The sequence below is a fragment of the Desulfovibrio piger genome (assembly GCF_012843875.1).
In the GTDB taxonomy this organism is placed as follows: domain Bacteria; phylum Desulfobacterota; class Desulfovibrionia; order Desulfovibrionales; family Desulfovibrionaceae; genus Desulfovibrio.
Genome location: NZ_JABAFY010000004.1, coordinates 1 through 115,343, shown reverse-complemented (window position 1 = coordinate 115,343; position 115,343 = coordinate 1). Strand labels below are relative to the sequence as shown.

Genomic DNA, 115,343 nt, shown 5'->3' with positions numbered 1-115,343 from the left:
CCGCGCCTTCGCGGACCATGTCGCCCGTGATCATGCGCGGGCGGCCGATGGCCAGGAAGAGGAAATCCGCGCTGCGGCATTCCGCCGCCAGATCGGGCGTGCGGGAGTGGCACAGGGTCACCGTGGCATCGCCGAATTCGCCGGGACGGGCCAGCAGCAGGGCCAGGGGCTTGCCCACGATGTCCGAACGGCCCAGCACCACGGCCTTCTTGCCGCAGGTGGGCAGGTTGTAGCGGCGCAGCAGCTCGATGACGCCCGCCGGCGTGCACGAGACCATGCCGGGCAGGTTGAGGGAAAGGCGCCCCACGTTCTCGGGATGGAAGCCGTCCACGTCCTTGGCCGGGTCGATGGCCAGCAGGCAGGCGGAGGCGGAAAGATGTTTGGGCAGGGGCAGCTGCAGAAGGATGCCGTCCACGTCGTCACGGCCGTTGAGCTCGGCGATGAGGGCCAGCAGGGCCTCCTGCGTGGTATCGGCAGGCAGACGGTAGGGGAAGGAAAGGATGCCCGCCTCGGCGCAGGCACGTTCCTTGTTGCGCACGTAGACCTGCGATGCGGGATCTTCTCCCACCAGGATCACGGCCAGGCCGGGAGCGCGGCGGCCGGCCGACACAGCGGCCTCCACCTGGGCCTTGAGTTCCGCGCGGATGTCGCGGGCAGTCTGCTTTCCATCAATAAGGATCATGGCGACCTCGTGGCTGACGTTGGCGCCGGGGCCGGCGCGTGGAAGGGGCGGAGTATACTCCGGGAGCGCGGCAAGCTCAAGTCCGCGATATCCCTGACCCATAGGCCCCGAAGCGTCTTGCGCTCCGAGCATGATGCGTTGTACATTCATACTTTGAACGGCCCTTCCCGTCCCCGGGAAGTCCCTGCCGTGATGCCATGTCTCCGATGCAACGGCATGATGTGAGAACGTACCATGCTCCGAACTTTGCTGCTTTTCCTGCTTTGCCTGCTCCTGCCCGTTCCCCTGGGAGCTCTCGCCGCCGCCTCCTCCGGGAAAACCCCGGTCCAGGCGGAAACGAGCCTGCCCCTGAACAGGACGACTTTCCATTTTTTCTCTCCCGAAGACATCGCCGCCAATTATAAAGCATCCAAGATCATCCGTGTGGGCTATTTTGACCAGCACGGCGTTTTCGAAGGTGAAGGGGAACACCTTTCCGGCTATGCCGTGGCCCTGCTCACGGCCATCTCGCGCTATACGGGATGGGAATACAAGTGGGTCAAGATCCGCTTCGACGAGCTGGCCCAGCGCCTGGACGACGGCACCATCGACCTTTCCTGCGGCATCAGCTTCACGCCCGAGCGTTCCCGGCTCTACAGCTTTTCCAAACTGCGTGCCGGATACGAGAACACCTGTCTGCATGTCTCCAGCATGAGCGACATATATTACATGGATCTCGATGCGTTCAACGGCATGCGCATCGGCTTTTTCAACGATTCCCAGCAATATGTCGTGATGACGCGTTTCGCGGCACAGAACGGCTTTTCGTTCACCCCCGTTTTTTTTGAGGAAAGTTACGAGATGGCCCAGGCCCTGGCCGAAGGCCGCATCGACGGCTATGTGGACGGTGTGCTGCGCGGCAATGGTACCAAGGTGGTGGCCACCATCTCCACGGATCCTTTCTTCTTCGTCACCCGCAAGGACGATATGGAGGTCATGGCTCCCCTCAACGAGGCCATGCTCCAGATCCTCCTGAATCATCCCAGCTATCTGGCCCGCCTGTACGACAGTTATCTCAACATCTCCTCGGACATGCCCGTGGTCTTCACCCGGTCCGAATGCCGGTGGCTGGCCACCAAGCCCGCCATCCGCGTGGCCTACAGCCGCGAACAGGACATGATGGACCCCGAATTCGGGGGCAATTTCCTCTATGCCTTCCTGAAGATGCTGGAACGCCAGAGCGGCATCCGTTTCGAATTCCTTCCCCAGCCTTCCTATGACGCCTGTCTCAAGGCGCTGGCCGACGGTACGGCGGACATCATGCCCGACGTCTATCCCCAGCTTTCCTTCCTGCGCAGCCAGAACATCTTTTCGGGCAGGCCCTTCTATAACGCGCCCATCACGGTGGTGGGCCGGCTCCATGACAAAAATATCCCCGGCCAGTCCTGCACGGTGGGCTTCACCCGCGAGATGCGCAGCGTGATGCTGGCCTACCAGAGCGCCTACCCCGAGGACACCCCCAAGATCTTCCCCAATATCGACGCCTGCCGCAAAGCTTTTGAGAAAGGGGAAGTGGACGTTTACCTCTGGCCCTACCCTGCGGCCTCCCTCCAGGACGATCCGCCCAAGGACGAGCTGCTGCTCCCCACCCGGGCCATGTATCCCATGGCGCTGGGCATCTCGCCCCATGCCTCGCCCTTCGTGACTTCCGTGCTGGACAAGGTCATCACCTCCACCACCACGGCCACCATCGACGCCCTGCTCCTTTCCGCCGCGCCGGATTCCCTGCTGGACGTCATTCGCCGTTTCCTGCGCCGGAACCTGGTGGAGACGCTCTGCGGCCTGGGCCTGCTGCTGGGCCTGATCATGCTCCTCGTCATGCGCCACAACAGGCGGCGTCTGGCCGATCTCCGCGCGGCGGCGCTCACCGATCCCGTGACGCAGGGCCCCAACCGGGCCAGGTTCCTTATAGATGCGGCCAAGATCCTGCAAAAGGACCCGCGGCGTTACTATCTGTCCACCATCAACATCCGCAAGCTCAAGCTCATCAACCGGGCCTGCGGCCTGCGCACCGGGGACAGCCTGATCCGCTTCTGCAACCGCGAGTTCGCCCTGCGCAGCCGCCAGGGGGAACTGGCCGCCTACAGCGGCTCGGGACAATATCTCCTGCTCTGGAGATGCCCTGACGAGACCACCTTCACCCAGCGCATGGAAGAGCTGTTCAGCGTCGCGGACATGGCCCGCAAGCTGTACCAGCGCCCGGTGAGCTTCTCCTGTGGCGTGTACGTCATCCGCAACGACGCCGACATGGAAGAACACGAACCGCAGCCCACGTCGGGGGCGGGAAAAAACATCAACGAATCCGAGCGCTTCGTCTCCCGTTATCTGCTCTATGCCGAAACGGCGGAAGCCAGTATCGCTTCCGGCGGCTACCGCTCGCAGTTCCTGATCTACAACGAGCTCATCGGGGCCCGGCAGCTCAAGGCCAACGACATCGAAAACCGCATGGTCAACGCCCTGGAACACGGGGAGTTCACCGTCTTCATGCAGCCCCAGGTCTGCCTTGCGGACAGGAAACTGCTCGGGGCCGAGGCCCTCATCCGCTGGCAGGGCCCGGACGGGAAGATGGTCTATCCCGACGAATTCATCCCCCTGTTCGAGCAGAACGGCTTCATCCGCGAACTGGACCTCTTTGTCCTGGATACGGTCTGCGCCTGGATACGCCGCCACCTGGACGAAGGCAAAAAGGTGCCCCCCATCAGCATCAACCAGTCCAAGGCCCTGTTCTTCCACGACAACTATGTCGAGACCGTCCTCGGCATCGCGGCCCGCCACGATGTTCCCGCCCACCTGCTGCATGTGGAGGTCACGGAAAGCATGGCCTGGCTGGATGAAGAAGCCTTCATCCGCACCCTTGATGCCTTGCGCCGTGCGGGCATCGGCCTGAGCCTCGACGACTTCGGCAAGGGCTATTCCTCCATGGCCATGCTGCATTCCTTCGGCTTCGACACCATCAAGCTGGACCGGGCCTTCCTAGCCCCCGGGCAGGAAAAGCAGCGCTCGGTCTGGATCATCATTTCCTCGCTCGTGGACATGGCCCGCCGCCTCGGCATCGAGATCCTCTGCGAGGGCGTGGAGACCGAAGACCAGCTGCAAAAGCTCCTTGCCTCGCACTGCAAGTACGGACAGGGCTATCTCTTCTCCCCGCCCATGGATCTGGAGACCTTCGACGCCTACGTGGATGCCCACGAGCTGGAGCGGAAATAGCCACATGCTCCGGAGGCCTCTTCTCCGACGGAGAAGGGCTCCGTCTGACGCCCCTCCCCCAAAAAGTAAAGCGCCGCCTTCTCTTGATGAAGGCGGCGCTTTTGTCCGACAAGCTCTCCCTGCCGCATAAAAAAGGGGGCCTTGCGGCCCCCTCGGGAATACGGATGACGGCAGGCCGTGCCTGCGTCCGCCGGATTAGTCTTCGCTCTCGTCCAGGGCGTAGTATTCCGCCAGCATGGGACCGAAGAATTCGGCGCCGTCGCCCAGTTCTTCTTCGATGCGCAGCAGCTGGTTGTACTTGGCCATGCGCTCGGAGCGGCACAGGGAGCCGGTCTTGATCTGGCCGGCGTTGACGCCCACGGCCAGGTCGGCGATGAAGCTGTCTTCGGTCTCGCCGGAACGGTGGGAGACCACCGTGGTGTAGGCGGCTTCCTTGGCCATCTCGATGGTGTCCAGGGTCTCGGTCACGGTGCCGATCTGGTTCAGCTTGATGAGGATGGAGTTGGCCACGCCTTCGGCGATGCCTTCAGCCAGGATGGAGGGGTTGGTCACGAACACGTCGTCGCCCACCAGCTGGGTGCGTTCGCCCAGGCTGGCGGTCAGCATGCCCCAACCGTCCCAGTCGCTTTCGGCCATGCCGTCTTCGATGGAGATCAGGGGGTACTTGCTGGTGAACTCGGCCAGCCACTGGGCCATTTCGGCATTGTTGAAGGTCTTGTTCTCACCCTTCAGCACGTACTTGCCGTCCTGATAGAATTCGGAAGCGGCGGCATCGATGGCCAGGGCCACTTCGCTGCCGGGGATGTAGCCGGCTTCTTCGATGGCCTTGACGATGTAGCTGAAAGCTTCGTCGTGGTTCTTCAGGTTGGGGGCAAAGCCGCCTTCGTCGCCCACGCTGGTCACGTGGCCGTCCTTTTCCAGCAGCTTTTTCAGCACGTGGAAGATCTCGGAACCCATGCGCAGGGCATCACGGAAGCTCTGGGCGCGCAGGGGCATGATCATGAATTCCTGGATGTCCAGGTTGTTGGGGGCGTGGGCGCCGCCGTTGATGATGTTCATCATGGGCGCGGGCAGCACCTTGGCGTTGACGCCGCCCAGGTACTTGTACAGGGGCAGGCCCAGGTATTCGCTGGCGGCACGGGCGCAGGCCATGGACACGCCCAGCATGGCGTTGGCGCCCAGACGGCTCTTGTTGTCGGTGCCGTCCAGGTCGATGAGGGTGTTGTCCAGCTGCACCTGCTGCAGGGCGTCCAGGCCCAGCAGGGCGTCAGCGATCTCGCTGTTGACGTTCTCCACGGCCTTGGTCACGCCCTTGCCGCCGTAACGCTTGCCGCCGTCACGCAGTTCCAGGGCCTCACGGCTGCCGGTGGAGGCGCCGGAAGGCACGGCCGCGCGGCCGCTGTGCCCGGACTCCAGAGAAACTTCCACTTCCACGGTCGGATTGCCGCGCGAATCCAGGATCTCGCGGGCATACACAGACGCAATGCTGCTGCTCATAATCGCTCCTTTGAAGGTTGATTCTTCCGCCGCGCGAAAGAGTCGTTTTCTCCGCTGCGCCCCCACGGGCGGTGGCGGGGCCATTGTCCGGCGGCAGGGAAGCCTTGCCGCAAAAATCTTTCTTCCCCAGAAGGGGGCGTCCGGGCCCTGCGCGCGACGGCAGGCCCGGGCCCACTGCCGCACGGAGCGGCACGGCCGCTACGGCCCTCAATAGGGGTGACGTTCGTAATACAGGCGGCGCAGGCCCTCCAGCAAGAGCGAGGGCAGCACGGCATCGAAGACGTCGGGGCTGATGCGCGCGATGGACGGGGCAAAGCCGCCCGTGGCCAGCACCAGACAGTCACCGGGCAGGCCCTTTTTCAGGCGCTGCGTCAGGCCTTCCACCATGCAGGCGAAGCCGAAGACCAGACCGTGCTGGATACTCACCGACGTGCTGCGGCCGGGCGCGGGCTCCAGGGCGTCCACGTCCAGGTTGACGCGGGGCAGCTGGGCCGTTTCGCGCGCCAGGGCCGAGATGGCCGTGCGCGGGCCGGGAAAGATCAGGCCGCCGAGGTAGGCATTGCCGCTGATGCAGTCAAAGGTGACGGCCGTGCCGAAGTCCACCACGATGAGGGATTCCGGGCCGGGATGCAGACGGCGCGCCTCATAGGCGCCCACCAGGCGGTCGGCGCCCACTTCCTGCGGGCGCTCGTAATGGTTCTGCAGGGGGATGGGCATGTCCTGCGGCACCATCCACAGGGGGCAGCCCAGATAGCGCTGGACGGCTTCACGCAACAGGGGATCGAAACCCGGCACCACCGACGAGGCCACACAGGCCGTGAAACGGGGCTCGGCACCGGCGTGGCGCAGCAGCTCCAGCAGGGTCAGGCCCAGACTGTCCGAGGTCTGGGCGGGGTCCGTGCGCAGATTGTAGGAGGTCATCACCCCCCGGGAGTCGGCCAGACCGACCTTGATGCAGGTATTGCCGATGTCGAAAAGAAGAAGCTCTGGCTGCATGTCATACTCCTTGGGGAACAGATGCCCCGCGCACAGGAATCCGCAGGCAGAAAGTATGCCAGAAAGCCCGCCCGTTCGCAAGGAAGGGCACGGCCCGTTGCCTGCCTGTCTGCGGGGCGGCCTGCCCCACATGGTATCTCCCCGATGGCCTGGCGCTCCCGGTCTGTTCGCCTTCCCCTTCCCGGAGACCGCGGTCACAGCACCATAGTTCCCAGCCCCTCAAAAAAACGTTCCTGTCCCCTACCCGCCGAACCACTCCGGCCGGGCCTCCGCGGCATCGGCGCGGCAACCCTGCCAGAGGCCGCGGGCGGCCAGGGCACGGCGCAGGTCGGTGATGATGCCGCGTTTCTCCAGGGCCCAGGCAGGGGCCAGCAGCTCGCCCGGCGCGGGGTCGGCCTGGATGCGCTGCATGACCACGGTGGAGGGGATGCGCGGCAGGGCGGCGCACAGCATGTCCACATATTCGTCCCGGGCAAGGGGACGGTAGCCGCCCGCCCGCCACTGCCGGGCCAGTTCCGTGCCCTGCGGCACATAGACGTTGTGCAGCTTGAGGCCCTGCATGCCCAGCGAGACGGCCCAGTCCACACCGTCGAGGAAATCGTTCTCGTCCTCACCGGGCAGCCCGGCCATGAGGTGCCCGCAGACCAGCAGCCCGGCATCCAGCGCGGCGCGTACGGCCTCTTCGGCCTGACGCGCCGTGTGCCCGCGGTTGATGCGGCGCAGGGTGTCGTCCCGGCAGGTCTGGAGTCCCAGCTCCAGCCAGACCTCGTCCAGCCCGCAGCCGGCCAGCAGGGCCAGCTTTTCCCCGTCCAGGCAGTCCGGCCGCGTGCCTACGGCGATGCCCCGGCAGCCGGGCAGGGCCGCCACCTGTTCCAGCAGATGCGCCAGCCGTGAGGCCGGGCCGTAGGTATTGGAAAAGGATTGCAGATAGGCCATGAACAGGCGATCGCTGTCCGTGGTGGTGTACTTGGTGTACCAGGCGTCCCACTGGGCGCGCAGGTCGAGACCGCGCAGGCCCATGCCGGAACCGGAGCCGCTGTCGTTGCAGAAGATGCAGCCCCGCGCGGAGAGCGTGCCGTCCCGGTTGGGGCAGGTGGCGCCCGCATCCAGTGGAATTTTTTGCACCCGGACGCCGTATTTGCGCCGGAAATAGGTGGCCAGGGTATGCCAAAGCAGCATGATTCACGCCTTTTTAGCGGATTTTTCAGGGCCGCGGACAGGAGAAAAAATTTGTACTGTGTCCGCAACAGCTTGACTTCAAGCCCATTTTAGCCGAACAAGTTTTGTCTGCTGCCGTGCGCTTTTCGCCTTCAAGGCCATGGTTCCCGCGGGAACCGGCCCGGAGCCTTACGGCATCCCCCACAGGTTCCGCCCTCCCTTCTCCGCACGACCGGCAGCAACATACGCATACCAGTAGAACGAGGCAAGCTAGCGTAATGTCCAAAATTGTGGATTTCTTCTTGGGAATGTTCTCCAATGACCTGGCCATCGACCTGGGCACGGCCAACACCTGTGTCTATGTCAAGGGTCAGGGCATCGTCCTGCGTGAACCGTCCGTGGTGGCGGTCAAGAAAGATTCGCGCGGCAACACCGTGGTCCTGGCCGTGGGCGCCGACGCCAAGCGCATGCTGGGCAAGACCCCCGGCAACATCAAGGCCATCCGTCCCATGAAGGACGGCGTCATCGCTGACTTCGAGGTGACCGAGGCCATGCTGCGCCACTTCATCACCAAGGTGCACAATTCCCGTCATCTGGTTCGCCCCCGCATCATGGTCTGTGTGCCCACCGGCATCACGCAGGTGGAAAAGCGTGCGGTCAAGGAATCGGCCCAGTCCGCCGGTGCCCGTGAGGTCTACCTCATCGAGGAGCCCATGGCCGCCGCCATCGGCGCCGACCTGCCCATCCAGGAGCCTACCTCCAACATGGTGGTGGACATCGGCGGCGGTACCACGGAAGTGGCCGTCATCTCCCTGGCCGGCATCGTCTATGCCCGCTCCGTGCGCGTGGGCGGCGACAAGATGGACGAAGCCATCATGACGCATGTCAAACGCAAGTATAACATGCTCATCGGCGAAGCCTCGGCGGAAGAGATCAAGATCAAGATCGCCTCGGCCTATACCATGGATCCCGAACAGCAGATCGAGGTCAAGGGCCGCGACCTGGTGACGGGCATCCCGCAGAACATCATCATCACCTCCGAGGAAGTGCGCAAAGCCATCTCCGAACAGGTGGAAAGCATCGTGCAGGCCGTGCGCATCGCCCTGGAACAGACGCCCCCGGAACTGGCCGCCGACATCGTGGACCGCGGTATCGTGCTGACCGGCGGCGGCGCGCTGCTCAAGGGCCTCGACCAGCTGCTGCGCGAGCAGACCTCCCTGCCCATCACCGTGGTGGACGACCCCCTGTCCACCGTCGTCATGGGTACGGGCCGAGCCCTGGACAACATCCACGTGCTCAAAGACGTCTGCATCGACTAATCTTTGCAAGTGCAGGACGGCCCGTCGCCTTTTTCCGGCACGGCCGTCCTTTTTTTCCTGCTGCTCTCACGGGTGCCACTGTGACATTCCGACGCTTTCTCCTCATGGCGGGCGGCCTTCTGGTGCTGTTTCTGGGCATGTATTCCTGGAACCAGCGCACGCACACGCTCGATGACATCGCCGCCAACGTCGGCCTGGAGATGAGCGGCACGGTGCTGGGCACCTTCGATTCCGTCAAGGGCAGCGTCATGGACGCCTGGCGGCGCTATGTGGATCTGGTGGGCGTGCGCGAAGAGAACGAGCGCCTGCGCGCCCAGGTGGCCGAACTGCAGGCCCGCATCGTCTCCCACGGCGAGGATCTGGCGGAACTGGCCCGGCTGCGCGAGCTGGTGCAGCTGCCCGTGGACAGCGCCTGGAAGCCCGTGGGCGCCCGCATCCTGGCCGGACGCATGGGCCCCAACGCCATCCAGGACAGCATCACCATCAACCGGGGCTACACCTCGGGCGCCCGCCCCGGCACCCCCATCGTCACCAACATGGGCCTTGTGGGCCGCGTGCTGCGGGCCAGCCCCCATGCCGCCACGGTCCTGCTCATCACCGACCCGGGCAGCCGCATCGCCGTGTTCGCCCAGCAGAGCCGCTCGGCCGGCATCCTGAGCGGACAGGGCCTGGAACAGCCGCTGGAAGTGGGCTTTGTGGAACGCGACGCCCCGGTGACCGCCGGGGAGATCCTCATCACCTCCGGTCTGGACGGCAAATATCCCAAGGGCATCCCCGTGGCCACCGTGGACAGCGTGGCCCCCTCGGACTCCACCCAGTTTCTGGCCGTCACGGCCCGGCCCCTGGTGGACGTGCGCCGTCTGGAAGAAGTGCTGCTGCTGGAGCCCAGCGGCATCAACCGGCCCCTGCGCCCCAGCGAGCCCGCCCCGGACTTCGTGGGCCCGCCCCGGCCCCCCAAAAGGGAGCGCTAGCCCATGCAGGCCGTGCGCAACATCTTCTGGTGGCTGTGCTTCGTGGCCCTGGGCATCTGCGTGCAAAGCCTCGTCCCCTGCCTCGATGCCCTGGTGGTGGGGCTGGTCATCCTGTTGCAGGAAAGGGACTACAAGAACCTTTGCTGGCTGCTGCCGCTCTTCGTCCTGCTGCAGGAAGGCATCGGCACCAGCCCCTTCGGGGCCACCATCGTCTGGTACGCGCTGGTCTGCCTGATCTACCGCCTGCTGCGCTGGCTGCTGGGCCTGGGGAACTTCTTCCTCGTGCTGCTGCTCTCCATCTGCCTGGGCGGGGCCTGCTTCGGCCTGGGCTGGCTGTTCTCCCCGCTCTATGCCGTGCATTTCGATCCGCAGGAATTTTTGGACAGGAGCCTGATCCAGGCCCTTTACCTGCCCGTGGCCTGGTTGCTTCTGACGGCCACGCGGCCCCTGGCATGTTCGCATGACGAAGAATAGGCGTATCTTCCCCTCTGCCGCTCCGGAACCGGCCTCTCCCCTGACGGAGGCCCCCCGCCGCAAGCGCAAGAACTGGCGTTCCTGGCTGACCATACAGGTGGAAAGCGAACGCTACCAGCCGCCGCGCAGCGGCATCCTGCTCCTGCAGGTGCTGGTGGGCATCTTCTTTTTCGTCTTCGTCACCCGCTTCTGGTACCTCCAGCTCCATCTGGGGCCGGAGATGACTACACAGGCCCAGAAAAACCGCCTGCGCACGGAGCGCATCTTCGCCCCGCGCGGCCGCATCTTCGACGATCACGGCAATATCCTGGCCGACAACCGCACGGCCTACGGCCTGGGCATCATCCGCGAGGACTGCCCGGACATCCCCGCCACCCTGGCCCAGATCAGCCAGTGGACGGACACGCCGCTGGAGCAGCTCCAGAACCGCTACAACCAGGACCGCTTCAAGACCAAGCCCTTCGAGGCCCTGCCGCTGGTCTCCGGTCTGGATTTCGGCCAGGTGGCCCGCATCGAGGCCGAGCTGGTCAACTGGCCCGGCCTGGAGATCATGGTCCGTACCAACCGCCACTATCCCGAAAAAGACCTTTTCGCCCACGTGCTCGGCTATGTGGCCGAAGCCAACAGCGCCGAGATGGAGAAAGATCCCGATCTGGCCATGGGCGATCTGGTGGGCAAGGCCGGTCTGGAACTGGAGCTGGAAAAGCGCCTGCGCGGCCACAAGGGCCTGTACCAGATGGAAGTGGACGCCCACGGGCGCATGCTGGCCAAGAGCCTGAGCGAGGCCCCCAGCGCCGGACAGGAGCTGGCCCTTTCGCTGGACCGCGACCTGCAGCAGGCCGCCTGGGACGCCCTTGCCGGCGAGGCGGGCTGCGTGGTGGTCATGGAGCCGGACACCGGCAAGCTGCGCGCGCTGGTGACCTCCCCGGCCTACGACAACAATTTGTTCGCCGCGGGCATCTCCCGTCGCGACTGGGAAGCCCTGCGCACCAGCAAGCGCTATCCCCTGCAGAACCGCGTCATCCAGAGCGTCTACCCGCCGGGATCGGTCTGGAAGCTGCTCATGGCCGTGTTCTTCCTCGAGAACGGCGTGGATCCCCGCGAGACCGTCTTCTGCGGCGGCCAGACCAAGCTGGGCAACCAGATCTTCCGCTGCTGGCGGCGCGGCGGGCACGGCAGCCAGACGCTGGAGCAGTCGCTCATCAACTCCTGCGACGTGTATTATTACATCATGGCCGAGCGCCTGGGCATCGACAAGATCTCGGCCTTTGCCAAGCAATGCGGCTTCGGCCGCCCCACCGGGGTGGACCTGCCCCACGAGCGTTCGGGCCTGGTGCCCTCGCGTGACTGGAAGCAGCGCTACCGCAAGCAGGTCTGGGTACGCGGCGATACGTTCAACACCTCCATCGGTCAGGGCTTCACCCTGGTCACGCCCATCCAGATGGCCGTCTATGTGTCGGCCATGCTCAACGGCGGCGACCTGCTCAAGCCCCAGCTGCTGGAAGATGCCCCCCGCGAGGTGCGCGGCCGCATCCCCGCCGAGCTGGGCCATCTGCGCTTCGTGGTCCAGGCCATGCGCCGCACGGCCGGGGGCGGCACCGCCAAGGTGGTGGGCCGCCACGATGCCGACATGGGCGGCAAGACCGGTACGGCCCAGGTGACCAAACTGAAGATGACCGCCAACGACCGCCGCCTGCGCACCGCGGAGCTGGCCTACCTGCACCGCGACCATGCCTGGATCGCCACCTGGGGCAGCAAGAACGGCAAGACCTATGTGGTCATCGTCATGGTGGAACACGGTGGCGGCGGTTCCAGCGTGGCCGGCCCCGTGGCCAAAAAAGTCTACGAATATCTTTTCGGGCCGGATACCGCCGCGCCCGGCTACAGGGCGCCGGAAGCGCCCCAGCCCGCCGGCAGGATGCTGGGCACCGTATCAGGCCCCCTGCCGGGCATGACCAACGACAGCAACGATCCCCCCAAGCGCCGTCGCCGCTGACGACAACAGGAACGCCCCATGGACAAGCGCCTTCTCGGCTATATCAACTGGGCACTGCTGGCCTGCATGCTGCTGCTCTACTTCACGGGCGTGGCCAACCTCTATTCCGCCAGCGGCACCCGCGTGGAGACCGGTTTCGCCTTCGAGAGCTTCTACCAGCGCCAGCTGGTCTGGGGCCTGTGCGGCCTGGGCTGCATGCTGCTGGCCACGCTGTTCGACTACCGGCAGCTGCGCAATCTGGCCTGGCCCGCCTATCTGATCTTCCTGGTGCTGCTGATGCTGGTGCCCCTGGTCGGCTCCACCTTCTACGGCGCCAAGCGCTGGATCTCCTTCGGCCTGTTCACCATCCAGCCTTCGGAACCCATCAAGATCGCCGTGCTCATTCTGGTGGCGCGCCTGCTGGCCCGCGACAGCCAGCCCCTGGGCTGGAAGAACTTCTTTTCCGTCCTGGCCGTGGGGCTGGTGCCCGTGGTCTTCATCCTCAAGCAGCCCGACCTCGGCACGGCCATGATGGTGCTGCTCATCATGGGCGGCATGATCCTGTTCCACGGCCTGCGCCGCTATGTGCTGGGCACCTGCCTGCTGGCCGTGCCCGGCGTGGCCGCCCTCATGTGGTGCGTGCTCATGCACGATTACCAGAAGCAACGCGTGCTCACCTTCCTCAATCCCGGCGACGACCCCCTGGGCGCGGGCTACCACATCCTGCAGTCGCGCATCGCCATCGGTTCCGGCGAGCTGTGGGGCAAGGGCTACATGGAAGGCATGATGAACAAGCTCAACTTCCTGCCCGAGCGCCACTCGGACTTTGCCCTGGCCGTATTCGGCGAGGAATGGGGCTTTGTGGGCTGCGTGGCCCTGGTGACGCTGTTCTGCCTGTTCCTACTGTCCATCTTCTCCACGGTGGTCCAGGCCAAGGATCGTTTCGGCAGCATGCTGGCCGTGGGTGTCTTCTTTTACTTTTTCTGGCAGATATGTATCAATATGGGCATGGTCATCGGGCTCATGCCCGTGGTGGGCATCCCCCTGCCCTTCATCAGCTACGGCGGCAGTGCCACGGTAGTGAACTTCACATTACTGGGCATCGTGCTTAATGTTTCTATGCGGCGCTTCATGTTCAAGAGCTGAGCCTGAGGCATGCCTGCCTGGACAGGCATGCCGGACAGGAGAGCTCCCACCTCCTTTCCCGGGGCACAGCCGGGAACCCGCCGCATGTCCCATCCGGATATCCCGTTGCCGGGCGACCGGCCGACGACTATCCCATCCCCGCCGTCCCGCGCGCGTCCGTCATCCCCGGTAACGCGCCTGCGCCCGGGGCGGCCAACGGCAATCACCGACGCCTGCCGGGGAAGGCGTCACCCCATCCAAAGGAGGTCTTCCATGCCCCAGGATTATTTCCGCGCCCTGCGTGATGTGGCCCTGGCCATCAATGCCAGCCTTGATCCCAAGGACGTGCTGCACAAGATCAGCGAGCACACGGCACAGACCATGAACTGTAAGGCTTGCACCATCCGCCTGCTGGACAGCACCGGGCACTTCCTGCTGCCCAGCGCCGCTTACGGCCTCTCCGCCACCTACATGCGCAAAGGCCCCGTGGAAGTGAAACGCAGCGGCCTGGACAGCGAAGTGCTGTCCGGCAAGGCCATCCACCTGAAGGACGCCACCTCTGACGGTCGCTTCCAGTATCCCGAATCCGCCAAGGCTGAGGGCCTGGTCTCCGTGCTTTCCGCTCCCCTGAGCGTGGGCGGCAAGGTCATCGGCCTGATCCGCGTCTACTCCTCCGAAGAGCGCGAGTTCACCGACGACGAAGACAGCTTCATGATGGCCGTGGCCGCCATCTCCGCCGTGGCCATCGAAAATGCCCGTCTGCATGACGCCCTGCGCAACAATTACGAGCTGATGGCCAAACACGCCTACTCGGTCTACGAAGACTAGCCGGCCCTGCCGCACATCCCGATCCGCCGGGCCAGGCGGCATGCGCCCCGGCATGACGGCATCAGGGGCCCTGCCCGCCGCCGTGCCGCTCCGCCCCCATCAAGACAGTATGCCCGCAAGGGCAAAGGTGAATACAATGAAAAAAGTTCGTGTCGGTATCAATGGTTTCGGCCGCATCGGCCGCCAGGTGTTCCGCGCCCTGCGCCAGAGCTACGCTGATCGCGTGGAAGTGGTGGCCATCAACGACCTCTTCGACGCCACCACCAACTTCCAGCTGCTGGAATACGACTCCGTCTATGGCCGCGCCTTCCTGGACGCCCAGGTGGACGGTCAGGAAGTGAAGGTCGGTGACTGGAACATCCACTGCTTCGCCGAGCGCGATCCCCATCAGCTGGCCTGGGGCCAGTATGACGTGGACGTGGTGGTGGAAAGCACCGGTATCTTCCGCAAGGCCTCCCAGGCGTCCGTGCACATGGACAACGGCGCCAAAAAGGTCATCATCACCGCTCCGGCCAAGGAAGAAGACATCACCATCGTCATGGGCGTGAACCACGACCAGTACGATCCCGAAAAGCACCACATCGTGTCCAACGCCTCGTGCACCACCAACTGCCTGGCGCCCGTGGCCCTGGTGCTGCAGCGCAACTTCGGCATCAAGCTGGGCAACATGACCACCATCCACTCCTACACCAACGACCAGCGCATCCTCGACATGGCCCACAAGGACCCGCGTCGTGCCCGTGCCGCCGCTTGCAACATCATCCCCACCTCCACCGGTGCGGCCCAGGCCGTGGCCAAGGTCATCCCCGAACTGGCCGGCAAATTCACCGGCTACTCCCTGCGCGTGCCCACCCCCACGGTCTCCGTGGTGGACTTCAACGGCATCCTGGAAAAGGAGACCGATACCGAGACCCTGCTGGCCGCCCTCAAGGACGCCAGCGAGACCTACCTCAAGGGCATCCTGGGCTATAACACCCTGCCCCTGGTCTCCATGGACTTCAAGGGCGACCCGCATTCCTCCATCCTGGAAGCGCCCTACACCACCGTGCAGAACGGCAATCTGGTGAAGGTCGTGGCCTGGTACGACAACGAATGGGGCTACTCCAACCGCGTCTGCGACCTGGTCTGCCTGATGCAGGAAAAGGGCCTGTAAAAAATCCCCCGGAGCGGGCCTGCCCTGCTCCGGCATCCCCATGAACACAAAAGGCCACCCGCTCGGGTGGCCTTTTGCATATATTTCAAGCCCGTCAGCCTCAAAAAGCGGACGCTGTCCGAACTGCCCGCTCCCCTGCCTTTCTTTCCATCCCAAGACGTCCGCGCCATCCTCCCCGCCCCGCTCCCGTCCTGCCTGCCCCATCCTGTGGTATCTGTCCCCGGCCCATCCTTTCCCCCGCTCCGTCCACCGGGCACAAAAAAGTCCCCCGCACTACCGGGGGACCATCAAACACGGTACGGACAGGGGCGTCACGCTCCCCGCCCAATGACCGGAACAGCGTTTTTTGAAGGGAAAGGGGGAGCTTGAGGCGGAGAGGGGAACTTTTTCCAAGAAAAAAAGTTCCCCTCTCCACCTCAATACGGCATCACTCTACCCCAGGGCCTCGCGGGCCAGCTCGGAAACGGTCTTTTCCACTACCTTCTCGCCGTCGAAGACCTCGCAGATCTCCTCATGTCCGGCTTCGGCCAGACGGCGCAGGGCCGGGGCATCCATGAAGTCGCGGGGCAGCTGGGCAAGGGCCCAGGCGGCCATGCCGCGGCAGGGAATGTCCTCGTCCTCCAGCCCCTTGAGCAGCCAGGGACGGGCGATGACGGCCAAGTCCCGCCGGGCCTGCGCCAGACGGCCGATGGCCCAGAAGCAGGAACGGCGCAGCGGGCCGTGGTCGCAGAAGTTGTCGTCCCGGCCCAGGTCGATGACATAGGAGATGAGCACCCGGTGGAACTCCTTGGCCGCGCGGGGACAGGCAGCCAGCACTTCGCCGAAGGCTTCGGGGATGCCCCAGCCGATGTTGCCGGACTCCTCGTTCATGTGCCACATGAGACGGCGCATGATGTTGTGCATGTCTTCGGCGCTGCCCTCTTCCAGACCGGCCACCACCTGCCCCAGGGCCAGGGCGGCCTTGTGGCGCATGAGCGGTTCCAGCAGCAGGAAGGAGAAGAGCGGCCCCACGGCGGGCTGGCCCATGGAGCGCAGTTCGGACAGATGGTCACGCCAGTCGGGCGCGGAAAGCAGATCTTTCAGTTGCTGTTTGACGGCACGCATACGGGCCATGGCGCAGCTCCTTGCGTTACAGGGTACAGAAGAAAGTCACCCAGAAAGGCACGCTGAAATCCAGGATCATGGCGTGCACAATGGAAACGAACACCCACTGCTTGCCCGCGAAGCGGGTGATGACCGGCAGGGTGGAATCCATGGTGGAGGCGCCGCCGCACGAGATGGCGGCCAGCGGGCTGATCCAGCGTACCATGAGCGGCGTGAAAAGCAATGTGGCCAGCTCGCGCATGATGTTGGCCAGCAGGGCCACGGTGCCCAGCTCCGCGCCCTTGTACTGGGTGATGAAGATGGACGAAAGGGAATAATAGGCAAAGCCGGAACCCACGGCCAGGCATTCGCTGAGGGAATAGGCCAGCGTGATGCTGGCCAGGGCCGCCCCGGCAAAGGTGCCCACGGTGGTGGCCAGGGGCAGCAGCAGCACCCGGGGCCGCAGGGTGCGCAATATCTCTCCCAGACGGCGGTCGTGCCCGATGGAGATGCCCACCAGGAACATCAGCACATAGAGCACGTAGAGCGTGCCGTCGTGCTCCAGAAAATAGTCCGGTATCCAGCCCAGCCAGGCCAGCAGCACGCCCAGCACGAAACAGCCCAGGATCATCAGGCTCCCGCTCATGCCCGGCCCTCCCCGTCTTCCCGGTCACGGCGCACGCTCATGGCCGCGCCCGCGTCCTCGCTGTCGGCCCCAGCGGCCGCATGGCGCCGGGGCCCGGCATCGGGAAAGAAACGGCGCACGGCCACGATGCAGATGAGGCTGCCCGCCACACAGGCCACGGTGAGGATCAGGGCCTTGCCGCCCAGTACGGGCAGGTTGGTCATCAGGGTCTCGTTGCCGCCCACGGCCACGCCGAGGGCGAAGAGCATGAGCATGATGGTGGGAGAGATGGCGCGGCCCAGCAGTTCGGGCCACTGGAAAGAGCGCAGGGCAAAGCCCAGAGCGATGCCCGTGAGCATCAGTCCGATAGCAGTGAACATGGCGTTGTTTTCAGCGTCTGGAGATCTGTTGCAGCGCCCGGCGCACAAAGGCCAGCATGGCCGCGTAGCGCTGCGGTTCATCAAGAAGGAATTCCACGTCCCAGAGCACCCAGACCAGCGTGCCGCGATGCCGCAACTGCTGGAGGGGGCGCACCCCGGCGGGCAGCCCCAGGGCGCGGGCCGCCACGGAGCCCATGACCACCACGGCACGGGCATGCAGGGCCTGCACGCCGGACCAGAACACGTCGGCATTGGGCTGGTAGCGGGGCCTGTCCTCCCCCTCGGCCGGGGCCGGGGAGGCGGGCATGGCGTCAGGATCGGGCAGACAGGCGGGCCAGAAGGTGCTGGTACCCGCCGGATAGGCCAGATCCTGCATGAGACGGCGGAAAAAGGCGCTGCGCTGCGCCTTGCCCGGGGCCTGCGCTTCGCAAAGGTCCGGGCCGAGGTTCCAGTAGGTCCAGACCACTCGTCCCTGCCGGGTGCGCGAAAGGCGCTCCTGCCAGACGGCGGGCCAGACGTGGGGCGGCAGGGGCCGCCAGCTCCTGACCGGTGCGGCGGTCTCCGGGGCCTGTTCCGCAGCTTGCGGACGGGCCGGACGCCGCTGTTCCGGGGCGGGCGCTGCGGGAGCGGGAGAAGCCACGGGGGCACCGCCCTGCCTCACGGCCTGTGCCGGTGCGGCGGACGCACTGCCCTGGCCTTCCTGCTGCAGCTGGGAAGGCAAAGGACGCACGGGACGGGGCGCCCGCGGGGCCGCAGGCTGCGGACGGCGCACGGGCGCGGCCGGGACGGCGTCCGGCATGACGCACAGGGAGAGCTCCGGGGGCAGATCCTCGGGCATGAGCAGCCAGTCGAGGCCGCGTGCCTGCCAGGGGGCCGCCAGCGGGTTTACAGGCGCAAAAGCCACGAACAAAGATCCCAGGCCACGTCGGCCTTGCTCTGGTTGGGCCAGATCTCTTCATGGCCGGTACGGTCCACCACGGCCATGCTGTTGGTGGCCGCGCCGAAGCCGCTGTCGCCGCTGTTGACGCGGTTGCCCGCCAGCAGATCGGCGTCCTTGCGGGCACGCTTGCCGCGGGCCAGCTCCAGCAGGCTGTCCATGTCGGGCGTGGTCTCGGCCGCGAAGCCCAGCACTTTCTGCCCTTCCCGCCGCTGGTGCGACAGGGTCCGCAAGATGTCGGGATTGGCCGTGAAGCGGATGCTGAAGCCGTCCTGCCGCCCTTCTTTCTTGAACTTCTGCGGGCCCAGCGGTTCGGGCGAAAAGTCCGCCACAGCGGCGCAGAACAGGCCCATGTCCATGCGGGGCCAGCAGTCGGACGCGGCCTCGAACATCTCGCGGGCACTGCCCACGCCGATGCGCTCCACCCCGGCGGGCAGGTCGGGGCAGCCGGGCCCGCACACGGCCGTGACCTCGGCCCCGCGCAGCCAGGCGGAGGTGGCCAGCGCCGCACCCATGGTGCCGCTGCTGAGATTGGTCCAGTAGCGCACGCCGTCCCACTTTTCGCGGGTGGGGCCCATGGTCAGCATGACGCGCTGTCCCGCCATGTCCTGCGGCGAAAGGGCACGCAGGGCGGCCAGAAAAAGATCCTCCACCGGGGCCAGACGGCCCTGGCCGGTATCGCCGCAGGCCGTGCCGCCGCAGCCGGGCACGACGACCCGGGCCCCGCGCCGCCGCAGGGTGGCCACATTGTCCTGGGTGGCCGGGTGCCGCCACATGCGCGGGTTCATGGCCGGGGCCACCACCAGCGGCCCGTCAAAGGCAAGCGCCTGCGCCGAGAGCATGTCCGACGCCGCTCCGGCCGCCAGACGCGACAGGGCGTCGGCCGAGGCCGGGGCCACCAGCATGGCCTGGGCCCGCTGGCCCGGCTCCAGATGATCGAAGACCTCGTCGCCCTCGAACATGCGGCCATAGACCGGCATGGCGCCCAGGGCCTCGAAAAGCAGGGGCGTCACGAAACGGCGCGCGCCGTCGGTGAGGGTGACGGAAACGTGGATGTCCAGGGCGTGCAGGGCGCGCAGCAGATCCAGCGCCTTGTAGCAGGCGATGGAGCCGCACACGCCCAGATGCAGACGCTTGCCCGCGAAACGGCGGCTGTTGTGGAAGGGCGACGCGCTCACAGCAGACGCTCCTGCAGACCGCTGCCGCTGCTGCCGCCCGAAGAGGAGCCCCAGCCCCCGCTGTTGCCCACCGGAGGCGGCGTGCTGCCGCCGTCGGGCGTCTCGAAACCGCCGCCCGTGGCGGGCCCGTTGCTCTCGAAGCCGCCGCCGGAAGCACCGTCGGAGCTGCCGCCAAAGCCGCCGAAACCGCCGCTGTTCTGGCTGCCTTCACCGCGCAGGGGCAGGAGGTTCAGGGAGGAACCGTCGGCCATCTTTTCCGAGACCCAGATCTCGGCCACGCAGCTGTAGACCGTCTGCGAATACAGGCTGATCACGGCAAGACGGTTGCCGTTCTCAAAGGCCAGCATGATGCGGTCGGCCTTGCGCAGGCTCATGCGCACGTTCCAGCCCGCCCCCTGCATGTTGTTGAACAGGCTCTGCGCCACCTGCATCCGGTCGGCCTGACCGTACGCGGTCTCCATGCCCTGGGGCTGGCCGTCGCTGCCGGTGGTGCGGGCGCAGTGCTGCGTGGAAAGTTCCATGCCCGCAGGCAGACTGATGCCCAAAAGCTGGCTGTTTGCGGCGGTCGGCGTGGATTCAAAGGGGTTGCTGATGCCCAGGTCCGCGCAACCGGCGGCGCTGGCCAGGAAGACCCCAAGGATCAAGGTGACAAGTAGGCGTCGCATTGGCTATACTCCTTCAACTGTCGTCCGGAAGGCCGGACAGCCCGAAAAGGATAGCCTCTCCGGCACGGACTGACAAGCGTCTCTCCGGCTGCCCCTCCCCCTGCGGGGCGGGCATGGAAAACGGCATCGCCCGGCCCTGTCCGACGGCAGATGTTGCGGCCGCCACGCGGCCCGAAGAGAAGTGAAGGAAAAGACCCATGCCGCCTGTTTTCGTTTCCGAAGATGATTTTCTGCTGCAAAACTATACCTACGAGCTGCCTCAGGAGCAGATAGCCCAGTATCCGCCGGAGCAGCGGGGCACGTCGCGCCTGCTGACCATGCGCCGCAACGGCGCCCTGGACCTGGAGCACCACATGTTCAGCGACCTGCCGGACTGCCTGCCCGAAGGCTCCCTGCTGGTGGCCAACAACTCCCGAGTGCTGCAGGCCCGCCTGCTGGGCAGCCGCAGTACCGGCGGCAAGGTGGAATTCCTGCTGCTGACGCCCCTGCCGCTGGTGCGGGCCGCCGCCACGCCCGTCAAGGGCTGTGAGGACACCTGGAGCGCCGAGGTCAACGGCCTGGTCCGTTCCGGGGGCAGCGTGCGCGAAGGCGAGACCCTGCACTTCGGTGCGGGCATCAGCGTGACCATCCTTGAATGCGGCACCTTCGGCCACCGGCGTGTGCGCATGTGCTGGAAGGGCGACGTGGCCGACGCCTTTGCCGCCACCGGGCACATCCCCCTGCCGCCCTACATCAAGCGTTCCGACGCCGAAGAAGATTCCAGCCGTTACCAGACCATCTACTCCCGCGAGGAGAAGACCGGTTCCGTGGCCGCGCCCACGGCGGGCCTGCACTTTACCGACGAGCTGCGCGAGACCCTGCGCCGGCGCGGCTTCCAGTGGGCCGAAGTGACGCTCTATGTGGGCTACGGCACCTTCAGCCCCGTGCGCTGCGAAGACATCCGCAACCACCAGATGCACCGGGAATACGTGGAACTGCCCGAAGAGACGGCCAACGCCATCGCCGAGGCCAAGGCCCGGCACCGGCCCGTCATCGCCGTGGGCACCACCTCGGTGCGCACGCTGGAAGGCGTGGCCCAGGTCTGCGGCCGTGCCCAGCCCTTTGCCGGCTGGACGGACATCTTCCTCTACCCCGGCCGTCCCTTCCGCGTGGTGGACGGGATCATCACCAATTTCCACCTGCCCGAGTCCTCCCTGCTGATGCTGGTCTCGGCCTTCGCGGGCCGCAAACGCATCCTGGAAGCCTATCAGGAGGCCGTGAAGGAAGGCTACCGCTTCTTCTCCTACGGGGATGCCATGCTCATCCGGTAGGAATTTTTTGCGGCTGCCCGGCTTTCCGGTACGGACGGAGCCGGACGCATCCGCAACCGGCCCTTCGGGGCATGATAAGTATCAACACCGCATGGTGCGGCACCCTGTGGCAGGATGCCGCGCCATGTGCAATCTGTATCGATCAGGGGAACAGCATGTCGCGAATTGTTTTTCTGGAAGAACGCTGCAAAGGCTGCGGCCTGTGTGTAGCAGTCTGCCCGGCGCACATCATTCGCCCCTCGGGACGGTTCAACCGCCAGGGCTATGAGGTGATGGAAACCGAAGGCCGCTGTACGGGCTGCGCCTCCTGTGCGCTCATGTGCCCGGACGTGGCCATCCGTGTCTTCAAATCCAAAAAAACGGAGAAGACCGCATGAGTCACGACCGCATTCTCATCAAGGGCAATGAAGCTGTGGCCTTTGGCGCCCTGGACGCCGGCTGCCGCTGCTATTTCGGCTATCCCATCACGCCGCAGAACGAGATCCCCGAGACCATGTCCCTCCGGCTGCCCGAATGCGGCGGCCAGTTCGTGCAGGCCGAAAGCGAAGTGGCCGCCATCAACATGCTGCTGGGCGCCGGCGCCTGCGGCATCCCGGCCATGACTTCTTCGTCCAGCTGCGGCATCTCGCTGATGCAGGAAGGCATCTCCTACATGGCGGGCAGCCATATCCCGGCCGTCATCGTCAATATGGAACGCGGCGGCCCGGGCCTGGGCGATATCGGTCCCTCGCAGGGCGACTACTTCCAGGCCGTCAAGGGCGGCGGTCACGGCGACCACCGCAACCTGGTGCTGGCCCCCTCCACCGCGCAGGAATGCTACGATATGATGTTCCGCGCCTTCGCCCTGGCCTTCAAGTACGCCAACCCGGTCATGCTGCTGGGTGACGCCATCGTGGCCCAGATCAAGGAGCCCGTGCGCCGTCAGCCCCCGGCCGACGCCCTGAGCCCCGAGGCCCTGGCCGAACTGGCCGCGCCCTGGCGCATGGAAGGCTACGGCAAGCGCGGCCCCGGCGCCAAGCCCCGTCTGCTCAAGTCCGTGTATCTGGCCGAAGGCGCCCTGGCCGCCCGCAACCGCCTGCTCATGGAAAAGTACGCCGCCATGCAGGCCGAAGCCTGCGCCGAATGCTGGAACACCGACGACGCCGAACTCGTGGTGGTGGCCTTCGGCTCCATGGCCCGCATCGCCCGCAGCGCCATCCGCAAGCTGCGCGAAGAAGGCCTCAAGGCGGGCCTGTTCCGTCCCAAGACGCTCTATCCCTTCCCGGCCGACGCCCTGCGCGCCCTGGCTCCGGGCCGCCGCTTCCTGGTCATCGAACAGAACACCGGCCAGATGGTGGAAGACGTGCGCCTGTCCCTGATGGGCGAGAACGCCAGGGTGGACTGGCACGGCGTCATGCCCGGCCTGTTCATCGGCGCCGATGCCCTGGAAGATCCCATCCGTCAGGCCTGCAAGGAGAACTAAGATGCACGCGCACGAACTTGAACAGGCCCTTGTGCCCCAGGATGGCGAGACCCTGGTCTTCGACACCAATCCCGTGCTCAACGAGCGCGTGACCCACTACTGCCCCGGCTGCCACCACGGCATCGCCCACCGCCTGGTGAGCGAGGTGCTGCACGAGCTGGGCGTGGCCGACAGGACCATCCTGGTGGCCTCCGTGGGCTGCGCCACCTTCACTTACGACTACTTCAACGTGGACGGCCTCGAAGCCCCCCACGGCCGTGCCTGCGCCGTGGCCACCGGCGTGCGCCGTGCCCGCCCCGAAAGCGTTGTCTTCACCTATCAGGGCGACGGCGACATGGGCGCCATCGGTCTGGCCGAGTCCATCCACGCGGCCAACCGCGGCGAGCTCATCACCGGCATCTTCATCAACAACACCGTCTACGGCATGACCGGCGGCCAGATGGCCCCCACCACCCTGCTGGGCCAGAAGACCACCACCAGCCCCCGCGGCCGCGACATGGCCCGCCACGAAGGCGGCCCCATCCGCATGGCCGAGCTCATGGCCCAGCTCTCTGGCGTGGCCTATTCCGAACGCTGCGCCCTGGACAGCGTCAAGCATGTGCGCGCGGCCAAGAAGGCCCTGCGCAAGGCCTTCGAAGTGCAGCTGCAGGGCCTGGGCTTCGGCTTTGTGGAGCTGCTCTCCGGCTGCCCCACCAACTGGCATATGGACCCCGTCAGCGCCAACAAGCGCATCAGCGAGGCCATGATCCCTGTATTCCCTCTGGGCGTCTACAAAGACGTGACCGCCCAGGCCGAAAGCGAGGTGCAGCATGGCTAAGTATCAGGACGTCATCATTGCCGGTTTCGGCGGCCAGGGCGTCATGCTCATCGGCAACCTGCTGGCCCAGGCCGGTATGGAACACGGCCTCGAAGTGAGCTTCATCCCGGTCTACGGCGCCGAGATGCGCGGCGGTACCGCCAACTGCACCGTGGTGCTGGACGAGCATCCCGTGGGTTCGCCCCTGGTCAACACGCCCCGCTCCATCATCGTGCTCAACGAGCCCTCGCTGGCCAAGTTCCAGCCCCGGCTGCATCCCGACGGCGTGCAGATCGTCAACGCCTCGCTCATCTCCGAAGGCCTGCTGGACGGCAAGCACCGCACGGTCTACATCCCGGTCAACGACATCGCCCACGAACTGGGCAATGTGAAACTGGCCAACATGGTGGCCCTGGGCGCTTGGATCAAGGCCACCGGCGTCCTGCCCCTGGAAGCCGTGCAGGAAGCCCTCAACCGCGTGGTCAGCGCCCACTATGCCAAGCTGATCCCGGTCAACGCCAAGGCCCTGCAGGCCGGCTACGACTTCGCGTAACGAACTGGACGGGGGAAGGGGCCCCCTCTGCTCGCGCGAGAGCGGTCCCCTTCCCCCGTACCCCCATCCCTCCCCAGCGCGCTTTATCAGGGCCCACGTCCCGCCAGATGGCGGGCCGCGGGCCTTTTTTTGATGACAGGCAAAAAAGTCGATGCGCAAGATGACGGATGGCCGCTCATGGGGCCGCCCGGCCATTGCGGATATTGGGAGCTCGCACAAAGATGCGGGGCCCGTGCGCCATAAAAAAAGCGGAGCCCGAGGGCTCCGCTTCATCATGTAAATCGAAGAGGAAAAGATGGTTAGTTTTCTTTGGCCGCCTCTTCCTCGTCCGCAGCGACCGCGGCCTTCACGCACGGCGCCGGGCCGTACTTGTTGGGGCCTTCCTGACCGCTGGCGAAGCAGAGGAAAAGCAGCAAGGTACCGGTGACGAACAGCCAGCCGTAGTGCAGATAGAGCATGTAGTCCGAAAGGTGCCCTTCATTGTTCATGTAGTTGGAAAGGCCGAACATGGGCAAAATGACGGTGATGGTCAGCCAGACCGTCCAGATGCCGCCGGGCAGGTTCAGGTCGTGCAGACGGCGGATGCCCACAGAGCTGAGCGGGATCATCAGCAGGGCCCAGAGCATGCCCACGATCATGGGCGAGGTGAACCACACGGCCAGCGCCCCCAGCACCAGAAAGAACAGCAGGAACCAGATGAACTCGGCCCGGCAGCTGCGACCGTAGCAGCGGGCGAATTTGCCGAAGCAGGCGGCGATGGCCGCACCGGGTTTCATGACAGTTGTTTTGCCGGACATGGTCCCTCCTTGATGACAGAGAGCAGTGGATTGCAGGATGCCTCTGTGCCCTGCCTGCTGGGGCAGGCGCACGGGAAAAAGACTTCATTATCCCGCAACGGCATCGGCCTTGGGCGCTGCCGTATGCAGGAGCCGCCGTATCATTTCGATATCCAGGGCATAGTCTTTGTCCATTAGAATGTACTTATAGGAATGCAGGATGCACTGCCGCAAATTGCGCCGATTTCCCTCAAGCAGGCTCTCAGGCGCAGGACATGCTTCCTTCCTGCTTTCGATCACGCTTTCATACCTGGCTATATCCGCATATCGTTCTTTGATGTAGCCCTCGCTGAACACGAGGCAGACATAGGCGATTTCTTTTCTGTACTCGTCCGGGAAATCATCTTCCCAGCCAAAGGGGATATAGCATCCCTCGATGATCATGTTCTGGCGGTTCTCTATGCATGTCTTGATCATCTCCCTGACGATGGGCCATAGGTAGCGTGTGAGCTCGGCATCATCGCTTTCAGGAGACAGCGCGCACTGGCCGCTCCTGATGAGCCCCATCTTCAGGTGATCCAGCGACAGGCAGGGATAGCGGTATGCCTCCAGCAGCTTCTGCGCCAGCAGGGTCTTTCCCGTATGGCTCTCCCCTGCGATCAATATGACCATCGCTCACCAACTCCTGAGGATCTGCCCGTCTTCCGGGCTCCTCCGCCCAAGGAGGGAAGCCGCTCCGGCTCCCGCCGTCGGGCCAAGCCCCGCTCTTCAGTGCTGCATGCCCTACGGATACGCCCTGCCGCCCGGCAAACGCCGCTGCCTAGATGGCGGCATCCATGAGCAGGTTGTCGCGATGGATGACCTCGGGATAGTGGGCATCGCCCAGGATGGCGGCCACCTCATGGCGCCGCAGGCCCATGATCTTGCGCAGGTCCGCCGCGCTGTAATTGGACAGGCCCACGCCCAGGCTGGCGTGGCTGTCGCTCTCGCCCAGACGGGCCACGCGCACCAGCGCGCCCTTTTGAAAATTGCCCAGCACCTGACGCACACCGCCGGGCAGCAGGCTGCTGCCCTTGCTGAGCAGGGCCTCGGCCGCACCGGCATCCACCAGCACCGTGCCCGCCGGATCGGACTGGTAGGCCAGCCAGAACTTGCGCCGCGGGATGGCGTGTTCCTCGGGACGGACCCAGGTGCCCACGGCCTCACCGGCAAAGGCGCGCGCCAGCACGTCCGCTTCGCGGCCGGGCAGGATGAGGGTGGGCACGCCCAGCTGGGCGGCGCGGCGCGCGGCCTGCAGCTTGGAGTACATGCCGCCGGTGCCCACGCTGGTCTTGCCGCCGCACATGCGGCCCAGATCGAGGCCCGCCACGTCCTCCACGCATTCCAGGATGCCCGCGTCGGGCACTTCCTGCGGATTGGCCGCGTAGACGCCCGGGGCCGAGGTCAGGTTGATGTAGAGGTCGGCGCCGATGAGGTTGACCAGCAGGCTGGCCAGACAGTCGTTGTCGCCGAATTTCAGCTCGCTGACCGAGACCGTGTCGTTTTCGTTGACGATGGGCAGCACGCCCCAGTCCATGAGCTCGGCGAAGGTGTTGCGGGCATTGAGGAAACGCTGGCGGGCGCGCAGGTCGTCACGGGTGAGCAGCACCTGCGAGGTGGGGAAATCATAGGCGCGGAAGACTTCGTCCCAGGCGCGCATGAGCTGCCCCTGTCCCACGGCGGCAGCCGCCTGACGGGCGGACAGGCCGGAGGTCTCGCCGCTGTGGCCGTGGGCGCGCAGGACGGCGCGACCGGCCGCCACGGCCCCGGAAGAGACCAGCACCAGACGGCGCTCATGCCCGTCCGGCGCGGTGCGCAGGGCGGCCATCTGACGGGCCAGGCTTTCCAGCACGGGCGTGCTCAGCCCCTGGGCATCGGTCAATACCGCACTGCCCACCTTGATGACCACCACACGGGCACGGGCCAGCGCCTGTGCTTTTTCCTGTCGCCAATCGGCCTGTCTTTCCATGATCGCTCCTAACAAGGGCTCTAAAAAATTCCTGTCCGCCTCCGGCGGACGCCGCCTGACCATAGCCCAAAGCACGACAAACAGCCAGCGTGCAGACAGTTCGTGTCTTCCCGGCAGAAGAGCCTGTCTTCTCCCCGCTTCTTATGCCCTTTCAGGAAGGATCATGCGAGAACTTCGCATAATCGGAACAGTCAGGGCACGGCGCCCCCAAGGTCTCAATGATCCTGTCCACTTTTTCCCGGCTGCCGGTCGGGTCGGCGACCAACTCGTCCAGCTTGCGGAGCAGGGCATCCAGCGAGGCTATCTGGGCTTTTATGTTCTTCCTGTGGGATTCGATGATGGCGACGATATCCCCATCATGAAGGGCGCTGCCATCATCCTTGATCGACAGCAGCTTTTCAATGTCGGCAAGCGACATGCCGTGGTTGCGGCAATGGCGGATGAAGCGCAGGCGCTCCAGATCGTTCTGATCGTAGATCCTGTAGTTTGCCGCCGTGCGTTTTGCGTTGGGCAGCAAACCGATCTTTTCATAGTAGCGGATGGTGACTGCCGGGCAGCGGGAAATTTTTGCGACCTCTCCTATCCTCATGTTCACCTCCCCGACGTGCAGGGGACGACATCGTACGAAAAGTGCTTGACCTTATAGCTGCTATAAGGATTAGCGTCAATTCAGACCTCCCGGAAGGATACGCGGATCCGCACTGCCAACATCCAGCAAGGAGCACATCCATGTCCCCTGAAGAAAACAAAGCTGTCGTTAAAAAGTTCTACCAGCTCATCGAAGAGAACAACTATGATGCGCTGAAGGAGCTGTGCCACCCTGATTTCCGTTTCTACTCCCAGATAGACCATCCTCTTTCGGCTGATGAGTTCATCCGGCAGGAAAAGAACCATATGGACGCCTGCCCGGGCTTTACCATGCGCATCCACGACATGTTCGCGGAAGGCGACAAGGTGGCCTGCTATCTGGTCTATGAGGGGGTCCACACCAGACCTTTTCTCGGCCTCCCGCCCACGAACAAAAAAGTTCGCTTTTCCCTGATGTTCATGATCACGCTCAAGGACGGAAAATTCCTTGAAAAACGGGCCCACTATGACGGCGCCGACATCCTGAGACAGCACGGGATGGACATTTTGTGTCCGTCACTCGTGTAGCCTGACTGCGGGAGGCCTCCCTGCCCGCGCACGGAGGTCTCCCCCTGGAGCCATGCTCATGAAACATCCCCAAACCGGCATATGCAGGGAAGGGTGCCCCTTCCTCGCCCTCGTCGCGTTCAGCGCGCTCCTGTTCGCCCTCCTGGGGCTCTGGCTCCCGGCCCTGGCCTTCCTGCTCGTGCTCTGGCTGTCCAGCCATTTCCTGAACGGGTCTGCCCGCAAGAGGAGCACTGCGCCCTCAGTCCGGCCGACGGCAGAATCGTGCGCATCGAGCAAGCCGACGAACCGTTCACAGGGGAGCGGCTCACCCGCATCAGCATCTTCATGAATCTTTTTGACGTGCACGTGAACCGGATGCCGGTCGATGCCCGCATCGAGGACATCCGCTATTACCCCGGCAAATTCTTCAACGCGTCCCTGGACAAAGCCTCCCGGGATAACGAACGCTGCGCCTATGCCCTGAAGGCCGATGACGGGAACTTCGTCATGGTGCAGATCGCGGGCCTCATAGCCCGGCGCATCGTCAGCTATGCGGAGCCAGGCGATATGGGGAAAAAAGGGGAACGTATCGGCATGATAAAGTTCGGCTCCCGTGTCGATCTCTACCTTCCTCAGAACTACGCGCCCCGTGTCGTGGTGGGACAGAAGGTCTTCGCCGGTCAAAGCATCGTGGCAATACGCCGGCAGCCTTGCAGCGCCCTGCCCTCGGAAGACAGGAAAAGCAGCCCTTCCCCCAAAAATCTGTCTGCCAAAGGAGCGGGATAAAAGCCCCGGCTCTGTGAACCCGCATGGTACCGGCACGCCGGGTCCCTGCCGTTCCCCGCATCCACAGTGATGCCGGACAGGGCTGCATGAGGGCACATGCAGGAGATTTATCCATCCTATGGCGGCATGGTCTTCCCGCCAAGGAAAGGCCACAAAAAAAGGACGCCGGATATATCCGGCGTCCTTTTTTATTTCTGCGGTCCGGGGCAGGAGAGTATCAGACGATGCCCGTCACCTCATGACGGATCGGCGGGCCTTTCGGCCTTTGCCAAAGATGTCCGGGGTTTGCCCGCGCTATCGGAAAGCAGGCCAACATGGCGGCCCCGCCCTCATAATACACTGGGGTACGGGACTACTTGTAGAACTCCAGCGAGTCCACGATGCCCTGCAGGGCGGGATGGCCGGTACGGCCCACGATGCTGGCCACGCCGTGCATGCCGTCGAAGGTCCAGAGGCAGACCTCCAGCGGCAGATCGCCCGCCATGCCCTTGAGGCCGTAATAGTTGCCGTTCTGCGCCACACGGGCGGCGTGCAGCTTCTGCTCGTAATCGGCCGCCAGCTGTTCCGGCGTCATGGTCCCGCTGGCGGCAGTGACGATGGTGACGCTCACGGATTTGTCCGGGGCCACCAGCACCACGCCTTCGGTCACGTCCGGCACGGCGGTCACGGTCCAGCCCTCGGGGGCGACCACGCGGAAGGTCTGCTTCTCCACAGGGGCGGCCAGGGCGGTGGCGCACAGGGCCAGCAGCAGGAGGCAGGACAGAAGGATATGTTTCATGCTTCTCCTCCTGAGTGACGAAAAACGGGGCAGGAACGCGGCCTGCCAAGCGGCGGTCCCGCATCCCTGCCCCGCACGCATCACTCGCGGGTGTAGATGACTTCGATGTCCTCGAATTCCTCTTCGTCCACGTTCTCGGCTTCCACGAAGTGGTGCAGGGGTTCGTGCACCTGCACTTCGTCGCGCAGCTTCCAGAGCGCGGCCACCAGATCCTCGATGCCGATGCCGTCACGGGCCGAGATGAAGAAGACCTCGCGGCCGTCGGCGCGGGCGCGGGCCCGCAGCTCTTCCAGACGCTCCTCGTCCACCAGGTCGATCTTGTTGACCACCTCGATCTGGCGACGTTCGGCCAGTTCGGGGTCGAAGCGGCGCAGCTCCTCGTTGATGAGCTCGAAACCGGCCCAGGGATTGTCGTCGCTCATGTCCTCGATGCTGAGGATGTGCACCAGGAAGCGGGTGCGCTCCACATGCTTGAGGAAACGGTGGCCCAGGCCCTGGCCTTCGTGGGCGCCCTCGATGAGGCCGGGGATGTCGGCGATGACCATGCGGCGGTCAGGATCGTATTCGTCGATCATGACGCCCAGATTGGGCGTCAGCGTGGTGAAGGGATAGGCCGCGATCTTGGGCCGCGCCGCCGAGACCTGCGAGATGAAGGTGGACTTGCCCGCATTGGGCAGGCCCAGCAGGCCGGCGTCGGCCAGGATCTTCAGTTCCAGGCGCAGTTCGCGTTCCTCGCCGGGCTCGCCGGGCTGGGCGAAACGCGGGGCGCGCATGGTGGACGTCTTGAAATGCTCGTTGCCCATGCCGCCGCGACCGCCCTGGGCGGCCACCACTTCCATGTCGGGCTCGCGCAGGTCGGCCAGCAGGTATTCCTCGCCCATCTCGTCGCGGGCATAGACCAGGGTGCCCACGGGCAGGCCCAGGATGAGGTCATCGCCCTTGCGCCCGTTGCACTGGCTGCCCATGCCGGGCTGGCCGTTGCGGGCCTCGTACTGGCGCTTGAGGCGGAAGTCATAAAGGGAAAGCAGGCGGCTGTCCGCCTTGAGGATGACGGAACCGCCCTTGCCGCCGTCACCGCCGTCCGGCCCGCCGCGGGGCACGAACTTTTCACGCCGGAAAGACACGCAGCCGTGGCCGCCCTTGCCGGCCCGGACCTGGATAGTAGCTTCGTCCACAAAACGCATGAAAAATCTCCCGGGTGTCACCACCCTGATCTTCGGGACGCCTTGCGGGCGTACCGCAGGCCGCAGGGGCCTGAAAAAAGCAAAAAAGGGAAGAAGCCCTGCGGCCTCTTCCCTTCAAAAATCACGCCTTGCCGCGCCGTTATTCGGCAACGGGGGCTTCCACATGCACGCGGGTAAGCACGCGACGCTTGCGGATGTACTTTTCAAAACGCACCACGCCGTCAACCTTGGCGAACAGGGTGTAGTCCCTGCCCATGCCCACGTTGGTGCCGGGATAGATCTTGGTGCCGAGCTGACGCACGATGATGTTGCCAGCCAGCACGTTCTGGCCGCCAAAGCGCTTCACGCCGCGTCTTTGGCCCGCACTGTCGCGGCCGTTACGCGAAGAGCCGCCTGCTTTCTTATGAGCCATGGTATACTCCTTACAAGGCAGATTGCCGTGCGTCCCCGCAGGGACACGCCGTCAAGCTAGCCGTTAATGCTTTTGACGCGGATGGTGGTGCAGTCCTGACGATGACCGCGCAGCTTGCGCGAGTCGTTACGACGCCAGCGCTTGAACACCATGACCTTGGCGCCGCGGCCCTGTTCCACCACTTCGGCGGTCACGGCAGCGTTTTCCACATAGGGAGCGCCCACTTTCACGTCGGCGCCGCCAAGCATCAGCACCTTGTCCAGCTTGATTTCGCTGCCGGCTTCGCCAGCGAGCTTTTCCACAACGATCTTGGAACCTTCTTCGACGCGGTACTGTTTGCCGCCCGTTTCAATAATAGCGTACATGCTCTTAAACCTCCGAAAAGAGAGAGGCCTGTTTGCCTCATGCTACAAGAAAAGTCAAGTGATTTTTGTTCTTGGCCGCGCCACAGGCCACGCATCCTGTGGTGGGACGCGCGGTAGTCGGGGCCAGACAGAGGCGTAGGCCAGTTGCGTTGCATAGCACAGGAAGCGCCGGGAGGCAATGCTTTTTTGCCTTCCGCCGCTTTTTTTCCGCGCCGGACGCGCTTTTCCCGCCGCAGAGGGACGGCTGTCCCCCTTTGCTCCGCCCTGCCGCGCATTGCCAGCCCGGGGCAAAGCCGCTACAAGAAAGATCATCGTGCCGCAGGCCTCTCCGGCCTGTTCCCCGCCACTCCAACCCCCTGTTCCGCCATGACCGATGAGATCGTTTGCCGTATCGACACACTGAGCCACGACGGCCGCGGCCTGCACCGCCCCGAGGACGGCGGGCCTGTCATTTTCGTCGCGGGCTCCCTGCCCGGCCAGACGGTACGGGCCCGCATCATCCGCCGCCAGAAACGCTTCTGGGAGGCCCAGCGTACGGCGGTGCTGGAGGACGTGGCCCTGGCGGCGGACACCTGTCCCCACGGCGAGGATTGCGGCGGCTGTCCCTGGCAGCGCCTGCCCTATGCGGCCCAGCTGCGCTGGAAAGGCCAGCTGGTACGCGATGCCCTGGAGCGCATCGGCGGTCTGGGCCGTGATGCGGCCCTGCCCCTGCGGCCCGCTCTGGGCTCCCCGGAACAGCGGGCCTTCCGCAACAAGATGGAATTCGCCTTCGGCCCTGCCGACGGCAGCGGCCTGTGCCTGGGCCTGCGCCGACGCGGCGGCCTGCGGGTGCTGCCGGTGCCCGGCTGCGCCCTGCCGCCCGGCGAGGGGCTGGAGCTGGTCACGGCCTGCGCCGATCTGGCCGCCCGCAGCGGCCTGCCCGCCTATGTGCCGCCGCGCAGCGCCGCCGAGGAAGGCCGTCTGCGGCCCCGGGCGGAAAAGAATCGCGGGCGCCGCCCCCGGCGGGAACGTCCGGCTACGGAAGACTGCGGTTTCTGGCGCTTCCTGGTGGTGCGCTACGGCTGGCCCGATCCCGCTCCGGCACAGGCCGCCGCGGACGATGCCCCGGGACGCCGCTGGTGGCTCACCTGCGTCACCAGCCCGGGCACGGCGGAACAGCGCCGTACCGTGGCCCGCATGGGCCGGGCACTGCTGGACGCCTTCCCGCACATCCAGGCCTTCGTCCATGAGGAACGTGCCACCCCTGACGCTCTGGTGGCCGGAGAGACGCGCGTGCTCTGCCTCGACCGCCGGGGCGAGGCCCTGCCGGACGACGGGGCGCCGCTGTATCTGCCCCTGGGCGGCCGCTGGTTCGGTATCGATCCCGCATCCTTTTTTCAGGTCAACAGCCGGGCCGCCGAACTGCTGGCCGCCACGGCCGTGGATCTGCTCCTCTCCCCCCAGGCGGGTGTGACGCCCCGCCGTCTGCTGGATGTCTATTGCGGTGCGGGGGCTCCTGGCCTGCTGGCCGCGGGGCATTTCGGCGAGGTGCTGGGCATGGAATACGACCGCCGCGCCGTGCTCCTGGCGGAGCGCAATGCCCGCCGTTTCGGCTTCGGCCACTGCCGCTACGAGGCCGGGGACGCCGCCCGCCTGCTGACGGCCCTGGCCCGCAAGCACGGCCCCGGGCACTGGGATCATGCCCTGCTGGACCCGCCGCGCGGCGGTGTGGCCCCGGAAGCGCTGGAGGCCCTGCTCCATCTGGCTCCGGAGCGCCTGGTCTACATCTCGTGCAACCCGGCTACTCTGGCCCGCGATGCCCGGATGCTGTCCGCCGATTATGAGCTGGTGCAGGTGACGCCCCTGGACCTCTTCCCCCACAGCCCGCATGTGGAAAGCGTGAGCTGCTGGCAGCGTCGCGCCTGAGACGGCCCCCTTTTGCCGGTGTCGCACGGTACGGATTTTTGACGCCTCCGGGGTTTTCGATCCTTTTTATAAAATATGTCAGATAGTTAAAAAACAATTTATTTTTCAATAAGATAGAGCAACACTTCACAAGGTCTTCCGGACGGGGAGCCGGTGCAAATCCACAAATTGCATTGACGCAGCGATGCCATTGTGATAATTTGTACATTGACACGGCTTCAGGGGGTCCAAAGGATTTTGCGATCCCCACCCGCCCGTCATCACAGCCGAAGGCAGGAGAAAACGTGTCACTGAAGGACATTTTCAAACAGCAGAGCAAGGGCATGGAATCCCTTGCCACCACGGGCACCATCGGCATGCATATGGTGAGCGGCCCGCTGGTGGGTTTCGCCATAGGCTACGGACTCGACGCCTGGCTGGAGACGGGTCCCTGGCTGAAGCTGGTCTTCCTGGTCATCGGGATCATCGCCGGTTTCATGAACGTCTATGAGGATACCCAGCGCCTGCTGCGCAAGATGTCCCGCGAAGAAGAACAAAAACGTGCCGAAGCCCTGGCCGACAGGCCGGAGCGCGTCACGGTGAAGAAAAAAACGGTCGTCCCGGACAGCATCGCCCGGGCCTGTGCGGCGGAAACCGCCGCCGTCAGCCGGGAAACCGGCGGCAGGGCCCCCACGGCGCAGCTGCGCACCGGCACGACCAGCCCGGAAGCCCCCGAGGGCGAAGGCACGAAGACCGGCGGTCACGACCGCAATGACGGATAATGTTGGGACCCTTGCTGAAAGATATTGACAACTGGCTCTGGCGTCGGGGTATAAGTCATCCGGTCATTCTGCCGCTGGTGCGGAATTTGATTTTGTTTACCGGCATTTGCCTTGGGATGGGCGGCGTCGGTTATGCGCACATGCCCGGCCTGTTCTGGTTTGGCGTGGGCGCGGCAATGATTACTTGGACTTTTTGGGGATTGGCCCGCTTTTTCTTGCGGCAGCCCCTTGGTGAATACAGTACGGCGTTCCTGCGCGTGGTGCTCTTGCGCTGGGGAGGCAGACTGGCCGTACTGGCCGTGGTGACCTATGTGGCCCTTGCAGTGTGCGGGGCGCCGCTGACGGCCCTGCTGGGAGGGTTGGCCGCCGCCACGGCATTGGCGCTCATTACCTACGCGTGGGCAAGCCGCGCGGCCGGAAAGCGCTAGCGCCGGATTTTTCACCTTAACCGAGCAGGAGGCATGTCTCATGGCTGGTGGTTTGCCGCATCCGGTATTACTCTCCACGTTCTGCAACATGGACCAGATCACGATCGGCGGACAGGTGGTGGAATTCAAACATGTCTTCTACTCCTGGGTCTGTATGGCCGTGCTCTTCGTGGTGGCCTATCTCGTGCGCCGTCGCCTGACCCTGGTGCCCGGAGGCATGCAGAACTTCTTTGAAGCTCTCATCGACACCATCGAGAACTTCATCTGCAACACGATGGGCGAGGCCGGCCGCCGCTTCGTGCCGCTGCTGGCCGGTATGTTCATCTACATTTTCGGCATGAACCTGCTGGGCCTGATCCCCGGCTTCGACGCCCCCACGGCCAACCTGAACACCACCGTGAGCATGGCCCTGTTCGTGCTCGTGTTCTACAACGCCCTGGGCATCATCCGCTGGAAGGCGCACTACGTGCACCACTTCACCGGGCCCTCCAAGTTCCTCATCCCGCTGATGTTCCCCCTGGAGATCGTGTCGCACCTGTCGCGTCCCGTCTCTCTGTCTCTCCGTCTTTTCGGTAACATCCGCGGTGAAGAAATCGTTATGGTGCTCTTCTTCATCATGGCTCCCATCCTGGGCACCATCCCGATCTACGCCCTGTTCCTGCTGGGCAAGACCATGCAGGCCTTTGTGTTCTTCATGCTGACCATGTTCTACATCAAGGGCGCCATCGAGGCCCCGGAACATTAATCAGCCCGCTGCCCTTGCGGCAGCCCCGAATATGTGGGGAATGGTCGGAAACGACCCAACTTATACAAACTGTTGAAGGAGTGTCACATGCGCAAACTTCTGATGATCGCCCTGAACACCGTGGCCCTGCTGGGTATGGCTTCCATGGCTTTCGCTGCCAACCAGCTTGATTCCGCTTCCCTGGGTTACACCTGCCTGGCCGCCGCTCTCGGCATCGGCATCGCCGCTTTCGGTTGCGGTATCGGTATGGGTCTGGGCCTGAAGGGCGCCTGCGAAGGTATCGCCCGCAACCCTGACGTGAGCGGCAAAGTGACCGGTACCATGATCCTGGCCTTCGCCTTCATCGAATCCCTGGCCATTTACGCCCTGGTTATCAGCTTCATCCTGCTGTACGCCAACCCCTATGCGTAGGCCGTCCAGGCAGTAATGCTGCAACGGGGGGACTTCGGTCCCCCCTTTTTTTTGGTCCTGCGCAGGCCGTGGTTGTTCGCCCCTTCACGGAATTATTTCACAATGTAACAAAATGTCTTTTTTCCTGCGGACCGGCCTCAACCCCGGGTGCTGAAAGGACATCCCTAAACTTTTAAAAATATTTTCTAAAATCCAACTTTTTTCCTTTTCCCCATTCACACCGCCAGCAGACTGATTATATTGGCATATCATTTCGCCAGCCCGGGCATGCAAGGAATAAAGGTTGTATTTCCGGTGCTTGCGGATTCTTTTTTTTTCCAGTAAATTGAAAAGACTAAATTTCACAAAAGCATCACAAGCTTGAGCAGGTATTGATTATGCCCACGGAACCCAAAAGCAAACACATCCCCCGCGCCACGATCCAGCGCCTGGCCACCTATGTGCAGGTGCTGGAAAATTTTGCGCGCGACGGCGTTGAAGTCATCTCCTCCAACCCCCTGGCCGAAGCCTGCGGGGTCAACGGCTCCCAGGTCCGCAAGGACCTGGCTTACTTCGGCGAATTCGGCATCCGCGGCGTGGGCTATCACATAACCTCCCTTATTGCGGCCATCACCTCCTCCCTGGGGGTCGACCGTGAATGGCGCATGGCGCTCGTGGGCGTCGGCAACCTGGGCAAAGCCATCCTGAACCACGGTGAATTCCGCGCCCGCGGCTTCAACATCGTGGGCATCTTCGACTGCGACCCCTTCAAGATCGGCGAGATCGTCCACGGCCTGGAAGTGCACTGCACCAAGGATCTCAAGGCCATGGTGGCCGAGCAGAACATCGAGATCGGCATCATCACCACGCCGCCCGAACGCGCCCAGCGTGCGGCCCAGCACCTGATGGATGCGGGCATCACCTCCATCCTCAATTTCGCCCCGGCGCGCATCAAGACCCCGGACCATGTGCATGTGGAGTATGTGGACTTTTTCCACCATCTCTACGCCCTGGCCTTCGATCACACGAGCCAGCACCGCTAGGCCAGGCCGCCATGATTTTTCAGGGGGGACGCCCACAGGCGTCTCCCCTTTCTTGTCTTTGACCGCCCGCAGCAGGCCATACGCCAAGGTTCTCTGCATGGCGCCGTGCCCGAGAGCTGCGGACGGCACGATGGCTCCCCTACGGCCCTGCGCAGACAAATCCTCTCCCCTAGCTCCATTTATGTGACTGCAGGTCTGTTCGCCCTGCCCGCCAGCATTTCCCGGCCGTGCCGCCACATCGCATCCCGACCATGCCTTCCGCTTCGCCGCAGCCGCTCTGCCCACGGTAGACGCGTGCTCCGGCAGGTGCTATTTTTTTCTCCTCCCCGCCGGGCGATCCCGGCGATCCCTTCTCACCTGCGGAGCCCATATGGATTTCAAGCAACTGGCACTGGCGGCCCGTACCTGCCGCCGTTTCGAAGAAGAGCGTCCGCTGCAGATGGCGGATCTGGAATGGCTGGTGGACTGCGCCCGCCTGACCCCCTGCGCCCGTAACGCCCAGCAACTGCGTTACAGCCTCGTGGGCCCCGGCGAGACCTGCCGGCGTCTGTTCGGCATGACCAAATGGGCGGCGGCCCTCAAGGACTGGGGGGGGCCCTTCCCCGGTGAGCGCCCCACGGGCTTCATCGTCATGAGCATGCCCAAGAACGCGGGCGACCTGGTCTGGCTGGATACCGGCATCGCGGCCCAGACCATCCAGCTGGCGGCCTCCAGCCGTGACTGGGGCTGCTGCATGATCGCCTCGTTCGACCATAGCGGCGTGAGCGAACTGGTCCAGCTTCCCGACGACCTGCGCCCCACGCTGGTCCTGGGCCTTGGCGTGGCCAAGGAAGTGCGCCGTGTGGCCGACGTGCCCGAAAGCGGCGCCCTGGGCTACTGGCGTGACGCCGAGCAGGTGCACTATGTGCCCAAGCTGGCCCTGGACAAGCTCATCCTGAACCGTTTTTAGGAACGCACAGGACACACTGGGGGGAGCCCCATATCTCTGCTGCCGGGCCCCGCAAGACGCCTGCATCAACCATGGGCAGGCTCTTCGGGCTGCCTCCGGTCACCGCTCCCTTCCCGCATCCTCCGTTCCCCCACAGCAAAAAAGGCAGCGTTCCCGGAGCCAATATTCCGGGAACGCTGCCTTTTCTCTCATCAAAACCAGACAGGGCGAATTCCTGTCCGTTGATCGTACCCGCCATAGCCCTGTCAGCAGGCCCGCCATATCCTGCGACGCCTCCTGATAAAAGTTTTTGGAAGGGAAAGGGGGGAGCATGAGGGGGGAGAGGGAGAACCTTTTTCCAAAAAGGTGTCCCTCTCCCCCCTCATAAAAACCTTTTCTATCCCCCAGTCCGTTCCTGGCGGTAGCAACGGGCCAGCTCCACGAAACGGGGGGCCCATCCGGGCACTGCCGGCGCAAAGATATGACAATAGGCGGCCCAGACCCGGCCGCTCACCAGACCATCCCGGCCGTGGCCCTCAGCATCGCGGCCCATGCCCGTGCCCTTGCGCAGGCGCAGGGCATGATCCAGACGGCCGCTGACGGCGGCAGGCTCGTGGCAGAGGGAGTAGTGGAACTCATGTCCGCGCAGGACAGAGCCCTGGGGGAAATAGGGATTGGGCAGCACCACGTCGGCCCGCACATAGCCCAAGCCCTGCGGCTTGGGACAGAAGCGGGTCTCCACGGGAAAGATGCCGCTCATAGGCCAGCGCTGCCCGTCACGCTCCAGAGCCGAAGCCAGGACCATGAAGCCGCCGCATTCAGCGTAGATGGGCAAGCCCTTGGCGGCCAGTGTACCCAGCCGGGCCAGATGCGGCGAAGCGGACAGCTCCCGGGCCCAGTCTTCGGGGAAACCGCCGCCCAGATACAGGCCGTCCAGCTCCGGCCACGCCGCGTCATCCAGCAAGGAAAGGCGTACCAGCTCCGCGCCGGCCCGGCGCAGGGCTTCGAGGTTCTCCTCATAATAGAACCACAGGGCCCGGTCGCGCACATAGCCGATGCGCGGGGCATCCGCCCGGGGGGACGTCCCAGCCCCGGCAGCGGGGGCCGGAGCCTCGGAGCAGACCACAGGCTGCCCTTCGCCGGAAGGGACCACAGCGCCCTCCCCGGCCCAGGCGGTCTCGTCCCAGAAATCCGGCTCTTCGGGCAGAGCGGGCAGGTCGTCGGCGATGGATAACACGCGGTCCATATCCACATGGTCGCGCACCACATCGGCCAGTTTTTCCAATATCTCCTGGGCCTGCGGGCTCAGATCGTCACCGCACAGCGAGGCGAGCCCCATGTGCCGTTCCGGCAGGGGATTCTCCCGCAGGCGGGGAATGGCCCCCAGCACGGGCACGTCCGTGTAGGTGGTGATGGCCTCACGCAAAATGCCTTCATGCCGGGCCGAGGCCACCTGATTGAGCACCACGCCCGCCAGACGCAGGCCGGGCTCGAAATTCCGTACCCCGGCCACCAGAGCAGCGGCCGTACGGGTCATCTTGGTACAATCCAGACTGAGCAGCACCGGGCAGTCCAGCGTGCGGGCCAGTTCGGCCGTGGCGCAGGAGCCGCGCACGTCCATGCCGTCGAAAAGGCCGCGGTTGCCTTCCAGCAGGGCCAGCCGGGCCCCGCTGCGCCCCATCACATGACGGAACAGGGCCCGCAGACGCGCGGGGGACAGGAAATAGGGGTCCAGATTGCTGGCCTGCCGTCCGGCCGCCAGCGAGAGCCAGGCCGCGTCGATATAGTCCGGGCCTTTCTTGAAGGGCTGGACGGCCAGCCCCTGCCGGGAAAAGGCCCGCGCCAGGCCCAGCGAGAGCAGGGTCTTGCCGCCGCCCCCGGACAGGGCGGAGATGCAGATACGGGCGGACGAGGCCCCGGTGCGGGGCGTGCGGGGATGGGAAGACACGGCGGGCATCCTTGGCTGACGGGAAGGCGGCAGGGCCGCGGATATGAAAAAAGGGCACGACACCGGCCGGTGTCGTGCCCTGCGGGAGACTAGTGCTTGAAGGAACGCTGACCGGTGAAGACCATGGCCACCTGCGGGCTGGCTTCGTTGCAGGCCGCGATGACTTCGGTGTCACGCATGGAGCCGCCGGGCTGGCCGATGGCGGTGACGCCCTGGGCCATGGCGGCGTCCACGCCGTCACGGAAGGGGAAGAAGCCGTCGGAGATCAGCACCGTGCCGGGCAGACCGCCGCGGGCTTCCTGGGTACGGGCCTGGATGTCGTCCAGAGTGGCTTTGAGGGCGGCGTCGGTGGCGGCCTTCTGCTTGAGCTCGTAGAAGGAGAGGTTGTGCTCGCGGAAGGCCAGGGTATCGGCGTACTTGGTGTAGGCCTTGTGGATGGCCAGTTCCACGCAGCCCACGCGGTCCTGTTCACCGGTGCCGATGGCCACGGTGGCGCCGTTGCGGGCAAAGATGACCGAGTTGGAGGTCACGCCGGCTTCCACGGCCCAGGCAAAGCGCAGGTCGGCCATTTCCTGGGCGTTGGGCTTGCGGGCGGTGACGGTGACGCCGTTCTTGTCCGTGGCTTCGGCGGGCAGGAAGTCGGCATCGGTGAGGATGCGGTTCACGAAAGATTTCTGCACCACGATGCCGCCGTCGGCCAGGCTCTTGATGTCCAGGAAGGCGGACTGCGTCAGTTCGTCCAGGCGGCCCAGGCCGGGCAGTTCCATGATGCGCAGGTTCTTGCGGCCCTTGAGGATCTCCACGGCGCCTTCTTCATAGGCAGGAGCGGCCACCACCTCGAAGTAGCTGGCGGCCACCATCTCGGCGGCCTCGCGGGTGAAGGGACGGTTGACCACCACCGCGCCGCCGAAAGCGGCGATACGGTCGCACCAGAAGGCCTTGTCCAGGGCAGCGGCCACGCCGCCGTCGTCCCAGGCAGCGCCGCAGGGGTTGTTGTGCTTGAGGATGATGGCCGCGGGGCGCTCGCTGAGGTACTGCAGGATGTTGGCGCCGTTGTCCACGTCGGTGAGGTTGGTCTTGCCGGGATGCTTGCCGGCCTGGATCATCTGGGCTTCGGTCATGGCCGACACGATGCCCTGACCGGGGCCACGCCAGCGCAGGCCGCCGCAGGTGATACCACCTTCACGCAGTTCATACAGGGCAGCGGGCTGGTCGGGGTTTTCGCCGTAGCGCAGACCTTTTTCCTCGTTGTCCAAGGTCCAGACGCGCTTGTGGTACACAAGCTTTTCGTCACCCAGCAAAATGGTCATGGTCTCGGGAAAAGCGTCCTTGTGGACTTTCTTGTACATGGCCTTCAGGTCGGTCGTCATGATGCCTCCAGGTATGCCTAGCAAAAAAGGTGAAAGCGCTTCGCGGCGCGGCAATGGTGTAGCACAAAACGCCCCTCTCCACCAGTGCGTCCCCCGGGGGGGGAGGAAGGCCCGCCGGCAGGGGCCTCCCCGGCTCGGAGGGGCGCCGGATTTGACGCAGGCCCGCAAATGGGCCATAACGACGGCGCGATATACGCGCTTCTGCCGGAGGAAACCATGGAAAAACTGCTCACCCGCCTTGCCCGCCAGCTGGACGCCCTCGACGAGGCGTCGCTCATGTCGCTGTGGAGCAAGTACGCCACCATCGCCAGCCGTTTCGAACCGACCCAGCGCTGGGAAGAGGCCGTCCTGGTCTTTTCCATGATCCAGGCCAAACGCTACAAGAACCAGCTGTTCAACTATTATTGGGCACAGCAGGCCCAGCCGCATGAAGACGGCCCCGCCCCCGCGGCCCAGCCCCTGGCCCCCGACTTCGACCTGATGCAGGGCCAGGCGGAAGCTCCCGCGCCGCACCACTGCCGCGTCCTTTCGTTCCGCCCCGCGCCGGGAGATACGGCCCCCTCCCGCAAGGACGACTGAGCCGGGCCCTTCCCGCGCTGCATCCCGCTCACAAAAAACTAACGCTTCGCCTTGTACAGCATGGGCCGGGCCGTCTTCCGCACCTCCCGGCCTGCCCCGTCCGGCGACAACCGCCAGACAGCCCTTGCCTTTTTTTGCGTGTCGTGAGAAACCTCCGCACCCCGGATACGGCATCCGGGATCGCGAACCCCGGGGGATAAGGTTTTCCTGCGCAAGCGCAGTCCCCCTCACCAGCATCGGGGATGTCCGTCACATCCCTGCACAACGCACAGGAGTGGTTCCCATGCGTGCCAACATTCTTTGTGCCGGCTTCGGGACGCGTCTGCGCCCCTTCACCTATCTGAAGCCCAAGCCCCTGCTCAACATCGGCGGATATCCGCTGGTGGAACGTACCATCCGCCAGCTCCATGCCGACGGCGTCACCGACATCGCCCTGGTGGTCGGTTACAAGCACGAATGCTTCAACTATCTTGTGGACAAATACGGCGTCCAGCTCATCATCTCGGCGCAGTATGCCACGGCCAACAACTATTCCTCCCTCCAGCTGGTGGCCCACCGCCTGGGCGACAGCCTGGTCATCGACGGTGACACCTACATCCGCCGTCCGGTGGTGCCCCTGGTGCGTCCCGGGGTCTCGCAGTTCATCTGCCAGCAGACCCAGCAGGGCCATGAATGGGAACTGATCACCGATGCCGACGACCGCGTGGTCTCCGTGCGCAAGGATTCGCCCTCGGGCTACTGCATGTCCGGCGTCTCCTACTGGACCGAGGAGGCAGCGGCCCTCATCCGCGAGGAACTGGACAGGAGCGGCCCGGACGACTACTGGGAAGACTCCGTCATCCGCATCCTGGACCGCGTGCCCGTCTACGCCACGCGGGTGAAGATGCTGCTCTGCGAGATCGACAGCCTGAGCGACGCCCTTTCCCTGGGCCTGCTGACGCCCGACGAACTGGCCGACCAGTGCTCCGAGACCCAGATGGCCGAAAAGCTCAAGGGCCTGACCAACGACACCTATCACATCCAGCTGGACGGCAAGGGCCTTGTGCTGCGCATCCCCGGCCAGGGCACCGACCAGATCATCGACCGCAGCGTGGAAGCGGCCATGCTGGAGATGGTGAAGGATCTGGACATCACGCCCGAGTGCCACTTCTACGCGGGCGGCATCAAGACCACGGACTTTCTGGAAGGCTACCGCATCCTGAACCACGACACCCTGGACCGGTTCGAGGTGCGCGGGGTGGTGGACATCATGCGCCGCCTGCATGACATCCGCATGCCCGAAGGCTTCCGCGAAAAGTACGGCCCCAGCGCCGTGCTCTCCGTGCTTTCCGAGGTCAAGCTCTACGAACGCCAGAGCGGCGTCAACCTGCTGGCCGACCATGAGCGCAGCCTGTTCTACGATTTCGCCCGCGAGATGGACAGCGACGAGAAGCGCTTCTGCCATCGCGATTTCGTGCTGGAGAACATCCTGCGCAAGGGCGACGACATCAAGCTCATCGACTTCGAGTACGCCTGCTTCTGCTCGCCCTACTGGGACTACGCCAGCTTCGTCACCGAGACCCGTCTTTCCGGCCCCCTGCTGGACGCCTTTATCGAAGCCAGCGGCGCGGACCGCACCCGCCTGCTCAAGGCCATGATCATCGTGGATTACATCTGGGGCCTGTGGGGCTTCTACCGCGAGTGCATCGACTACGGTCGTGGCCGCATCGCGGAAATGGACCGCAACCTGAAACTGCTGCAACGCGGAGAACAACTGGCATGAAGCGCGGTTTTCTGATTTCCGTGGGCGCCTATCTGGGGCTCTGGCTGGTGCTGGAAGCCCTGTTCCCCGCGCCCTCCTACGCCTACCTCGACCCCGGCACGGGCAACGTGCTGGTCTACCTGGCCATCAGCCTGGTGGGTACGGTGCTCTATTTCGTCAAGAACATCGTCTACGCCATCATGGGCAGGGCCAAGGGTGAGCGCCGTCCCGAAAAGCAGCTGCACCACGAGCGCATCCTCATGTTCTCCGAAGGCCGCAGCTACTATTACACCTTCAAGCCCGTCATCGACGCCTTCCTGCGCCGCGGCGTGCCCTTCTCCTACATCACCATGGATGTGGAAGACCCGGCCCTGACCATCGAGAACGACCTCATGAACTCGCGCTACATCGGCACGGGTTCCGCGGCCTTTGCCCGCGCCGCCGGTCGTCGCGCCGACATCATGCTCTCCACCACGCCCAACATCGGCACGCCCGGCTTCCCCATGCCGCGTCCGCGCCGCGTGACCAACCTGGCCCATATCTGCCACGGCGTGGGCGACATCGCCATGTACCAGAAAGGCTCCCTGGACCATTACGACGCCGTCCTGATGGTGGGCGACTTCATGCTGCCCAGCATCCGCAAGGTGGAAGAGCTGCGCGGCCTGCCGCCCAAGGAATGCGTCTCCCTGGGCCTGCCCTATCTGGACGAGCTGGCCGCCAAAGCCCGCAAGAAGGAAGGCCGGAGCACCCCGCCCGTGGTGCTGGTGGCGCCCTCGTGGGGCAACAAGGGCTGCCTCAACATCTGCGGCCCCAACTTCCTGCTGGATCTGGCCAAGGCCGGCTATGACGTGATCCTGCGCCCGCATCCCCAGTCCCTCAAGGTGGAGACCGAGATGCTGGACACCATCCACGAGATGCTGCGCGACTACCCCAACGTCAGCTTCGATACCGAGATGGACGCCACCGCCTCCATGAGCCGGGCCGACGTCATGATCTCGGACAAGTCCTGCGTGCGCTTCGACTTCGCCTTCCTTTACGAGAAGCCCGTCATCACCCTGGACATCCCCGTGCGCAACCCCGAACTCTACGAGGTGGCGGACCTGGGCGTCATCTGGGAAGACACCGTGGCCGCCCGTCTGGGCGAAGTGGTCTCGCCCGAGGACTTCAACAACATCGTGCCCGTGGTAGAACGCGCCCTCAAGACGCCTTCCTCCGCCATCGCCGCCTTCCGCGAGGAATCCGTGGCCTGCTGGGGCCGGAGCGGTGAAGCCATCGCCCAGTGGACCGTGGACACCCTGGCCCGCATGGACGCCGAACACGCGGCCGAAGCTGCCGCCACCAAAGCGAAATAGCACGGCCCTTGCCGGATATGCTTTCAAGGAAACGCCATGTCGCTTCTGTATGAAATATTCATCCTGCCCATCGAGATCATCTACCGGGCCATCTATCTCGGCAGCCTCCAGTTCACCCACAACTACGGCCTGAGCATCCTCGTCCTGTCCTGCATCAGCGCCGTGGCCTTCATCCCCCTGGGACGTCTGGCCGTGGGCACCCAAGCCCGGGAAAAGAAACTCCAGATGATCATGGCCCCGCAGCTGGCCCGCATCCGCAAGGAATCCAAGGGGGCCGAGCGCCAGCGCCGCATCAACAACCTCTACAAGCGCTACGCCTACCATCCGCTGCTGGCCGTCCGTTCGGCCTTCGGCGTGGCCCTGCAGATCCCCTTCCTGACCGGCGCGTACTACATGATCCTGGGGCTCACCCAGCTGCAGGGCCAGCCCTGCCTGATGATCCCCGACCTTTCGCAGCCCGACGGCCTGCTCTGGGGCGTCAACGCCCTGCCCATCGTCATGACCGTGGTCAACATCATCGCCACGCTGACCACCCCGGGCCTGACGCGCAAGGACACCCTGCAGGCCATCATCATCGCCTTCTTCTTCCTGGCGCTGCTGTACAACGCGGCCTCGGCCCTGCTCATCTTCTGGACCATGAACAACGTCTTCTTCCTGCTCCAGAACCTGCGCCTGCCCATCCGCCTGCCCCGTTTCCGCAAGCCCGGCTTTGCCCAGGGCGGCATGAACACCGTCATGGCCGCCACCATGCGCTCGGTCTACAGCCTGTCCTGCGCCGGTCTGGCCATCCTGATCTTCCTGTACGTGCCCTTCCAGTCCTACGCCAGCGACCCCAACTTCTTCGCCGCCGGTCCCCTGGACGTGCTGCTGGGCATGGTGCGCTACCTTTCGCTGACCTTCTTCGTGGTCTTCGTGCTCTGGCTCTGGTTCCCGGCCAAGGCCAAGACCATCCCGGCCTTCGTGGCCTTCTGGGCCCTGAGCCTCGCCTTCGTGAACCTTTTCGTGCTGCCCGGCCACTTCGGCGCCCTGGACGGCATCCGCTTCCTGCGTGAGGCCGCCCTCACCGGCCCCATGAGCACCTTCAAGGACGGCCTGCTGCCCGTGCTGGTGGCCCTGGGCCTGACGGCCCTGCTGTTCGCCTTCCCCAAGGTGCGCCTGCAGCTGCCGCGCGTGCTCTCCATCGCCGTGTTCTCCCTGGTGGCCCTCACGGCCTGGAACGCCCTGACCGCCGAAGAGCCCGAACAGGCCAAGACCAGCTTCACCCCGCCCGCCTATGTGGCTGACATGCAGTCCTATTCCAAGGACGGCGAAAACGTCATCGTCATCGTCATGGACATGTTCACCGGCGGCCATATCGAACGGATGCTGGACGACCCCTGGTTCACCAACGGCTTCCGCAAGGGCATGGACGGCTTCGTCTGGTACCCCGACACCATCTCCATGGCCGACGCCACGGTCATGAGCCTGCCCAGCATCTACGGCGGCCACGCCTACAGCCCGGCGGCCGTCAACGCCCGCCGCGACGTGACCCTGGAAGAGAACATCAACAGCGCCTTTGCCGTGATGCCCCGCAACTTCGCGGCCCACGGCTACGACGTCTGCATGCTCAACGGCCTGGAGTTCTTCAACCAGGACTTCTACGAACGTCACCTCGGCAAGGTGGAGAACGTCACCACCGTGCCCCAGGTCAAGGACGACTTCCAGCTCAAGTACCACCAGGGCACCAGCCTGCGGGACTTCAGCAGCTTCTTCGCCATGCTGGGCCTGTTCCAGGCCTCGCCCAACATCATCAAGCAGAAGATCTACGACGACGGCAACTGGCATGACGCCGGCGACGGCATCCTGGTGGCCAGCATGGACGCCTGCCGCGCGGGCGACGCCTTCTTCCGCTTCGCCTTCACCTCGGGCATCACCACCGATGCCCCGCGCAGCACGGCCAAGGTCTTCTACACCATGCTGTCCCACTACATGTGGCACTACGCCCCCGACCTCAAGGACGGCCAGCCCGAGATCGTGGCCGACCCCTATCCGGCCACCGAGGGCCAGCTCTTCTTCGTCGACGGCCTGCTGCCCGAACACTACTACGCCGAACGCCATCTGCTGCGCTACCTGATGATCTTCTTCGACCAGCTCAAGGAAGCCGGCATCTACGACAACACGCGCATCATCCTGGTCTCCGACCACGGCGAGAGCGACAGCCCCATGGTGGAGCGTACCTACAACGACGGCAAGGAATTCCCCGACGGCACCGTCTTCCAGACCGCGCCCTACGCTCCCGGCCGTCCCCACGCCCTCCTGATGGTCAAGGAACCCCATCAGCGCGGCGAGCTGCGCATCAGCGATGCCTTCATGTCCAGCGCCGACGTGCCCACCCTGGCCCTGCAGGGCGTCGGCACCTCCGACGAGTTCGAGATGCGTGACCCGGCCGCCCTGCCCAAGCCGCGCATCCTCACCCATGCCCGCGGCGGCGCGCGCTGGAGCGAACACAAGGAGAACGCCTACATCTTCGAACAGTACCGCATGGAAGGCACCCTGTTCGATGCCTCCAAGTGCACGCGTGAAGGCGCCTACCAATAACGGTCCCGCTGCTCCGGCAGCGTCATGAAAGGGGGGAAGGAGCATCCCGGCAGGGATGTCCCTTCCCCCCTTTTTTCGCGGCCCCGCCCCTGCCGGGACACGGATCTCATAAAATTTTACCCATTTTTCTCCCCCGGTGGCCCCGGCATTTGACTTGTCCGCTGTTAGCGGCTAGAAAAAACTAAGGCATTGCGGCCAACGTTGTTCCCCTTAGTCGTCAGGCTACGGGGTTTTCGCGTGTGGACGACAAAACTTCAGCCTTGGCCCGCGCCATGCGGGCAGTGCAGGTGGATATATGGCAAATACGGTCATTATCGGCGCCCAGTGGGGCGACGAGGGCAAGGGAAAGATTGTGGACATGCTCAGCGCGCAGAGCGGGCTGATCGTGCGTTTCCAGGGCGGCAACAACGCCGGCCACACCATCAAGGTCCAGGGCAAGGAGACCATCCTGCACCTGATCCCCTCGGGCATCCTGCACGAGGGCAAAAACTGCCTGATCGGCAACGGTGTGGTGCTGGACCCCTTCGTCTTCCTCAAGGAAGTGGACGAACTGGCGGCCAAGGGCATCGACGTGTCCCCCAGCCGTCTGGGCATCAGCAAAAAGACCCACCTGATCATGCCCTACCACAAGAGCCTGGACAATGCCCGCGAAGCCAAGCGTGCCGGCAAGAAGATCGGCACCACCGGCCGCGGCATCGGCCCCTGCTATGAGGACAAGGCTTCCCGCGTGGGCCTGCGTGCCGGTGACCTCACCAACCCGCAGCTGGTGCGCGAAAAAGTGCATCACGCCCTGCTGGAAAAGAACGTCCTGCTGCGCGAGCTCTACAAGTACGACACCCTGGACGAGAACCAGGTCTGCGAAGAGCTGCTGGCCATCGCCCCGCGCATCACGCCCTATCTGAAGGACGCCTCCTCCGAGATCCAGAAGGCCCAGGCCGCCGGTCAGGACATCCTGTTCGAAGGCGCCCAGGGCATCCACCTGGACATCGACCACGGCACCTATCCCTTCGTGACCTCCTCCAGCACCGTGGCCAGCTCCGCCGCCGCCGGCAGCGGTGTGGGCCCCTCCGCCCTGGAGCGCGTGGTGGGCATCGTCAAGGCCTACACCACCCGCGTGGGCTCCGGCCCCTTCCCCACCGAGCTGGAAGACGACACCGGCCGCTACATCCAGACCAACGGTCATGAGTTCGGCGCCACCACCGGCCGTCCGCGCCGCTGCGGCTGGCTGGACGTGGTCATCCTGCGCGAGACCGTGCGCCTGTGCGGCCTTACCGACATCGCCCTGACCAAGCTGGACGTGCTCCAGAACCTGCCCGCCCTGCAGATCTGCGTGGCTTACGAACTGGACGGCCAGCGTCTGGAATACCCCCCGCAGGAAGAAGGCGCCCTGGGCCGCGTGAAGCCCATCTATGAAGAAATGCCCGGCTTCGAGGACGACATCAGCCAGTGCACCAGCGTCGAGCAGCTGCCCGACAACGTGCGCGCCTACATCGCCCGCATCGAAGAGCTCACCGGCGTGCGCGTCTCCTTCATCTCCGTGGGTGCCGACCGCGCCCAGACCATCGTCCGTTAAGCGTTCGCGCTTGAGATAGATCCTGCGAGGGGGGGAGAGGGAAACCTTTTTGAAAAAAGGTTCTCCCTCTCCCCCCTCGCGCTCCCCCCTCTCTTTTCCAAAAACTTTTATCAGGGGGAGCTTGGACCATGACGGCCGGCGGCGTATGCCACCCTGTCCGGCCGGTCCTTTTCCTTCCAACCATCTTTGGTGGAGCCTGAGGCGCATCAGGGCAGCCCTGCCATGTGCGTGACCATCACGCTCCCGCACCGCGAGGGACGCCATGCCGCTTTTCCAGGACATCAGCACGCCGGACTTCGACCGCATCCGCGAGGTGCTCCACCGCCTGGCCGCCAACCCGCCGCAGGTCCTGCTGCTGGAAGGCGGCACCGAGCCCCAGCGCCTGGCCGCGGCCCGTTACTGGGCCGCCTGCGTCAACTGCCAGCAGCCGGGCGGCGAGGGCGGGCCCTGCCTCATCTGCCCCACCTGCATGCAGATCGATGCCGGTGAACATCTGGACGTGCTGGCCTACGACGGCCGCATCAGCAACGCCGACGACGAGGCCCATCCCGGCCCCATCCGCGCCCTGAACATGGATAACATCCGCGAGCTCAAGCAAAAGCTGCGCGACGCTCCCCACGGTCAGGGCCGCCGCGTGGTGCTGCTCATGGGCGTGGAACAGAACCGCAGCAATGCGGCCAATGCCCTGCTCAAGGCGCTGGAAGAACCCTCGCCCTCCTCCTGCTTCGTCCTGCTGGCCGCCCAGCGCGAACAGCTCCTGCCCACGCTGGTCTCGCGCTCCCTCTGCCTGACCCTGCCCTGGCCCGACAGCCTCTCCCGAGATCCGGCCCTCCAGCCCTGGGAAGAGGCCCTGGCCCTGTTCATCACCAGCGGTCGCGGCCTGTTCGAGCGCACCGGCGCCCGCAACGCCCTGGATGCCCGCCTGGCCGGGCAGATCCTGCTGGCCTGCCAGAAATCCATGAGCCGGGTCATGTCCGGCAATGACGACGCCCTCTGCCCCCTGGACACGGCCCTGGCCCTGCTGCCCCGCGAGAAGCGCGTCCAGTGCTGCTTCTGGTTCAACGAGGCGCAGGAGGCCCTGGGCTTCAACGTCACGCCCGCCCGCGTGCTGGAGGCCCTGGCCGCCCGCCTGCACGTCACCCGCATGGGGAACTGACCTTTTTCCCCTCCGCTTCCTGCGTCTGTCCCGGTCTGCCCCATGACGGCACGGCTGCTTGCAGCTCCCCCGACCGCCCGTCATGACGGATATCCGCGTCCTGTGCGGAGCACGGGACGCCATGAGCGCGTTTTGGGGAGGAAGGGGGAGCACGAGGGGGAAGGAGGCCCTTTTGTCGCGCCAGCCCAAAGGGCCTCCTTCCCCCTCGTCAACACATCTTCCCGCGTGCATGTCCTGCCATGCAAAAAGCCGCCGTCCCCAAGGGGACAGCGGCTTTTTCAACAGCGCAGAGCGATCTTTTCCCAGAAAAAACTACTTCCAGAGGTTGCTGTACTTGACCGAGAGACCGTCGGTGCGCTCCACCAGCCGGTTGACCAGGGCGTCGATCTCCTCATAGGTCAGGGTGCCCACTTCGCGGGCCAGCAGATAGCCCAGGTAGCCTTCGCCCTGGGTGAAGGTCCAGCAGATGGAGTACACGGAGCCCACGCCCGGACGGCCGGGGAATTCGGACTGCGTGCTCACCAGCAGGCGCATCTTGGGCATGTCCTTGTCCGTGAGGCTGAAGAGGTTGCTGCCGTTGAAGGCTTCCTTGAGGCGCATGCCCAGGCGGGCACCGATGCTGTCCGTCCCTTCCAGCTCCACCCAGACGGGCGTGCTGCGGGCATCGACTTTGGCGGGCTTGTCGGCCTTGGGCGCTCCGGCCTGGGGGGTGGCCGCCTGGATCACGGGGGCCGTCAGGGCCAGCATCAGGACGCACAGGGCCAGCGTGGCGATCTTTTTCATGTCCGAGTCTCCTTGTTTCATGACTGCCGGGGATGGAGGGCAGTCCCATCCCTCCATCTAAGCACGTTCCCGCCCAAAAACCAAGCTCCATCCCCCGGCACCGCCCCGGCTCCCGGCCTTGAAGGGCGCCGTCTTTGCCGTTATAGTAACATGTTGGGGTGCGTTCCGCTTACAGGACCGCGTCCCCTGTCCCGAACATACGGCAAGAGCCTTATCCATACACATTCTACCTTTTTGCGACACAAGGAGTCGTCATGCAACGCACCCTTATCGTCAATGCCCTGGCCTCCGAGGCCCCGCAGCGCCAGATCACCGTCTGCGGCTGGATCCGCACCCGCCGCGATGCCAAGGACTTCAGCTTCGTGGAGATCAACGACGGTTCCTGCCTGACCAACATGCAGTGCATCGTGGATGCGGGCACCGCCGCCCACGAAGGCCTGGGCGATGCCAACACCGGCGCTTCCGTGGCCGTCACCGGCGAGCTGGTGGCCTCCCCCGGCAAGGGACAGAAGTGGGAAGTGCGTGCCGAGAGCATCCGCGTGTTCGGCCTGGCCGATCCCGAATCCTTCCCCCTGCAGAAGAAGCGCCACTCCGACGAGTTCCTGCGCGGCATCGCCCACCTGCGCATGCGCACCAACAAGTACGGCGCGGCCTTCCGCATCCGCTCCGAAGCGGCGCGCGCCGTGCATGACTACTTCCACAGCCAGCACTTTTCCTGGGTGCATACGCCCATCCTCACCGGTTCCGACTGCGAGGGCGCGGGCGAGATGTTCCGCGTGACCGCCCTGCCCGCCGGTGAAAAGGATCTTTCCAAGGACTTCTTCGGCCGTCAGGCCAACCTGACCGTGTCCGGCCAGCTGGAAGCCGAAGCCCTGGCCCTGGGCCTGGGCCGCGTCTACACCTTCGGCCCCACCTTCCGCGCCGAGAACTCCAACACCCCGCGCCACGCCGCCGAGTTCTGGATGATCGAGCCCGAGATGGCTTTTGCCGAACTGGAAGACATCATGGAGCTGGGCGAAGGCCTGACCCGCCATGTGGTGGACCATGCCCTGACCCGCTGCGAGAGCGACCTCAAACTCTTCGACAACTTCGTGGACAAGGGCCTCATCGACCGTCTGAAGGGCATGCTGGCCCAGCCCTTTGCCCGCGTGTCCTACCGGGAAGCCATCCACATCCTGGAAGACAGCGGCAAGGAGTTCACCTTCCCCGTGGCCTTCGGCGTGGACCTGCAGACCGAGCACGAGCGCTTCCTGGCCGAAGAACACTTCCGCCGTCCCGTCATCGTCTATGACTATCCCAAGGAGATCAAAGCCTTCTACATGCGCGGCAATGACGACGGCGAGACCGTGGCGGCCATGGACGTGCTGGTGCCCCGCATCGGCGAGCTCATCGGCGGTTCCCAGCGTGAAGAGCGCCTGGACAAGCTGCTGGTCCGCATCGCCGAGATGGGCCAGAAGCCCGAGGACTACTGGTGGTATCTGGATCTGCGCCGCTTCGGCAGCGTGCCCCACGCCGGTTTCGGCATGGGCTTCGAACGCCTGCTGATGATGCTCACCGGCATCACCAACATCCGCGACGTCATCCCCTTCCCCCGCACTCCCGGCAGCCTGGAATTCTAGGCAAGAGCCCTGCGGCGGCAGGCATGGTTTGAGGGGGGAATCTCTCTTCCAGATCGAAAAGAATCCCCTCCTCCCGCGCTCTTCCCGGCGCGCTTTACCCGGAGGGACGTGCCTCCCGCGCCCGAGCCCACAGCATCGCAACACCTAAAAACGGCCGGCATCCTTTGCAGGATGCCGGCCGTTTTTATCGGGACGATGTCTGCCAGCTTAACCTGTCCGCAGCCTGTTTAGGAAAGGGTCCGGCCTCCTCCACCCGCCAAACCTTTCGGGAGACCAACGCCAACGGCTGCCCGGGGCGCTCCCGACATTGTCCAGGGACCGGAGCAAAGGTTTTGGGAAGGGAGAGGGGAGCACGAGGGGAGAGGGAGCACCCTTTTCCCAAAGGGTGTCCCTCTCCCCTCGCCCGCCCAACAGATCTCTTTACATCCCCAGCTCGTCCAGACGCTCAAACAGATCGGCCACCACGGCATTGGAGACCAGCAGGCCCTGCGGCGTGAGCGCCAGCCTGTCCCCGTCCAGACGGGCCAGACCGGCGACGACCAGCTCGCGGCACCAGTCGCCGTGGTCGGCCATGAAATCCCGGCCGCTGAGGGACGTGTATTCCGCCAGCCCGAAGCCCGCGCAGGTACGCAAGGAAAGCATGAGCCGCTCCTCCAGCCGGATGCGCGGCGTGATGGCCTCGGCATCATGGTCGGGACGTCCGGCGTCGATGTCGGCCTGCCAGCGCGCCTGGTCGGGCGTATCGGTCCAGCGGCGGCCCTCCAGGGTGGACGTGGCCGCCGGGCCCAGGCCCAGATAGTCGGCACCCGTCCAGTAGCCCATATTATGGCGGCTGAAAAAGCCGGGGCGGGCGTAGCTGGAGATCTCGTACTGTTCCAGGCCGTGCGCGGCCAGCAGGCGGATGCCTTCCAGATACATGCGTTCCTGCTCGTCATCTTCGGGCAGGGAAAGACGCCCGGCGCTCCAGTCGCGTTCCAGCGGCGTGCCCTCTTCCAGCGTCAGGCCATAGGCCGAGACATGCTCCGGCTCCAGGGCAAGGGCGTCTTCCAGCGTGGCCAGCCAGTGGGCCGTATCCTGTCCCGGCAGGCCCCACATGAGGTCCAGCCCCAGATTGCGGCAGCCCGCGGCCCGCAGATGCTCCACGGCCCGCAGCACGTCGGCGCGCCGGTGCGGCCGTCCCAGCAGGGAAAGGAAACTGTCGTCCATGCTCTGCACGCCCATGGAGATGCGGTTGATGCCCGCGGCCAGATAGGCGTCCACGGCCCGGCGGGCCAGCAGGGATTCGGGATTGGCCTCCATGCTGATCTCGGCCCCGGCCGCCAGATGGAAATGCCGGTCGATGCGCTCCAGCACGGCGGCCTGGAAGTCGGGCGGCAGCAGGCTGGGCGTCCCGCCGCCGAAAAAGACGCTCTCCACCGGCCGCCTGCCCAGGCGCGCGGCCCAAAGATCCAGCTCGCGCAGCAGGCTGTCCCGGTAGGCCGCCACCCGGGGCGAACTGTCGGGCGAGGCAGGGCCCAGCGGCAGGGAGTGGAAGGCGCAGTAGCGGCAGCGGGAGCGGCAGAACGGGACGTGGATGTAGACGAGCATGACGAAAGGGGATGCGGATGGGCAGGGATGACGGCACAGGCCGGAGAGGAAAGGGCCCCGGGACGGCAAAGCGCCTCGCGGCTTGGCAAAAACGACGGCACAGCGTATATTCTGCTCCTCGCGATGGCAACCCGCCGTCGCCGTCCCGCGCTGCGGGACGCCCGTTCATCTCGATGCTTCGGAGAAATTTATGGACATCCGTTTTCAATGCCTCGGCCCCGACCAGTGGAAGGCCGAGATTCTCATAGTGCCTGTCTGCCAGGGCGAGAACATGCTGGAAGCCTGCCCCGCGCTGGACAATCTGGCTCCCTGGCTGGCCATTGCGCCCGCCATGCGCGACTTCCAGGGCAAGAAGGGCCAGCAGGCCCTGCTGCACGGCCATCCCGAACTGCGCGTGCCGCGCGTGCTGGCCATCGGCCTGGGCGCCCGTGAAGACCTGACCACGGACGACATCCGCACGGCCGTGGCCACCGGTGTGCAGCGTGCTCACGAACTGGGCCTGGAATCCATCCTGCTGCTGGAACCCCAGCTGGCCACCCTGCCCGGCGGCCGTGAGCGCCTGGTGGAAGAAAGCGTCTACGCCGCCTGCCTGGCCCTGTACAAATACGATCTCAAAAAGCCCGCCAAGGACGCCCCCGCGGCTCCCCAGTGGCTGGCCGTGGCCTTTGAGGGCGATTTCGTGCCCGACGGCGGCCAGCAGGCCGCCCGCCGCGGCGAACGCGCGGCCGAGGCCGTGTGCCTGGCCCGCCGTCTGGACAACACGCCGTCCAACCTGCTCTCTCCCGCCCTGCTGGCCGAAGAAGCGCAGAAGCTGGCCGCCGATGCCGGTCTCAAGTGCACCGTGCTGGACGAGAAGGATCTGGCCGAAGCCGGCATGAACTGCCTGCTGGCCGTGGGCCAGGGCTCTGCCCGTCCGCCGCGCCTCATCGTGCTGGAGCATGCTCCCGAAGGCCATGAGCAGGAAAAGCCCCTGGTGCTGGTGGGCAAGGGCATCACCTTCGATACCGGCGGCATCTGCCTCAAGCCCGCTGCCAACATGCACGCCATGAAGGGCGACATGAGCGGGGCCGCCGCCGTGCTGGCCACGCTGGTGGCCTGCGCCGGGGACGAGCTGCCCCGCCGCGTGGTGGGCATCATGGCCTGCGCCGAGAACATGCCCGGCGGCAATGCCATGCGCCCCGGCGACGTGGTGCGCGCCGCTTCCGGCGATACCGTGGAGATCCAGAACACCGACGCCGAAGGCCGTCTGGCCCTGTGCGACGCCCTGGATTACGCCCAGAAGCAGTGGACGCCCGCGGCCGTGGTGGACATCGCCACCCTGACCGGCGCCTGCGCCGTGGCCCTGGGCACGCAGGTGGCGGGCCTGTTCTGCGATGACGACGCCCTGGCCGAGCACATCCGTGCCGCCGGTGCCGTGGGCGGTGAGAATTACTGGCCCCTGCCCCTGTGGAAGGGCTACGAAGACAACCTCAAGAGCGAGGTGGCGGACATCTGCCACATGGGCCCGCGCGAAGGCGGGGCCATCCACGCGGCGCTCTTCCTCAAGCATTTCGTGCGTGAGGGCGTGCGCTGGGCGCATCTGGACATCGCCGGCGTGGACTGGGCAACCAAGAAGACGGCGCTCTGCCCCGTGGGTTCCACGGGCTTCGGCGCCCGCACCTTGCTGGAACTGGCGCGTGGAGGCGTATAAATGAAGGTCTATCTTATCGGAGCCGGTCCCGGCGATGCCGGGCTGCTGACCCTGAAGGGCCGTGACGCGCTGGCCTGCGCGGACGTGGTGGTCTATGACGCACTGGCCAACGACTCGCTGCTGGGCCATGTCCGCCCCGATGCGGAGCGCATCTACGTGGGCAAGGTGGCGGGCAACCATGCCCTGCCCCAGCACGAGATCAACGCCCTGCTGGTGCGCAAGGCCAAGGAAGGCAAGGTGGTGGCCCGCCTCAAGGGCGGCGACCCCTACATCTTCGGCCGCGGCGGCGAAGAAGCCGAAGAACTGCTGGCCGCCGGCGTGCCTTTTGAGGAAGTGCCCGGCATCAGCAGCACCATCGCGGCCCCGGCCTATGCGGGCATCCCGCTGACCCACCGCAACTTCGCCTCGTCGGTGACCATCATCACCGGCCACGAGAACCCGGACAAGCCCGGTTCCGTGCACAACTGGAAGGCCCTGGCCGCCAGCGCCTCCACCCTGGTCTTCGTCATGGGCATGAAGAACCTGCCCGACATCGCCCGGCATCTGCTGGACGCGGGCATGGATCCCGATACCCCGGCCGCTCTGGTCTACCGCGGCACCACGCCCTACCAGCGCAGCCTGGTGGCCACCATCTCCACCCTGCCCCAGGCCGCCGTGGACAACAAATTCAGCAATCCCTCGGTCATCGTGGTGGGCAAGGTCTGCTCCCTGCACGACCAGCTGGGCTGGTTCGAACAGCGCCCGCTGTACGGCCGCAGCATCGTGGTCACCCGCGCCCGCGAACAGGCCAGCGGCCTGGCCCAAAGCCTGACCGAACTGGGCGCCAACGTCATCCAGTGCCCCACCATCGAGATCAGCCCCCTGGCCGATTACAGCGAGCTGGACGCCGCTGTGGCCCGTCTGGCCGAATACGGCTGGATCATCTTCACCTCGGTCAACGGCGTGCGTCGCTTCTGGAAGCGCCTGGCCACCTGCGGCCGTGACAGCCGCGCCATCGGCCAGTGCAAGGTGGCGGCCATCGGCCCCGCCACGGCCGACGCCCTGCGCGAACGCGGCATCGAGCCCGACTTCATCCCGGCCCGCTATGTGGCCGAGGGCGTGGTGGAAGGCCTGCTGGCCATGGGCCCCGTGGCCGGCGTCAAGATGCTCCTGCCCCGCGCCGCCAAGGCCCGCGAAGTGCTGCCCGACGAGCTGCGCAAGGCCGGGGCGCAGGTGGACGTCATCGCCGCCTACGAGACCGTGCCCGCCGCCGCCCGCAAGGACGAAGTGCTGGCCGCCATGCAGAACGGCACCCTGGACTGCGTGACCTTCGGCTCTTCCTCCACGGTGGAGAACTTCCTCTCCCTGATCCCGGCGGACGAGCTGCGCGCCCATCCTGAAGTGAAGTTGGCCGCCATCGGCCCGGTCACGGCCAAGACCCTGGCCGACAACGGCCTGCCCTGCCACATCCAGCCCGAGGCCTACACCATCCCCGCGCTGGTGGAGGCCCTGAAAGCTCACTACAGCCCGCAGAGGTAAACCATGGCCCTGAAAATCGCCATCCTGGCTTCCGGCAGCGGCACCAACGCCCAGTCCATGATCGACAAGGCCGCCCAGGGCGTGCTGGACATCGACATCCGCCTCATCGCGGGCAACCGTCCCGGCGCCAAGGTCTTCGAACGCGCCGAAAAGGCCGGCATCCCGCATGTCTGCATCGACCACAAGGCCTTTGCCGACCGCGAGAGCTTCGACCGCGAGATGGTGGCCGCCATCAAGGCGTCCGGCGCGGAATATGTGGTGCTGGCGGGCTATATGCGCATGCTGACCAGCACCTTCCTCCAGGCCTTCCCCGGCCGGGTCATCAACATCCATCCCGCCATCCTGCCCAGCTTCCCGGGCGCCCACGGCGGTCCCGATGCCCAGGCCTACGGCGTGAAGATCACGGGCTGCACCGTGCACTTCGTGGAAGAACTGGTGGACAGCGGCCCGGTCATCATCCAGGCCGCCGTGCCTGCCAATGCCGGCGAGGAACTGGACGACCTCATGAACCGCATCCATCCGCTGGAGCACCGCATCTACCCGCAGGCCCTGCAATGGCTGGCCGAAGGCCGCCTGCGCGTGGAAGGCCGCCAGGTCTTCCTGGCCCCGGCCGACCGCAAGACCGTGACGCCTGACGGCCCCTGGCTGGTCTGGCCGCCGCTGGAAGAAGGCTTCTAGCCATCCTGTCCATATCAGGGCGGGGGAAGGACATGCGTCCTTTCCCCGCCTTTTCTTTTCCTACCCGGGCCACGGCCCGTTTTTCCCGGGCGGTCATGCCCCGCCCGCAGCAAGGGAGCACTGCCATGAAACAGACCGCCGTCACTTTCCGCCAGGCCAAGGGGCAACGCAAACTGGCCATGCTCACGGCCTATGACGCCACCGTCGCCCGGCTCATGGACGATCATGTGGATGCCGTGCTGGTGGGGGATTCACTGGGCATGGTCATGCTGGGGCAGCCCGATACCCTGAGCGTGACCATGGACCAGATGATCCATCACAGCGCCGCCGTGTCCCGGGGCCTGACCAAGCCCCTGCTGGTCTGCGACATGCCCTTCATGTCCTACCACCTGTCGCCGCAGCAGGCCTGCACCAATGCCGGACGCCTGGTGCAGGAAGGCCGGGCCCAGGCCGTGAAGCTGGAAGGCGGCCGCCATTTCTGCCCGCAGGTGGAAGCCATCGTGCAGGCGTCCATCCCGGTCATGGGGCATCTGGGTCTCACGCCGCAATCCCTGCACAGCATGGGCGGCTACAAGGTCCAGGGCCGGGGCCGTGAAGCCGCACAGGCCCTGCTGGACGATGCCCGGGCACTGGAACAGGCGGGGGTCTTCGCCATCGTGCTGGAATGCGTGCCCGCACCACTGGCCGCGCTGGTCAGCCGCAGCGTCAGCGTGCCCACCATCGGTATCGGCGCGGGCCCGGACTGCGACGGCCAGGTGCTGGTCTGGCAGGACATGCTGGGCATGGTAGACGGTCTCTCGCCCAAATTCGTCAAACATTATGCCGAGCTGGGCGCGGCCATGCGCCAGGCTTTCCAGACCTATGCCGACGAGGTTCGCGCAGGGACCTTCCCGGCAACGGAACATACCTACGGCATGGATGAGAAGGATCTGGAAAAACTGTATTGAACCGCCATCACTGCGGACTGCCCATAGGCCGATGCGTAACGGCTGCCGGGGGAAGGGCCCCCTTTCCCACGGGACCGGCTAAAAAAGACGAAAGCCCCGGCATTGCCGGGGCTTTTTATGTTTGTTTCGTTGAGACCTTTCTACCTCACAGCGCTTCCCGAGGGGGTGCTGCGTCCAGTCCGGGAACCCGGGCGGCCGCGGCCGTCATACCGGCAGCGGCTCCACGGGAAAGGGAGCTGCCGTCCGCCTAATAGCCGCAGGCCAGGCCGTCGCCGCGCGGGTCCGTACCGCCCTGGAGCACGCCTGTCTGCGGGTCGATGCGGATGGCGCCCGCATGGCCCATGGTATCGGTATAGTCCTCCACCCGGCGCACGGGGTGCCCGCGCCGGGCCAGCTCGTCGGCCACGTCAGCGGAGATGCGGCCCTCCAGCTTGAGGTCGTTGCTGGACTTGCCCCAGGTGCGGCCGTACAGCCAGCGGGGCGCGTCGATGGCTTCCTGCGGGGTCATGCCGTAATCCAGCACGCGGGTGGCGATGGCGGCCTGCGTCTGGGGCTGGCCCTCGCCGCCCATGGTACCGTAGACGAGGAAAGGCTTGCCGTTCCTGGTCAGCATGGCCGGGTTCAGGGTGTGGAAGGTGCGCTTGCCGGGCTCAAGGCAGTTGACGTGCGCAGGGTCGAGGGAGAAGAAGCTGCCCCGGTTCTGGAGCAGCACGCCCGTGCCCCGGGGCACGATGCCGGAGCCGAAGTCATGGTAGATGCTCTGGATCAGGGAAACGGCATTGCCCTGCCCGTCCACCACGCCCAGCCAGATGGTGTCGCCCTTGGGGTCCAGCGGCGCAAGGCTGGTGGCGGCCCTGTCCATGCGGATGCGGGCGGCCTGCCGCTTGCCGTGCCCGGCCGAGAGCAGGCGCTCCAGCGGGATGTCCACGAAGGCCGGGTCGGAAAGGTAGGTATCGCGGTCGAGGAAGGCCTCCTTGGTGGCCTCGATGATAAGATGGTAATAGTCCGCGCTGCCTTCCCGTATCTGCGACAGGTCGAAGTTGTTGAGGATGTTCAGGATCTCCAGCGAGGCCATGCCCTGGGTGTTGGGCGGCAGGTTCCAGGCCCGGCAGTCGCGGTACGGCACGGAGATGGGCTCCACCCAGTCGGCCGTATGCCGGGCAAAGTCCCGCACGGTGAGCAGGCCGCCGTTCTCTTCCAGATCCGCCGCTATGGCCGCGGCGATGGAGCCCTTGTAGAACTCGTCCGCGCCCTTGTCCGCCAGCAGGGCCAGCGTGGCCGCCAGCTCGGGCAGGCGCATGACCTCGCCCAGCCCGTAGGGCTTGCCTTCCCTGAGATAGGTGGCCGCAAAGCCCGGATAACGCTGCAGATCGCGGAATTCCTGATCCGTGGGGTCGGTGTCCACCTCGCTCCAGTACGCCAGTGACGTGCTGACCGGGAAGCCCCGCTCCGCCAGCTCGCGCGCCGTGTCCAGCAGGGAGGCGAAGGAAAGCTGCGAGCCCAGGGCCGACCGGCTGTACTTCCAGGCCTCGTCCCAGCCCGAGACCACGCCCGGTACGGTATTGGCGGCCAGATAGCCGCGCGCCGGCACCTTGCTCAGCCCCCGGCTGCGGTAAAAGTCGATGCTGGCCTTTTCCCCGGCGCGGCCGCTGGCATTGAGGCCCTTCATCTTGCCCGTACGGGCATCATAGATGAGCCAGAAATTGTCGCCGCCCAGCGTGCACATCTGCGGATAGACCACGGCCAGGGTGGCGGCCGTGGCCACAGCCGCGTCGATGGCCGTGCCGCCGCGCCGCAGGATGTCCAGCCCGGCCTGGCTGGCCAGATAGTGCGGCGACGTGACCATACCGTTGCAGCTCATGGGGTTCTGTCTCTGGGAAGGTGTCATGGGCGCGCTCCCTTCCCTGCGTGCTGTCGTAGTGGCGGCGGCGCTGCTCCGCGCGGCCGGGATGGCCGCCAGCGAGGCTGCGGCCAGTGCCGAATACAGGAACCTTCGTCTTTCCATCGTGCATCTCCTGCTCTGCCCGACGCCTTTGCCGGATGGCGGCGTCCGGGATGCCGGACATGATGCAGAAGGCATGCCGTAAAGATTTTTCCTGTTATCTCAAGCTATTGACAGAACAGACAGCAGCAGGGGCTGTTATTTTTCGACCCGAATGTGGAAAACAGCATTTTTCCACAGGCCCTGCCGCTGACGGCAGGGGCTCCATCAAAAAATTATCCTGCGCATACAGGTAATTATAAAAAATATTCCCCAATGTAGAAAAATCAGGGCAGCTGCGCGCCACGTGGCGGCATCCCCCGGTCCCGCAGGCCTGCGGGGCCTTTTCACGTCGCCGCGACGGCATCTTCCGAACGGTCGCTTTTCCCGCAAGCCCGCCAGAGGCGGCCCTTCCGTATGGACGGCCACGTCCTAGCCGGCCAGCTCCCGGCAGATCTTTTCCAGCCAGCGCACACCGGGCCAGAGCACGGCTTCGTCGAAATCGAAGCCCGGCTGATGGTGCCCGGCCGCCAGATCGGCCCCCAGGAAGGCATAGGCCGCCAGCCCCCCCTCTGCCTGCACGGCCCGCATCAGGGTCGTGGCGTCATCGCTGGCGCCCATATCGCCCTGCTCACGGATCCGGGGCAGCGGGAAGCAGCCCCCGCCCCGGGCATCAGGCGGCAGTTCCCGGGCACAGCGGGCCAGCAGCTCCGCGAAGGCCGCATCGCTCGCCGCCGAAGGCGCACCGCCCACCACATCGAGCCGCCATTCCAGCCCGTGCATGGCGGCCGCGCCCGCGATGACGTCCCGGGCACGCCGCAGCATGTCGTCGTTGACCTCGCTGTTGTTGCCGCGCGTCTCGCAGGCCATGAAGGCCGAGGCAGGCACGGTATTGCGGCTGCTGCCGCCTTCCAGACGTCCCACGCAGATGCGACTGGTGCCGTGGCCATGACGCGGCAGGGCGTGCAGGCCCAGCAGGGCCGACGCCGCACCCTTGAGGGCATCCCGCCCCTGTTCGGGGGCAGCGCCCGCATGGGCCGCCCGGCCCGTAAAGCGGACATCGAATTTGCTGGTGGCCAGAAAAGCGCCCACGCCGGTGACCAGATCGCCGCTGTGCGGGGCCCCCAGACCGATATGCACGGCCAGGAAATGCCGCGCCCCCGCCACATGGGAGACCATGGACGCCGCACCGCGCACGCCTTCCTCGGCAGGCTGGAACAGCAGGCGCACACGCCGCCGCAGGGGGGCCGCGTCCGGCGCCGTCAGCAGGGCCGCCAGCCCAAGGCCCAGAGCCATATGCCCGTCATGGGCACAGGCATGGCACAGGCCTTCATGCCGGGAGACGAAGCCCTCGCGCACGGGCCGGTGGGAAGCCTCCTGCGCTTCCATAAGCGGCAGGGCGTCCATGTCGCAGCGCAGCACCAGCGCCAGCGGCGCGTCCGCCGGGCCCACATCGGCCACCAGGCCCGTGGTCCGGCCCATGCGCTCCAGCCAGTACGGCTCCAGCCCTTCCGCCAGCGCCCGCTGCCGGGCCCGGGCTTCGACCTCGGGCGCGGGCAGGCCCATGCGTGCGGCAGGGTCGATGACCTCCTGCCCCACACGCGGGGCAAGGCCCATGTCCGCCAGCTGCCGGGCCACGAAACCCGTGGTCCAGAATTCCGTCCAACCTTCTTCTGGGTGCCGGTGCAGCTCCCGCCGCCATTGGATGATCTTTTCCGCCGTCTCCATCGTCACTGCCTGAAATCCACGGGCACGCGCACACGCTGCCCGGCCTTGTTGGTGAAAAGCAACCAGCCGTGTTCCAGCCCGAAAAGGTAGAGCCGCCGCGTCAGGTCCACGTCCTTGCGGCAGTAGGCGGCGATGTCGTCCAGCCGCCCTTCCTGCCACCAGCGCAGGGCCTGCAGGCCGTCGGCGCTCTTGGGCTCGTCCAGGGTCGCCTGCCCCAGATTGTCCAGGGACACGCGGTACTTGAGACTGTCCTGCACCCGGCGCAAGAGGTCAAGGCCCGGCAGGGCCCGCAGCTCGAAGGGCGCGAAGGCCGAGAGCACCGCGTAATCGAAGCGGAAGGAGTTGAAGCCCACCACCAGCTGCGCGGCCCGCATGCGGGCAAAGAGATCCGGCAGGGCCTCCTGCGTATAGGTGAAGAAATCGTCGGCCCGGCTGTCATAGGCCACGGCGATGCTCACGCCCATGCGGTCGGCCCTGTTCCAGCCGCCCACCTCGGCGGCGCTGCGCCGGGTCTCCACGTCGAAGACCAGATAATGTTCCGGCGGCCTGCCCACCGCGCCCACACCGGGCTCGGGACGGACACGGACGTTGCCCGCATCACCGACAGCTACGGCAGGAGCCATAAGCCCCGGCTTTTGCATAATCGCCAGGGTGGCTGTTGCCGCCGTGGCCCCGCCGGTCTTCCGTCCTGCCACCGGGGATGACTGGGGCGGAAGGGCCACCTGTTTGCCGGAAGGCTTCCCGGCTGCGGCGGATGCGCTGGTCTGCGGACTCGTACCGGCCACAAAGACCTCTCCTCCGCGGCCCTCGATACGCTCCTCCTGCGAAGGAACGCCTTCCGAAGCCACCGTCCCGGCTCCTCCGACTCCAGCGGCGCTTGTCCGGGCACCCGGCCCGGCCTGTCCCGCAGCTCCCGCCGGGGCCGTGGTGGGGGCCTGTCCGGCCCAGGCCGCCATGATGGCCGCCATGTCCGGCACGGGCGGCGGCACCGGGGCCGCGGGCTCGTCCACAGGTTGGGGCGGCAGCAGTTCCGGCGGCGGGCTGATGCGCAGGTCGGCGCACAGGGCCTCGCCCTCGGCATCCGCACCGGGTGCCAGCAGATCGCGGATCAGGCGCAGGGCCCCGGCCTTGCTGATGGGCCGGTTGCCAGAGCCGCACTTGGGCGAATGCACGCAGGAAGGACAGCCGTCCTCGCAGGGGCAGGCCTCGATGACCGCCGCGCAGACCTCCAGCAGCTCGCGGGCATGGCCGAAGGCCTGACGCGTCAGGCCCGCGCCGCCGGGCAGGCCGTCGTAGATGAAGACGCAGGCCAGGCCGGTCTGGGGATGGAGCGGGATGGAGATGCCGCCGAAATCGTTGCGGTCGGCCATGACCAGCAGGGGCAGCATGCCGATGGCCGTATGCTCGCAGGCATGGATGGAGCCCATGAAGTGCACGAAATCATCTTCAAGACGCTGGCGGCAGCTCTCGGGGATGACGTACCACAGGCCCTCGGTCTCAAAGATCTGCGGCGGAGCTTCCAGCGGCACGATGGTCAGCAGGCGGTTGTCGCGCGTGCTGCGCTTCTCGTAGCCGGTGATGGTGTCGATGATGCGCAGACGCCCCCGGCAGACCACGCCGCGCCCCAGGGGACGGCGCTCCAGCTCTTCAAGGATGTCCGTGCTCTTGTGGCCGCGCACCCGCGTGAACCAGTCCACTTTGGCCTGACGGGCCCGCACCCGGCCCGCTGCCGGGTCCATCTCCTCGATGACATAGCTGCGGCCCCGGTGCAGGTAGACCGCGCCCACATGGGTCTCGCGCCAGGCCCGGAAGCCGTCCACGGAACCGATGACCGTGCCCTCGCTGTCCTCGATGACGAAGCTCCGGCCCGTCCCGCGCAGATCCACCAGCCGCTGCGGCCGCTTGCGGGCGGCCAGCCACTGGCTGCCGTCGGCGGAGAGCAGCAGGCGCCCCTGGGCCGCCAGAGCGCGCAGGGCCTCCTGCGCCGGGGCCGGGGCCAGCCAGGGATCACGGGCGGACAGGGGCAGCTCGGCGGCCGCGCATTCCAGATGCCGGGCCAGGATGACCTCGTTCCAGGGGTTGACCACGGCCTTTTCCGCCGGACGGCTGAAAAAGTCTTCGGGATGGCTCATGAAATACTGGTCCAGCGCGTCCTCGCCCGCCACCAGCACCACGGCCGACTCCTGCTGCGCCCGGCCCACGCGCCCGCCCCGCTGCAGGGTGGACATGATGGTGCCCGGATAGCCCACCAAAATGCAGACATCCAGCCCGCCGATGTCGATGCCCAGCTCCAGGGCGCTGGTGCTGACCACGGCCAGCAGCTCGCCCGAGGCCATGCGGGCCTCGATCTGGCGGCGTTCCTCGGGCAGGAATCCCGCACGATAGGCGGAGATGCGGCCCGCCCACGGCCCGGAAAGGCTCCCGGCCCACAGGCTGACCAGCTCGGTCATGCGGCGGGAACGGCAGTAGACGATGGTGCGCAGCTTGCGCGCCAGCGCGGCCCGCAACAGATCGATGGCCGCCGTGGCCGGGCTCTGGTCGGGATCGAGGAAGACGTAATGCCGTGCGCCCTGCGGCGCGCCGGACTGGTCCACCACCACGGGCGGCTGGCGGCCGGGCAGCAGGTCGAGGCCGGAGAGCGACGCGGCCAGCTCGCCGGGATTGCCCACCGTGGCCGTGCAAAAAACATAGGACGGCGTAGCGCCGTAATGGGCGGCCAGCCGGTTGAGACGGCGGAACACGCCCGCCATGTGCGCGCCGAACACGCCGCGGTAGGTATGGGCCTCGTCCACCACGATATGGGACAGCCCGGCCAGGAAGGGGGCCCACTGCTCATGGTGCGGCAGCAGGGCCAGGTGCAGCATCTCGGGATTGCTGATGAGCACCGTGGGCGGGTCGCGGCGGATCTTGCGCCGGAAATGGTCGCTGGTGTCGCCGTCATAGAGGGCGGCCGTGGGCCGGGCCTCTTCGGGCCAGCCGGAGACCAGGCGCTGCAGCCCGGCCAGCTGGTCCTGGGCCAGGGCCTTGAGCGGGAAAAGATAGAGGGCGCGGGCCTCGCTGTCGCGCAGATGGCGCTCCAGCACCGGCAGATTGTAGATGAGGCTCTTGCCGCTGGCCGTGGGCGTGGCCACCACCACGGAATGCCCGGCGCGGATGTGGTCTGTGGCCAGGGCCTGATGGCTGTAAAGGCCGCTCAGGCCGCGCTCCTCCAGCGTGCGCCGGATGGCCGCGGGCCAGGGCAGGCGGCTTTCCGCATAGACGGCCGCCCGCGCGGGCTCGCAACGGTGATGCCGTACCTGCGGCCCCAGCTTGTCCGAGGCCAGCAGGGCCCGGACATATTCAGCGACGCCCATGACGGGCCTCCCTGACGATCATGGCTCCGGCCGCCGTACTGCCTGCCCTCAAACAAGGCCGGGCATGGGGGCTCCGGCGCACGCACAGCCGGGGGAAGGCTGCCGGTGCTCCGGACAAATCCCCGGCCCTGTGCGAGCGCAGCGGTCTCCGGGCAGGGAAGAAGGCAAAGACAGGGAGGGGCGCCGCCCCTCCCCGCCATGATTTTTCTGGAGCAGCCAAGGCTATTTGCTGTCCTTGAGGGCTTCACGGATGCGGCACACGCCGCACATGTCACCGGACGAGGTGGGATAGCCGCAGCTGGTGCAGGGCGCCAGTTCCACGCCCTCTTCGGCCTCGCGCCGGGCGAACACCGGCCGGGCGCGGGCCAGGAAGCCCTGATAGAAGTCCAGTTTGCGGCCGGGCATGGCCGCTTCCAGACGCTGCAACAGGGCCTTGAGCGTGCTGAAGCTGGCGCCGGGGCTGTAGGGGCAGGGGGCATAGTGGTGCTCGATGCCCATGAGGAAGGCGTAGTTGGCGGTCTCGAACTCCGTCAGGCGCCACAGGGGCTTGACCTTGCGGGCAAAGCCGTCCTCGCCGTCCAGGCGCGGGCCCTGGTCCGAAAGATAGGCCGTGTCCCAGCGCAGGGTGTTGCTGAACAGGCGCGCCACCTCGTCATCCAGGTTGTGGCCCGTGGCCAGGGCGTCGAAACCTTCGTCCAGGGCCACCTTGTTGAAGAAATGCCGTTTGATCTTGCCGCAGGCCGAGCAGACGGGACGGTTGAGGCGTTCCTTGACCAGCGGGATGGCCAGGCCCTCGGCAGCCAGTTCCTTGACCATGAGCTTCAGGCCGTGCTTGGCGCAAAAGCGCTCCACCACGCCGCGGGCCACGGGCGAGGATTCCGGGATGCCCAGGTCGATATGCAGGCCGGTGACGTCATAGCCCTGCCGGGAAAGCTCCAGCATCAGGGCCAGCGAATCCTTGCCGCCCGAAAGGGCCACCAGGATGCGTTCGTCACGGGTGAAGAGCTTTTGGCCTTCGATGCCCTTTTCCACCTGACGGGCAAAGAACTTGAGGTAACAGTCGGGGCAGAAGGCGGCGTTGTGGCTGCGCAGGGCCACCACGGCCGTCGCCTTGCAGATCTTGCATTTCAATGGCGTCTTCCTTGGAAAGAGTGGATGCCCCGGCGTGCTCCGGCGGCATGTCATGGCAAAAACAGGAAAAATGCCCGCACGGGGCCTTTCCTGTATAAAAAACATCCCGCCCGGCGTCCAGACGACGGCCAGCGGGAGAAATATATGGGGGAGGGAACCCCTTTTGCTTGCGGCAAAAAGGGGGTCCCTCCCCATTCCCCCTCCTTCCCCAAAACCCGCACATACAAATTCAAGAAAACCGGGATGCTCCATGAGGGATGGATATTTCCCTCTATGGAACTTTTCACCATGTTCATCTGACATGGCGGGGCTTTCCCGGATAACGTGCGCAGGGGAGAGGGGAGTTTGAGGGAAGGGGCCCCTTCCCTCTCAAATATGACCCTAGAACGGCGTGCCGGTAGCCAGCATGTGTTCCAGCAGGGCGTCACGCAGCCAGCGGGCCACGGGGCCGGGACGGCCGGCGTCGGGGCCCTGGCCGATGGGACGGCCCTCGAAGTGGCTGATGCCCACGCACAGACTGGCGCTGGTGAAAAGCAGCATCTCGCGGGCCGTGAAGATCTCTTCGCGGCGGATGGGGCGCTCCACCACGGGCAGGCGCTGCGGCGCGATCTTGCGGGCGGCCAGCATGGAGGTGCCGGGCAGGATGCGGCGCCCTTCGGGACAGCACAGGCGGCCTTCTGCATCCACGATGCCCATATTGGCGATGGCGGCCTCGCCCAGATGGCCGTCCTCGTCAAAGGTCACGGCCACGTCCATGCCCCGCTGCCGGGCCTCGGCCGCCATGAAGACATTGGGCAGATAGTTGGTGCTCTTGATGCGGGCCAGATATTCCTGCTTGGGCGGGATGGCGCTGGCAAAGGCCGTGAGGCCCTTCTCGTAAAAGGCTTCCGTGGGCAGCGCCTTGCGCAGGGCCACGATGTAGAGGCTGGACTGCGGGCACTCCTCGGGCGAGACGCCGAAACCGCCGGGCCCGCGGCCCACCAGCACGCGGATGTCGCCATGATCGGTGCCCGAAGCGCGGGCCACGTCCAGGATGCGGGCGCGCAGCTCGTCCCACGAACAGGGCGGCAGCAGGGAAAGGGCGCGGCTGCCGTCGCGCAGGCGGGCCAGGTGTTCCTCAAGGGCAAAGATGCGGCCCTCGCGGTAGCACAGGCTCTCGAACAGGGCATCGCCCCGGTGGCACATGTGGTCGTCCAGGGGCAGGAGCAGACAGCGCGCGTCACGGCAGACGGCGTCCACACGCGCATCGTAAAAGGCCAGGATCTTGTCGGCCCCGGGCCGGGGCGCGGCCATCAGGGCCGCCATCCAGGCATCGGCATCCAGAATCTTCATGGCATCCCCGCGAAAGGCCCTCCCGCGCGGGAGCGGCCTGTTGTGGTTGCTGATCGGGGGCAGGGCCCCTGCCGGCGGCTGTCGCCGGTGAAACGTCTTTTTCTAGCACGAACGGCAGCGGCGGGGAATACCTTGCCCCGCTGCCGGGGATCACGCCCGCGCCTGCGCGCCGCAGGGCAAAAAGCAGGGGGAAGGACCTGCCCCGCCACGGCGGGAACGGGCCCCTCCCCCTCTGCTGTCCGTATCCTGTCGCTGCGGACTAGGACATGAAAACGTTCTTGTCGGGCACGCGCACCAGATCGCGCTTGAGCAGTTCCTCGGCGATCTGCACGGCATTGAGGGCCGCGCCCTTGCGCACGTTGTCGGCCACGATCCAGAGGTTCAGGCCGTTCTCGATGGTCTCGTCCTCGCGGATGCGGCCCACATAGGTCTCGTCGTCGCCCACGCAGTAGGCGGGCATGGGGTACATCTTTTCGCGCGGGTTGTCGAAGACGCGCACGCCGGGGGCCTGCGAGAGCAGGATGCGGCATTCCTTGGCGGTCATCTTCTTGTGGGTCTCGATGTTCACGGACTCGGCATGGCAGTAGAACACGGGCACGCGCACGCAGGTGGCGGTCACCTTGACCGTGGGATCGTTGAAGATCTTCACGGTCTCGTTGACCATCTTCATTTCTTCCTTGGTGTAGTCGTTCTCCAGGAAGACGTCGATGTGCGGCAGCACGTTGAAGGCGATGCGGTAAGGATAGACCTTGTTTTCGGGCTCGCGCATGTTGAACAGGTCGCGGGTCTGGCGTTCCAGTTCTTCCAGGCCCTTCTGGCCGGTACCGGACACGGCCTGATAGGTGGAGACCACGATGCGCTTGATGCCCACGGCGTCATGGATGGGCTTGAGGGCCACCAGCATCTGGATGGTGGAGCAGTTGGGGTTGGCGATGATGCCCTGATGGCCTTCCAGGTGTTCGGGGTTCACTTCGGGGACGACCAGGGGGCAGCGGTCGTCCATGCGCCACTGGGAGGAGTTGTCCACCACCACACAGCCGGCATGGGCGGCATGGGGAGCGAATTTTTCGGAAGTGCTGCCGCCGGCGGAGAAGATGGCGATGTCGATACCTTCGAAGACATCTTCCTTCAGTTCCTGCACCACCAGCTCGTCATCGCCGAAAGGCACCTTGGTCCCGGCGGAACGGGCCGAGGCGAAAGCACGCACTTCCGTGGCCGGGAACTGGCGATCGTGCAGGGTTTTCAGCATTTCACGGCCCACGGCGCCCGTGGCGCCCACAACGGCAACAGTCAACTTCTTGCTCATGCTCAATTCTCCATGCAGGGCAAATCAAAGGCTATACGGGGTCTGCAGCAGCATCATTCCGGCCCGGCCCCAAAAGAAACCTGACTATAGCGGGCATCATGGCAAAAGGGAAGATGTGACGGCGCGTCTGTACTGACAATTTTCGTGTGAAAAATTACACAGTTATCCTGCAGTGCTCCGGCAGTGCATCGCCCTTTTTGCCGACCGTGCGGCATGGTGCGGCGCAACACGCTGAAATCGAAATGATTTTCCTCCCCTTCCCGCACCGTCGCCGGGACAGATATGCGGAACATCCCGCGGCCCGGACGCCCGCCGTCCGCCCCCCTGACGCAGGCTCTCCCCGGGGCATGACCAAGCCTTTTTGCCTGCGCTTTTCCCGGCTTGCGACGCAGGCAGAAAAAAACGCCTTCCGCCCGCTTCTGACGGGCCCGGAATGTTGACCGTTCCGGCACAAGCTCCTATACTTGCGCGATGACACAACCTAGCTCCTGCCTACTTACGGTGCTGGATCTGGTCCCCTTCGGCCAGACCGGCCAGGAAAGCCGCTTCTTCGCCCTGCGCCTCACCCGCCCCGACTGGCCGTCATGGCGTCCCGGCCAGTTCGTGATGGTGCGGCCCACGTCGTTCGGTCTCGAGATGCCCTGGGCCCGTCCCTTCGGCATCTGCCACATGACTTCCCGCCACCTGATCTGCTTCTTCCAGGTCGTGGGGCGCGGCACCCGTCGCATGGCCGAACTCAAGGCCGGCGACACCGTGCGCGTCTGGGGTCCCCTGGGCAACGGCTTCGCCATGGAGCCCGACACCCCCACCCTGCTGCTGGCCGGCGGCATGGGCATCGTGCCCTTCGTGGGCTATGTGAGCGAGCACCCCAAGCCGTGGAACGTGACCATGCTCTTTGGCCATCGCGAGCCGCTGAGCTGCTACCCCGTGGACAGCATCAACGAGCATGTGCCCCTGGACAGCCTGCGCGAGACCGTGCCCGGCGACCTGGACAACTTCATCTTCACCATCCAGGAACGCATGCGCGAATACGCCGAGCAGAAGGGCCTGATCCTGGCCTGCGGCCCCCTGCCCTTCCTCAAGACCGTGCACGGCTTCGCCCGTGAGCTCAACGCCCGCGTGCAGCTCTCGCTGGAAAACCGCATGGCCTGCGGCGTGGGCGCCTGCCTTGGCTGCGTGACCCGCACCACCGAGGAATGGCCCGTGGCCGACAAGCGCAACGGCCTTGTCCAGACCTGCAACCACGGCCCCGTGTTCTGGGCCAACCAGATCGAGCTCTAGGCCGGGGGACAGCATGAACCAGCACTCTATGGATCTTTCCGTCACCCTCAAGGGGCCCACGCAAAGCCTGCACCTCAAGAACCCGGTGCTCACGGCTTCCGGCACCTTCGGTTACGGCATGGAATTCGCCCCCTACGGCGACCTGACCAGCCTGGGCGGCATCATCGTCAAGGGCCTGTCCCTGCTGCCCCGCGACGGCAACCCCTGCCCGCGCATCGTGGAGACCACGGCCGGCATGCTCAATGCCGTAGGCCTGCAGAACGACGGCGTGGAAGCCTTCTGCAAGGAAAAGCTCCCCCGCCTGCCCTGGCAGCATCTGCCCGTCATCGCCAACCTTTACGCCACCTCCCCCGCCGAATTCGGCGAGCTGGCCGCCCGCCTCAATGAAGAGGAAGGCGTGGCCGCGCTGGAAGTGAACGTCTCCTGCCCCAACGTCAAGAGCGGCGGCATCCTCTTCGGGCAGGACCCCAAGCTGGCCGCGGCCGTCACCCGCGCCGCCCGTGACGCGGCCCCCAACAAGCCGCTCATCATCAAGCTTTCGCCCAATGTCACGGACATCGCCCTCATGGCCCGCAGCGTGCAGGACGCCGGTGCGGACATGATCTCGTGCATCAACACCCTTTCGGGCATGGCCGTGGACGTGGCCCGGCGCAAGCCCCGCCTGGCCAATGTCATCGGCGGCCTGTCCGGCCCGGCCATCAAGCCCGTGGCCCTGCGCTGCGTGTGGCAGGTCTGCAAGGCCGTGGACATCCCCGTCATCGGCCTGGGCGGCATCTGCTCCGCCGAAGACGTGCTGGAGTTCATCCTGGTGGGTGCCCATGCCGTCCAGATCGGCACGGCCAACTTCATCAGCCCCGACCGCGCCTTCGAGATCGTCAAGGAACTGCCCGCCGTCTGCCGCCAGCTGGGTGTGACCAGCCTGGACGAGCTGCGCGGCTCCCTGAAGACGGCCTAACGCACGTCCGCTCCTTTTCCCGTGCGGGAGGGTACCGTAAGGCGCTCTCCCGCGCGGTGTTTTTTGTCCGGGGCACTGCGCCCCGTCCCGGCCTTGCTTTCGCGCCCCGACGCCTGCCGGGACGGCCCGGCCAGCCCCGAAGATCCAACCGCAACAGGGTACGGCAGCCCCTGCAAGTCTGCTCCATGGAGGCCCGCGTGGCAGAACTGAGCATCATCCCCGTCAACACTGCGGAAGACCTGGACCGCTTCGTCGAACTGCCCTGGAGCATCTACACGCCGGATTCCCTCTGGGTGCCCAACCTGAAAAAGCAGGACCGCGAGCTGCTCTCGCCCGGCGAGCATCCCTTCTGGAAGACCGCCCGGCGCGAGCTGTTCCTGGCCCTGCGCGACGGCCGCCCCGTGGGCCGCATCGCGGCCATCGTGGACGAAAAATACAACGCCTATGCCGGCGAACGCTGCGGGGCCTTCGGCTTCTTCGAATGCCGGGATGACCGCGAGGCCGCCCACGCCCTGCTGCAGGCCGCCCACGACTGGCTGCGCCGCCAGGGCATGGCCTTCATGCGCGGGCCCCTCAATCCGTCCACCAACTACACCTGCGCCATGCTGGTGGACGGCTTCGACGAGGCCCCCGCGCTCATGATGCCCTGGAACCCGCCCTACTATCCCGCCCTGCTGGAATCCTGGCACATGCGCAAGGAGCAGGACCTGTTCGCCTACCTCATCGAGCGCGACAAGCTGCGGGTGGAGGACTGGCTCAAGGACGAGATCCGCCACCTCAAGGAGCAGGAGCGCTTCACCTGCCGCGTCTCCTCCAAAGCCACCCTCACCGAGGACATCCGCATCATGCTGGACCTCTACCGCATCTCGTGGGCCGGCAACTGGGGCTTCGCGCCCCTTTCCGACGGCGAGGCCGACGTGCTGGTGAAGGAGCTCAAGGGCCTGCTCAACCCCGATTTCTTCGTCCTCTTCTTCCATGACGGCGAGCCCGCCGCGGGCATGGTGGCCCTGCCGGACTTCAATCCCCTGCTCAAGCGCCTCAACGGCAAGCTGGGCCTGAGCGCCCTGTGGCATTACTGGCAGGCGCGGGGCGAGATGCGCGGCAAGTACCGCATGATCCTCTTCGGCATCCGCGAAGAGTTCCGCCTGCTGGGCCTGCCCCTGCTCCTGCTGGACTACATGCTGGAACAGGCCCGCCGCCATCCCGAGTTCTGCCAGGTGGAAGGCTCGTGGGTTCTGGAGGACAACATGGCCGTCAATGACCTCATCGAAGACTTTTCCGGGCGGATCACCAAACGTTACCGCCTGTACCGCAAGGAGATCGTGTCATGAGCCATAGCGCCGATACTCCCCTGGGCATGCCCGCTCCCTGGCTGGACGGCAAAAAAATCGTCGTCACCGGCGGCACCGGCTTCGTGGGCCGTCACCTGCTGCCCCAGCTGGTGGCTGCCGGGGCCCGCGTCACCTGCATCACCCGCGCCACGTCCCGCCGCGACCATCTGCCCGCCGGGGTGGAGGTTGTCCGCGCCGACCTGCGCAGCGGCGCCGGACTGGAAGAAGCCCTGCGCGGCCAGGACATCTGCATCCACATGGCCGCCCTGCTCTTCGGTCTGGGCTGGCAGGACTATCTGCGCGCCAACAGCGAGGCCGCCCGCGCCCTGGCCACGGCCTGGCAGCGTCTCGACGCGCAGGGCCAGGCCCCGCAGCGCATGGTGCTGGTCTCCAGTCTGGCCGCCAGCGGCCCCTGCGACACTGCCGCCGGCAGGGGCGACGACGCCCCCGGCGCGCCCGTGTCCGCCTACGGCTGGTCCAAACTCATGGTGGAACAGATCCTGGGCCGTGCCCTGGGCGAGCGCATGGTCACCCTGCGGCCGCCCATCATCTACGGCTCCGGCGACCGCGGCCTGCTGCCCGTGTTCCAAGGCCTGCGCTACGGCGTGGCCGTCACGCCCGGCATGTTCCGCCGCTTCCCGGTCTCGGCCGTGCATGGTCGCGACGTGGGCCGCGCCATCGTCTGCTGCTGCCGCCCCGAAGCGCACGGCGTCTATCACGTCAATGACGGCGGCTGCTACGCCATGGCCGACTTTTACCGCGCCATGGCCCGTGCCATGGGCAAAAAGGCCTGCATCCTGCGCCTGCCCCTCTGCTTCCTGGGTCTGACCGCGCTGCTGTCCACCCTGGGCGGCAGCCTGCTGGCCGCGCTGGGACGCAAGGGCCGCGCCCCCAACTGGAATCTGGACAAATACCGCGAAGCCCGCCAGTCCGGCTGGACCTGCGACGCGTCGCGCCTGCGCGAGGAACTCGGCTATGCCCCCGCCCTCACGCTCGACCAGGGCATGCAAGAAGCCGTGGAAGGCTACAGGCGCGAGGGCCTGCTGTGAAAATAACCATCCAGGAACTGTCCAAGTCCTTTGGCGGACGGGACATCTTCAACAATTTCTCGCTGGAAGTGGATTCCGGCGTGCGTCTGTGCGTCTGCGGCCCCAACGGGACCGGTAAATCCACCCTCCTCCGCCTGCTGGCCGGTGTGGAACCCGCCGACGGCGGCCGTGTCATCCTGCCCAGGGGCTGCCGCCTGGGCTTCGTGGAACAGGAGCTTTCCGAAGAGGCCCTGGACACGCCCCTGCTGACCTATGTGCTGGACGTGCTCCATGACTGGAACGAATTCTGGGCCGAATGGGAAGAGGCCGCCCAGCAAAAGGACGAGGCGCGCCTGACCCAGCTCATGCACCGCCAGGCCGAGCTGGAAGCCACCCACGGCTACAATCCCGAGCACCGCGCCAAGGCCGTGCTCTCCGGTCTGGGCTTTGCCGAAAGCAAGTGGCTGCGCACCCTGCGCGAGCTCTCCGGCGGCTGGCGCGAACGCGCCAAGCTGGCCCGCGTGCTCACCGCCGGGGCCGACGTGCTGCTGCTGGACGAACCCACCAACCATCTGGACATGGAAGCCGTGGAATGGCTGGAGTCCTTCCTCATGGACTTCAAGGGCGCTCTGGTCTTCGTGGCCCACGACCGCGTGTTCATGGACCGCGTGGGCACGCACGTGCTCTATCTGGGCCTGTCCCGCCCGGTCTTCCGCAAGGCCACCTACACCCAGTTCCTCTCCCTTCAGGAAGAATACAACGCCCAGCGCGAACGCGAAGCCAAGGCCCTGCAGGACGAACTGGCCCGCAAGATGGCCTTTGTGGAACGCTTCCGCGCCAAGGCCACCAAGGCCCGTCAGGCCGGTTCGCGCCAGAAGATGGCCAAAAAGCTGGAAAAAGAGCTGGAAGATTACCGTCCCGAGCCCAAGCGCAAGGAACTGAACTTCACCTGGCCCGAAGCCCCGCACATGGAAAAGGTGGCCCTTGCCGCCGCCGATCTGGCCTTCCACTTCCCGGACGGCAAGCAGATGTGGCCGCCGCTGACCTTCACCCTGTACAACGGCCAGCGCGTGGCGCTGGTGGGCCACAACGGCTGCGGCAAGTCCACCCTGCTCAAGCTGCTGGCCGGGACCCTGGAACGCTGCGGCGGCAACGTGGTCACCGCGCCCCAGATGCGCCTGGGCTACTACACCCAGCACCAGATGGACACCCTGCGCCCGGACACCACCGTGCTGGGCGAGATCCGGCGCCTGTCCGACCCCCGCACCACCGAAGAAGAGCTCATGAGCGTGCTGGGCCTCTTCCTGCTGGGGCAGGAATACTTCGACCGGCAGGTGAGCAAGCTCTCCGGCGGTGAAAAGAGCCGTCTGGTGCTGGCCAGCCTGTTCCTCAAGCGCTGCAACTTCCTGCTGCTGGACGAACCCACCAACCATCTGGACCTCGAAAGCCGCGAGGCCCTGGGCACGGCCCTGCAGAAGTTCGACGGCACCCTGCTCATGGTGGCCCACGACCGCTGGCTGCTCTCGCAGGTGGGTGCCGAGGCCTGGGCCCTGGACGAGAAAGGCATCACCGTCTACCCCGACTTCGCCAGCTACGACACGGCCCGCCGTGCCGCGCTGGAAAGCGGCAGCGTCAGCCCCAGCCTCAACGCCTCCAACAAGGCCGAGAAGCCCGACAACGCGCCCCGCGCCAACCTCTCCCGCGAGGAGCAGAAGCGACTCAAGCGCGAGCAGGCCGAGCGCCGCAACGCCCTGCACAAGGAGCTCAAGCCCCTGCAGCAGAAATACGCCGCGCTGGAAGGCGAGCTGGAAAAGGCCATGAACGAACAGTCCGACGTGGAGACCCAGCTGGCCGATCCGGCCGTCTACGCCGACGGCGCCCGCTCCACCGAGCTGCTCAAGCGCTTCAACGAGCTGCGCGACCTGACCGAACGCCTTATGGAAGACATGGCCGCCCTGGAAGAACAGATCGCCGCCATCGAAGCCAGGCGCGCCGACATCGACAGCATGGGGGATCTGGCATGACCTCCATCGTCGTGGCCGGCGGCATCATCTGGCAGGACGACCACCTGCTGGCCGCCCTGCGCCCGCAAGGCAAGCCCATGGCCGGTTACTGGGAGTTCCCCGGCGGCAAGCTCGAACCCGGCGAGACCGCCGAGCAGGCCCTTTGCCGCGAGCTGCGTGAAGAGCTGGGCATCAGCGTGCGCGCCTGCCGGCTCTGGCAGATCGTGGAGCACGATTACGCCGAGCGCGACCTGCACGTGCAGCTGCACTTCTTCCACGTCACCGCCTTCGACGGCACGCCCTGCGCCCGGGAACGTCAGGAGCTGCGCTGGGTCACGCCCGCCCAGGCCCGTGACCTGCCCTTCCTGCCCGCCGACGCCGATCTGGTGGCCAGCCTGCCCGACCGCGCGCCGCGGTAGCGCGTCAGGCTCTGCAAGAGTGATTTTGTTGAGGGGGGAAGGGAACCCCTTTGGCTAGCGCACAAAGGCGGTTCCCTTCCCCCCTCAAACTCCCCCCTTCCTTCCCCAAACGCGCTTTCACGGCCTGTGTCCCTCCGGGGACACAGGCTTTCTTGTTTTTCAGGGGGAAGTTCATGGAAAAGAGGCCGGGAGACTGATCCATAACCTTCCCCAAATACTCAGCCAGGGCCAGAGTGGAGCCGCCTGTGCCTCCAATATGACCTTCCGGCAGGAAGAGCGGCCCCGGCATCTCCGCCGTATTTCCTTCCGCAAACCCGGCCATTGCGTCCGGGCCGGACGGCGGCTAAGATGCCACCTTGTCCCCAAAGCCTCGCCCGACGGCAGCGCACGATGCCATGCCCTGTGTCCGCCAGACGGGGACCTGCCATACCGGCCTGAATAAAAGTTTTTGGAAGGGTTGGGGGGTCCGGGGGGGAAGGGGGACCTTTTTCCAAAAAGGTCCCCCTTCCCCCCGTGCATCCCTCCCTGCCTTCCCTGCAAAGGAACCTCGCATGAACACGCCCTATGCTGCCCGACGCGACCGCCTGCGCCAACTGATGCGCGCCCGCGGTCTGGATGCCCTGCTGGTGAGCCACGCTGCCAACCGTTTTTATCTTTCCGGCTTCGAGCTGCATGACGTGCAGCTCAACGAGAGCGCGGGACGCCTGGTCATCTGCGCGGACGGGCGGGACTGGCTCTGCACGGACGCCCGCTACAAGGATGCGGCGGCCCGTCTCTGGGACGAGGACCGCATCCTCATCTACGGCCCGGACGCGGCCACGGAGATCGGCCAGCTCATGCGGCGTTGCGGCAGCCGCCTGGGCCTGGAGGCGGAGATCGTGAGCCTCAATTTCGCCCGCTCGCTGGGCCGTGCCGTGGGACGCGGCGCGCATCTGCAGGCCGCCGACGGCCTGGTGGAAGAGCTGCGCGTCATCAAGGATGCGGACGAGATCAAAGCCCTGGAGCGTTCCTTCGCTCTCAACCACGCCATGCTGCGCTGGCTGGAGGAAAGCCAGCTGCAACCGGGCCGCAGCGAAGCCGAGCTGGCCTGGGCCATCGAAAAATATTTCCGCGACAACGGCGCTTCGGAACTGGCCTTCCCGTCCATCGTGGCCGTGGACCAGAATGCGGCCCTGCCCCACGCCATCCCCGGCGAGAAAAAGCTGCCGGACAACGGCCTGGTGCTGGTGGACGTGGGCTGCCGCGTGGACGGCTATTGCTCCGACCAGACGCGCACCTTCTGGGTGGGCGACGCGCCGCACAAGGAGTTCCGCGAGACCATGAAGCTGGTGCGTGACGCCCAGCAGGCCGCCCTGGACAAGATGCGGCCGGGCCTGCCCCTGCACGAGGCCTATACGCTGGCGCGGGGCGTGTTCGAGAAGGCGGGCGTGGAGGCCTGGTTCACCCATGGCCTGGGCCACGGCGTGGGGCTGGAGACGCACGAGGCCCCCAGCCTGGGCCGTCGCGGCGACAAGGTCCTGCAGGAAGGCATGGTGGTCACGGTGGAGCCCGGCCTCTACTATCCGCAATGGGGCGGCATCCGCTGGGAATACACGGTGCTCATCACGGCCGACGGCAACCGCATCCTCTAGGGAGGCACCATGTCCCTGATCTATCTTGTGGGCCCGCGGGCCTGCGGCAAGACCACGCTGGGCAAGGCCCTGTCCGAAGTGCTGGACGTGCCCTACTGCGATACGGACCACCACCTCTGCGAACGTCTGGGCATGGACGTGGCCACCATGGTGGAGCGCTGGGGCTGGGAAGGCTTTCGCAGTCGCGAGAGCGAATCCCTGCGCCTGGCCAGTGAGGAGCTGGCGGGCCGTGGCGTGGTGGCCACCGGCGGCGGCATGGTGCTGGCGGAGGCCAACCGGCGCTATATGCGCGAGCATGGCCGGGTCTTTTTTTTGTCCGCCCCGGTGGAGGTGCTGGCCGCCCGCCTGCGGCGCAATCCGCTGGAGGCCCAGCGCCCCAGCCTCACCGGCAAGAGCTTGGACGATGAAGTGCGCGAGGTGCTGGAAGCCCGCCTGCCCCTGTACCGGGACGCCGCCCACCACGAACTGGACGCCCGCCAGAGCATCACGGAACTGTGCCTGGCAGTGCGGACCCTGCTGCGTCATTGATCATCACGGGGAGCGCGTCACGCCCATAGCGGCCTGATGCGCTCCCCGTGCGTTTTTTGGGAGGAGACATGTCTGCTAGCCCGCTGGTGACCGTCCTGCTGCCGGTCTGGAACGGCGCTTCCCTGCCCCTGACCGCAGAGGGGGAAGAGCCCCTGCGCGTGGCCATCCGTTCCCTGGCCCGGCAGGAAGCCGCGCCGGACGCCCCCGTACCGGGCTTCGAGGTGCTGGCCGTCGATGACGGTTCCACCGACGGCACGGCGGCCCTGCTGGATGCCCTGGCGGCGGAATATCCCTGCCTGCGCGTCCTGCATCGTCCGCATGAGGGCCTGCCCGGCGCGCTCAACGCCGGTCTGGAGTCCGCCCGGGGCGCGCTCATCGCCCGCATGGACGCCGATGATGTCTGCCACCCGCAACGCCTGGCCCTGCAGGCCGCCTGGATGGCGGAACATCCCGAGACGGGCCTGCTGGCCACGCGGGTACATTTTGGCGGCGACCGCGAGACCGCGCGCGGCTTTGCCCATTTCGTGGACTGGCAGAACGGCCTGCTGGATCATGAGGCCATCAGCCGCAACCGTTTTCGCGATACGCCCGTCAGCCATCCTTCGGTCATGTTCCGGCGCGAGCTGCCCCGGCTGCACGGCGGCTATGCCGACGGTTTTTTTGCCGAGGACTGGGAGTTGTGGCTGCGCTGGCTGCACGCCGGAGTGCGCATGGCCAAGCTGCCGCAGGAGCTGCTGGTCTGGAACGATCCGCCGCGCCGGGCCACCCGCAGCGACAGCCGCTATTGCGAGGCCGCCAACAACCAGTTGCGCGCCCTCTGGCTGGCCCGCTGGCTGGAACGCCACAACCCCTGGCATCCGCGGGTCTACCTACTGGGCGCGGGCAAGGTGGCGCGCCGCCGTCTGGCCCCCCTGTGGGAAAAAGGCGTGCAGGTGGCCGCTTTCGTGGACATCGATCCCAAAAAGATCGGGCAGAAGGTGCACGGCGTGCCGGTCATCGGCCGGGACGGACTGCCCGGGCCGGGACGCTGTTTCCTGCTCAACGCCCTCACCGCCCACGGCGCCGACGAGGATGCCGCCCGCTGGCTGGCTGCCGCCGGCTATGATGCGGAGCAGTGGCTGCTGGTCTGAGAGGTCCCGGATAGTCCGCGAAGCGTGAGCCGCTGTCCAAAAATTGACGGCTCCTGCCGCGCTCTGCCTTCTTTCGCCCTTGCGGCCGCGCATTTTTCCCAAGAGATCCCGCTTTTTATTGGTTGAGATAATGGCTTAAAATTACTTGATTTTTACGAAAACATATGAAAAATATCATAAAATTGTTTGTGCAGATGCGAAGACTTTGCGAATTTTGTCACCAATACCCTTTGACATAACCCCTTGTTGAGGGTATTTTATAAAAGCTTTGAACATCACACCGTCCAGAGGGAGGATACGGTAATGTTGGACCTTAATATCACCTTGGTTTTCCAGTTGGTGAACTTCTTCATCGCACTGTACGTGCTGAACCTCCTTCTGATTCGCCCCATCCGCGAAATCATCCGCAAACGCAAAGCCGTCATGGACGATATGTCCGGCGAATCCGAATCCTACGAATACCAGGCCGAACAGCGCCTTTCCGACTATGACAACCAGCTGACCCGCGCCCGTCAGGATGCAGGCCAGAACCGCGAAAAGGCCCGCGAAGCCGGCGCCGCCGAACAGGCCAGCCTGGTGGCTGAAGCCCAGAAGCGCGCCCAGGAAATCATTGCCGAGACCCGTCGCAACCTGCAGGCCGAAGCCGATGCTTCCCTGAAGGAACTGCGCGGTCAGGTCGCCACGCTCTCCGGCCAGCTGGCCGAGCGTGTGCTGCGTGGCTAGTACGCCGTTTCTGCCACTGTGCCACGCGCGAGCTCGGTGGTTTTTCGGGCGGTCTTCGGACCGCGAGGGTAAAGAATCAAGAGAAACCCAATCAAGGGGGTGGGCTTTGAGCAAATGGAAACACGCTGGGCTGGGCTTGACGCGAGTTATGGTGCCTGTCCTTGCGCTTACGCTGCTTTTCGCCGTGGGGGCGCAGGCCTCTGAAGGGCATGACGCGCCGCGCTGGGGCGACTTTGGCTGGCGTGTGCTCAACTTCATCATCTTCGCCGGTATCCTGTGGTACTTCGTGGGCGGTCTGGCCCGCAAGTTCTTCTCCGGCCGCCGCGCCCGCATCAGCCAGGACCTCCAGGATCTGGAAGCCCGCCGCGCTGAAGCCCAGAAGCGCCTGGATGAAGTGGAAAAGCGCATCAGCAACCTTGAGTCCGAACGCAAGGCCATCCTCGATGAAAGCCTCGCTCAGGCCGAAAGCGTGAAGCAGGCCGTCGTCGAAGAAGCCAAGCGTCAGGCCGAACAGATTGTGCAACAGGCTCGTCGCACTGCCGAGAACGAAGGCCGCGCCATGCTGGCCGAAGTGCGCGCCGCCATTGCCGATGAGATTGTGGACGCAGCGGAAAAGGTCCTGGCTGAAAAGCTGACCGCCGCCGAGCATGAAAAGCTCATTACCAACTCCCTCAACAAGGTGGTGCTCCATTGACGGACGCGATAGTTGCTCGCAGATATGCCGGCGCCATATTTGCGCTGGGCAAACAACAAGGGGATGAGGCCCTCTCGCGTTACGGGAGCGATCTCGCCGCGCTGGGAGACATGCTTGCCGCCTCGCCGAAGCTGGACGCCGCGCTGAAAAGCCCGGTCATCAGCATCGATGAAAAAAAGGCTGTGATGGGCAAGCTGCTTAAGAAAATCAAGGCGGACAAAACCGTCAGCAACTTCTGCCTGCTGTTGGCCGACAAAGAGCGTCTGGCTTATCTCGGCGAGATTGTCGGCTGGTATGGCAAGTTGCTTGACGACGCCAAAGGAATTATCCGTGGTACGCTCACTACCGCCGTGGAGCTTACGGATAACAAGCGGGCCGAACTCAAGGCCGAGCTTGAAAAGAAGGCGGGGGCGAGCATTGAGCTTGCCTTTGATGTGGATGCTTCCATCCTTGGGGGCGTGGTGCTCAAGGTTGGTGATCGAGTGCTGGACGCAAGTCTGCGCGCGCAGTTGGCGATCCTTCGGGAGACATTCAAGAGGGGTGAATAGCACATGCAGATCAAAGCTGAAGAGATAAGCAAGATCATTGAAGATCAAATCAAAAACTACGAGCAGCGCGTAGAAATGAGCGAAACCGGCACCGTGTTGTATGTCGGTGACGGTATCGCCCGCGTCTACGGGGTTCAGAATGCCATGGCCATGGAACTGCTGGAATTCCCCGGCGGCGTCATGGGTATGGTGCTCAACCTCGAAGAAGACAACGTGGGTGTCGCGCTGCTCGGCTCCGATGTGGGCATCAAGGAGGGCGATCCTGTCAAGCGTACCGGCAAGATCTTCTCCGTGCCCGTGGGCGACAAGGTTATGGGCCGCGTGCTCAACCCCCTTGGCCAGCCCATCGACGGCCTCGGCCCGGTCGAAGCCGAAGAAGTCCGCCCGGTGGAAATCAAGGCCCCTGGTATCATCGCGCGTAAGAGCGTGCATGAGCCCATGCCCACGGGTCTGAAGGCCATCGACGCCATGACTCCTATCGGCCGCGGCCAGCGTGAACTGATCATTGGCGACCGTCAGACCGGTAAGACCGCCGTCTGCATCGACGCCATCCTGGCCCAGAAAGAAACCGACATTCACTGCTTCTACGTGGCCATCGGCCAGAAGAAAGCGTCTGTCGCCCTGGTGGCCGACACCCTGCGCAAGCACGGTGCCATGGAATACACCACCATCATCTCGGCCACCGCTTCCGACCCGGCTCCCTTGCAGTACATCGCGGCTTACACCGGTTGCACCATGGCCGAGTACTACCGCGACAACGGCAAGCATGCCCTGATCATCTACGATGACCTCTCCAAACAGGCTGTGGGTTATCGCCAGATGTCCCTGCTGCTCCGTCGTCCTCCCGGACGTGAAGCTTTCCCCGGCGACGTGTTCTACCTGCACTCCCGCCTGCTGGAACGCGCTGCCAAGGTGAGCGACAAGCTCGGTGCCGGCTCCCTGACCGCCCTGCCCATCATCGAAACGCAGGCCGGTGACGTGTCCGCCTACATCCCGACCAACGTGATCTCCATCACCGACGGTCAGGTGTACCTGGAACCCAACCTGTTCAACGCCGGTGTGCGTCCGGCCATTAACGTGGGTCTGTCCGTGTCCCGCGTGGGTGGCGCCGCTCAGATCAAGGCCATGAAGCAGGTTGCCGGTACCATGCGTCTGGACCTGGCCCAGTACCGCGAACTGGCCGCTTTCGCCCAGTTCGGTTCCGACCTGGACAAGGCCACCAAGGCCAAACTGGAACGCGGCGCCCGTCTGGTGGAACTGCTGAAGCAGCCCCAGTACCAGCCCATGCCCGCCCAGGAACAGGTGGCTTCCATCTACGCCGCTACCCGCGGCTACATGGACGACGTGCCGGTGGATCAGATCCGTCGCTTTGAAAGTGAAATGCTGGCCTTCATGCGCGATACCCGCAAGGACGTGCTGGACGCCATCAAGGATAAGAAAGTCATTGATGAAGCTGTGGAAAAGGCGCTGAACGAGGCGATTACCGCCTTTAAGCAGGGCTACCAGGCTTAACGCCGGGGGATACCCATATGCCTTCACTCAAAGACGTAAAAATGAAAATCGTGGGGGTCGGCAAGACCAAGCAGATCACCAAGGCCATGAACATGGTGGCCTCGGCGAAACTGCGCGGCGCGCAGGCCCGCATCGAACGCTTCCGGCCGTATGCCGGCAAGTATCGCCAGGTCCTGGCCGAGCTTGCCCGCAAGGTGGAGGGCACTGCCCATCCGCTGCTGGCCGAGCATGAGGAAAAGAAAAACTGCGCCATCGTGCTGGTCACGTCCGATCGTGGTCTGTGCGGCAGCTTCAACGGCAACATCATCACCACGGCCCTGAAGCTCGCTGCTGAAAAAACCAATGCCGGTATGAAGGTCACCTTCGCCTGCATGGGCCGCAAAGGACGCGACGCTGTGCGCAAGGCCGGCTACGACATCTCGGTCGCTTACGGTGACCGTATGGGCAGCCTGGACTTTTCGCTGGCCAGCTCCATCGCGCAGGAAGTCATTCACGGCTACGAAACCTTTGCTTTTGATGAAGTCTGGATGGTGTACGGCGAGTTTGTGTCCATGGGGCATCAGCCCCCGCGCACACTGAGCCTGCTGCCCCTGGCTGCCCCTGAGGCGGAAGCGGAAGAAGGTCAGGAAGAAGCCCACTGCGAGTACGTTTACGAACCGCAGGAAGAAGCCCTTCTGGCCGAGCTGCTCCCCCGCTACATCAAGGTTCAGGTCTACCGGGGAATGCTGGATACGTCTGCCAGTGAACACGCTGCGCGCATGGCCGCTATGGACAACGCGACGCGTAACTGTAACGAGATGATCAATACGTTGACCCTGCTCTACAACAAGACACGGCAGGCTTCCATCACCAGCGAACTCATCGACATCGTCGGCGGCGCAGAAGCGCTGAACGGGTAACAGGAGCCAAGCATGAGCAAAAACATTGGTAAAATCGTCCAGGTTATCGGCGCCGTCGTGGACGTTGAGTTCAGCGACGGACACCTGCCTGATATCCTGACCGCCCTGGAAATCAAAAACCCCAACAACAGCGACGCGCCTGACCTCGTCTGTGAAGTGGCCCAGCACCTCGGTGACAACGTGGTGCGTACCATCGCCATGGACGCCACCGAAGGTCTGGTGCGCGGCATGGAAGTTGTGGATACGGGCAACCCCATCATGGTGCCCGTGGGCAAGGCGGCTGTGGGACGTATCCTCAACGTTATCGGCCGTCCCGTGGACGAAATGGGTCCGGTCAACGCTGAGAAGTACTACCCCATCCACCGTCCCGCCCCCGAGTTCACCGAGCAGAACACCAAGGTGGAACTGCTTGAAACCGGCATCAAGGTCGTGGACCTGCTCGTGCCCTTCCCCAAGGGCGGCAAGATGGGTCTGTTCGGCGGCGCCGGCGTGGGCAAGACCGTTATCCTGATGGAAATGATCAACAACATTGCCAAGCAGCACGGCGGCTCTTCGGTGTTCGCCGGCGTGGGTGAACGTACCCGTGAAGGCAATGACCTGTATAACGAACTGAAAGAAGCCGGTGTTCTGGAGCGCGCCACGCTGGTTTACGGCCAGATGAACGAGCCTCCGGGAGCCCGTGCCCGCGTGGCCCTGACCGCCCTTGCCTGCGCCGAATACTTCCGCGACGAAGAAAACCAGGACGTGTTGCTCTTCATCGACAACATCTTCCGCTTCACGCAGGCCGGTTCGGAAGTGTCCGCTCTGCTGGGCCGCATGCCCTCGGCCGTGGGTTACCAGCCCACCCTGGGTACTGACCTGGGTGCCCTGCAGGAACGCATCACCTCCACCAACAAGGGTTCGATCACCTCCGTGCAGGCCGTTTACGTGCCCGCTGACGACTTGACCGACCCCGCCCCGGCTACCACGTTCTCGCATCTGGACGGTACGCTCGTGCTTTCCCGTCAGATCGCCGAACTGGGTATCTACCCCGCCGTGGACCCGCTGGACTCCACCTCCCGCATCCTCGACCCCAACGTCGTGGGCGAAGAGCACTACAGCGTGGCCCGTCAGGTGCAGATGGTGCTGCAGAAGTACAAGGAACTGCAGGATATCATCGCCATTCTGGGTATGGACGAACTGTCTGACGAAGACAAGCTCACCGTTGCCCGTGCGCGTCGTATCCAGCGCTTCCTGTCCCAGCCCTTCCACGTGGCCGAAACCTTCACCGGTACCCCCGGCCAGTATGTGAAGCTGGAAGACACCATCAAGGGCTTCAAGGGCATCCTGGAAGGCCAGTACGACCACCTTGCCGAATCCGACTTCTACATGCTGGGCAGCATCGACCAGGCCGTGGCCAAGTACGAAGCCCGCATCCAGCAGGAAGCTAAGTAAGGAGCGCCCATGAGCATGCTGCAACTGGAAGTGGTGACACCTGACAAGACCGTTGTCAGCGCTCAGGTGGATATGGCCGTGTGCCCCGGCGTCATGGGTGAGTTTGGCGTGCTGCCGCATCACGTCTCCCTGCTCTCTGCCCTCAAGATTGGCAATCTGCGCTATACTGAAGGCGGCAAGCAGCACAACGTGTTCATCTCCGGCGGCTTTGCCGATGTGAACAACAAGGTCCTGACCGTGCTGGCGGAATCGGCCGAACTGGCCGAAGACATCGACACCGCCCGCGCCCAGGCCGCCAAGGAGCGCGCCGAAAAGCGCATGGCCAGCCAGGCCGATGATGTGGACCATGCCAGAGCGGAAGCCGCTCTGCAGCGCGCCGTCGAGCGCCTGCATGTGGCCCAGTTGCGCTAGCGGCAATCAGTCTCCTGATTAAAACAAGCCGCATTGCGGGAAACCGCAATGCGGCTTTTTCATACCCGAAAATTTTTATACAAAAAATTTTTTGTTGTACAAAAAATAGTTTACAAATCGAGAGCCACCCCGTATATTCACCTCATGGAGTTCCACATGGACAAGAAAACTCTTCTGGAAAATTTGTGCAGGATCGCCGACGGGCTGGTCGCTTTTTGGGGGCGTGACTACGAGATCGCCATCCACGACCTCAGCCGTCTCGAATCCTCCCTGGTCCATATCGCCGGCGAAGTGACCAAAAGAGCCCCCGGAGCTCCGGCAACCGATTTCCTCATCAACCACCTGAGCCGCTATGGCGCCGATGCGCCGGACGTGCGCCCCTACCGCGCCCAGGGCCGCCATGGCGAACCCCTGCGCGGATCACTGGTCTACATCAAGGACGACAAGGGCGTGCCTGTCTTCGCCATGTGCATCAACCAGAACATCTCCCGCCAGATGGCCGCCATCGCCGCCCTGGAAGACCAGATACGCACGGCCCCCGCCGGAGACAGCCGCAATGACGGTACCCAGGAGACCTTTGCCGCCACCTCGGAAGAGACCATGGAAGCCATCGTCCGCAAGGTACTGCAGCAATTCGGCAAGCTCCCCACAGAGCTGGACAGGGAAGAACGCATCGCCCTGATAGCCCAGTTCGACCAGCACGGAGCCTTCCGCTTCAAGGGCATGGTCGAACATATCGCCTCCATCATGGGCATCTCCAAATATACGCTCTACAGCTATCGCAAGGCGTGCCGCCAGGGCCCGGCCAACGGCCCGCAAGATCCGGAATTGCCTTCATAACACGTGGAGGACTGCTCCACGTAAACATTTACTGGAGGTACTTCATGTCAGTCCCGAACCGCCCCGAGAGCGAATACAACGCTGCCCTCAAGATGTGGGGGGGAAAGTGGGGGGCAGCCATCCCCCTGCTCCTGCTTATCTGCGGCCTCTTATGGTTGTCCCTGCACGGGCCGGCCACGCCAAAGAACTTCTGGAGCATCGGCTTTGCCGCCATCTGCATCGGCCTTTTCCTCTCCAAGACGCCCAAGGAATACTGCGCGACCGTCCTGCGCGGGTTCAACAACAAGAGCGTCGGCGTGCTGTGTGCCTCCTGGATCTTTGCCAGTGTCTTCGGCCAGATCATGCAGGCCGGCGGCATCATCGAGGGGCTGCTCTGGTTCGGGCTCAACGTAGGGGCCCAGGGCAGTGTGTTCACCGTCATCACCTTCCTGGCGGCCATGCTGTTCTCACTGGGTACCGGCACCGCCAACGGCACCATCCTGGCGCTGACGCCCGTCATGTTCCCGGCCGGTGTCTTCCTTGGGGCGGACCCCGCCTTCCTGGCCGTGGCCATCCTCTCCGGCGGCGCCCTGGGGGACAGCTATTCCCCCATCTCCTCTTCCAACATCACCGTCGCCTTCACCCAGGACGCTGACATCCAGAAGATAACCCGGACCCGCGCGCCCCTGGTCTTCACGGCTGCCGCCATCTCCGCCATCGTCTTTGCCTGCTTCGGCGGTGGCGGCACGGTCTCCACGCCGCCCCAGTTCGCGGCCTCCATGTCGCCCACCTGCCTGCTGCTCCTGCTTGCCTTCGGGATCGTCATCGTGGCCTCGCTCCTTGGGCGCCATATCATCGAATCCCTCACCTGGGGCATTGCCGCGGCCATCGTCATCGGCCTTGCCATAGGCCGCCTCAGCCTGTCGGATCTGCTCCATCCCGTCACCACCGGCGGCATGAGCAGCGGCCTGCTCGAGAACGGCGTGAGCGGCGTCACGGGGGGCATCATCTTCATCCTCTTCATCCTTGGCGTGATCCAGCTCGTCATGGAAAGCGGCATCATGGAAGATATCGTCAACTAGGTGCAGAAGACCTTCATCAAGACGGCCCGTCAGGCCGAGATCACGATCATCGCCTCCACGGTGCTGATCACCATCCCCATTTCCGCCAACGTCCCTGCGGAAGTCCTGCTGGGTACGACCTTCGTCAAGCCCCTCTCCCAGCGTTTCGGCATAGCTCCCGAACGCGCCGCCGACCTGCTGTGCTGCTCGGCCTGTACGATCTTCTATATGCTGCCCTGGCATATCGTCTGTGCGCTCTGGTTCAATACGGTCAGCCACGCCGCCGCCGAATACGGCCTTGTCAGCCCGCCCATCACCTCCGCGCTCCTCATGCCCTACGCCTGGGCCCTGCTGCTCGTCCTTTTCCTTTCCGCCATCACGGGATGGCAGAAGCGGATACCGACCCAAGGTCTTTCTTCCAAGGAGCAAAATGATGCCGTCTCCCGCTAACCTCCTTACGGATTTCATCCTCAGGCAGAGCTATGCCGATCTTCCCGAACCGATCCGCCATCAGGCAAAGCGCTGCCTGCTGGACAGCATGGGCGCCCTGTCCGCCGGTGCGGTCACACCGCTGGCCCGCCTGACCGCCCGCACGGCCGAACGTTTTTTCCAGGGCGGGGAATGCACCCTGATCTCCAGCGGCAGGAAGGTCTCCCCCTGGGGGCCAGCATGGCCAACGGTTTCGCCTCCAATGCCCTTGATGTGGAGCACGGCTACCGGCCCGCCCAGGGACGCCCCGGTGCGGCCCTGACGCCGGTGATGCTGGCTGCCGCCGAGATGGCGGAAACGCCTCCCTCGGGCACGGATATGCTGGCTGCCGTGGCCGTCGGCTACGAGGTGGGGGTGCGCTCCGGCATGTACTGGAACCGGGATCATGCCCGCGTCTACACTTCCGGCCTCTGGGGCGCCATCGGCGCCGTGGCCGCCGCCGGCCGCATCCTCGGCCTGAAGGAAGACGTCCTGCTCCAGGCGCTGAACTGCGCCGATTACCACGGCCCGGTAGGCTTCATCGCCCGCGGTGTGGCCACCCCCTGCATGGCCAAGGACGGCGTCGGCTGGGGGGCCCATACGGCCATGATGTCCATCCTGCTGGCACAGGCCGGGTTCACCTCCCCCCTGCTGGATTTCGACGCCGCGCTGGCCGAAGAACTGGGAAGCCGCTGGCGCATGGCGGACCTGTACTTCAAGCCCTACTGCTGCTGCCGCTGGGCCCAGGTCTCCATCGCAGGCGCCCTCAAGATCGTCAGGGAAAACCACCTTGCCGTCAGCGACATCCGCCGTCTTGTCATCCACACCTTCTCCAAGGCGGCCTCGCTCAGCCGCGAACACCCCACGCATACGGACGCGGCCCAGTACAACATCACCTATCCCATCGCTGTCGCCCTGCTGGACGGCCAGATCAGCGGGGCCCAGGTCCTGCCGCCGCGCATCTTCGACAAGGATGTCCTGGAGCTTGCCGACATGATCGAAGTGGTGGTGGAAGAGCGCTTCGAAGAGCGCTTCCCGGCCCGGACGTTCTCCGAAGTCTGCATCACCACCACGGACGGTAGGGAGCTGCGGTCCGGGGAACTGGAGCCCCAGTGGGAACCCGCCGACAGCCCCTCCGATGAAGAGCTGCTGGACAAGTTCACCCGCCTGACCGCCCCCGTCTTCGGTGAGCAGGAATGCGCCCGCATGCGGGAGGCCATCTGGCATGCGGAAGACCTGGACAATGCGCTGGACATCTGGCCGCGCACCCTTGCCCGTCATATCGAGGAGTAACCATATGGACATGATCCAGAGCACAGGGGCCCCGGCGGCCATCGGTCCCTATTCGCAGGCCGTGGATACCGGCAGCACCGTCTATCTGAGCGGCCAGATCGGCCAGGACCCCGCCAGCGGGCAGATTGTCACCGGCTTCAAGGCCCAGACCATCCAGGCTCTCGAAAACCTGAAAGCCGTGCTTGCCGCGGCCGGCATGACGCTCGACAACATGGCCCAGGTCGACGTCTTCGTGACGGACATGCGCAACTTTGAGGACTTCAACGCCATCTATTCCACCTACTTCCCCGCCTACAAGCCGGCACGGCTGTTCGTCGAGGTCCGGGGGCTCTGCCCGGGAGCAGAGGTCGAGATCCGCGGTATCGCATGCAGGCGGTGACCCCGCCGGCATGAGACCGGCCTGTCCGGGAACGGTTCCGCACAACTCCGTTTCCCGGACAGGCTCCTTCTCCCCTCCCTCCGGGCGGGTACGGGCGGGCAGCATGGACTTTGGCCCTGTTTTGGCTTATTAAGATACTTTTCAATCTTCGTAACCCAATGCAGGATATACCATGCCCAGTCTGGATCATATTCGCAATTTCTGCATCATCGCCCATATCGACCACGGCAAGTCCACCCTTGCCGACCGCATCCTTGAGCTGACCAAGGTCGTCAGCCAGCGCGAGGCCCGCCAGCAGTACCTGGACAAGATGGATCTGGAACGCGAGCGCGGCATCACCATCAAGGCGCAGACCGTGCGCATCCCCTATGTGGCTGCCAACGGAGAGGAATATGAGCTGAACCTCATCGACACGCCCGGACACGTGGACTTCAACTACGAAGTGTCGCGCTCCCTGGCCGCCTGCGAAGGCGCGCTGCTGGTGGTGGACGCCACCCAGGGCGTGGAGGCCCAGACCCTGGCCAACGTCTATCTGGCCCTGGACCACGACCACGAGATCGTGCCCGTGCTGAACAAGATCGACCTGCCCAGCGCCGAGGTGGATCGCGTCAAGGAAGAGATCGAGGAAGCCATCGGCCTGGACTGCACCGACGCCCTGCCCGTGTCCGCCAAGACCGGTCTGGGCGTGGACGCCGTGCTGGAAGCCATCGTCAACCGTCTGCCCGCGCCGGGCGGCGATCTGGACGCCCCCCTCAAGGCCCTGATCTTCGACTCCTGGTACGACAGCTACCAGGGCGTGGTGGTGCTCTTCCGCGTGGTGGACGGCCGGGTGAAACTGGGCGACATGGTGCGCCTCATGAGCACCGGCAAGGAATATGAAGTGCTGCGCTTGGGCGTGTTCTCGCCTGAGGCTACGGACGTGAAGGAACTGCACGCCGGTGAGGTGGGCTTCCTTTGCGGCAGCATCAAGTCTCTGGGCGATGCCCGCGTGGGCGATACCATCACCCTGGCGGCCAATCCGGCCACCGAGCCCGTGCCCGGCTTCAAGGAAGTGAAGCCCATGGTGTTCTGCGGCCTCTATCCCTCGGAATCCGACGATTACGAGAACCTCAAGGCCGCGCTGGAAAAGCTCCAGCTCAACGACGCCGCCTTCAGCTTCGAGCCTGAGACCTCCCAGGCCCTGGGCTTCGGCTTCCGCTGCGGCTTCCTGGGCCTGCTGCATATGGAGATCATCCAGGAACGCCTGGAACGCGAATTCGAGGTGGACCTCATCGCCACGGCGCCCTCGGTCATCTACCGGGTGGACACCACCGACGGCAAGACGCTGGAGATCGACAACCCGGCCCATCTGCCCGACTCCACCAAGATCAAGGCCCTTTACGAGCCCTATGTGAGCATGGACATCCACGTGCCCAACGAATACGTGGGCAATGTCATGAAGCTCTGCGAGGACAAGCGCGGCACCCAGAAGAACCTGCACTACCTGGCCGCCAACCGCGTGGTGGTGACCTACGAGCTGCCCTTCGCCGAGATCGTCTATGACTTCTTCGACCGACTCAAGTCCTGCACGCGCGGCTACGCCAGCATGGACTACCAGCCCATCGACTACCGCGAGTCCGACCTGGTGCGTCTGGACATCCTGCTCAACAGCGAGCCCGTGGACGCCCTGGCCGTCATCGTGCACCGCGACCGCGCCTACACCTACGGCCGTTCGCTGGCCCTCAAGCTCAAGCGCACCATCCCGCGCCAGCTCTTCCAGGTGGCCATCCAGGCGGCCATCGGCCAGAAGATCATCGCCCGCGAGACCGTGTCCGCCTTCCGCAAGGACGTGACCGCCAAGTGCTACGGCGGTGACATCACCCGTAAGCGCAAGCTACTGGAAAAGCAGAAGGAAGGCAAAAAGCGCATGAAGCGCATGGGCAACGTGGAGCTGCCGCAGGAAGCCTTCCTGGCCGCCCTCAAGGTGGGCGACGAATAAACCGCTTTTGTACGGACGTAAAAAGGCCACCCCGCAGGGTGGCCTTTTTTCATGCATCACGACAGGACGGCACCGGAGCCGGAGAAGCGCTCGCTGTCCGGCGCCCATCCCTCCCGGCCGGTCCGTCAGCTGGCGGCTTTCTTCTTTCCGGCCGGAGGACGGGGCATCGTGCGCCGGGCGCGGCGCTCCGCAGCGCCGAACACGCATTCCTCCCGCGCCACGGGCAGGGCCGCCTCCCGGGTCTTGCGGCGCTGCCGCCAGGCTTCCAGATGCGGCTTGCCGTAGAGCACGCCCTCACGCGGTTCCGCGGGCTCCGGCACCTTGCCGTAGGACGGGGGCAGGTGCTCCGTCTCGCGGGACGAGGCAGGCAGCTGGGGGCCGCGCAGGGCCGCGGGCCGGAAGTATCTGGTGGCCCAGGTCAGGGCCAGCACGTAGGCGGCCGCGAACAGGCTGGCGGCCGTGTCCCACGGCGGGGTGGCCGAAAGGGCCAGACGCATCATCAGCGTGCCGATGACGAAGCCGGAGTTGCGGAACACCGCATGGAAGGACGGCATGTAGCGCTGCGAAATGAGGACCAGCGCGATGTCGGCGAAGATCAGCACCGTATAGATGGTCTCGAAAAAGCGCATGTCCTCGCCGGTGTGGATGTGGATCCAGGCATCCCGGATGCCGATGCCCAAAAAGATGACGAACAGCGTCAGCGAAAGCAGCTTTTTGCTGATGACGAAACGCATGCGCATCTCCGGGCTCTGGATGTAGGCATAGCTGGAGGCCAGCTTCCCGTAGATGCCCAGGGCCACGAAGATGCCCAGGGCCCCCAGCGCCGTAACCGCGATATGGATGACGGGATCGAGGTTGCCGGCGATGCTCACCGGCTCGGGCAGGTGCGCCAGCTCCTTGAAGGCATTGCGCAGCAGGATCAGCGCCAGGATCTCGAACTGCTTGCCCACGGACCGTGAAAAGGATGTGGAGATGATGAAGATCAGGCTCATGACCTCCAGGCCCAGGATCAGGGTGAAGGCCAGCTGGATGGCGCTGAAATGGCTGTGGGGCGTCAGCTGGGCCAGTGCGGGCGGCAGCATGCCCTGGCGTTTGAGCTCCACGCAGCACAGGGCCGCCACGTAGATCCAGAAGATGACCAGCGCCACCTTGCGCTGGACGTGGGTCCGCTCCCAATTGTGGTGCAACCAGTCAAAAATATCTGTAAGCCATTGCAGCTTGAGCAGCATGTGGAGTCTCCTTTCCGGGGATCGTGTGTGGCGCACAGCATCTTTCAAGTTCGGGAAAATGTAAAGAGGACAAGGCATGACAGGAATGACAGGAATCGTTCCTGACGCTTTTTTCCTCTCTGGCGAAGACAGTGGCCCCAGTATGGGGGCGTGCTTGCCTTGCGCGGCCAATAGCAGTAAAAAACAAGGTTTCTCCACTTGTGCATCCGGCCCGCCGGGCCCGTGCACAAGGAAAATGCAGAAGACAACGAGGTACCTACGCCATGGCTCACAAGGGTCCGCACATATCCATCTCACCTGACTATGTGGTCAACCGCATCCTGCGTATCAATATCGACGACTTCGCGGAGTGGCCCGAGTCTGTGCGGCATCTGGCCATTGCCATTGCCGAAGAACTGTTCCTGGTGGCCTACAACCCCTTCATCAACGTGGAGACCGTGCGCAACAGCGTGCACGCCCGCTTCGAACGGGAATCCATGGCCCTGGCCCACTATTTCGCCAACGCCATCGGCGAAGGCATCACCATGTTCTGGTCCGCTTACGAGGCCGAACGCAGCTTCCGCGAAGAGCTGATCTCCGCCCTGCGCAACATCCTGCCCAACGAGTGCATCCTTTCCTCGCCCTCCGCCCTGGTGGCCTCGGCCACGGACGCCACGGACCTGCGCATGGAACTGCCCCTGCTGGTGGTGGAACCCGACAGCGCCGAGCAGGTGGCTGCCCTGGTGAAGCTGGCCAACGACATGAAGTTTGCCCTCATCCCGCGCGGCGGCGGCTCCGGCATGACCGGCGGCGCCGTGCCGGCCCGCAAGCGTACGGTCATCGTCAGCCTCACCCGTCTGACCAAGATCGGCCCCATCGACCTTGAGAACATGACCGTCACCGTGGAAGCCGGCGCCATCACCCAGAACGTCATCAAGGCCGTGGACGCGGCCGGGGCACTCTTCTCCGTGGACCCGGCCTCCAAGCAGGCCTCGTCCATCGGCGGCAACGTCTCCGAAAACGCCGGCGGCCCCAGCGCCTTCGAATACGGCACCACCCTGGACAACCTGCTCTGGTGGCGCATGGTCACCCCCACGGGCGAGATCATCAGCGTGGAACGCGAGAACCATCCCCGCCACAAGATCCTGCCCGAAGAAACGGCCGTGTTCGTGGTCAAGGACATCAGCGGCGGCGTGCGCAACGTCATCCACCTGCGCGGCGACGAGATCCGCCTGCCCGGCCTGGGCAAGGACGTGACCAACAAGGCCCTGGGCGGCCTGCCCGGCATGCAGAAGGAAGGCGTGGACGGCATCATCACCGAGGCCTGCTTCATCATCCATCCCAAGCCCAAGTTCAAGCGCGTCATGGTGCTGGAATTCTTCGGCCGCTCCATGCACCCCGCCGCCGTGGTGGTGCGCGAGCTGGTGGGCCTGCGCAACCGCATCCGTCAGGAAGGCGACTACGCCCATCTGTCCGCCCTGGAAGAATTCAACGCCAAGTACGTGCAGGCCATCGAGTACAAGCGCAAGTCCCAGAAGTATGAGGGCCTGCCCATCTCGGTCATCATCCTCCAGGTGGACGGCGACGACCCCTACCTGCTGGACAAGTGCGTCAACGACATCGTCTGCGTGGTGGAAGAACAGGACAACGTGGACATCATCGTGGCCCAGGACGACAAGGAAGGCGAACGCTTCTGGGAAGACCGGCACCGCCTGTCGGCCATCGCCAAGCGCACCTCCGGCTTCAAGCTCAACGAGGACGTGGTCATACCCATGGACCGCATCCCGGACTTCGCCCTCTTCCTCGAACAGCTCAACCTGGAATGCACGGCCCAGGCCTACCGCCACGCCCTGCAGGAAGTGGGCCGCCTGCCCGGCTTCCCCATGGAAGACAAGGAATTCAACCGCGAGTTCTCCTTTGCCTCCAAGGTGGCGTCCGGCGACAACCCGCAGGCCGAGCTTTCCGATACCGAGCTCTGGAAGCGCGCCGAGGCCTTTTTGGCCGGCATGGGCCAGAAGTACGCCCATCTGGACAAGAAGATCGGCAAAATCCGCGATTACATGGAAGCCAGCCGCATCGTGGTGGCCAGCCACATGCATGCCGGTGACGGCAACTGCCATGTGAACATCCCGGTCAACTCCAACGACGCCCACATGCTGGAAGAGGCCGAAGAGACCGCGGCCCGCGTCATGGCCGAATGCCAGGAGATGGGCGGCGAGGTCTCCGGCGAGCACGGCATCGGCATCACCAAGATCTCCTTCCTCGGCAAGAGCAAGATGGACGCCCTGCGCGCCTTCAAGGAACGCGTGGACCCCCGCGACGTCATGAACCCGGCCAAGCTGGTGCATCGCGAACTGCCCGTGCGTCCCTTCACCTTCTCCTTCAACCGGCTCATCAACGACATCCACGCCAGCGGTCTGCCGGACAAGGAAAAGCTCATCAGCCTGCTGTCCACGGTGCAGGTCTGCACCCGCTGCGGCAAGTGCAAGCAGGTCTGCTCCATGTGCTACCCCGAGCGTTCCATGCAGTACCATCCCCGCAACAAGAACATGGTGCTGGGCATGCTGCTGGAAGCCGTCTATTACTCGCAGGTCAACAAGGGCGCCATCGACGACAACCTGCTGCGCTGGCTGCGCGACCTGGTGGAACACTGCACGGCCTGCGGCCGCTGCCTGGCCAACTGCCCGGTCAAGATCCCGTCCGGCGAGGTGGCCCTGACCCTGCGCTCCCTGCTGGAACACGAGAACGCCGGCGGTCATCCCATCAAGAAGCGTGCCCTGGAATGGCTGGTGCATGACGTTTCGTCCCGCGTGCCCAAGGCGGCCAAGATGGCCTCGCTGGGCCAGAAGGTGCAGAACAAGCTGCTGGGCGTGGTGCCCTCCGTGTGGAAGAAGCGCATGCAGAGCCCCATCTTTGCGGGCAGCGGCCCCAAGATGGGCTACACCAACCTGTACGAATCCCTGCGCCTGCACCGCGGTTCCGTGTTCGCGCCCAGGGAAGTGACGCCGGGCATGCCCTGCGTGCTCTACTTCCCCGGCTGCGGCGGTTCGCTCTTCTATGACCGCATCGGTCTGGCCGCCATCATGCTGCTGCTGCACACCGGCCACGCCGTGGCCGTGCCGCCGCGCCATTTGTGCTGCGGCTATCCCCTGCTGGCCGCGGGCATGGATACCGAATACGAAGACAACATGGCCCAGAACCGCCAGTATCTGGCCTCCATGCTGCGCAACCTCATCAAGCAGGGCTTCGATGTGCGCTATCTGGCCACGGCCTGCGGTTCCTGCCGCGACAGCCTGGCCCGCATGAAGCTCAACGAGCAGTTCCCGCAGCTGGAACAGAAGGACGTGAGCCAGATCGTCCTGCCCCTGCTGCAGCACGAGGGCATGGAAGCCCCGGTGGCCCCCGGCACCAATGTGCTCTATCACGCGGCCTGCCACTGCGAATGGGCGGGCGTGCCCACCCTCAAGGGACAGGCCCAGCTTACCGGCGCCCTGGAACAGCTCTGCAAGGTCAAGGTCTCCACCATCCCCGGCTGCTGCGGCGAGTCCGGCATGGGCGCCGTGACCTCCCCCACCATCTACAACCTGCTGCGCGCCCGCAAAAAGGAACGCCTGGCCCAGGCCTTCGAGCCCCAGCCGCAGACCGGCGCCTGCTACGCGGGGCCCATCCTGGTGGGCTGCCCCTCCTGCAAGATCGGCATCGCCCGCTGCCTCATCCAGCTCAAGGAAAAGCACCCCGTGCTGCACGTGCTGGAATGGCTGGCCAACCAGGTGGACGGTGAGGACCGCCGCCAGCGCTTCCGCCGCCGCGCCAACGAGACCCGCGGCGACGTGCGCATCGTCCAGTGCTAGACGAGAATGATGACGATGAAATGATATGAGGGGGGAAGGGAACGTTTTCCGCGGGGAAAGTCCCCTTCCCCCTTCATGCTCCCCCATTCTTCAAAATCGTCCACAAGGAGCCCGACGGCTCCTCCAGACCCTGCCCGGCGGTACGTTCTGCCGCATGACGGACAGGTCCCCCAAGGGGAACCACATGGAAAGAAAAGAAGTCACCCGTATGCTGGTGGGTGTCCAGCCCCAGGGGCAGGGCACCATCCGCGTCGTAGGCGCCAAGCTGCACGGTATCGTGGTCACGGAATCCAAGCTCAACTACCACGGCTCCATCACCATCGACACCGACATCCTCGAAGCGGCCCATCTGCTGCCGCTGGAATACGTCTACATCTGGAACAAGCACAGCGGTTCCCGCATCGAGACCTATGTGCTGCCCGGCCCGCGCGGCAGCGGCGTGGTCTGCCTCAACGGCGCCGCGGCCCGTACCTGTCAGGTGGGCGACGAGATCATCGTGGCCTCTTCCCGCGAGATCCCCGTCAGCGACTATCACGACGGCTTCTCCTGCCGGGTGCTGACCTTCGACCAGAGCGGCGAGCTGCCCAACCGTGTGGCCGAGAAGCTGGAATACCGCGTGGCCGCCAAGGGCGACGGCACGGAATTCGTCATCATGGACATGGCCACCGGCCAGGAATGGATCGGCTAGACAGTTCTTTTACCATAGGGGAAGGGGACGCCATCGCGCTGCCGATGCCCGGAGCGACCGCGTCATGACGGGCAATGGCCCTGCGACCGCCTCCGGCCGTCTCCGGTGGAAAATCTCCCCTTCCCCTCGTGTCTTCTCCAGCCTTCAAAAAGGCCGCACAAGGAGCCCGTCTGACGTCGCTCCTCCCTCCCCTGCCCCGCTGACGGCCCAGCCCGCATGCCGGAACAAAAGGGCGCACCTAGGGACATCGGCCGTTCTCTTCCCGTCCCCGCTCCATAGGCGACCTACTCCCTACACCCTGCGGAAGTAGCGGGCATCCCGCCATATTTTCCATTGCCCCTCTCCCACAGTACCGGGGGACCATCAGAGGCCGCAGTCTGCCGCGCCACACCACCCGTCCATCCTTCTGAAACCAGCCACGTCCGCCCCCCTGCCCGCACTTGCGAAAGCGGCAACGGATTTTTATACTCATGTGTTGGCCGGGCGATCGCATGGCATACGGCCATGTCCCGCGGCCCGGGGCCGAAAACGCCCGTCACGGCGCGAGAGCGCGCGTTCCTCCCCGCTCCGATCAAGGAGCCATGCAAACAGGAGAACGCTGTCCCCACGCCTGTCCGGGCCCGTTTTTCACTATCTCACCGCTCCAGCCGAGCAGCAGAGGATACTATGAGCTATACCAAGGAAGATGTCTGGAAATATCATGCGGAGCCCCGCCCCGGTAAGGTGGAAGTGCTGCCCTCCAAGCGGGGCGAGACCCAGGACGACCTGACCCTGGCCTATTCGCCCGGCGTGGCCGATGTCTGCCGCGCCATCGAGGCCGATCCCGCCGCCGCGGCCAGCCTCACCGCCCGCAGCAATCTGGTGGCCGTGGTCAGCAACGGTACGGCCGTGCTGGGCCTGGGCAACATCGGCCCCCTGGCGGGCAAGCCCGTCATGGAAGGCAAGGGCATGCTCTTCAAGATGTTCGCCGACGTGGACGTCTTCGACCTGGAGCTGGCCACCACCGATCCCGACGAGCTCATCAACGTGGTCAAGACCCTGGAGCCCACCTTCGGCGGCATCAACCTGGAAGACATCAAGGCCCCCGAGTGCTTCTACATCGAACAGAAGCTCAAGGAGATCATGAACATCCCCGTCTTCCATGACGACCAGCACGGCACCGCCGTCATCTCCGGCGCGGGCCTCATCAACGCGGCCCACATCGCCGGCCGCAAGATGGAAGACATGAAGGTCGTGGTGGTGGGCGCCGGTGCCGCCGGCATCGCCTGCGCCAACTTCTACGTCAGCCTGGGCGTCAAGCGCGAGAACATCTGGATGTTCGACAGCAAGGGCCTGATCCACAAGGGCCGCCAGGACAAGCTGCATCCCACCAAGGCCGCCTTCGCGCAGGAAAAGGACGCCACCCTGGCCGAAGCCATGCAGGGCGCCCATGTGTTCCTGGGCCTGTCCAAGCCCGGTCTGGTCACGCAGGACATGGTGCGCAGCATGGCCTCGCATTCCGTGATCTTTGCCTGCGCCAACCCCGTGCCCGAGATCACCTACGCCGAAGCCAAGGCCGCCCGTGACGACCTGCTCATGGGCACCGGCCGCTCCGACTGCCCCAACCAGATCAACAACGTGTCCGGCTTCCCCTTCATCTTCCGCGGCGCCCTGGACGTGCAGGCCACGGAGATCAACGAAGCCATGAAGCTGGCCGCTGCCGAGGCCCTGGCCATGCTGGCCCGCGAAGACGTGCCCGAAGAAGTGAGCAAGGCCTACGGCGGCAAGAAATTCAGCTTCGGCCCCGACTACATCATCCCCAGCCCGCTGGATCCGCGCATCATCGAATGGGTGACGCCCGCCGTGGCCCGTGCCGCCATGGAAAGCGGCGTGGCCCGCGCCCGCATCGAGGATCTGGACGCCTACCGCGCCGGTCTGCGCGAACGCGTGGCCCGCATGCGCCGTCGCGCCGACGCCGCCCGTCTGGCCAACGATTAAAGCAGCGGACAATCCCGCTGTTCCGAACGTACGGGGAGGCAGCCGCCTCCCCTTTTTTCATGGCCGGAACGGTCCGGCATCCCGGACATGGCCCGGCATAACGCCACAAGGCCCCCAGAAGCCTCGAAACCGTTTTCCCTGACTACGGACATACCTCTTGCGTCCGGGGAGCGGACAGGGCATTCTGAGGCAAAAAAGGAGTTCCCCCATGGCAGACATCACCGCCAAATATCTCGGCGACCTGCGCGTGGAATGCGTGCACCAGCAGAGCGGTACCGTGCTCGTCACCGACGCCCCCAAGGACAACAACGGCAAGGGCGAGGCCTTCTGCCCCACCGACCTTTGCGCCACGGCCCTGGCCGCCTGCGCCATGACCATCATCGGCATCTACGGCCGGAACCACGGCGTGGACGTGACCGGCACCACCATCGAGATCAGCAAGACCATGAGCGCCAACCCGCGCCGCATCGGCAAGATCGAGATCATCTTCAACATGCCCGACCGTGAGTTCTCCGAAAAGGAAAAGACCATGATCGAACGGGCCGCCCATACCTGCCCCGTGCATCTGAGCCTGCATCCCGATACCGAGCAGGTCTTCACCTTCAAGTGGAGCCGCTAGGGCACCCGGCGCACGATATGACAAAAAAGGGAGGACGACGTCCTCCCTTTTTTCATGCCTTGCGGCAGCCGCCGGATGCGGCGGCGGACCAGGTCGCTCTCCCCGGATGGCCGCCAGCGACCGAAAGACGTCCCGGACGTTGTTCCCTCCTCCCCTTTTGCCTCCTTTTGCCGTGCCCCTTTTGAGGCCCGGCGGCAGGATACCGCGGCAGATCGCGGAGAGCGGGCTTGCTGGGATGGGGAACAGGAACGGCCGGTGCCGGAAACGGAAAAAGCCCGTCCCCTGGGGGACGGGCTTTTTGCATCCATGAACGATCAGTATCAGGCTTCCGCAGGCCAGCGGCGGGAGACCTGCAGGCGGCCGTCCCGGCGCAGCAGGCCGCAGGCGCAGCCCGAAAGGCTGTCGGCCAGCGTCAGGGCATCCCCGGCGGGCAGGACGGACAGGCCGGTGGCCAGTGCATCGGCCTGCATGCAGGTGGCGGCCAGCACGCTCATGCTGCCCAGCACGGGGCTCCGCCCGGTGGACGGGTCCAGCAGATGATGATGGCGCCCCTCGGCGTCATAGTGCATCTCATAACCGCCGGACGTGGCGATGGCCTGGTTGTACAGCTCCAGCACCTGCGGGTAGTGGCCGCGCTTTTCCGGATCTTCCACGGCCACGCGCCAGAACACGCCCGGGGCCTTGTGCCCGCGCGCCAGGATGTCGCCGCCGGCATTGATGAGATGGTTCTCGCAGCCCGCGCGCAGCAGCACGGCGGACATGGCATCCACGATATGCCCCTTGGCGATGCCGTCCAGGGTCAGGCCCATGCCCTGCCGTTCCAGACGCATCCCGTCGCGACCGGCGTACACGGCATCGGTATCCACCAGGGCCAGGGCCTCGCGCAGGTCGCTCTCGGGCAGCTCCAGCTCGCCTTCGGGATTGCTGCGGCTCTCCAGCAGGCGCACCAGGGGCAGGACAGTGGCATCGAAGGCACCGCCGGTCAGATGGCAGATGCCGTGAGCCCGCTGCCAGACATTGAGCAGCTCGGGCGGCACGTCACGCAGGCTGCCCTGGCTGTTGAGCACGCCCAGGGGGGCCGCCGCGTCATGCCGGGTCAGCAGGGCTTCCAGACGGCGCCCCTCGGCAAAAGCCAGATCCATGGCATCGTGGGCCTGGGTGGACGAGGGACAGGCCACGGTGATGCTCACCATGGTGCCCATGAACAGGGCCGTCTGCTGCGTGGGCGCGCCAAGGCGCGTCACGGCCCGGGCGGGCGCGGGCTCCAGGACGGAGGCCGCACCGGCCAGAAGCAGGCCGCTGCCGGCCAGCGTCCAGCGCAAAAAATCTCGGCGAGAGGTCTTAGGCATTGCAGTTCTCCTGTGCGGGGCGGTCATTCTTTCCGGTCACAGGCACGGTGCCGCCCCCAGCAGCGCCGTCGCCATCGCTGTCATCCTTCATCCTGGCCACATTGGCGGCCTCGATGCCCGTGGGGCAGGTTCGCCGCAGGATGTGGCGGGCACAGGCCTCCACGCAGGCCTCACCGCAATCGGGCCCGTAAGAAACACACTTGATCTGGTCCACCACCATGCGCCCGGCCACGTTGCTCACGGCCTTGGCCGGACAGGCCTTGGCGCAGCGGCCGCAATTGATGCAGCCCGCGTCGCAGACTTCGGTCACGGCACGCAGCTTGTCGCGCGTATTGCAGAACACGGCCACACGATGGCGGCGCGGCACCAGCTCCAGCACTCCGCGCGGGCAGGCCGACACGCACATGCCGCAGCCCGTGCAGCGGGACATGTCCACGCGCACCACGCCGTCCTTGACCTGCATGGCGTCGAAGGGGCAGACCTGCACGCAGTCGCCGAAGCCCATGCAGGACCAGTGGCAGGTATCGGTGCCGCCGCGCAGCATGGCCGCCGCCGCGCAGGAGGGCATGCCCTGGTACTGGTAGCGCAGGGCCACGTTGCCGGCCAGCTTGTCACAGCGCCGCAGCGAGAACAGGGGTTCCGCCTCGGCCACGGTCTTGCCGGTCAGCTCGCCCACGGCGATGGCCGTATCGGCACCGCCGGCGCAGCATTTGTTGGCCGGGATGTCGGGATCGGAGACCACGGCCGCGGCGTAGCCTTCGCAGCCGGCAAAGCCGCAACCACCGCAGTTGGCCCCGGGCAGGACCTCCAGCACGGCCTCCACCCGCGGGTCTTCCTTGACGTAGAAGACGCGCGAGGCGATGGACAGCAGGATGGCGGCCACGAGCCCCAATCCGAACAGGGTGATGATGGAAACGAAAACCATATATGCCTCTCCTTGCCGCCCAGCGGCAGTCAAAAGCCCGTAGTCCGCGTTATTGCGCCATGCCCTTGAAGCCCATGAAAGCCAGCGACATCAGGCCGGCCATGATGAGGGCGATGGGCGTCCCGGCCATGGCCTTGGGCAGACGGCAGGTATCCAGCCGCTCGCGGATGCCCGCCATGAGCAGGAGGGCCAGGGTGAAGCCCACGGCCGAGGCCCCGCCGTACAGTACGGAGGTGAGCAGGTCGTATTCCTCGCGCTGCACCAGGATGGCCACGCCCATGACGGCGCAGTTGGTGGTGATCAGCGGCAGGAAGATGCCCAGGGCCGCATACAGGGGCGGCACCATCTTCTTGAGGAACATCTCCACGAACTGCACCAGCGAGGCGATGACCACGATGAAGACGATGGTCTGCAGGTAGCCCAGGCCAAAGGGCTCCAGCACGTAACGCTGCATGAGCCAGGTGCAGGCCGTGGCCACGATGATGACGAAGATCACCGCGCCGCCCATGCCCAGGGCCACGCCTTTTTCCTTGGAGCAGCCAAGGTAGGGGCAGTTGCCCAGGTACTGGGCCAGCACGATGTTGTTGACGAAGATGGCCGAGATGAAAAGCTGGAAGATATCCATACGCGCATCCTTGCGAAAGCCCGCGGGCTACTGTTCCTGACGCTGCTGGAGCATGCTGCACGCCTTGCAGCCGCCGCAGCTGGAGGTTTCCACCACCTGGCCGCCCTTGCGGCGCGCCTGCCAGACATTGATGACGTTCATGGTGGCCAGGATGAGGCCCAGGCAGATGAAGGCGCCGGGGGCCTGCACCATGATGGCGAACGGCTGGAAGCCGTCCCACATGACCGGGTGGCCGAACCAGGTGCCGTTGCCCAGGATCTCGCGCAGCGAGCCCAGGAAGGTCAGCGACATGGTGAAGCCCAGACCGATGCCCAGGCCGTCGGCCACCGAGGCGGCCACGCCGTTCTTGGCGGCGAAGGCCTCGGCGCGGGCCAGGATGATGCAGTTCACCACGATGAGCGGCACGAAGATGCCCAGCTGCTGGTAGAGCGGATAGGCATAGGCCTGCATGAGCAGTTCCACCGCCACCACCAGCGAGGCCGCGATGACGATGAAGCAGGCGATGCGCACTTTCTTGGGGATGATGCCGCGCACCATGGAAATGATCATGTTGGAGAGCACGAGCACGAAGATGACCGCCGCACCCATGCCCAGGCCGTTGTTGGCGGAGTTGGTGACCGCCAGCGTGGGACACAGACCAAGCACCAGCCGGAAGGGCGGCAGGTCCTTCCACAGCCCCTTGGTGAATTCTTGCATGACGCTGCTCATGGCCGGCTCCTTATTTGTTGCCCCAGGTCTTGAGGATTTCAGGCTTGAGGGCCTTGTAGGCCTCGGCGGCCAGGTTCACGGCCGTCACCACACCCGAAGAGGAGATGGTGGCGCCGGAGATGCCGTCGATGCTGCCCCCCTGGCTCTTGAGGCCCACCGGCGCGGCGATGCCCCTGAACTGCCCGGTGAAGCCGGGCTCCGCGATACGCATGCCCAGACCGGGCGTTTCCTTGAGGGTGGTGGTGCCGATGCCCGCCAGCGTGTCGTTGGCCACATTGAAGCCCACCATCACGCCCACGTCACCGCCGTAGCCCTTGCCCTTGGCTTCCAGGGCCACGCCCACCAGCTTCCCGTCACGCATGGCGGGAAAGACCAGCACCCGGCCTTTCTCGGTCTCGAAGGCCTTGCGGTCGGCGATGGGCTGGTTGTCGATATCAGAGAACACCCCGGCAATGGCCGGTCCCTGCACATAGGTCAGCACCTGTTCCTCGATGACGGGCGCAGTGACCATCTTGAGGTAGGACAGGGCAAAGCCCGAAAGGCCGCACAGGGCTGACAGGACGACGATCATTCGCAGGATATCGGCCATGGCTAGCGCACTCCAAAAGGTTTGGGCCGGATGGAATCCAGCAGCGGGGCCACCAGATTGGCCAGCAGGATGGCAAAGGGCACACCGTCAAGGTAGATGCCGTACTTGCGGATGGTCATCACCAGCGCGCCGCCAAGCAGGCCGTACAGGAACATGGGCAGGGGGCGCGACGGCGCGTTGGCCGGATCGGTGATGAGGAAGAAACCGCCCAGCATGACCGAGCCCGTGCACAGATGGAACAGGGGCGAGGCGTCGGTGGCGGGGCTGCTCATGCAGAAGAGCGCGGCCAGGCCGGCCACCCCGGCAAAGAAGCCCAGGGCGATCTGCCAGCGGATGATGCCGCGGGCCGCCAGCAGGGAGCCGCCCAGGAAGAGCGCCCCCACCTGCCCGGCGCCGAGGCCGTTGATCTGCTGGCCCAGCAGCAGGTCCTGCAGGGGGATGCTGCCGGCATCGGCCCAGCCGAAGAACTTGAGCCGCACCAGCGGGTCCACCATGGACGCGGCGTTGAGCTGCACGGCATTGGGTTCCATGAACAGGGGGAAGGAGACGAAGAGCACGGCCCAGCCCACCACGGAGGTGTTGACCGGGTTGGCGCCCAGACCGCCAAAGGCCATCTTGCCCAGGCTGATGGCGATGAGCGGCGCCATGACCGCGATCCACCAGGGGGCGTCGGCCGGCAGCATGAAGGACAGCAGCAGGCCGGAACAGACGGCCGTGTAGTCGTCGATGGCCAGCTCGCGGCCCATGAGTTTCTGGCAGGCGGCCTCGGTGAGCACGGCCACGGCCACACACAGGGACATGACGCGCACGGCGGGCAGGCCCCAGGTCCAGACGGCCCCGATGACGGCAGGCAGCAGGGCCGCGAGGGTCATCAGGCTCTGGCGGCGCACGGTGCGCCCGCAATGCCAGTACGGCGGGGCGCTCATGGCCAGCAAAACGGAAGATTGAGCGGCAGCGGGCATCAGTTTTCTCCTTCCTTGGCTTCGGCGGCAGGCTGCGCCGCGGGACGCAGCTCCCGTTCTTTCAGACGGCGGGCCTCATCGGCCTGGGCCAGCTTGTGCTTGGCCAGACGGATGTATTGCAGGACCGGACGGCGGGCGATGCAGACATAACCGCACAGGCCGCATTCCAGACAGCAGTCCACGTGTTCGTCGCGGCAGCGCTCGTGCAGGGCGAATTCCGCGTTGCGGCTCAGCATGCTGGGGCTCAGGCGCGCGGGACAGATCAGCACGCAGGCGCCGCAGTTGATGCAGGGGCTGTGGCCTTCCATGGGCGGCACGGTGCCGGCCTCCACCACGAAGACGCCCGTGGCCCCCTTGGTGATGCTGCGGTCCAGGCGGTCGATGCTCTCGCCGCGCAGCGGGCCGCCGCGAACCAGGGTGTCGCCGCTGTTGAGCTTGATGTGGGCGAATTCCAGCAGCTCGCCCAGCATGCTGCCTTCCTTGACGATATAGTTGCCGGAGTGGGTGTAGCTGCCCAGGGTGATGACCGACTCGATGAGCGGCAGGCCCGTGCGGGCCACGCGGCCCAGGCTCCAGACATTGTGGAGCCCCACCACGCCCACGCCTTCGGGCTTTTCCTTGCCGGTGACGCTCTTGACCAGCAGGGCATCGACGCTGGCCGGATAGCGGGCCGTCACGCGCACCACTTCCACGTCGTCGAAATGCAGGTGCATCTCGCGCGGCACGGCCAGCAGGATGCGTTTGGCCGGGGAAAGGCGGCGCAGCACGGCCAGACCGGCCCGCAGCGTGCCCTGGTGGGTCAGCAGCATGGGCTCGGCCCAGGTGACGCCGGGGTCGGGGTTGAGGCCGTTGATGATCAGGGTCTCGCACTGCTGGCCCAGGCTCTTGGTGTTCAGGCCCAGGCTCTTGAGCAGCACGGCCAGTTCCTGGCCCGTGCGTTCGTCATTGATCAGGTCCACCTTCTCCACGCCGTCGGCCAGGGCGCGCAGGGCCTCGTCGGGCTCGATGGCCTCCACGAAGAGGCTGCGCTCGGTCACGTCGGTGATGCGGCCGAAGATGGGCGAGAACGCGTCCCCCTTGAGCGGCGAAGGATGCACCGCCAGGCGCATGCGCGGGTAGACCAGGGCTTTCTTGGTCACGCCTTCCACGAGCTTGTAGCCCTCGCGGTTGAGGCGCACGCGGCGCGGTTCCGGGCCGTTGCTGTAGCGTTGCGTCACCCCGTACACCAGGTGGAAACGCGGGTCCTTCAACATCTGGAATACTTCTTTCATACCCGCCTCACTACTTGGTATGGCACTGGGCACACTTGTCCTTGCCGAAGGGGCCCTTGCCGAGCTTTTCATGACAGCCCATGCACTGGCCGTGGAAGGCGTCCATACGGCCGGGGATCAGCTTGTCCGGCGTCTTCTTCACATGGCAGACCGTGCAGTCGGCATACAGGGCGTTCACCTTGCCCTTCACGGCAGCCTCATCCTTGCGCGTGGGCTTCAGCTCATGGCAGGAAGCGCAGTTCTTGGCCTTGCCGAACAGATCCTGATGGCAGGCCACGCAGCGCGCGTGCACGGCATCGGCCAGCACCGGCGGCGTGCCGGGCTCGGCAGCCTTGTTGGTGGGCCGGGCCCCGGCCTCATGGCAGTTGGCGCAGCTCTGCGGTTCGGGCTCGATGTTCGTGTCGGCATGGTGGCAGGAGGTGCAGTCCACGCCAAAGTCCTCGCTGTGCTGCTGATGCCCCCAGTCCTTGGCCGCCAGTTCGTAATGGTGGCAGGTCACACAGCTTTCCGCCGGATAGCTCTTGGCATGCCCCGCCTTGAAGGCATCGTCCAGGGCCACGCCGTGGCAGCTGGCACAGGCCATGGCCTTGTCGGGCGTCTTCTGCAGGCTCTCGTGGTGGCAGGTGGCGCAATCTTCCTTGAGCAGACGGCTGTGCTTCTGATGGTCGAAGACCACGGGACCGCCCGCATTGTCGAACAGGATGCGACGCGTGGCAGGTTCCTTGTCCCCCGCGACCGGGCCCGCCGGCAGCAGATAGCCGGCGATCCCCGTCACGGCCAGGACGGCCGTCAGGATGGCGATGGAAAGGTAACGTTTTTGCAATGCCTTGCCCCTCTTCCAAAAGGTGAACGGGATGGGAGCCTCCGGCGTCCCGGCCGGCAGTCCGTCATGCCGGACCGTCACGGAGGCGCCGCTGCGCCCTTGCCAGCTCCGCAGCCTTCTCCCTGCCGGTCTTTTTCCATGGAAAAGGCCGTTTTCAGGGTGAGCGCCAAGACCCGCTCCCCGATGACGGAGAGCGCCGGCCCGAAGGCTGCCTTCCTCAGGCTATGTCATGGAATATGTTGCAAAGGGGCGGGCCCGGGGCCCGCCCCCCGGTTGCCTACACGACGAAACGATCGTCCCGGGCCACCTCGTCCCGTACGATCTTGAACAGCACGGGGCTCAGCAGCAGGACACCGGTAAGGTTGGGCAGCGCCATAAGGGCGTTGCAGGTATCGGCCAGGAGCCACACGGCATCCAGGGCCAGGACGGAACCCACGCCCACCGCCAGGCAGTACACCAGGCGGAAGACCATCTGGGCCCGGTCGCCGAACAGGTAGATGGCGCAGCGTTCACCGTACACACACCAGCCGAGGATGGTGGTGAAGGCGAAGAAAGTCAGACAGATGGTGACCGCGAACTGGCCCACACCGGGCAGCGCCTGTTCGAAGGCCATGGAGGTCATCATGCTGGCGGCGGAGGAACCGGCGGTCCAGGTGCCCGTCACCAGGATCACGAAGCCCGTCATGCTGCAGACGATGATGGTATCGATGAAGACGTCGAGCATGCCGATGGAGGCCTGCACCAGCGGGGTCTCGGCCGTGGAGGCCGCGTGGGCCATGGGAGCGGTACCCAGGCCGGCTTCGTTGGAGAAGATACCGCGGGCCATGCCCTGACGAATGGCCATCATCACCGTGGCGCCCACAAAGCCGCCGGTGGCCGCCGTGGGCTGGAAGGCGTCGGAGATCACCCACCAGAACACGGAGGGGACCTTTTCGATGTTCATGCCGATGATGAGCAGGCACATGAAGACATACATGATGGCCATGAAGGGCACGATCTTGCCCGCCACGGCGCCGATGCGGCGCACGCCGCCCAGCAGCACGGCCACGCACAGGCCCACCAGGATCAGGCCGCACAGCCACGTGGGCAGGCCGAAGGTGCCGGAGATATTGTCGGTGATGGCCTTGGCCTGCACCATGCCGCCCGTACCGATACAGGCGCAGATGCCGAACACGGCAAAGCAGGTGCCCAGCCAGACCCATTTGGGGCCCAGGCCGTTCTTGATGAAGTACATGGCGCCGCCCACCCAGTTGCCGGCGGGGGTCTTTTCGCGGAAGTGCACGGAAAGCAGCACTTCGCTGAACTTGGTCATCATGCCCACCAGGGCCGTGACCCACATCCAGAACAGGGCGCCGGGGCCGCCCACGGCGATGGCCAGGGCCACGCCCACTACGTTACCGGTACCGATATCTGCGGCCAGAGCAGTCATGAGGGCATTCCACGGCGAGATCTCGCCGTGTTCGGACTGATGGGACCGCCCCTGCCACAGGCACTTGTAAGCTCGTACCCAGTTGCGGAAGGAGAAAAAGCGCAGCGCTATATTCAGATAGATGCCCGTGCCTACCAGCAGCACCAGCATGACCGGACACCACAAAAATCCGTTAAAGGTTTCCAACAGCCTGTAAAGCTCCACTTTTCCATCCTCCCTGGGCTCGCCCCTGTCCTCTCGTTGATATCTTCCGCCCGGACAGCCTCTGCATCCGGCCGGAATGCCCGTGCCACAGCGGATGGCACAAAAACACGCTAGCACGCTTTCACCATCGCTGCAAAGGGCCTGGCTCTGCTTTACGCCGGTTTTACACGGAAAAACGCGCACTTTGTTACGCAATGCACATAGTCCCGCCATGACTGTTCACACAAACAGTCAAAAAACCTTCCATACACTTTAAGAAATAACGAACAAGCCAAACAAATGAACATCATAAAACTGTATATGATGCAAAATATACTTTATTTTTTTGTGTTACTACGTCAAAAGTACATTGTGAATCAAAATCGATATACGTCCAGGCGTCTCTATCATCAATGTGACAAAGTTTTTCAGCCTGCACATTTCCGGCAGCTTTGCGCCATCACATTTTTCGGCGGCCTTCGGAAAAATTTCCTGAAAAAAATTTCAAAAAATTTTTTCCTGTGACCTTTCACGCTGCTTTCCAGGCCTGTCAGCGCCCTGCCGCAGGCAAAAATCCGGGAAGGCAAGCGTGCGGCACAGGCGCTTGCCGCCCAGCCCCCCGGCCTGTGCCGGACAAAAGCGTACAAAAAAGGGCAGCCCGAAGACTGCCCTTTGACGATCAGTGTATCCCCGGTCCGGGACGGATCTGGAGTGGGCCCCATGGTGGGCGGTCATCCCCGCCATGTCCCGGATCATGCCGGGAACGCTCCAGCGAAAAAGCCCTAGGAGCGGGCCATCTCCACCAGTTCCTTGCGGGTGAAGAGGGAGTGCAGTTCGTAACCGGCTTCCTTCAGCTTTTCGCGGCCGCCTTCTTCACGGTCCAGGATGCAGCACACGGCCACGATGTCCAGACCGGCGGCGCGCACACGGTCACAGGCCTTGAGCAGGGAGCCGCCGGTGGTCACCACGTCTTCCAGCATGGCCACTTTGTCGCCGGGTTTGAAGTTGCCCAGGCCTTCCACGAACTGGCCGGTGCCGTGGTCCTTGGCTTCCTTGCGCACCAGCAGGCCGTTGAGGGGACGGCCCAGTTCATGCGAGATGGCGGTGGTGGCGGAGACCAGCGGGTCGGCGCCCATGGTCATGCCGCCCACTCCCACCACGGGCACGTCCTTGAGCAGGTCGTTGAACAGCGTACCGATGAGCCAGGAACCTTCGGCATGCAGGGCGGTCACGCGGCAATCGAAGTAATAGTCGCTGCGACGGCCGGAAGCCAGGACGAAGTCGCCTTCACGGTAGGACTTTTCCACCAGCAGGCGGGCCAGACGACGCTTGATCTCCAGGATGGACTGCTGCACGGGAGCCTCCTAATTGCCGAAGACGCGCTTGTAGATGACGTCTTCGTATTTAAGATAGTAGGTGGGATCGAAAAGTTCGGCCAGCTGGGCATCGCCCAGACGTTCATGCATGTCGGGATCGGCGCACACCAGCTCGGGGAAGGGCTTGCGGGTCTCCCAGCTCTGCATGGCCAGGCGCTGCACGGCCTCATAAGCCTTCTGGCGCGGCAGGCCGGTGGCGATGAGGGCGGTGAGCACGCGCTGGGAGAAGTACAGGCCGTAGGAACGCTCCATGTTCTCCTTCATGCGCTCGGGCTTGACCACCAGGCCGTCCAGCAGGCGGCACAGACGGTTGAGCACGTAGTCGGCCAGGATGGTGGAGTCGGGCATGATGACGCGCTCCACGGACGAATGGCTGATGTCGCGCTCGTGCCACAGGGCCTGGTTCTCCATGGAAGCCACGGCATTGCTGCGGATCAGGCGGGCAAGGCCGGCCATGTTCTCGGCGGAGATGGGGTTCTTCTTGTGCGGCATGGCCGAGGAGCCCTTCTGGCCCTTGGCGAAGCCTTCTTCCACTTCCAGCACCTCGGTGCGCTGCAGATGGCGCAGCTCCACGCACAGGCGCTCGATGCCGCCGGCCAGGATGGCCAGGGAGGTGAAGAAATGGGCATAGCGGTCACGCTGCACGATCTGGGTGGAGTGCGGGTCCACGGCCAGGCCCAGACGGGTCAGGGCCTTTTCCTCCAGTTCGGGGGAAAGGAAGGCGTAGGTGCCCACGGCGCCGGAGATCTTGCCCACGCGCACGCTCTCGATACCGGCCTTGACGCGCTCCAGATGGCGCTGGAACTCGGCGTGGAAGCCGGTCATCTTGAGGCCAAAGCTGGTGGGTTCGGCATGGATGCCGTGGGTGCGGCCCATGCAGAGCACGCCCTTGTGCTTGCGGGCCAGGGCTTCCAGAGAAGCCAGCACCTTTTCGATGTCTTCCACGATGAGCTTGCCGGCCTGCATGAACAGATAGCCGTTGGCGGTGTCCACGATGTCGGAAGACGTACAGCCCAGATGGATGTAGCGGGCGTCGGGGCCCACCTTTTCTTCCAGCGAAGTGAGGAAGGCGATGACGTCGTGACGGGTGGTCTGCTCGATCTCGAGGATGCGGTCCACGTCGATGTCGGCCTTTTCCCGGATGGTCTTCACGGCCTCGGCGGGCACGCGGCCCAGTTCGGCCCAGGCCTCGCACACGGCCACTTCCACAGCCAGCCAGGCGCGGTAACGGTTCTCCAGGGTCCAGATGCGGCCCATGGCGGGCCGGGTGTAGCGCTCAATCATAGGTACCTCACGCGGAAGGGGTCGACGAAGAGGAGGTGGAAGAACCCGAGCCTCCGGAAGTGCTGCTGGCAGTGCTGCCGGAAGAAGTGGAACTCGTCGACGAGGAGGCGGAAGAAGAAGGGGTGGACGTGCTGTTCTCGTCCTTGATGCCCTTGCGGTAGCCGTAATCGCTGACATACCAGCCGCCGCCCTTGAGCACGAAAGACGTGTGCGACATGACCCGCGGCGAGGGGGTGCCGCAATCAGGGCAGGGCTCCTGGGCCTGCATGTCGGTCACATGGGTCCATTCTTCAAAGACTTTCTGACAGTTGGGACACTGATATTCGTAGATGGGCATAGCTATAACGCCAAGAACGGCCACGACAGCCCCTTTTTTGTCCGGGGCCATCGGCCGTTGTGCTGAAATTCGCGGCTCCCCGCAGGGAACCGGCAATGAACTGTCCGCGGAAACTAGGCCTTGGCGGCCTTGGCTTCACGCACGCGCTGCTTCAGACGTTCAGCGCGACGATGACGGCGGCGATCCAGTTCCTTTTTACGCTCAATTTTCTTGTGAGCCATGATGTCCTCCACGGGGGTGATGCCCCCATTAATTTTTGGTAGAAAAGCATATCCCAAAGGCTCCGCAAAGTCCAGCCTGCAGAACGAAGACCACGGCCCCGCCCGCGCTCTCCCCCGTTTTGCGGCCCCCACTGTGCGCGCGGGCACACCCGGGGAGGCCCCGTTGCCAGCGCCCCGCTTCTTTCCTACACTGCGCGGTCATGTTGCAATCCACAGTCGCCCCTCCCTGAAGGGAGAAGTTACGGAAAAGGATTTCATCGGCTTCGCCGTCTTGTCAAATTTCCTTTTCCCCCTGAAGGGGGAGGTCTCAAACCACAAAGGAATTCTTGATGAAGAAAGTCATCATCTATACGGACGGTTCCTGCCTGGGCAATCCCGGCCGGGGCGGCTGGGCCGCCATCCTCTGCCTGGTGGGCAGCACGGCCCGCCGCGAGCTGGTGGGCGGCGCCCGCCTGACCACCAACAACCGCATGGAACTGGGCGGCGTCATCGCGGCCCTCTCCGCCCTGCGCGAAGCCTGCGAGGTGGACCTCTACACCGATTCCAAATACGTCTGTGACGCCGTGGAAAAAGGCTGGCTGGCCGGCTGGCAAAAGCGCAACTGGATCAAGAGCGACAAGAAGCCCGTGCTCAACGTGGACCTCTGGAAGCAGCTCCTGCCCCTGCTGCGCACCCACAAGGTCACCTTCCACTGGCTGCGCGGCCATGCCGGACACCGCGAAAACGAACGCTGCGACGAACTGGCCCGCGCCTTCGCCGCCGGTCCCGACCTGCCCGAGGACACGGGCTTCACGGCCGCCCAGGCCTGATCCCGCGCCCTGCCCATGAACGATATCCTTTCCCCTGACACGCTGCATTCCCTGGCCCTGCTCTGGAAAGGCCTGCTCTGGCCCCTGCTGCGTCTGCTGCTGGGCCTGTGCGTGGGCCTGCTGCTGGCCAATCTGCTGGAGGCCCTGCGCTGGACGCGCCATCTGGCCCGTCTGGCCACCCCGCTGGCCCGGGCCGCCCATCTGCGCGACGTGGCGGGCGCGGCCTTCTCCCTGGCCTTCGTCTCCCCGGCAGCGGCCAACGGCCTGCTTTCCGAAAGCCACCAGAAAGGCGAGATCGACGGCCGGGAACTCATGCTGGCCAATCTGTTCAACAGCTTCCCGGCCTATCTGGTCCACACGCCCACCATCTTCCTGCTCACCTGGCCCGTGCTGGGCTGGCCCGCCGTGGTCTATGTGGGCCTGACCCTGCTGGCCGCCGTGGGCCGTACCGGCCTGACCATCGCCTTTTCCCGCCGCCTGCTGCCCGCACCGCCGCAGGGCTGCCTGGCCTGCACGGCCGCCGCCGACGGCGAGACCGGCTGGCGCGCCGCCGTCCGCAAGGCCTGGAAGCGCTTCCGCCGCCGCGTGCCCAAGCTGGTCTGCTTCACGGTGCCCGTCTACATCATCATGTATCTGTTGCAGCGCTACGGCCTGTTCACCGCCGCCGAGGAGTGGCTGGCCATGCACATGGAATGGCTGGCCTTCCTCAAGCCCCAGGCCATGGGCATCATCGTGCTGCATCTGGCCGCCGAACTGGGCGCGGCCCTGGGCGCCGCAGGCAGCGTGCTCCAGACCGGCGGCCTCGAGGCCCGCGACGTGGTGCTTGCCCTGATGGTGGGCAACATATTGTCCACGCCCATGCGGGCCATCCGCCACCAGCTGCCCGCCTACGCCGGTTTCTACCGCCCGGCCCTGGCCCTGCGCCTGATCCTGGCCAACCAGGGCCTGCGCGCCGTCAGTATGGCCGTGGTCACCCTGCTGTACTGGTGGGTGGCGTTTTAGTAAGGAACAGGCGAGGGGGAGAAGGAAACCGTTTGGAAAAACGGTTCTCCCTCTCCCCCTCGCGCTCCCCCTTTCCCTTCCCAAAACTTTTAACAGGAGACAGCGCGGCAAGGAGCAGGTAGTGTCCCGCCACTCCTTGCTCTCCCCGGCAACCGCGCTGCCTGACTTCAAGCATAAGGAAACGACCATGAGCGAGACTCCCCGCCACATCCACTGCGTCAACCCCGAACACACCGGTGCGCGCGTCACCGTGCGTCTCCAGCCCGAGGACCACTGGCTCTCCATCCCCCGCCCCAAGACCTCCCGCCAGCTGCTGACGGCCCTGGGGCTGGCCGAGGAATGTGCCCTGGTGGCCCGCGACGGCGAACTGCTCACCCCCGACCGCCAGATCTGGCCCAACGACGAGCTGCTGGTCCGCAAAGTCGCCAGCGTGGGCTAGGAAACAAGAAAGGACAGCCGCCCAAAATTCGAGCGGCTGTCCTTTCTTGTTTCTCAAGCTTAGAGGATGTCCGGCATGTTTTTTGATTTTAAAAGGTGTGGTAATCTCGTCCCATGAAACAAACAGATTTTCGTGATG

102 protein-coding genes and 2 pseudogenes (1 of these 104 running past the window's edge) are annotated in these 115,343 nt (G+C 65.1%); 63 read left to right on the top strand and 41 right to left on the bottom strand.

The features are described from left to right. Positions 1–682, bottom strand: the 5' portion of a protein-coding gene (gene folD, locus HF854_RS02215; RefSeq protein WP_168934807.1) for a bifunctional methylenetetrahydrofolate dehydrogenase/methenyltetrahydrofolate cyclohydrolase FolD. The gene continues 173 nt to the left of window position 1, outside the view; the window shows 682 of its 855 coding nt (coding positions 1–682); it begins with the start codon at positions 680–682; the stop codon falls past the left edge of the window. A 234-nt stretch (positions 683–916) separates the two neighbouring features. Between folD and HF854_RS02210 the strand changes: the two genes are divergently transcribed. Then, positions 917–3,928, top strand: coding sequence for an EAL domain-containing protein (locus HF854_RS02210; protein WP_168934806.1), 3,012 nt, complete (start codon positions 917–919; stop codon positions 3,926–3,928). Between the two features lie 195 nt (positions 3,929–4,123). Here the strand turns inward: HF854_RS02210 and eno are convergent, their stop codons facing one another. The 3 genes from eno to mnmL form a co-directional block, all read right to left on the bottom strand. Beyond that, a complete protein-coding gene (eno, locus tag HF854_RS02205; RefSeq protein ID WP_006007454.1) occupies positions 4,124–5,425 on the bottom strand; it encodes a phosphopyruvate hydratase in 1,302 nt (433 codons plus the stop codon). A 207-nt stretch (positions 5,426–5,632) separates the two neighbouring features. Continuing rightward, positions 5,633–6,421, bottom strand: coding sequence for a type III pantothenate kinase (locus tag HF854_RS02200; protein ID WP_040369738.1), 789 nt, complete (start codon positions 6,419–6,421; stop codon positions 5,633–5,635). Between the two features lie 240 nt (positions 6,422–6,661). Next, positions 6,662–7,600, bottom strand: a complete 939-nt coding sequence (gene mnmL, locus HF854_RS02195) for a tRNA modification radical SAM protein MnmL/YtqA (protein ID WP_168934805.1) — start codon at positions 7,598–7,600, stop codon at positions 6,662–6,664. Between the two features lie 257 nt (positions 7,601–7,857). Between mnmL and HF854_RS02190 the strand changes: the two genes are divergently transcribed. The 7 genes from HF854_RS02190 (at position 7,858) to gap (ending at position 15,424) form a co-directional block, all read left to right on the top strand. Then, complete coding sequence (locus HF854_RS02190; RefSeq protein WP_168934804.1) at positions 7,858–8,898, top strand: rod shape-determining protein; 1,041 nt, start codon at positions 7,858–7,860, stop codon at positions 8,896–8,898. A gap of 80 nt (positions 8,899–8,978) precedes the next feature. Beyond that, positions 8,979–9,869: a rod shape-determining protein MreC gene (gene mreC, locus HF854_RS02185; protein WP_297140025.1), complete on the top strand. Its 891-nt coding sequence runs from the start codon at positions 8,979–8,981 to the stop codon at positions 9,867–9,869. Between the two features lie 3 nt (positions 9,870–9,872). Further along, complete coding sequence (locus tag HF854_RS02180) at positions 9,873–10,343, top strand: hypothetical protein (RefSeq protein WP_006007430.1); 471 nt, start codon at positions 9,873–9,875, stop codon at positions 10,341–10,343. Beyond that, a complete protein-coding gene (gene mrdA, locus HF854_RS02175; RefSeq protein WP_168934803.1) occupies positions 10,330–12,339 on the top strand; it encodes a penicillin-binding protein 2 in 2,010 nt (669 codons plus the stop codon). Before HF854_RS02180 ends, mrdA begins: the two co-directional genes overlap by 14 nt. 18 nt (positions 12,340–12,357) lie before the next feature. Next, positions 12,358–13,464: a rod shape-determining protein RodA gene (gene rodA / locus HF854_RS02170; RefSeq protein ID WP_168934802.1), complete on the top strand. Its 1,107-nt coding sequence runs from the start codon at positions 12,358–12,360 to the stop codon at positions 13,462–13,464. A gap of 252 nt (positions 13,465–13,716) precedes the next feature. Beyond that, the gene (locus HF854_RS02165) at positions 13,717–14,271 is read left to right on the top strand and encodes a GAF domain-containing protein (protein ID WP_168934801.1); all 555 of its coding nucleotides are present in this window, start codon (positions 13,717–13,719) and stop codon (positions 14,269–14,271) included. 136 nt (positions 14,272–14,407) lie between these two features. Beyond that, positions 14,408–15,424 (top strand): type I glyceraldehyde-3-phosphate dehydrogenase, encoded by a 1,017-nt coding sequence (gene gap / locus HF854_RS02160; protein ID WP_168934800.1) that lies wholly within the window; start codon positions 14,408–14,410, stop codon positions 15,422–15,424. 432 nt (positions 15,425–15,856) lie between these two features. Here gap and HF854_RS02155 read toward each other — a convergent pair whose 3' ends face one another. The 6 genes from HF854_RS02155 to HF854_RS02130 are packed head-to-tail and all read right to left on the bottom strand — an operon-like array spanning position 15,857 to position 20,292. After that, positions 15,857–16,537: a DVU0298 family protein gene (locus tag HF854_RS02155; RefSeq protein WP_168934799.1), complete on the bottom strand. Its 681-nt coding sequence runs from the start codon at positions 16,535–16,537 to the stop codon at positions 15,857–15,859. A 16-nt stretch (positions 16,538–16,553) separates the two neighbouring features. After that, complete coding sequence (locus HF854_RS02150) at positions 16,554–17,153, bottom strand: LysO family transporter (protein WP_006007419.1); 600 nt, start codon at positions 17,151–17,153, stop codon at positions 16,554–16,556. After that, positions 17,150–17,512 carry a LysO family transporter gene (locus HF854_RS02145; protein WP_168934798.1) on the bottom strand — a complete coding sequence of 121 codons (363 nt, stop codon included), beginning with the start codon at positions 17,510–17,512 and terminating at the stop codon, positions 17,150–17,152. Before HF854_RS02145 ends, HF854_RS02150 begins: the two co-directional genes overlap by 4 nt. A gap of 10 nt (positions 17,513–17,522) precedes the next feature. Next, on the bottom strand, positions 17,523–18,416 hold the full coding sequence (locus tag HF854_RS02140) for a hypothetical protein (RefSeq protein ID WP_168934797.1): 894 nt from the start codon (positions 18,414–18,416) through the stop codon (positions 17,523–17,525). Then, entirely contained in the window at positions 18,398–19,627 is a 1,230-nt protein-coding gene (gene coaBC, locus HF854_RS02135; RefSeq protein ID WP_168934796.1) for a bifunctional phosphopantothenoylcysteine decarboxylase/phosphopantothenate--cysteine ligase CoaBC, read from the bottom strand. Before coaBC ends, HF854_RS02140 begins: the two co-directional genes overlap by 19 nt. Continuing rightward, positions 19,624–20,292, bottom strand: coding sequence for a hypothetical protein (locus HF854_RS02130; RefSeq protein WP_168934795.1), 669 nt, complete (start codon positions 20,290–20,292; stop codon positions 19,624–19,626). Before HF854_RS02130 ends, coaBC begins: the two co-directional genes overlap by 4 nt. Positions 20,293–20,489: 197 nt before the next feature. Here HF854_RS02130 and queA point away from each other — a divergent pair, with 197 nt between their 5' ends. From queA to HF854_RS02105, 5 genes are all read left to right on the top strand, one after another. Next, positions 20,490–21,602, top strand: a complete 1,113-nt coding sequence (gene queA, locus HF854_RS02125) for a tRNA preQ1(34) S-adenosylmethionine ribosyltransferase-isomerase QueA (protein WP_168934794.1) — start codon at positions 20,490–20,492, stop codon at positions 21,600–21,602. Positions 21,603–21,757: 155 nt separating this feature from the next. Then, positions 21,758–21,979 carry a 4Fe-4S dicluster domain-containing protein gene (locus HF854_RS02120; protein ID WP_168934793.1) on the top strand — a complete coding sequence of 74 codons (222 nt, stop codon included), beginning with the start codon at positions 21,758–21,760 and terminating at the stop codon, positions 21,977–21,979. Continuing rightward, the gene (gene vorB / locus HF854_RS02115) at positions 21,976–23,064 is read left to right on the top strand and encodes a 3-methyl-2-oxobutanoate dehydrogenase subunit VorB (RefSeq protein ID WP_006007400.1); all 1,089 of its coding nucleotides are present in this window, start codon (positions 21,976–21,978) and stop codon (positions 23,062–23,064) included. Before HF854_RS02120 ends, vorB begins: the two co-directional genes overlap by 4 nt. 1 nt (position 23,065) lies before the next feature. Continuing rightward, a complete protein-coding gene (locus HF854_RS02110) occupies positions 23,066–23,881 on the top strand; it encodes a thiamine pyrophosphate-dependent enzyme (protein WP_168934792.1) in 816 nt (271 codons plus the stop codon). Next, positions 23,874–24,413: a 2-oxoacid:ferredoxin oxidoreductase subunit gamma family protein gene (locus HF854_RS02105; protein ID WP_168934791.1), complete on the top strand. Its 540-nt coding sequence runs from the start codon at positions 23,874–23,876 to the stop codon at positions 24,411–24,413. The genes HF854_RS02110 and HF854_RS02105 overlap by 8 nt, the downstream gene beginning before the upstream one ends. A gap of 299 nt (positions 24,414–24,712) precedes the next feature. Here the strand turns inward: HF854_RS02105 and HF854_RS02100 are convergent, their stop codons facing one another. From HF854_RS02100 to HF854_RS02085, 4 genes are all read right to left on the bottom strand, one after another. Further along, the gene (locus HF854_RS02100) at positions 24,713–25,210 is read right to left on the bottom strand and encodes a DUF805 domain-containing protein (RefSeq protein WP_168934790.1); all 498 of its coding nucleotides are present in this window, start codon (positions 25,208–25,210) and stop codon (positions 24,713–24,715) included. Between the two features lie 87 nt (positions 25,211–25,297). Beyond that, positions 25,298–25,861, bottom strand: a complete 564-nt coding sequence (locus HF854_RS02095; RefSeq protein ID WP_168934789.1) for an ATP-binding protein — start codon at positions 25,859–25,861, stop codon at positions 25,298–25,300. 148 nt (positions 25,862–26,009) lie between these two features. Continuing rightward, complete coding sequence (proB, locus tag HF854_RS02090; protein ID WP_168934788.1) at positions 26,010–27,197, bottom strand: glutamate 5-kinase; 1,188 nt, start codon at positions 27,195–27,197, stop codon at positions 26,010–26,012. A 151-nt stretch (positions 27,198–27,348) separates the two neighbouring features. After that, entirely contained in the window at positions 27,349–27,786 is a 438-nt protein-coding gene (locus tag HF854_RS02085; RefSeq protein ID WP_168934787.1) for a MerR family transcriptional regulator, read from the bottom strand. A 140-nt stretch (positions 27,787–27,926) separates the two neighbouring features. Between HF854_RS02085 and HF854_RS02080 the strand changes: the two genes are divergently transcribed. Continuing rightward, positions 27,927–28,352 (top strand): ester cyclase, encoded by a 426-nt coding sequence (locus HF854_RS02080; protein WP_168934786.1) that lies wholly within the window; start codon positions 27,927–27,929, stop codon positions 28,350–28,352. Between the two features lie 58 nt (positions 28,353–28,410). After that, positions 28,411–29,042: pseudogene (locus HF854_RS02075) on the top strand (phosphatidylserine decarboxylase family protein); the annotation flags it as partial. 427 nt (positions 29,043–29,469) lie between these two features. On the opposite strand, the gene HF854_RS02070 reads toward HF854_RS02075, so the two are convergent. The 4 genes from HF854_RS02070 to rplU form a co-directional block, all read right to left on the bottom strand. Then, a complete protein-coding gene (locus tag HF854_RS02070; protein WP_168934785.1) occupies positions 29,470–29,895 on the bottom strand; it encodes a hypothetical protein in 426 nt (141 codons plus the stop codon). An 80-nt stretch (positions 29,896–29,975) separates the two neighbouring features. Continuing rightward, positions 29,976–31,079 (bottom strand): GTPase ObgE, encoded by a 1,104-nt coding sequence (gene obgE / locus HF854_RS02065; RefSeq protein WP_168934784.1) that lies wholly within the window; start codon positions 31,077–31,079, stop codon positions 29,976–29,978. Between the two features lie 139 nt (positions 31,080–31,218). Continuing rightward, the gene (gene rpmA, locus HF854_RS02060) at positions 31,219–31,491 is read right to left on the bottom strand and encodes a 50S ribosomal protein L27 (protein WP_040369732.1); all 273 of its coding nucleotides are present in this window, start codon (positions 31,489–31,491) and stop codon (positions 31,219–31,221) included. A 56-nt stretch (positions 31,492–31,547) separates the two neighbouring features. Continuing rightward, complete coding sequence (gene rplU, locus HF854_RS02055) at positions 31,548–31,856, bottom strand: 50S ribosomal protein L21 (protein WP_006007380.1); 309 nt, start codon at positions 31,854–31,856, stop codon at positions 31,548–31,550. A 366-nt stretch (positions 31,857–32,222) separates the two neighbouring features. Between rplU and HF854_RS02050 the strand changes: the two genes are divergently transcribed. From HF854_RS02050 to HF854_RS02020, 7 genes are all read left to right on the top strand, one after another. Beyond that, positions 32,223–33,761 carry a class I SAM-dependent RNA methyltransferase gene (locus HF854_RS02050; RefSeq protein WP_168934783.1) on the top strand — a complete coding sequence of 513 codons (1,539 nt, stop codon included), beginning with the start codon at positions 32,223–32,225 and terminating at the stop codon, positions 33,759–33,761. Between the two features lie 284 nt (positions 33,762–34,045). Then, positions 34,046–34,522 (top strand): AtpZ/AtpI family protein, encoded by a 477-nt coding sequence (locus HF854_RS02045; protein WP_168934782.1) that lies wholly within the window; start codon positions 34,046–34,048, stop codon positions 34,520–34,522. Between the two features lie 11 nt (positions 34,523–34,533). Further along, positions 34,534–34,950, top strand: a complete 417-nt coding sequence (locus HF854_RS02040; RefSeq protein WP_239463801.1) for a hypothetical protein — start codon at positions 34,534–34,536, stop codon at positions 34,948–34,950. A gap of 40 nt (positions 34,951–34,990) precedes the next feature. Beyond that, positions 34,991–35,695 carry a F0F1 ATP synthase subunit A gene (atpB, locus tag HF854_RS02035; RefSeq protein WP_040369730.1) on the top strand — a complete coding sequence of 235 codons (705 nt, stop codon included), beginning with the start codon at positions 34,991–34,993 and terminating at the stop codon, positions 35,693–35,695. Between the two features lie 87 nt (positions 35,696–35,782). Then, the gene (gene atpE, locus HF854_RS02030; protein WP_006007371.1) at positions 35,783–36,106 is read left to right on the top strand and encodes an ATP synthase F0 subunit C; all 324 of its coding nucleotides are present in this window, start codon (positions 35,783–35,785) and stop codon (positions 36,104–36,106) included. A 377-nt stretch (positions 36,107–36,483) separates the two neighbouring features. Continuing rightward, the gene (locus HF854_RS02025; protein WP_072336188.1) at positions 36,484–37,128 is read left to right on the top strand and encodes a redox-sensing transcriptional repressor Rex; all 645 of its coding nucleotides are present in this window, start codon (positions 36,484–36,486) and stop codon (positions 37,126–37,128) included. Positions 37,129–37,498: 370 nt separating this feature from the next. Next, the gene (locus tag HF854_RS02020; protein ID WP_168934781.1) at positions 37,499–38,077 is read left to right on the top strand and encodes a nitroreductase family protein; all 579 of its coding nucleotides are present in this window, start codon (positions 37,499–37,501) and stop codon (positions 38,075–38,077) included. A gap of 376 nt (positions 38,078–38,453) precedes the next feature. Here the strand turns inward: HF854_RS02020 and HF854_RS02015 are convergent, their stop codons facing one another. Beyond that, positions 38,454–40,013, bottom strand: a complete 1,560-nt coding sequence (locus HF854_RS02015) for a cobyrinic acid a,c-diamide synthase CobB (protein ID WP_168934780.1) — start codon at positions 40,011–40,013, stop codon at positions 38,454–38,456. A gap of 80 nt (positions 40,014–40,093) precedes the next feature. Further along, positions 40,094–41,374 (bottom strand): IMP cyclohydrolase, encoded by a 1,281-nt coding sequence (locus HF854_RS02010; protein WP_168934779.1) that lies wholly within the window; start codon positions 41,372–41,374, stop codon positions 40,094–40,096. Positions 41,375–41,590: 216 nt separating this feature from the next. Between HF854_RS02010 and HF854_RS02005 the strand changes: the two genes are divergently transcribed. The 6 genes from HF854_RS02005 (at position 41,591) to HF854_RS01980 (ending at position 50,352) form a co-directional block, all read left to right on the top strand. Further along, positions 41,591–41,953 (top strand): hypothetical protein, encoded by a 363-nt coding sequence (locus HF854_RS02005; protein WP_168934778.1) that lies wholly within the window; start codon positions 41,591–41,593, stop codon positions 41,951–41,953. A gap of 283 nt (positions 41,954–42,236) precedes the next feature. Further along, entirely contained in the window at positions 42,237–43,715 is a 1,479-nt protein-coding gene (locus tag HF854_RS02000) for a phosphotransferase (RefSeq protein WP_168934777.1), read from the top strand. Beyond that, complete coding sequence (locus HF854_RS01995) at positions 43,712–45,046, top strand: CDP-glycerol glycerophosphotransferase family protein (RefSeq protein WP_168934776.1); 1,335 nt, start codon at positions 43,712–43,714, stop codon at positions 45,044–45,046. Before HF854_RS02000 ends, HF854_RS01995 begins: the two co-directional genes overlap by 4 nt. A 36-nt stretch (positions 45,047–45,082) precedes the next feature. Continuing rightward, entirely contained in the window at positions 45,083–47,623 is a 2,541-nt protein-coding gene (locus HF854_RS01990) for a YidC/Oxa1 family membrane protein insertase (protein ID WP_168934775.1), read from the top strand. 295 nt (positions 47,624–47,918) lie between these two features. After that, positions 47,919–49,196 (top strand): adenylosuccinate synthase, encoded by a 1,278-nt coding sequence (locus HF854_RS01985; RefSeq protein ID WP_168934774.1) that lies wholly within the window; start codon positions 47,919–47,921, stop codon positions 49,194–49,196. Between the two features lie 262 nt (positions 49,197–49,458). After that, on the top strand, positions 49,459–50,352 hold the full coding sequence (locus HF854_RS01980) for a DNA polymerase III subunit delta' (RefSeq protein ID WP_168934773.1): 894 nt from the start codon (positions 49,459–49,461) through the stop codon (positions 50,350–50,352). A gap of 312 nt (positions 50,353–50,664) precedes the next feature. Here HF854_RS01980 and HF854_RS01975 read toward each other — a convergent pair whose 3' ends face one another. Further along, on the bottom strand, positions 50,665–51,135 hold the full coding sequence (locus HF854_RS01975) for a hypothetical protein (RefSeq protein ID WP_239465015.1): 471 nt from the start codon (positions 51,133–51,135) through the stop codon (positions 50,665–50,667). A 254-nt stretch (positions 51,136–51,389) separates the two neighbouring features. Between HF854_RS01975 and asnS the strand changes: the two genes are divergently transcribed. Beyond that, positions 51,390–52,754 carry an asparagine--tRNA ligase gene (asnS, locus tag HF854_RS01970; protein WP_168934771.1) on the top strand — a complete coding sequence of 455 codons (1,365 nt, stop codon included), beginning with the start codon at positions 51,390–51,392 and terminating at the stop codon, positions 52,752–52,754. 420 nt (positions 52,755–53,174) lie between these two features. Here asnS and hemW read toward each other — a convergent pair whose 3' ends face one another. Next, on the bottom strand, positions 53,175–54,341 hold the full coding sequence (gene hemW / locus HF854_RS01965) for a radical SAM family heme chaperone HemW (protein WP_168934770.1): 1,167 nt from the start codon (positions 54,339–54,341) through the stop codon (positions 53,175–53,177). Positions 54,342–54,531: 190 nt separating this feature from the next. Here hemW and HF854_RS01960 point away from each other — a divergent pair, with 190 nt between their 5' ends. The 4 genes from HF854_RS01960 to panB all read left to right on the top strand — a co-directional run bounded on the left by HF854_RS01960 (position 54,532) and on the right by panB (position 59,174). Next, complete coding sequence (locus tag HF854_RS01960) at positions 54,532–56,031, top strand: leucyl aminopeptidase (protein WP_040369722.1); 1,500 nt, start codon at positions 54,532–54,534, stop codon at positions 56,029–56,031. Continuing rightward, the gene (gene cobA / locus HF854_RS01955; protein ID WP_168934769.1) at positions 56,032–57,549 is read left to right on the top strand and encodes a uroporphyrinogen-III C-methyltransferase; all 1,518 of its coding nucleotides are present in this window, start codon (positions 56,032–56,034) and stop codon (positions 57,547–57,549) included. It begins immediately after the preceding gene. Positions 57,550–57,552: 3 nt separating this feature from the next. Beyond that, entirely contained in the window at positions 57,553–58,227 is a 675-nt protein-coding gene (purN, locus tag HF854_RS01950) for a phosphoribosylglycinamide formyltransferase (RefSeq protein WP_168934768.1), read from the top strand. 125 nt (positions 58,228–58,352) lie between these two features. After that, positions 58,353–59,174, top strand: a complete 822-nt coding sequence (gene panB / locus HF854_RS01945) for a 3-methyl-2-oxobutanoate hydroxymethyltransferase (RefSeq protein WP_168934767.1) — start codon at positions 58,353–58,355, stop codon at positions 59,172–59,174. 247 nt (positions 59,175–59,421) lie between these two features. On the opposite strand, the gene ggt is transcribed toward panB, so the two are convergent. The 6 genes from ggt to HF854_RS01915 all read right to left on the bottom strand — a co-directional run bounded on the left by ggt (position 59,422) and on the right by HF854_RS01915 (position 70,005). Then, entirely contained in the window at positions 59,422–61,179 is a 1,758-nt protein-coding gene (gene ggt, locus HF854_RS01940; protein ID WP_240937629.1) for a gamma-glutamyltransferase, read from the bottom strand. Between the two features lie 408 nt (positions 61,180–61,587). Beyond that, positions 61,588–62,883, bottom strand: a complete 1,296-nt coding sequence (locus HF854_RS01935) for an amidohydrolase (protein ID WP_168934817.1) — start codon at positions 62,881–62,883, stop codon at positions 61,588–61,590. A gap of 2 nt (positions 62,884–62,885) precedes the next feature. Beyond that, positions 62,886–66,236, bottom strand: a complete 3,351-nt coding sequence (locus HF854_RS01930) for a DEAD/DEAH box helicase (protein ID WP_168934766.1) — start codon at positions 66,234–66,236, stop codon at positions 62,886–62,888. A 222-nt stretch (positions 66,237–66,458) separates the two neighbouring features. Then, positions 66,459–67,367 carry a PP-loop family protein gene (locus HF854_RS01925; RefSeq protein ID WP_168934765.1) on the bottom strand — a complete coding sequence of 303 codons (909 nt, stop codon included), beginning with the start codon at positions 67,365–67,367 and terminating at the stop codon, positions 66,459–66,461. A 381-nt stretch (positions 67,368–67,748) separates the two neighbouring features. Further along, positions 67,749–68,699, bottom strand: a complete 951-nt coding sequence (locus HF854_RS01920) for an aminotransferase class IV (protein ID WP_168934764.1) — start codon at positions 68,697–68,699, stop codon at positions 67,749–67,751. A gap of 259 nt (positions 68,700–68,958) precedes the next feature. Next, on the bottom strand, positions 68,959–70,005 hold the full coding sequence (locus HF854_RS01915) for an aspartate-semialdehyde dehydrogenase (RefSeq protein ID WP_006007301.1): 1,047 nt from the start codon (positions 70,003–70,005) through the stop codon (positions 68,959–68,961). A gap of 471 nt (positions 70,006–70,476) precedes the next feature. On the opposite strand from HF854_RS01915, the gene HF854_RS01910 reads away from it, so the two are divergent. The 23 genes and pseudogenes from HF854_RS01910 to lepA all read left to right on the top strand — a co-directional run bounded on the left by HF854_RS01910 (position 70,477) and on the right by lepA (position 92,530). Continuing rightward, entirely contained in the window at positions 70,477–71,286 is an 810-nt protein-coding gene (locus HF854_RS01910; RefSeq protein ID WP_006007298.1) for an iron-sulfur cluster-binding protein, read from the top strand. 28 nt (positions 71,287–71,314) lie between these two features. Then, positions 71,315–72,241 carry a dihydroorotate dehydrogenase gene (locus tag HF854_RS01905; RefSeq protein ID WP_168934816.1) on the top strand — a complete coding sequence of 309 codons (927 nt, stop codon included), beginning with the start codon at positions 71,315–71,317 and terminating at the stop codon, positions 72,239–72,241. A gap of 197 nt (positions 72,242–72,438) precedes the next feature. Continuing rightward, complete coding sequence (locus HF854_RS01900) at positions 72,439–73,572, top strand: hypothetical protein (RefSeq protein WP_346765644.1); 1,134 nt, start codon at positions 72,439–72,441, stop codon at positions 73,570–73,572. Then, on the top strand, positions 73,569–74,621 hold the full coding sequence (locus HF854_RS01895; RefSeq protein ID WP_168934762.1) for an NAD-dependent epimerase/dehydratase family protein: 1,053 nt from the start codon (positions 73,569–73,571) through the stop codon (positions 74,619–74,621). The genes HF854_RS01900 and HF854_RS01895 overlap by 4 nt, the downstream gene beginning before the upstream one ends. After that, positions 74,618–76,624 (top strand): ABC-F family ATP-binding cassette domain-containing protein, encoded by a 2,007-nt coding sequence (locus HF854_RS01890; RefSeq protein WP_168934761.1) that lies wholly within the window; start codon positions 74,618–74,620, stop codon positions 76,622–76,624. The genes HF854_RS01895 and HF854_RS01890 overlap by 4 nt, the downstream gene beginning before the upstream one ends. Beyond that, positions 76,621–77,022, top strand: a complete 402-nt coding sequence (locus HF854_RS01885; protein ID WP_006007285.1) for a (deoxy)nucleoside triphosphate pyrophosphohydrolase — start codon at positions 76,621–76,623, stop codon at positions 77,020–77,022. The genes HF854_RS01890 and HF854_RS01885 overlap by 4 nt, the downstream gene beginning before the upstream one ends. 551 nt (positions 77,023–77,573) lie before the next feature. Continuing rightward, on the top strand, positions 77,574–78,653 hold the full coding sequence (locus tag HF854_RS01880) for a M24 family metallopeptidase (RefSeq protein ID WP_168934760.1): 1,080 nt from the start codon (positions 77,574–77,576) through the stop codon (positions 78,651–78,653). Between the two features lie 9 nt (positions 78,654–78,662). Further along, complete coding sequence (aroL, locus tag HF854_RS01875) at positions 78,663–79,181, top strand: shikimate kinase AroL (protein ID WP_168934759.1); 519 nt, start codon at positions 78,663–78,665, stop codon at positions 79,179–79,181. Positions 79,182–79,249: 68 nt separating this feature from the next. Then, positions 79,250–80,311, top strand: coding sequence for a glycosyltransferase (locus HF854_RS01870; RefSeq protein ID WP_168934758.1), 1,062 nt, complete (start codon positions 79,250–79,252; stop codon positions 80,309–80,311). Positions 80,312–80,614: 303 nt separating this feature from the next. Further along, a complete protein-coding gene (locus HF854_RS01865) occupies positions 80,615–81,034 on the top strand; it encodes a F0F1 ATP synthase subunit B (RefSeq protein WP_006007274.1) in 420 nt (139 codons plus the stop codon). Between the two features lie 148 nt (positions 81,035–81,182). Further along, the gene (locus tag HF854_RS01860) at positions 81,183–81,728 is read left to right on the top strand and encodes a F0F1 ATP synthase subunit B (RefSeq protein ID WP_168934757.1); all 546 of its coding nucleotides are present in this window, start codon (positions 81,183–81,185) and stop codon (positions 81,726–81,728) included. Beyond that, positions 81,725–82,276: an ATP synthase F1 subunit delta gene (gene atpH, locus HF854_RS01855; protein WP_006007270.1), complete on the top strand. Its 552-nt coding sequence runs from the start codon at positions 81,725–81,727 to the stop codon at positions 82,274–82,276. The genes HF854_RS01860 and atpH overlap by 4 nt, the downstream gene beginning before the upstream one ends. 3 nt (positions 82,277–82,279) lie before the next feature. After that, positions 82,280–83,788 (top strand): F0F1 ATP synthase subunit alpha, encoded by a 1,509-nt coding sequence (gene atpA, locus HF854_RS01850; RefSeq protein ID WP_006007267.1) that lies wholly within the window; start codon positions 82,280–82,282, stop codon positions 83,786–83,788. A gap of 17 nt (positions 83,789–83,805) precedes the next feature. Beyond that, complete coding sequence (locus HF854_RS01845; protein WP_168934756.1) at positions 83,806–84,687, top strand: F0F1 ATP synthase subunit gamma; 882 nt, start codon at positions 83,806–83,808, stop codon at positions 84,685–84,687. A 12-nt stretch (positions 84,688–84,699) separates the two neighbouring features. After that, positions 84,700–86,121, top strand: coding sequence for a F0F1 ATP synthase subunit beta (gene atpD, locus HF854_RS01840; RefSeq protein ID WP_168934755.1), 1,422 nt, complete (start codon positions 84,700–84,702; stop codon positions 86,119–86,121). A gap of 9 nt (positions 86,122–86,130) precedes the next feature. Continuing rightward, positions 86,131–86,532 (top strand): F0F1 ATP synthase subunit epsilon, encoded by a 402-nt coding sequence (locus tag HF854_RS01835; RefSeq protein ID WP_168934754.1) that lies wholly within the window; start codon positions 86,131–86,133, stop codon positions 86,530–86,532. A 156-nt stretch (positions 86,533–86,688) separates the two neighbouring features. Further along, on the top strand, positions 86,689–87,372 hold the full coding sequence (locus tag HF854_RS01830) for a helix-turn-helix transcriptional regulator (RefSeq protein ID WP_168934753.1): 684 nt from the start codon (positions 86,689–86,691) through the stop codon (positions 87,370–87,372). Positions 87,373–87,416: 44 nt separating this feature from the next. Next, positions 87,417–88,433, top strand: a complete 1,017-nt coding sequence (locus tag HF854_RS01825) for a Na+/H+ antiporter NhaC family protein (RefSeq protein WP_168934752.1) — start codon at positions 87,417–87,419, stop codon at positions 88,431–88,433. After that, entirely contained in the window at positions 88,434–88,862 is a 429-nt protein-coding gene (locus HF854_RS01820) for a Na+/H+ antiporter NhaC family protein (protein ID WP_168934751.1), read from the top strand. It abuts the gene before it with no gap. Continuing rightward, positions 88,843–89,471 (top strand): annotated as a pseudogene (locus tag HF854_RS12910) (MmgE/PrpD family protein); the annotation flags it as partial. The gene HF854_RS01820 and the pseudogene HF854_RS12910, both read left to right, overlap by 20 nt. Further along, positions 89,448–90,173, top strand: coding sequence for an MmgE/PrpD family protein (locus tag HF854_RS12905; RefSeq protein WP_368491561.1), 726 nt, complete (start codon positions 89,448–89,450; stop codon positions 90,171–90,173). The pseudogene HF854_RS12910 and the gene HF854_RS12905, both read left to right, overlap by 24 nt. A gap of 4 nt (positions 90,174–90,177) precedes the next feature. After that, positions 90,178–90,552: a Rid family detoxifying hydrolase gene (locus tag HF854_RS01805; RefSeq protein ID WP_168934748.1), complete on the top strand. Its 375-nt coding sequence runs from the start codon at positions 90,178–90,180 to the stop codon at positions 90,550–90,552. A gap of 172 nt (positions 90,553–90,724) precedes the next feature. Next, positions 90,725–92,530: a translation elongation factor 4 gene (lepA, locus tag HF854_RS01800; RefSeq protein WP_168934747.1), complete on the top strand. Its 1,806-nt coding sequence runs from the start codon at positions 90,725–90,727 to the stop codon at positions 92,528–92,530. Positions 92,531–92,655: 125 nt separating this feature from the next. Here lepA and HF854_RS01795 read toward each other — a convergent pair whose 3' ends face one another. Continuing rightward, complete coding sequence (locus HF854_RS01795) at positions 92,656–93,759, bottom strand: hypothetical protein (RefSeq protein WP_168934746.1); 1,104 nt, start codon at positions 93,757–93,759, stop codon at positions 92,656–92,658. A gap of 263 nt (positions 93,760–94,022) precedes the next feature. Between HF854_RS01795 and HF854_RS01790 the strand changes: the two genes are divergently transcribed. The 4 genes from HF854_RS01790 (at position 94,023) to HF854_RS01775 (ending at position 100,873) form a co-directional block, all read left to right on the top strand. Next, positions 94,023–97,589, top strand: a complete 3,567-nt coding sequence (locus HF854_RS01790; protein WP_168934745.1) for an FAD-binding and (Fe-S)-binding domain-containing protein — start codon at positions 94,023–94,025, stop codon at positions 97,587–97,589. Between the two features lie 184 nt (positions 97,590–97,773). Then, on the top strand, positions 97,774–98,277 hold the full coding sequence (gene panD, locus HF854_RS01785; RefSeq protein ID WP_168934744.1) for an aspartate 1-decarboxylase: 504 nt from the start codon (positions 97,774–97,776) through the stop codon (positions 98,275–98,277). A gap of 666 nt (positions 98,278–98,943) precedes the next feature. Then, on the top strand, positions 98,944–100,254 hold the full coding sequence (locus HF854_RS01780) for a malic enzyme-like NAD(P)-binding protein (RefSeq protein ID WP_168934743.1): 1,311 nt from the start codon (positions 98,944–98,946) through the stop codon (positions 100,252–100,254). Between the two features lie 208 nt (positions 100,255–100,462). After that, complete coding sequence (locus HF854_RS01775) at positions 100,463–100,873, top strand: OsmC family protein (RefSeq protein WP_168934742.1); 411 nt, start codon at positions 100,463–100,465, stop codon at positions 100,871–100,873. Positions 100,874–101,193: 320 nt separating this feature from the next. Here HF854_RS01775 and HF854_RS01770 read toward each other — a convergent pair whose 3' ends face one another. From HF854_RS01770 to HF854_RS01715, 12 genes are all read right to left on the bottom strand, one after another. Beyond that, the gene (locus tag HF854_RS01770; RefSeq protein WP_168934741.1) at positions 101,194–102,222 is read right to left on the bottom strand and encodes an FAD:protein FMN transferase; all 1,029 of its coding nucleotides are present in this window, start codon (positions 102,220–102,222) and stop codon (positions 101,194–101,196) included. Further along, positions 102,215–103,147 carry an RnfABCDGE type electron transport complex subunit B gene (gene rnfB, locus HF854_RS01765; protein WP_006007242.1) on the bottom strand — a complete coding sequence of 311 codons (933 nt, stop codon included), beginning with the start codon at positions 103,145–103,147 and terminating at the stop codon, positions 102,215–102,217. Before rnfB ends, HF854_RS01770 begins: the two co-directional genes overlap by 8 nt. A gap of 49 nt (positions 103,148–103,196) precedes the next feature. Then, positions 103,197–103,772 carry an electron transport complex protein RnfA gene (locus tag HF854_RS01760; protein WP_168934740.1) on the bottom strand — a complete coding sequence of 192 codons (576 nt, stop codon included), beginning with the start codon at positions 103,770–103,772 and terminating at the stop codon, positions 103,197–103,199. 27 nt (positions 103,773–103,799) lie between these two features. Beyond that, positions 103,800–104,480, bottom strand: coding sequence for an electron transport complex subunit RsxE (gene rsxE / locus HF854_RS01755; protein WP_168934739.1), 681 nt, complete (start codon positions 104,478–104,480; stop codon positions 103,800–103,802). A 10-nt stretch (positions 104,481–104,490) separates the two neighbouring features. After that, entirely contained in the window at positions 104,491–105,069 is a 579-nt protein-coding gene (rnfG, locus tag HF854_RS01750; protein ID WP_168934738.1) for an RnfABCDGE type electron transport complex subunit G, read from the bottom strand. 2 nt (positions 105,070–105,071) lie between these two features. Then, positions 105,072–106,031, bottom strand: a complete 960-nt coding sequence (locus HF854_RS01745) for an RnfABCDGE type electron transport complex subunit D (protein ID WP_168934737.1) — start codon at positions 106,029–106,031, stop codon at positions 105,072–105,074. Continuing rightward, a complete protein-coding gene (locus HF854_RS01740) occupies positions 106,031–107,302 on the bottom strand; it encodes an electron transporter RnfC (protein ID WP_168934736.1) in 1,272 nt (423 codons plus the stop codon). The genes HF854_RS01745 and HF854_RS01740 overlap by 1 nt, the downstream gene beginning before the upstream one ends. 10 nt (positions 107,303–107,312) lie before the next feature. Further along, positions 107,313–108,125, bottom strand: coding sequence for a cytochrome c3 family protein (locus HF854_RS01735; RefSeq protein WP_168934735.1), 813 nt, complete (start codon positions 108,123–108,125; stop codon positions 107,313–107,315). Between the two features lie 277 nt (positions 108,126–108,402). Next, complete coding sequence (locus HF854_RS01730) at positions 108,403–109,704, bottom strand: alanine/glycine:cation symporter family protein (protein WP_168934815.1); 1,302 nt, start codon at positions 109,702–109,704, stop codon at positions 108,403–108,405. Between the two features lie 815 nt (positions 109,705–110,519). Further along, positions 110,520–111,080, bottom strand: coding sequence for an orotate phosphoribosyltransferase (pyrE, locus tag HF854_RS01725; RefSeq protein ID WP_040369879.1), 561 nt, complete (start codon positions 111,078–111,080; stop codon positions 110,520–110,522). A gap of 21 nt (positions 111,081–111,101) precedes the next feature. Further along, positions 111,102–112,397, bottom strand: coding sequence for an adenylosuccinate lyase (purB, locus tag HF854_RS01720; RefSeq protein WP_168934734.1), 1,296 nt, complete (start codon positions 112,395–112,397; stop codon positions 111,102–111,104). A gap of 7 nt (positions 112,398–112,404) precedes the next feature. Continuing rightward, positions 112,405–112,734, bottom strand: coding sequence for an FmdB family zinc ribbon protein (locus tag HF854_RS01715; protein ID WP_168934733.1), 330 nt, complete (start codon positions 112,732–112,734; stop codon positions 112,405–112,407). 550 nt (positions 112,735–113,284) lie between these two features. On the opposite strand from HF854_RS01715, the gene rnhA reads away from it, so the two are divergent. The 3 genes from rnhA (at position 113,285) to HF854_RS01700 (ending at position 115,205) form a co-directional block, all read left to right on the top strand. After that, a complete protein-coding gene (gene rnhA, locus HF854_RS01710; RefSeq protein WP_168934732.1) occupies positions 113,285–113,764 on the top strand; it encodes a ribonuclease HI in 480 nt (159 codons plus the stop codon). A gap of 15 nt (positions 113,765–113,779) precedes the next feature. After that, on the top strand, positions 113,780–114,766 hold the full coding sequence (locus tag HF854_RS01705; protein ID WP_168934731.1) for a hypothetical protein: 987 nt from the start codon (positions 113,780–113,782) through the stop codon (positions 114,764–114,766). Between the two features lie 187 nt (positions 114,767–114,953). Beyond that, positions 114,954–115,205: a ubiquitin family protein gene (locus HF854_RS01700; RefSeq protein ID WP_168934730.1), complete on the top strand. Its 252-nt coding sequence runs from the start codon at positions 114,954–114,956 to the stop codon at positions 115,203–115,205. Positions 115,206–115,343 lie beyond the last annotated feature (138 nt).

Bases quoted from the DNA above. Each gene is read 5' to 3' on its own strand.
- HF854_RS02210 (WP_168934806.1), top strand. From the start codon at position 917: ATGCTCCGAACTTTGCTGCTTTTCCTGCTTTGCCTGCTCCTGCCCGTT.
- eno (WP_006007454.1), bottom strand. From the start codon at position 5,425: ATGAGCAGCAGCATTGCGTCTGTGTATGCCCGCGAGATCCTGGATTCG.
- HF854_RS02200 (WP_040369738.1), bottom strand. From the start codon at position 6,421: ATGCAGCCAGAGCTTCTTCTTTTCGACATCGGCAATACCTGCATCAAG.
- mnmL (WP_168934805.1), bottom strand. From the start codon at position 7,600: ATGCTGCTTTGGCATACCCTGGCCACCTATTTCCGGCGCAAATACGGC.
- HF854_RS02190 (WP_168934804.1), top strand. From the start codon at position 7,858: ATGTCCAAAATTGTGGATTTCTTCTTGGGAATGTTCTCCAATGACCTG.
- HF854_RS02180 (WP_006007430.1), top strand. From the start codon at position 9,873: ATGCAGGCCGTGCGCAACATCTTCTGGTGGCTGTGCTTCGTGGCCCTG.
- mrdA (WP_168934803.1), top strand. From the start codon at position 10,330: ATGACGAAGAATAGGCGTATCTTCCCCTCTGCCGCTCCGGAACCGGCC.
- rodA (WP_168934802.1), top strand. From the start codon at position 12,358: ATGGACAAGCGCCTTCTCGGCTATATCAACTGGGCACTGCTGGCCTGC.
- HF854_RS02165 (WP_168934801.1), top strand. From the start codon at position 13,717: ATGCCCCAGGATTATTTCCGCGCCCTGCGTGATGTGGCCCTGGCCATC.
- gap (WP_168934800.1), top strand. From the start codon at position 14,408: ATGAAAAAAGTTCGTGTCGGTATCAATGGTTTCGGCCGCATCGGCCGC.
- HF854_RS02155 (WP_168934799.1), bottom strand. From the start codon at position 16,537: ATGGCCCGTATGCGTGCCGTCAAACAGCAACTGAAAGATCTGCTTTCC.
- HF854_RS02150 (WP_006007419.1), bottom strand. From the start codon at position 17,153: ATGAGCGGGAGCCTGATGATCCTGGGCTGTTTCGTGCTGGGCGTGCTG.
- HF854_RS02145 (WP_168934798.1), bottom strand. From the start codon at position 17,512: ATGTTCACTGCTATCGGACTGATGCTCACGGGCATCGCTCTGGGCTTT.
- HF854_RS02130 (WP_168934795.1), bottom strand. From the start codon at position 20,292: ATGCGACGCCTACTTGTCACCTTGATCCTTGGGGTCTTCCTGGCCAGC.
- queA (WP_168934794.1), top strand. From the start codon at position 20,490: ATGCCGCCTGTTTTCGTTTCCGAAGATGATTTTCTGCTGCAAAACTAT.
- HF854_RS02120 (WP_168934793.1), top strand. From the start codon at position 21,758: ATGTCGCGAATTGTTTTTCTGGAAGAACGCTGCAAAGGCTGCGGCCTG.
- vorB (WP_006007400.1), top strand. From the start codon at position 21,976: ATGAGTCACGACCGCATTCTCATCAAGGGCAATGAAGCTGTGGCCTTT.
- HF854_RS02110 (WP_168934792.1), top strand. From the start codon at position 23,066: ATGCACGCGCACGAACTTGAACAGGCCCTTGTGCCCCAGGATGGCGAG.
- HF854_RS02105 (WP_168934791.1), top strand. From the start codon at position 23,874: ATGGCTAAGTATCAGGACGTCATCATTGCCGGTTTCGGCGGCCAGGGC.
- HF854_RS02100 (WP_168934790.1), bottom strand. From the start codon at position 25,210: ATGTCCGGCAAAACAACTGTCATGAAACCCGGTGCGGCCATCGCCGCC.
- HF854_RS02095 (WP_168934789.1), bottom strand. From the start codon at position 25,861: ATGGTCATATTGATCGCAGGGGAGAGCCATACGGGAAAGACCCTGCTG.
- proB (WP_168934788.1), bottom strand. From the start codon at position 27,197: ATGGAAAGACAGGCCGATTGGCGACAGGAAAAAGCACAGGCGCTGGCC.
- HF854_RS02085 (WP_168934787.1), bottom strand. From the start codon at position 27,786: ATGAGGATAGGAGAGGTCGCAAAAATTTCCCGCTGCCCGGCAGTCACC.
- HF854_RS02080 (WP_168934786.1), top strand. From the start codon at position 27,927: ATGTCCCCTGAAGAAAACAAAGCTGTCGTTAAAAAGTTCTACCAGCTC.
- HF854_RS02070 (WP_168934785.1), bottom strand. From the start codon at position 29,895: ATGAAACATATCCTTCTGTCCTGCCTCCTGCTGCTGGCCCTGTGCGCC.
- obgE (WP_168934784.1), bottom strand. From the start codon at position 31,079: ATGCGTTTTGTGGACGAAGCTACTATCCAGGTCCGGGCCGGCAAGGGC.
- rpmA (WP_040369732.1), bottom strand. From the start codon at position 31,491: ATGGCTCATAAGAAAGCAGGCGGCTCTTCGCGTAACGGCCGCGACAGT.
- rplU (WP_006007380.1), bottom strand. From the start codon at position 31,856: ATGTACGCTATTATTGAAACGGGCGGCAAACAGTACCGCGTCGAAGAA.
- HF854_RS02050 (WP_168934783.1), top strand. From the start codon at position 32,223: ATGACCGATGAGATCGTTTGCCGTATCGACACACTGAGCCACGACGGC.
- atpB (WP_040369730.1), top strand. From the start codon at position 34,991: ATGGCTGGTGGTTTGCCGCATCCGGTATTACTCTCCACGTTCTGCAAC.
- atpE (WP_006007371.1), top strand. From the start codon at position 35,783: ATGCGCAAACTTCTGATGATCGCCCTGAACACCGTGGCCCTGCTGGGT.
- HF854_RS02025 (WP_072336188.1), top strand. From the start codon at position 36,484: ATGCCCACGGAACCCAAAAGCAAACACATCCCCCGCGCCACGATCCAG.
- HF854_RS02020 (WP_168934781.1), top strand. From the start codon at position 37,499: ATGGATTTCAAGCAACTGGCACTGGCGGCCCGTACCTGCCGCCGTTTC.
- HF854_RS02015 (WP_168934780.1), bottom strand. From the start codon at position 40,013: ATGCCCGCCGTGTCTTCCCATCCCCGCACGCCCCGCACCGGGGCCTCG.
- HF854_RS02010 (WP_168934779.1), bottom strand. From the start codon at position 41,374: ATGACGACCGACCTGAAGGCCATGTACAAGAAAGTCCACAAGGACGCT.
- HF854_RS02005 (WP_168934778.1), top strand. From the start codon at position 41,591: ATGGAAAAACTGCTCACCCGCCTTGCCCGCCAGCTGGACGCCCTCGAC.
- HF854_RS02000 (WP_168934777.1), top strand. From the start codon at position 42,237: ATGCGTGCCAACATTCTTTGTGCCGGCTTCGGGACGCGTCTGCGCCCC.
- HF854_RS01995 (WP_168934776.1), top strand. From the start codon at position 43,712: ATGAAGCGCGGTTTTCTGATTTCCGTGGGCGCCTATCTGGGGCTCTGG.
- HF854_RS01990 (WP_168934775.1), top strand. From the start codon at position 45,083: ATGTCGCTTCTGTATGAAATATTCATCCTGCCCATCGAGATCATCTAC.
- HF854_RS01985 (WP_168934774.1), top strand. From the start codon at position 47,919: ATGGCAAATACGGTCATTATCGGCGCCCAGTGGGGCGACGAGGGCAAG.
- HF854_RS01980 (WP_168934773.1), top strand. From the start codon at position 49,459: ATGCCGCTTTTCCAGGACATCAGCACGCCGGACTTCGACCGCATCCGC.
- HF854_RS01975 (WP_239465015.1), bottom strand. From the start codon at position 51,135: ATGAAAAAGATCGCCACGCTGGCCCTGTGCGTCCTGATGCTGGCCCTG.
- asnS (WP_168934771.1), top strand. From the start codon at position 51,390: ATGCAACGCACCCTTATCGTCAATGCCCTGGCCTCCGAGGCCCCGCAG.
- hemW (WP_168934770.1), bottom strand. From the start codon at position 54,341: ATGCTCGTCTACATCCACGTCCCGTTCTGCCGCTCCCGCTGCCGCTAC.
- HF854_RS01960 (WP_040369722.1), top strand. From the start codon at position 54,532: ATGGACATCCGTTTTCAATGCCTCGGCCCCGACCAGTGGAAGGCCGAG.
- cobA (WP_168934769.1), top strand. From the start codon at position 56,032: ATGAAGGTCTATCTTATCGGAGCCGGTCCCGGCGATGCCGGGCTGCTG.
- purN (WP_168934768.1), top strand. From the start codon at position 57,553: ATGGCCCTGAAAATCGCCATCCTGGCTTCCGGCAGCGGCACCAACGCC.
- panB (WP_168934767.1), top strand. From the start codon at position 58,353: ATGAAACAGACCGCCGTCACTTTCCGCCAGGCCAAGGGGCAACGCAAA.
- ggt (WP_240937629.1), bottom strand. From the start codon at position 61,179: ATGGAAAGACGAAGGTTCCTGTATTCGGCACTGGCCGCAGCCTCGCTG.
- HF854_RS01935 (WP_168934817.1), bottom strand. From the start codon at position 62,883: ATGGAGACGGCGGAAAAGATCATCCAATGGCGGCGGGAGCTGCACCGG.
- HF854_RS01930 (WP_168934766.1), bottom strand. From the start codon at position 66,236: ATGGGCGTCGCTGAATATGTCCGGGCCCTGCTGGCCTCGGACAAGCTG.
- HF854_RS01920 (WP_168934764.1), bottom strand. From the start codon at position 68,699: ATGAAGATTCTGGATGCCGATGCCTGGATGGCGGCCCTGATGGCCGCG.
- HF854_RS01915 (WP_006007301.1), bottom strand. From the start codon at position 70,005: ATGAGCAAGAAGTTGACTGTTGCCGTTGTGGGCGCCACGGGCGCCGTG.
- HF854_RS01910 (WP_006007298.1), top strand. From the start codon at position 70,477: ATGACACAACCTAGCTCCTGCCTACTTACGGTGCTGGATCTGGTCCCC.
- HF854_RS01905 (WP_168934816.1), top strand. From the start codon at position 71,315: ATGGATCTTTCCGTCACCCTCAAGGGGCCCACGCAAAGCCTGCACCTC.
- HF854_RS01895 (WP_168934762.1), top strand. From the start codon at position 73,569: ATGAGCCATAGCGCCGATACTCCCCTGGGCATGCCCGCTCCCTGGCTG.
- HF854_RS01885 (WP_006007285.1), top strand. From the start codon at position 76,621: ATGACCTCCATCGTCGTGGCCGGCGGCATCATCTGGCAGGACGACCAC.
- HF854_RS01880 (WP_168934760.1), top strand. From the start codon at position 77,574: ATGAACACGCCCTATGCTGCCCGACGCGACCGCCTGCGCCAACTGATG.
- aroL (WP_168934759.1), top strand. From the start codon at position 78,663: ATGTCCCTGATCTATCTTGTGGGCCCGCGGGCCTGCGGCAAGACCACG.
- HF854_RS01870 (WP_168934758.1), top strand. From the start codon at position 79,250: ATGTCTGCTAGCCCGCTGGTGACCGTCCTGCTGCCGGTCTGGAACGGC.
- HF854_RS01865 (WP_006007274.1), top strand. From the start codon at position 80,615: ATGTTGGACCTTAATATCACCTTGGTTTTCCAGTTGGTGAACTTCTTC.
- HF854_RS01860 (WP_168934757.1), top strand. From the start codon at position 81,183: ATGGTGCCTGTCCTTGCGCTTACGCTGCTTTTCGCCGTGGGGGCGCAG.
- atpA (WP_006007267.1), top strand. From the start codon at position 82,280: ATGCAGATCAAAGCTGAAGAGATAAGCAAGATCATTGAAGATCAAATC.
- HF854_RS01845 (WP_168934756.1), top strand. From the start codon at position 83,806: ATGCCTTCACTCAAAGACGTAAAAATGAAAATCGTGGGGGTCGGCAAG.
- atpD (WP_168934755.1), top strand. From the start codon at position 84,700: ATGAGCAAAAACATTGGTAAAATCGTCCAGGTTATCGGCGCCGTCGTG.
- HF854_RS01835 (WP_168934754.1), top strand. From the start codon at position 86,131: ATGAGCATGCTGCAACTGGAAGTGGTGACACCTGACAAGACCGTTGTC.
- HF854_RS01830 (WP_168934753.1), top strand. From the start codon at position 86,689: ATGGACAAGAAAACTCTTCTGGAAAATTTGTGCAGGATCGCCGACGGG.
- HF854_RS01825 (WP_168934752.1), top strand. From the start codon at position 87,417: ATGTCAGTCCCGAACCGCCCCGAGAGCGAATACAACGCTGCCCTCAAG.
- HF854_RS12905 (WP_368491561.1), top strand. From the start codon at position 89,448: ATGGCCAAGGACGGCGTCGGCTGGGGGGCCCATACGGCCATGATGTCC.
- HF854_RS01805 (WP_168934748.1), top strand. From the start codon at position 90,178: ATGGACATGATCCAGAGCACAGGGGCCCCGGCGGCCATCGGTCCCTAT.
- lepA (WP_168934747.1), top strand. From the start codon at position 90,725: ATGCCCAGTCTGGATCATATTCGCAATTTCTGCATCATCGCCCATATC.
- HF854_RS01795 (WP_168934746.1), bottom strand. From the start codon at position 93,759: ATGCTGCTCAAGCTGCAATGGCTTACAGATATTTTTGACTGGTTGCAC.
- HF854_RS01790 (WP_168934745.1), top strand. From the start codon at position 94,023: ATGGCTCACAAGGGTCCGCACATATCCATCTCACCTGACTATGTGGTC.
- panD (WP_168934744.1), top strand. From the start codon at position 97,774: ATGGAAAGAAAAGAAGTCACCCGTATGCTGGTGGGTGTCCAGCCCCAG.
- HF854_RS01780 (WP_168934743.1), top strand. From the start codon at position 98,944: ATGAGCTATACCAAGGAAGATGTCTGGAAATATCATGCGGAGCCCCGC.
- HF854_RS01775 (WP_168934742.1), top strand. From the start codon at position 100,463: ATGGCAGACATCACCGCCAAATATCTCGGCGACCTGCGCGTGGAATGC.
- HF854_RS01770 (WP_168934741.1), bottom strand. From the start codon at position 102,222: ATGCCTAAGACCTCTCGCCGAGATTTTTTGCGCTGGACGCTGGCCGGC.
- rnfB (WP_006007242.1), bottom strand. From the start codon at position 103,147: ATGGTTTTCGTTTCCATCATCACCCTGTTCGGATTGGGGCTCGTGGCC.
- HF854_RS01760 (WP_168934740.1), bottom strand. From the start codon at position 103,772: ATGGATATCTTCCAGCTTTTCATCTCGGCCATCTTCGTCAACAACATC.
- rsxE (WP_168934739.1), bottom strand. From the start codon at position 104,480: ATGAGCAGCGTCATGCAAGAATTCACCAAGGGGCTGTGGAAGGACCTG.
- rnfG (WP_168934738.1), bottom strand. From the start codon at position 105,069: ATGGCCGATATCCTGCGAATGATCGTCGTCCTGTCAGCCCTGTGCGGC.
- HF854_RS01745 (WP_168934737.1), bottom strand. From the start codon at position 106,031: ATGCCCGCTGCCGCTCAATCTTCCGTTTTGCTGGCCATGAGCGCCCCG.
- HF854_RS01740 (WP_168934736.1), bottom strand. From the start codon at position 107,302: ATGAAAGAAGTATTCCAGATGTTGAAGGACCCGCGTTTCCACCTGGTG.
- HF854_RS01730 (WP_168934815.1), bottom strand. From the start codon at position 109,704: ATGCTGGTGCTGCTGGTAGGCACGGGCATCTATCTGAATATAGCGCTG.
- purB (WP_168934734.1), bottom strand. From the start codon at position 112,397: ATGATTGAGCGCTACACCCGGCCCGCCATGGGCCGCATCTGGACCCTG.
- HF854_RS01715 (WP_168934733.1), bottom strand. From the start codon at position 112,734: ATGCCCATCTACGAATATCAGTGTCCCAACTGTCAGAAAGTCTTTGAA.
- rnhA (WP_168934732.1), top strand. From the start codon at position 113,285: ATGAAGAAAGTCATCATCTATACGGACGGTTCCTGCCTGGGCAATCCC.
- HF854_RS01705 (WP_168934731.1), top strand. From the start codon at position 113,780: ATGAACGATATCCTTTCCCCTGACACGCTGCATTCCCTGGCCCTGCTC.
- HF854_RS01700 (WP_168934730.1), top strand. From the start codon at position 114,954: ATGAGCGAGACTCCCCGCCACATCCACTGCGTCAACCCCGAACACACC.